Here is a 112,555-nt window from a genome sequence, read left to right on the forward strand (position 1 = left end):
CGGGTCGCCAAGCAGCTGCTGGCCTACTCCGGCGAATCCAACATGAAGCGCGTCTGGCTGGAAGCCGGCGGCAAGAGCCCCAACATCGTCTTCGCCGATGCCCCCGACCTCAAGGACGCCGCCGCGGCCGCCGCCAGCGGCATTGCCTTCAACCAGGGCGAGGTCTGCACCGCCGGTTCGCGCCTGCTGGTGGAGCGTTCCATCAAGGACCAATTCCTGCCGCTGGTGATCGAGGCCCTCAAGGGCTGGAAGCCCGGCCATGCGCTGGACCCCGAGACCAACGTCGGCGCCCTGGTGGACACCACCCAGCTGGACACCGTGCTGCGCTACATCGAAGCCGGCCATGCCGAAGGCGCCACCCTGGTCGCCGGTGGCAAGCGCACCCTGGAAGAGACCGGTGGCGTCTATGTCGAGCCGACCATCTTCGACGGCGTGAGCAACGCCATGAAGATCGCCCGCGAAGAGATCTTTGGTCCGGTGCTCTCGGTGATCACCTTCGACACCGCCGAGGAAGCCGTACAGATCGCCAACGACACCCAATACGGCCTGGCCGCCGCGGTCTGGACCCGCGACATCTCCAAGGCCCACAAGACCGCCCGCGCCCTGCGCGCCGGCAGTGTCTGGGTCAACCAGTACGACGGCGGCGACATGACCGCCCCCTTCGGCGGCTTCAAGCAGTCCGGCAACGGTCGCGACAAGTCCCTGCACGCCTTCGACAAGTACACCGAGCTCAAGGCGACCTGGATCAAGCTGTAGGAATAGAGCACTGGGCAAACCAAGGCTCGTAGTCAGGCCCAGGTCTGGCTACGAGCAGGGCCTGGGCCGACTATCGGACAGGCCGCGATGCAAGTGACTCGCTGTCCTTTATCAAAACCAGGTAAATCGGGGTGTGGTGCAAGATCCTAAGAGACAGCTGCCAAATCCAACGCTCCATTCCCAGACATTTGTCCTTTAGGACGACTCACCTAGCCAGTATCGACGCCAGCGACGCTCGCCTTCGAAACGCACCTGTGACTGCTGGATAAGCTCATCAAGCGCTCGCTTGACTGTCCGATCAGAGATTTCAACGCTAATACGCTGATTGATTTCAGAGGACGAAGAGCCCGGATAACGTCCGAGATCCTCAATGAGGAGCGCTCTCAATCGATGGGGTTCTATACGAGTCAGAGTAGTAACACCCTCTAGACCGCTACCGCGCAGCCAGGTAGGCGACACATAATAGCGTTTCGCTTTTGTCCGCCCCGTCTCCTCAACAAGTCCCAAGTCTCGCAGACGGCCTATCCAAGGCTTTAGTTCATCTGTCGCTGACAATTCGAGAGAAGCCGCTAATTCGATAGAGGTAAGCCCTTCGTGTTGCGCCAATAGTCCGAGAGTGATGCGCTCGCGTCTCGTCAGCATAAAGCGCTCGTCAAGCGTTTTTAGCAAACCTATCATTTCCGGACGAACAATACGGCGTCGTATGATTACACAAACAGCATCTACCCTTTCATACAGCTCAGGTGCTGGACGACCATTGGACAACTGCACATCGTAAATAAGATCAAACCCTGTACCCTCTTTTTCCATCAATTGCAAGTCATGGAAAAGCACTGCCATCCGATCATTACGACGCCTGCTGGCATGAAGGATGTTAGCAGGTGTAACACCTAGAGGTAGACGCCCTGGATTAACCACCTCCAGCCTGTCCGGATAGAGATTCAAATATAGATCGCCACGCTGTGTATAAGGTCTATGGACCAAGGCATTAACGAGCAGTTCGCGAACGACTCGCTCATCGAAGGCAGGCACATGCTGACGATAGAGACCATCGGGCAGCTCATAGCTCTCTCGGAAATCAGGCACTTCTCGCCAAATAGCTTCTACCAGCTCTATTGGATTAGAGTGATAATCGGACCAGTGCCATTTATTAATCTTATTTCCCAGCTCGTCGTACTTGAGCACTTGCACGAGAGGCGCGCTACCCAATTTTGCTCGATCTCGTGCATGCCCTAAAAACAACACACCCAAGTTGGTCAGGTAGTCCCCATCGACCAGTCCGTAGTGTTCCAACAGTTCACTGTCGGATTTTTCCTTAAGCCCTGACTTCACTCGATCAGAACGGCGTAGACCACCGACTATGAAAGCGACCTGCAGTGGATCAATCTCTCTTCTAGAAACCCTCAAATGCGTCAGGGTTTCCCAAGGCAGCGTAGGCCTATCATTGAGCAGTTGCAGTACCTGGTCTCCCACAATGGGAACACAGGAATCACCCACCCGCATGAAATAGCGCCCATCGGTCGTCGACGCGATACCAAAGGATCTGGCGATATTGAGTTCGATGTACTCACCCTGGTTTTCTGCCACAACCAGCCGCGGAACCACAGCTACGTTCACCGTCAGCTCTTGGATGCGTTTTCTAATTTGATCGAGTAAGACCGGAGCTATGCGTTGCTCGGCTGGCGGCAGATCACAAGAGTCCTCTATCCCAATGAGGAGACGACCACCTGCGCTATTGGCAAAGGCAACGCAATCGACCGCGACTTCGGTCCAAGCAGCTTGTTTACCCTGAACCTTACGCAGGGACTTTCGATCAAACTCTTCATTCTCGACGACCATCTGATGAGTACTCGGTCAGGCGCCTGGTCGGGTTCGGTATCTCACAACTTCATCCTCGCACTCAGCCCAGCAGATCCACCAGCAGGTCGTCATGCCGACGCTGCTGGCGATCCAGGCGCAGCTGGCGGGTGCGGAAGATCGACTTGAGGTCTTCCAGGGCACTGGCGAAGTCATCGTTGATGATCAGGTAGTCGTACTCGACATAGTGGCTCATCTCGCTGACCGCCTCGCGCATGCGCCGCTCGATGATCTCGGCGCTGTCCTGGCCGCGATTGTCCAGACGTTGGCGCAGCGCCGCCTGGCTGGGCGGCAGGATGAAGATCGACTGGGCGTGGGGCAGCTTGCGACGGACCTGCTGGGCGCCCTGCCAGTCGATCTCCAGGATCAGGTCGTGACCCTCGGCGAGGTCACGCTCCAGGGCGGCCTGGGAGGTCCCGTAATAGTTGCCGAACACCTCGGCGTGTTCGAGAAAATCGCCGTGCTCGAGCAGGTTGGTAAAGGTCGCGCAATCGACGAAGTGGTAGTTCACCCCGTCGGTTTCGCCTGGGCGCATGGCGCGGGTGGTGTGGGAGACCGACACGCGGATGTCGGGCAGGGCGTCCAGCAGGGCCTTGACCAGGCTGGTCTTGCCAGCGCCGGAGGGCGCGGAAACGATATAGAGGGTGCCGGGAAGGGCTGTCATGGAGGTTCGCCTATTCGATGTTCTGCACTTGCTCACGCATCTGTTCGATGAGCACCTTGAGATTGATGGCCGCCTGGGAGGCGCGGGCGTCGATGGCCTTGGAGCCCAGGGTGTTGGCCTCGCGATTGAGTTCCTGCATGAGGAAATCCAGCCGCCGACCAGCCGCGCCACTGCCCGCCAGGACCCGCCGTACCTCGGCCACATGGGTCTCCAGGCGATCCAGCTCCTCGGCCACGTCGCTCTTTTGCGCCAGCAGCACCAGTTCCTGCTCCAGTCGCGCCGGTTCGAATTCGACGCCCGCCTCGGCGCAGCGCTCGAGGATACGCCGGCGCTGCAGGGCCAGCAGCTCGGGCAGCAGCGTCCTGAGCGTCGTCACCTCCGCCAGCACCTGGACCAGCCGCTCCTCGATCAGGCGCGCCAGTTCGCGTCCCTCGCGCTGCCGGCCTTCGAGCAATTCATCCAGGGCCGCCTCGAACAGCGCCAGGGTCTGGGCCCCGAGTTCGGCGTCATCCACCTCGGCGCCTGCCAGCACCCCCGGCCAGGCCAGCACGGCCAGGGGATCGAGCTTGGCCGGCCGGGCGATCAGCGCCGCGACATCTTCAGCGGCCGCCACCAGTTGCGCGGCCCGGCGGGCGTCTACGCGCAGGACCGCGTCTTCGTCGCGCGCCTCGCGCAACACGCACTCCACCTTGCCCCGCGACAACCGCCGGCGCAGCGCCTCGCGCACACCGGATTCGAGCTCGCGAAAGGTCTCCGGCAGCCGCAGGTGCGGCTCCAGGTAGCGGTGATTGACCGAGCGCAGCTCCCAGCTCAGGGTGCCCTGGGGCCCCGGCCGCTCGACCCGGGCGAACGCCGTCATGCTGTGCACCATGGCAGGATCCTCGTCTGACGATGCGTGGATCTGGGGCGATCCAGAGCGCCCACGCATGTAAAACGCACGATTCTAGCGCACCTGATCGGAGCGACCCAATGCATCCGTGTCGCATGAGCCGGACGCTCTCTATACTATGGACCTGATACTCATGCCTTACAGGAAGCCCGCAATGAAGCGTCCCAGTGGCCGCGCCGCCGATCAGCTGCGCCCCATCCGCATCACCCGTCAGTACACCAAGCACGCCGAGGGTTCGGTTCTGGTGGAATTCGGCGATACCAAGGTGATCTGCACCGCCAGCGTCGAGGCCGGGGTGCCGCGCTTTCTCAAGGGCAAGGGCCAGGGCTGGCTCACCGCCGAATACGGCATGCTGCCCCGCGCTACCGGCGAGCGGAATCAGCGTGAAGCCGCCAAGGGCAAGCAGGGTGGTCGCACCCTGGAAATCCAGCGGCTGATCGGTCGTTCGCTGCGCGCCGCCGTCGACCTGTCCAAGCTGGGTGAGAACACCATCTACATCGACTGCGACGTGATCCAGGCCGATGGCGGCACCCGCACCGCCTCGGTGACCGGTGCCTGCGTCGCCCTGGTCGATGCCCTGGGCGCGCTCAAGCGCCGCGGCAACCTCAAGGGCAATCCGCTCAAGCAGATGGTGGCCGCCATCTCCGTGGGCATCTACCAGGGCACCCCGGTGCTCGACCTGGACTACCTGGAAGACTCCGCCGCCGAGACCGATCTCAACGTGATCATGACCGATGCCGGCGGTTTCATCGAAGTCCAGGGCACCGCCGAGGGTGCGCCCTTCCAGCCGGCCGAACTCAACGCCATGCTCGAACTGGCCCAAGGCGGTCTGCGCGACCTGTTCGAGCTCCAGCAAGCCGCCCTGCGCGGCGAGTAACGAAAAGGGTCAAGCCATGCACGATCTCGTCCCCGCCCCCAGCGCCGAAGCCCGGCGCTGGGCCATGCTCTGCCACTACGCCGCCTTCCTGGGCTTCGTGGTGCCCTTCATCGGTAACGTCATAGGTCCGCTGGTGGTCTGGCAGTTCAAGCGCGAGGACGATCCCTTCATCGACCGCCAGGGCAAGGAGGCGCTGAACTTCCAGCTCACCGTCACCCTGCTGCACATGATCTGCTGGCTGCTGGTGTGGGTGCTGATCGGCTTTCCGCTGATGCTGCTGGTGGCCTGCGTGGCCTTCGTGCTGACGGTGATCGCCGGTATCAAGGCGAATCAGGGCCGCGACTACCGCTATCCCCTGACCTGGCGGATGGTTAATTAACGGGCTTTTTGTGGCCTGCTTCTGATATCCGCGTTGAGGATTTCCGGTCGGTCTGTCGTCGTTTGACAGGCGCCGGAAGCCCTCCGCTATCATCCCCCGCGTCTTGCTTTCTTTACCTGTCGTCCGTGGCCGTTCCTGACCGCCATGGGCGGTAGCGTGCCTGCCTTTCGCTGGCAGACCTCATCCAGCCCAGGGACCACGCCAAGGTGGCGAACCCTCGTGCTGGTTACCCCTTTCGCGCTTTTCACGTCAGCGCAGCGGGCCACCCATGGCCGGCTGTTTCGGCATCAACACAGGGATGATGATCATGTCGGCCGTAGTCGCCCCCCCGCAATCGGCGTTCCAGCAGGCTTTGTCCTGGCGCTACTCGACCCTCGCGGTCTGGACCGCCATCTCGCTGCTGTTCGTCGAGACCTTTTCCGGCGCCCTGCGCTATTACCTCGACATGGCCGGCGCCTCGGCGCTGATCTACCTCCCCAAGATTGCCTGCCTGGCGCTCTTCGCCCTGCAACTGGCCACCGCCAAGCTGCCGCGCATCCTCTGGGTGGCCCTGCTCAGCATCCCGGCCTATGCGGCCCTGGCCCTGCTGCACGGCGCCAGCATCAACAACGTCTTCTTCTCGCTGTTCGTCTACAGCCCGCTGCTGTTCGGCCTGCTCTGCGGCCGTGAGTTGCTGGAACAGCGGCGCCTGCTCGGCCGGGTGGTCCTGGGCCTGCTGATCGCCTCGCTCATCGGCATCCTGCTGGACAAGTACACCTCGGTCCCCTGGAAGGGCTACAGCTACACCCTGGGTGGCAACGACATCGCCGGCAACACCAACTGGATGGCGGGCGAGGCCGACCGCATCGCCGGCTTCGCCCGCGTGTCCAACGTGCTGGCCGCCCTGATCGCCGTCTACTGCCTCTATCTCTCCTACTTCGCGCGCTCCTACACGCTCTGGCTGCTGATGGCCCTGACCGGTCTCTTCGGCATCCTGCTGACCACCAGCAAGGCCCCCGCCGCCGCCTTCGCCTTCACCCTGGTGCTGATGCTGGGCCGCCGCTTCCAGTGGTCCACCTACCTGTTGCTGCTGCTCGGCGTGGTCGGTGGCCTGCTGCTGCCGATCCTCAGCCTGATCCGCGACTTCGATCCCCACGTGGTCACCAGCGACAGCGGCCTGGCCTCCTTCTACGACCGTCTGGTCAACACCTGGCCCAACGTCGTGGAGGTCATGAGCGAGCCCGGCTGGACCCTGACTGGTGCGGGCTTCGGCATGTTCGGCAGCACCATGGCCGCCTTCCCCGTGCCGGGCATGGACCTGATGGTCAACTGCGACAGCAGCGTGGTCTATCTCTGGTGCGTGTTCGGCGTGGTCGGCATCGCCCTCTACTGCCTGCAACTCCCGCTGTTCATCCGCCTGCACCTGAGCCGCGATCGCGAAAGCCACACCCTGCTGGCCATCGCCTTCTGCCTCTGCCTGATCGGCTGGACCACCGACCTCTTCGAGATCGGCGTGGCCAACCTCTTCATCGGTATCACCCTGGGCTATCTGCTGCTCAAGCCCAAGACCGATCCCGGCCTGCACCTGGTCCGCCCGGCACCGGAAACCCTGGCCCCCCACGCCTAGCCCGACGCCCCTCTCCCGCCTTCCCCTTGCCGCCCGGATGCCGCTCATGGACTTCAGGAAAGACATCAATGGGCTGCGCGCGATCGCCGTGATCGCCGTCGTCCTCTTCCACTTCAATGCCGACTGGCTACCGGGCGGTTTCGCCGGGGTCGACGTCTTCTTCGTCATCTCCGGCTTCCTGATCACCGGGATCATCTTTCGCGCCCTCGAACAGCAGCGCTTCCGCCTGTCCGCCTTCTATCTGTCCCGCGTCCGCCGCATCGTGCCGGCGCTGGCGGTGCTCTGCGCCGTACTGCTGATCGCCGGCTGGTTCTTCCTGCTGCCCAACGCCTATGGCGAACTGGGCAAGCACGTGGCGAGCAGCCTGGGCTTCGTCTCCAACCTGGTCTACTGGAAGGAAGCCGGCTACTTCACCGCAGCCGCCCATGAGAAGTGGCTCCTGCACACCTGGTCGCTGTCGGTGGAATGGCAGTTCTACCTGATCTATCCGCTGGTGCTGGTGCTGCTGTCCAAGGTGGTATCGCTCAAGACCCTGCGGGTGCTGATCCTGCTCGCCACGGCGGTCGGCTTCGCCTTCGCCGTCACCGCCTCGCTGCTTTGGCCGGAAGCGGCTTTCTATCTGCTGCCGACCCGCGCCTGGGAGCTGATGGTAGGTGGCGCCGCCTATCTCTTCCCGCTGCAGCTCGCCGCTCGCTCGCGCCGGCTGCTGGAAGGCGCGGGGCTGATCGCCCTGGCGGTGGGTTTCCTGACGCTCGCCGAAGGCGATGTCTGGCCAGGCTACTTGGCGCTGATCCCGGTGCTCGGCACCGCCGCCATCATCCTGGCCGCACGCCAGGATTCGCTGGTCACCGGCAACCGCTTCTCTCAATGGACCGGCACCCTCTCCTATTCGCTCTACCTCTGGCACTGGCCGGTGGTGGTGTTCATGAGCTATGCCGGCCTGCTCGACCAGACGCCGCACCTGCTGCTGGGCATCGCCGCCTCCTTCGCCCTGGGCTGGGCCTCCTATACCCTGGTGGAAACCCGGGCCTCGCGCCGGAAGGGCCAGAGCGGTGCAGCCCTGGCCGCCGGCACCGGCCTGCTCGCCACCCTGTTCCTCAGTGCGGGCGCGGTGAACGCCACCGACGGCGCCATCACGCCGTTGCGCAGCATCAGTCAGTCGGATCGCGCGCAATTCGTGCAGGAGTACCTGGATCGCCAGAAGAATCTCCACGATCTCTACTGGCTCAAGTGCGACGCCTATTCGGCCTTTACCCAGCGTCATCAGGACGCCATCGATCCCAGCTGCACCCATGCCCAGGGCAAGGGCGGCCTCTTCGTCTGGGGCGACTCCCATGCCCAGGCGCTGTCCTTTGGCTTGCGCAGCCTGCTGCCGGCCGGCCTGCCCTACTACCAGGTGGCCTCGGCGAGCTGCAAACCACGCCTCACCGACGACCTGGGTCGGCAGACCGAGACGCGGGTGACCTGCAACTACTCCAACCGCACCGCCCTGGAAGCCATCCAGCGCCTGCGTCCGGACGTGGTGGTCATGGCGCAGAAGGCCGATCATGAAAAGACCGACTGGAACGCCATCACCGAGCGCCTGCACAGCTATGGCGTCAAGCGCATCGTGCTGCTCGGCCCCGTTCCCCAGTGGAGTCCGTCGCTGCCCAGCGTCATCGCCATCCGCCATTGGGGCTCCACCGACGACCACATCGCCGACTCCGCCCTGGATCGCCACGTCCTCGCCACCGACCAGGCCATGCGCCAGGCCAAGCTCCCGGCGGGGCTGGAATACATCTCCCTGGTGCAACGCCTTTGCGTCGAGGAGGCCTGCCGGGTAAAAGCCGCGGATGGCCGTACCCTGCTGCAGATCGACGATGGCCACCTGAGCGACAAGGGCTCGCTGTTCATCGTCGGTCACTATCTGCTGCCGAGCCTGCAACTGACGCCGGCCACCGCCCAGCGCTAGTTTCCAGGCGCCACGAAAAAGGGCCGATCCCATGGGGATCGGCCCTTTTTTATTGCCCTGTGGCTCAGGTCACCGGCGCCGGATTGAACAGCGCCAGGTCGTTGTGCAGGCGATGGCGCTCCGCCCAGGTCTGGCGGCGACCGCTGGCTACATCCAGGTAGCACTGAAAGATCTCCCAGCCCATCTCCTCCAGCGACAACCGCCCGCTCACCACCCGCCCGGCATCGATGTCGATCAGGTCGGGCCAACGCTCGGCCAGCTGGGTGCGGGTCGAGACCTTGATCACCGGCACCATGGACAGGCCATAGGGGGTGCCGCGGCCGGTGGTGAAGATGTGCAGATTCATGCCGGCCGCCAACTGCAGGGTGCCGCAGATGAAGTCGCTGGCCGGGGTGGCGGCGAAATACAGGCCCTTGCCTCTGATCTTCTCGCCCGGAGCGATGACCCCGGCGATGGGGCTGGTACCCGACTTGGCGATCGACCCCATGGCCTTTTCGACGATGTTGTTCAGGCCGCCCTTCTTGTTGCCAGGGGTGGTATTGGCGCTGCGATCAGCCATGCCCCGCTCCAGGTAGCGGTCGTACCAGTCCATCTCGCGGATCAGCGCATCGGCCACCTCGGGGGTGGCGGCGCGTGGGGTCAGCAGGTGGATGCCGTCGCGCACCTCGGTGTTCTCGGAGAACATCACCGTGGCGCCGGCCCGCACCAGCAGATCGGCAGCCACGCCCAGGGCCGGATTGGCGGTGATGCCGGAGAAGGCATCGCTGCCGCCGCACTGCATGCCCACCACCAGTTCGGCGGCCGGCACCGTCTCGCGGCGGCGCTGATCGAGCACCTCCAGACGCACCTCGATCAGGCCCATGATCTGCTCGACCATACCGGCGAAGCCGTTGGCCGAATCCTGCAGGCGAAACAACCAGTCCTCTTCGTTCTGCCCGGCGGTGAGGTCGTCGCCCGGCATCAGTTGGCTGGCCTGCAGCTTCTCGCAGCCCAGGCCGATGACCAGCGCCTGGCCGCCGAAGTTGGGATTGCGGCTGATGTTGTGCAGGGTGCGGATCGGGATCACCGCATCCGGGGCATTGATGGCCACGCCGCAGCCATAGCTGTGGGACAGCGGCACCACGTCGTCGACATGGGGATAGCGCGGCAGGATCTCTTTGCGTACTCGCTCCACGCAGTGATCCAGCACCCCCACCACGCACTGCACGGTGGTGGTCACCGCCAGGATGTTGCGGGTGCCGACGCTGCCGTCCGGATTGCGGAAACCCTCGAAGGTGTAGCCCTCCAGGGGTTCGCCGATCTGGCCAGGCGCCGTGGCCTTGGGCAGGTTGTCCAAGGCGGGCGGCTCCGGCATGCGCAGCAGGGCTTCGGTGATCCAGCTGCCGGCCGGGATGTCCTGCAGGGCGTAGCCGATGACCTCGCCATAGCGCACCACCTCGGCGCCTTGCCTGAGGTCCACCAGGGAGACCTTGTGGCTCTGGGGAATGGCCTCGACGGTGGTCAGGCCGTCGGCGAAGGCGGTGCCGGCGGCCACGCCGGGTTCGTTGACCACCACCCCGACGTTGTCCTGGGGGTGGAGCTTGATGTAGCGCGGCGAATCACGGTGATCGATCAGGTGCATTTTCTTATCCTCTGCCGGGGCTCAGGCCCGGACCGGGTCAGGCTGGGTCGCGCCCAGGATCTCGCCGTCGGCGGTACGCAGCTCGACGCGCTGGATGCGACCGACGATGAACAGGTAGCTGAACACCGCCACCAGGGCATTGGCGCCGACATAGACCAGCGCCCACTTGAAGGAACCGGTGGCGGCGATGATGTAGCCGATGACGATGGGGGTGGTGATGGAGGCCAGGTTGCCGAAGGTGTTGAACAGGCCGCCGGAAAGCCCGGCGATCTGCTTGGGCGAGGTGTCGGCCACCACCGCCCAACCCAGGGCACCGATGCCCTTGCCGAAGAAGGCCAGGGTCATGAAGCCCACCACCATCCAGTCGGCATCGACGTAGTTGCAGAAGATCATGCTGGTGGAGAGCAGCAGGCCACAGACGATGGGCAACTTGCGAGCGAAGGTCAGGGAGTGACCGCGGCGCAGCAGGTAGTCGGAGATCACCCCGCCGAGCACCCCGCCGATGAAGCCGCAGATCGCCGGCAGCGAGGCGATGAAGCCGGCCTTGAGGATGGTCATGCCACGCTCCTGCACCAGGTACACCGGGAACCAGGTCAGGAAGAAATAGGTGATGGCATTGATGCAGTACTGGCCGAGGTAGACGCCCAGCATCATGCGGTTGGTCAGCAGCTGGGTGATGTAGTGCCACTTGGGACCGCCGCCCTGCTGGCGGGCGCCGTTGTCCATGTCCACCAGGCCGCCGTTGTCGCGGATGTGCGCCAGCTCCGCGGCATTGATGCGCGGATGCTCCTTGGGATTGTGGATGTACTTCAGCCAGACCCCGGAGAAGAGGATGCCCAGGGCGCCCATGATGACGAAGACGTGCTCCCAGCCGAAGTGGAAGACGATGCCGCCCATGATCGGCGCGAACAGCGCGGTGGCGAAATACTGCGCCGAGTTGAAGATCGCCGAGGCGGTGCCGCGTTCGGCGGTAGGGAACCAGGCGGCGACGATGCGCGCATTGCCCGGAAAGGACGGCGCCTCGGCCAGCCCGACCAGGAATCTCAGCATGAACAGGGTGGTCACCGCCCAGGCCACCGGCAGGCCGCCGACCAGGCCCTGCAGCAGCGTGAACAACGACCAGAAGAAGATGCTGCCGGCATAGACCTTCTTCGAACCGAAGCGATCCAGCAGCCAGCCGCCGGGAATCTGCCCGGCCACATAGGCCCAGCCGAAGGCGGAGAAGATATAGCCGAGGGTGACGGCGCTGATGCCGAGGTCTTTCTGCAGGCTGGAGCCGGCGATGGCGATGGTGGCGCGATCGGCATAGTTGATGGTGGTCACCACGAACAGCATCAACAGGATCAGGTAACGCACCCGGGTGGGTCTTGTGGCATCCATGGGGATCCCTCTTGCGTGATTGTTTTTATTGAAGGCGCGGACTGCTGGATGATTGCGCAATCATACCTTGATGCGACAACCTGACTCAGCCCCGGCGTTTGTCCAAGACTAAGCCATGATTGCGCAACCATACAAGTATGACGTCTAACGACTTCGACGCCGGTGGTCAGGTCGTGGCACGGTCGATGATGTGGAAGCCGGTGTCGATGCGCACCGCGTCCCGGGCCCGCTCGCCCTGGTTGAACCGTTGCAGCAGCGCCTCTGCTGCCAGGGTGCCCATGCGATCGCCTTCGACGCTCACCGACGACAGTGCCGGGTGCATCTGGGCAGCGCTCGAGAGATTGCCGAAGCCCAGCACCGCCAGATCCTCGGGCAGGCGCAGCCCGCGACTCGCGGCTTCCGCCATCACCCCCTGGGCGACGGTGTCGGAGCTGCAAACCACCACGTCGAAGCCCTCGTCGCGGGCCAGCAACTGGCGCAACCCCGCCCGCCCGGATTCCACCAGAGCTGGCGCCGGCAGGATTTCCAGCGGCGGTTCCGCCAAGCCCAACTCGGCCAGCCGGGCGACCAGACTGCGGCAGCGGCGCAAGGCGCGGGGGTCGTCCACCGAGACCACGGCGAAGCGCCGATAACCGCGGGCGTGCAGGTGCTCGGCCTGGGCCCGGCCCACCGCTTCGTGGGAGAAGCCCACCTGCATGTCCAGCGGGTCTTCGCCCAGGTCCCAGGACTCCACCACCGGGATGCCGGCCTGGGCCAGGCGCTGGCGACTGGCCGCGGTGTGCAGGGTACCGGTGAGCACGATGCCATCGGGTTTGCGCCCCAGCACCGCGGCCAAGAGTTGCTCTTCCTGTTCGGCGCTGTAGCCGGTTAGGCCCAGCAAGGTCTGGTAGCCCGCCTGGGACAACCGCGCCATCAACGCCTGAACGGTCTCGGCGAAGATGGAGTGGACGATGGTCGGCACGAACAGCGCCACCAGGCGACTGCGATTGGAGGCCAGGCCACCGGCCAGCAGATTGGGTACGTAGCCGGTAACCCGCACGGCTGCCAGCACCTTCTCCCGCGCCGCCTCGCTGACGATCTCCGGTCGATTCAGCGCCCGCGAGACGGTGATCGGCGACACCCCGGCGACCCGGGCCACGTCGATGAGCGTGGGGGCAGCGGGATTGACAGCGGCAGTGAGGACTTTGCTGGACTTCTTGGCCATGGATCGCCAGGGATGATGGAGAGGTTGGCCATGGTAACGGTTGGTGGGGGCGGCGTCCCCGGCGAACACCGTAGCGTGGAAAACCACGCAGCGTTTTCCGTATGGGAATGGGTACCGATGGATGAGAAAGCAGCGAATCCCGTAGGAGCGGCCCATGGCCGCGATACACCCTATGCCAGGTTTGATCGCGGCCATGGCGGTCCGCCGATGCGGCCGCTCCTACAGAATCGAGTACGCGTCAGCAGCGGCCGCCTCGCCATGGCGGTACAACCTAACCCCCCATCGCCAGGCGAATATCCGCCGCCAGCTCCAGCACGCGAGCCTCTTCGGTGTCCCAGGAGCACATGAAACGCGCACCCCCGCTGCCGATGAAGGTGTAGAAGCGCCAGCCACGGCCGCGCAGGAATTCCAGCGCTGGCTCGGACAGCTGCAGGAACACCGAGTTGGCTTCCACCGGGAACATGAAGTCCACCCCGGGCACGTCGCGCACTCGCCCGGCCAGCAGCTGGGCCATGGCGTTGGCGTGGCGGGCGTGGCGCAGCCAGGTGTCGTTTTCCAGCACGCCCAGCCAGGGCGCGGAGAGGAATCTCATCTTCGAGGCCAGCTGGCCGGCCTGCTTGCAGCGGTACTCGAAGTCTTCGGCCAGCTCGCGGTTGAAGAAGAGGATGGCCTCCCCCACCGCCATGCCGCTCTTGGTGCCGCCAAAGCAGAGCACGTCGACGCCAGCCTTCCAGGTCACCTCGGCCGGGGTGCAGCCCAGGCCGGCCACGGCGTTGGAAAAGCGCGAGCCGTCCATGTGCAGGTGCAGGCCGAGGTCGCGGCAGGTGGCGCTGATGGCCTGCAGTTCGTTGAGGCCATAGAGGGTGCCCACCTCGGTGGCCTGGGTGACGGTCACCGCGCGCGGCTTGGGAAAGTGGATATCGGCGCGCTTGGTGGCGATCTGCTGAATGGCACCCGGGGTCAGCTTGCCCTGGTGGGCCGGCGCCAGCAGCAGCTTGGAGCCGTTGGAAAAGAATTCCGGCGCCCCGCATTCGTCGGTCTCGACGTGGGCGGTGTCGGAGCAGATCACGCTGTGGTAGCTCTGGCACAGCGCCGCCAGGGCCAGGGAGTTGGCCGCGGTGCCGTTGAAGGCGAAGAACACCTCGCAATCGGTCTCGAACAGCTGGCGGAAGCGATCGGCGGCGCGCGCCGTCCAGGTGTCGTTGCCATAGGCGGTCTCGTGACCGACGTTGGCCGCCGCCATGGCCGCCCAGGCCTCCGGGCAGATGCCGGAATAGTTGTCACTGGCGAATTGCTGGGCGTTGCTGCTCATGCGTCAGTCCTCGCGACGGGTTCGGTACGGGCCAGCAGCCAGTCACGGGCGGCGCCTTCCACTAGCGGCAGCACGCGGCGGCGGACCTCGGCGTGATAGCCATCCAGCCAGTCCAGCTCGTCGGCGCGCAACAAGGCAAGATCCAGGCAGCGGGTATCCAGCGGACAGAGGGTCAGGGTCTCGAAGGCCAGGAAGTCGCCGAATTCGGTGGTCTCGGCGCGGGTGCACAGGAGCAGGTTCTCCAGCCGCACGCCCCACTGGCCGGGACGATAGATGCCCGGTTCGTTGGAGGTGATCATGCCCTCGCGCAGGACATGGTGCGGGGTGACCGTGGCATAGAAGGAAATCGACTGCGGTCCCTCGTGCACATTGAGGAAGTAGCCCACGCCGTGGCCGGTGCCATGGCCGTAGTCGATGCCGGCGGCCCAGATCGGCTCGCGCGCCAGGGCGTCGAGCATGGGCGCGGCGACCCCGGCCGGAAAGCGCGCCCGCGACAGCGCCAGCATGCCCTTGAGCACCAGGGTGAAGTCGCGCTTCTGGGCGGCGCTGGGGGTGCCGATGGGCACTACCCGGGTGATATCGGTGGTGCCGCCCAGGTACTGGCCGCCGCTGTCGATCAGCAGCAGGCCGTCACCCTGGAGTTCGGCATGGGCTTCTTCGGTGGCCCGATAGTGCGGCAGGGCGCCACCAGCGTTGAAGCCGGCGATGGTGGCGAAGCTCAGGGAGACGAAGTGGGGCCGGGCAGCGCGGGCCTCGCTCAGCCAGTCGTCCACGGTCAGCTCGGTGAGCCGCTCGCCGCGGGCCAGGGCGGCTTCGAAACGGGCGAAGAAGACGCACAGGGCCGCACCGTCCTCCTCCATGGCGGTGCGTACCTGGGCCACTTCCTCAGCGGTCTTGCAGGCCTTGAGCAGGGTCGAGGGATTTATCTGCTCCAGGCGCTTGACGCTCGTCGGTGCGGCCTCGGCGAGGCCCAGGGTGACCCGCGCCGGGTCCACCAGCAGGGTGCTGTCCGCTGGCAGCAGGCCCAGCTCGGTGGCGGCCTGGGCGTAGTCGGCCAGCGCCACGCCATCCGCTGCCAGGGCCGCGCGGATCTCCGCCGGCACCTTGGCCGGGTCGATGAACAGCTGGCAGCTGTCTCTACCCAGCAGCAGATGGGCGAGGAACACCGGGTTGTAGGGCACGTCGGCGCCACGCAGGTTGAGCAGCCAGGCGATGTCGTCCAGCGAAGAGATGAAATGCCAGTCGGCCTTTGCCTCCGCCAGCGCCTGGCGCACCTGGGCGAGCTTGGCGCTGCGCGGCTGGGGCGCATGGGGCGCGATATGGGCATAGAGCGGCGCGGCCGGTAACGCGGGGCGATCGCTCCAGATCGCCGCCAGGGGATCGAGGTCGGTACGCAACTGGATGCCCTTGGGCTCCAGCGCCCGGCGCAGGGCGGCGGCGGAGCCCAGGGACAGCACCTGGCCGTCCACCAGCACCGTGCCACCCTCGGGCACCTGGTCGGCCAGCCACTGCAGGTGGGCCTGGGGCTGGCTGGCGACCTGCTTCATCAGGTCGATGCCGCTGCCCGCCAGCTCCTGGGTGGCCTGCTCCCAGTAGCGACTGTCGGTCCAGACGCCGGCGGCCTGGCGGGTCACCAGCAGCAGCCCAGCGGAGCCGGCGAAACCAGATAGCCAGGCCCGCCCCTGCCAGTGTTCGGGCAGGTACTCGGACAGGTGGGGATCGGCGCTGGGGATCAGGCAGGCATCGGCGCCCTGCTCGGCCAGGAAGGCGCGCAGGTGGGCAAGTCGTTGAGCGGGGGTGGCGGTCATGAGCACCTCGACAAGGTCAGAAGCTCAGTGTGCCGCAGATATAAAAAAGCCGCACCCAAAGGGTGCGGCGGAGAAAGACCAAAGGAGCAAAGAGGGGTGGTCTTTCGAAAACTGAGTAGCTCAGCGACGCAGGTTGGCGGCGGGAGCAGCCTGATCCCCGTAGTGCTGCATGGCGGCATGATTCTGATCTACCAGCTTGTATCTCAGGCTGGGATTGTCGTCGGCAGCAGCGAATTGGGCGGCGGTCAGGGTGGCAAGGGTCAGCAACAGGGCGGACAGAGAACGTTTCATGGCGAACTCCTAAAAAGGTCGTGTTCATCGGGGTACGGGACCATTCTAGGTAATGAATGCAGCCTAATAAATAGCATGCTAACTAATTCACTATTACAAAACCTGCAACAAGCCATGGCTTAGTCCTTAGCCCAGTAGCGTTGGTCTTCCAGCACCAGATTTTCTACCTGCAGGCGCTCGGGAAGTTCTTCCTTGAGGAAGTCGATCCAGGTCTTGATCTTGGCGTCGAGAAAGCGCCGCGAGGGATAGAGCGCATGGATGGTGCGCTCGCGTAGGCGGAAGTTGGGCAGTAGCCGTACCAGACTGCCATCGCGCAGGTAGTTGACCGCGATGTAACTGGGTAGCAGGCAGATGCCCATGCCCTGCCGCGCCACGCTGGCCAGGGCCTCGGCGACGTTGACCTGGAAGACGTAGCGCGGCGCCACCTGCAGCTCGCCTTCGGGACCAGCGAAGACCCAACGCTCGGAGAAGTTGGGATCCAGCAGCCGCAGGCAGTCGTGCTCGGCGAGATCGGCCGGTACCTTGGGCGCCGGACGCTGCGCCAGGTAGCTGGGCGCCGCGCAGACCACGCTATAGACGCCACCGAGACGCTGGGCGACGAAATCCGAATCGGCCAGCTCGGTGTCCAGGGTGATGGCGATGTCATGCCCATCCTCCAGCAGCGCCGGATGGTTCTGCGAGAGCGTCATGACGATCTCGACGTGGGGATAGCGGGCGCAGAAGCGCGACACCAGTGGTGCCAGCAGCTGGGTGCCCAGGCCGGTCATGGAATGCAGGCGCAGATGGCCATGGGGCTTGAGATGGGCACCGCTGGCTTCGGCTTCGGCCTCGCCGACATCCTGCAGGATGCGCCGACAGCGTTCGAGATAGCGCTCGCCCGCCTCGGTCAGTGCGAGCCGCCGGGTGGTGCGGTGCAACAGACGGGTCTGCAGGTGGCTTTCCAGTTCCGCCAGCAGGCGCGACACCTGGGCGGTGGACAGGGCGAGGGTGTGGGCGGCAGCCGTGAGACTGCCCAGATCCACCACCCGGACGAAGATGCGCATGCCTTGGAAAATATCCATTATTGCCTTTTTCGCAATGGAGTTTCGTCAAGCCGTCACTTTATTGAAAAAGTCACACGCCCGATAGTGGTGCGGTGAGCTGCTGTGGATTCGACATTTTGACCGCGCGAATCCTTCCCTCCGGCAGTGGCTCCTTGGATAGCTCCTTGCGGCCTTCCGGCAGACGTCTCCTCTGGAGACCTCGGTCGGAAGGCCGTTTTTTTTGCCCGTCTTTTGAGCCAGGCCCGCTGCCTCAGCCCTTCCGCTCCGGCTCGCGAATGCGGTAGCTGGCGATATAGAGCGCTGGCAGGAACAGCAGGGTCAGCAGCGTCGCCGCGACGATCCCGCCGATCATGGCATAGGCCATGGGTCCCCAGAACACCTCGCGGGCGATGGGAATCATGCCCAGGCTGGCCGCGGCGGCGGTCAGCAGGATCGGCCGGCGGCGGTGGCGGGTGGCTTCCACCACGGCGTCCCAGGGCGAGCGACCGTCACGCTCGAAGGCGTCGATCTGGGTCACCAGGATCACCGAGTTGCGGATGATGATGCCGATCAGCGCCAGCACCCCGAGGATGGCGACGAAGCCCAGCGGCTGGCCGAAGGGGATCAAGCCCAGCACCACGCCGATCAGCCCGAGGGGCGCCACGCTCGCCACCAGGAACAGCTTGCGGATGCTGTGCAGCTGGATCATCAGGAAGGTGGCCATGAGGAACAGCATCAGCGGCACCACCTCGGCGATGGGGCCCTGGGCCTTACTGCTCTCCTCCACCGTACCGCCTACCGCCACCTGATAACGCGGCGGCAGCTTGGCGATGAAGGCATCCACGTCCGGCTGCAGCTGCTTGACCAGATCCGGCGCCTGGATCTCGCTGAGGATCGAGGCCTTGAGGGTGATGGTGGGCAGCCGATCGCGGCGCCATACCAGCGGCTGCTCCAGGGCGTAGTCGATACGGGCGAAGGCCTTGAGCGGCACCGCGACGCCCTGGGGCGTCATGATCTGCAGATTCTCCAGGGTCTCCACCGAGCGCCGCTCGGCCTCGCTGGCCCGCGCCACCACGTTGACCAGGTAGATGTCGTCGCGCACCTGGGTCACCGGGGTGCCGGTCACCACGCCATTGAGGATCTGCGCCACGTCCTGGGAAGAGAAACCCAGCTGCCGCGCCTTGTCCTGGTTGACCTCGACCTTGAGCATCCGCGCCGGCTCGTTCCAGTCGTAGAGGAAGTCGCCCAGCTGCGGACTCTTGCCCAGCACGCTGGCCAGGGCCAGCGCCTGGCGACGCACCTCGGCGACGTCCGGGCCGCTGATGCGGTACTGAATCGGCCGCCCCACCGGCGGGCCCATTTCCAGGGGCTGAACGTAGCCGGACAGCCCGACGAAGTCCTGGCGCAGGCGCTGTTTGAGCTTGGGCAGCAGCCGATTGCGGGCTTCCAGATCCTTGGCCACCAGGATCACCTGGCCATAGAAGGGATTCTCCAGCTGCTGGTCCAGCGGCAGGTAGAAGCGCACCGCGCCCTGGCCGACATAGGAACTCCAGTGGGCCACGTCCGGATCGTCGGCCAGGGTCTTTTCGAACCTGTCCATCTGCGCGCGGGTGGCATCGAGGGAGGCGTTCTGCGGCAGGTTGAAGTCGATCAGCAGCTCGGGCCGATCCGAAGATGGGAAGAACTGGTTCTGCACGAACTTCATGGCGAACAGCGCCGCGGCGAACAGCAGCACCGTGAGGATGATGGTCAGCCAGCGATGGCGCATGGCGCCCAGCAGCAGGCCGTCGGACCAGCGCGCCAGGCGGCCGGGCTGGTCATGATCCTTCTGCTTCACCTTCTTCGGCAGGATGTGCACGCCGATCACCGGCGAAAAGAACACCGCGACGATCCAGGACAAGAGCAGCGCCACGGCGATTACCGCAAACAGGGTAAAGGTGTACTGGCCGGCGCTGCTGGAGTTGAGGCCGATGGGCACGAAACCGGCCACCGTCACCAGGGTGCCGGTGAGCATGGGAAAGGCGGTGGACTCGTAGGCGAAGGTCGCCGAGCGGTGCAACGACTCGCCCTCCTCCCGCTTGGTCACCATCATCTCCACGGTGATCATGGCGTCGTCCACCAAGAGACCCAGGGCGATGATCAAGGCGCCGAGGGAAATCCGCTGCATGGTGATGCCGCTGTATTCCATGAAGACGAACACCAGCGCCAGGGTCAGGGGGATCGACAGCGCCACCACCAGCCCGGCGCGCACGCCAAGGCTGATGAAGCTCACCACCAGCACGATGATGACCGCCTCGAACAGCGCCCGGGTAAAGCCGCCGACGGCCTTTTCCACCACCTGCGCCTGGTTGGAGACCACGTACACGCCGATGCCCACCGGCAAGGCGCCGGTCAGCTCCTGCATCTTTTCGGTCAGGGCCGCGCCAAAGGTCTGGATGTTGCCACCGCTGCTCATGGCGATGGCCAGGCCAATGGCCGGCTGGCCCTTGTAGCGGAACAGCGAACTGGGCGGATCGGCATACCCGCTGCGGATGTCGGCCAGATCGGTGAGGCGATAGAAGCGATCGTCGATGCGCAGATTGACCGCGGCCAGATCGGCGGTGGAGCGGAATTCGCCACTGGTACGCACGCTGATGCGCTCGGCGCCGGATTCGATGGTCCCCGAGGGCGTCACCGCGTTCTGCTGCTGCAGACTCTGCATCACCTGGCGCTGATCCAGCCCCAGGGCGGCCAGCTTGCGGGTGGAGAAGTCCAGGTAGATGACCTCGTTCTCCGCACCGATCAGTTGCACCTTGCCGATGCCCGGCACGCTACGGATCTCGCGGCGCACCTGCTCCACCTGGTCGCGCAGCTGGCGCATGCTGAAGCCGTCGCCGGTGAAGGCATAGATGCTGCCGAAGACGTCACCGAATTCGTCGTTGAAGGCCGGTCCCTGGATACCCTGGGGGAATTCGCCCTGGATGTCGGAGACCTTCTTGCGCACCTGGTACCAGATGTCGGGAATCGCCTTGGCCGGCGTGGTGTCACGCAGATAGACGAATACCGTGGACTGGCCCGGCCGGGTAAAGCTCTTGGTGTAGTCCAGCGAATCCAGTTCTTCGAGCTTCTTTTCCACCCGCTCGGTGACCTGGCGCAGGGTCTCCTCGGTGGTCGCCCCCGGCCAGCGGGTCTGGATGACCATGGTCTTGATGGCGAAGGACGGGTCTTCCTCGCGGCCCAGCTTCATGTAGGAGAAGACGCCCATCAGCAGGGCGACGAACATCAGGTACCAGACGAAGGATTGGTGGCGCAGCGCCCAGTCCGACAGGTTGAAGCCTTTCATGGCCGAGCGCCCTCCTGATCCTTCACCCGCTGTCCCTCCTCGAGACTGTTGACCCCGGCTATCACCACCCGCTCACCGGCGCTCAGACCGTTGCCGATCCATGCCAGGCCGTCCGCCTCGCGCAGCACCTCGACCGGCCGCTGGCGCACCTGCGCCTGCACGCCCTGGCCTGCCACCACCCAGACCGAGGTCTGGCCGTTCTGGCGCCGCAGCGCCTGGATTGGCAGAGACAGGCCTGCGGCTGGTGGCGACGCCAGTTCGCCCTGCACCAGACTGCCGATGCGCAATGCGGCCGGTGGCTCGTCCAGGGTCAGGCGCACCCGCCGGGTACGGGTGGTGGCATCGGCCTGGGGCTCGATCTCGCGCACCCGGCCCTGCACCGCCACGGCCGGATCCAGCGCCATGCGCACGGTCAGGACACGACCTGGGGTCAACTGACCGATGGCCTGAGTCGGCAGGTCCAGCACCGCCTCGCGGATGTCCGGGCGGGCGACCCGCACCACCGGCTGACCGGCGGACACCACCTGGCCGACCTCGGCCTGCCAGGCGGTGATCACGCCGTCGAAATCGCTGTAGAGCTCGGCATAGTTGCGCTGATCGCGGGCCTGCCGCTCGGCGCTCTGGGCCTGTTCGCGGGCGGCCTCCAGGGTATGCAGCCGGGTCAGCGCCTGGTCCAGCTGGGAGCGCGAACCGACGCCCTGGTCGAACAGCTGCTGCTGGCGCCGGGCATCGTTGCGGGCATCGCGCCACTGGGCGTCGGCATCGGCGCTCTGGCCCTGACGACTGCGTAGGGCATTGTCCTGATCGGTGGGGTCCAGCGCGGCCAGCAACTGGCCGCGGCGCACCGGCTGACCCACGTCCAGCAGGCGGCGGGTCATGCGGCCACCGACGCGAAAGCCCAGCACGCTCTCGTAGCGCGCCTGGATGCTGCCGGCGAACACCTCACGCTGGGGCTGCGGCGCGCTGAGGGTCAGGGTCGCTACCGGCCGGATCGGCGGCGGTGGCGCCTCGTCGTCGGAACAGCCGGCGAGAACCAGCAGCAGGCAGAGCGGCAGGAGGGGCTTCATGGGCGCACCTCGTTGAAGGCGGAGCGCTCGGCGACCTCGACCTTCTGGCCGGGACTCAGGGCCTGGCCGCCGGCGACCACGATGCGGTCGCCGGCCTTGAGGCCGTCGCTGACGATGATGCTGTCGCGGGTGTAGCGCTCGATGCGCAGCGGCTGCAGGCTGACCCGGCCGTCTTCGTTCAGGCGCCAGGCGGCGGGCTGATCGGTGGTGCCGTTCAGCGCCGTCCAGGGCAGGGCGAAGCCCTGCTCGGCCACACCCTCCAGCTGCGCATTCACCACCGCGCCAAGGGTCATGGCGGCGGGTGGCCGGTCCAGCTGTACCTTGATGCGTACCGTGCCGCTGCTCGCCACCGTCGGGGCGATCTCGCGCAGGGTGCCCTGGGTCGCGATCGCCGGTTGCGCCTGCAGGGCGACGGGCAGCCGCTGGCCGACCTGGAGTTCGCGGGCCAGGGATTCGTAGAGATCGAAGACGGCATCGAGTTCGCCGCTCACCGCCAAGTCGAAGATCGCCGCGCCGGCCTGCACCACCTGACCGGCTTCGGCATGACGGGCGGTCAGCACCCCAGCGGCGCTGGCGCGCAATTCGGTATAGCCCAGCTGCTTGCGCGCATCGTCGCGCTGGGCTACGGCGGTTTGCAGCGCACTGCGGGCGCCATCGAGGGTGGCCTGGGCCTGGTCGTACTGGCTGCGACTGGTATAGCCCTTGGGCAAGAGCGCGGCCTGGCGCTCGAAATCGACCCGCGCCAGCCGGGCGCGGGCTTCCTGGGCCTCCACCTGGGCCTGGGCGGCGGCCAGGTTGTTGCGCAGATCCTGGGGATCCAGCCGCGCGAGGATCTGGCCCTCGCGTACCCGATCCCCGACGTCCGCCAGCCGCTCGCTGATCTTGCCGCTCACACGGAAGCCGAGCGGTGCCTGCACCCGCGCCTGGATATCACCGGTGAAGGGAATGCGCTGAGCATCCTTTATCGGGCTCAGCTGCGTCACCACCACCCGCGCCGGTTCCTCGGTGGGCGGTCGCTCCTGGGAACAGCCTGGCAACAGCGTTACCAGGGCCAGAGCGACCGTTACCTGGCAGAGGTGAGCAAGGCGGAGAGCCCTCATGATTATCCTTATCGGTGGAAGAGGCGCGATCTGCGAACTGACCACAGGCGGCGCGGGGGGTTCGTCCAACGAATTGTCCGGCGCTGGGCGCTGCTTGGGAAGCGCTACGGCGGGGCCGCCTGCGCAAATGGTCGGTACCAGAGCGGCAACTTGCCCACAAATGTTCACAAATGCCCTGGAACCCGGCATTCCAGGGCGCAGTCAACTACAACGAGCGCTGTGGACCTGCCCGTTCGCAGCTGATGCCCGTCTCTCCACTGGAACGGGCCCAACCAGATTCCCAGGTTTACTTCGACGAGGCCGAACTCATGAAAAAGCTGCTGATCACCTCTACCGCTGCTGTGATGCTGTCGATGGCCACGGGTGTCTTCGCGGCCGAAACCTCCAAGAGCGCCACGGCCGTCAATGGTTCTGCTACCGAAGCCGTACCGGGCAAGACCACCGTCAAGGGCGGTGCTGATGGTGGTGCCGAAGTCCCCTTCAAGAGCGAGAAACCCAACAAGGTCGACGCGCGCAACCAGAACAACATGCAGTAAGCCCAGCTTTCTGGCGGTAACACAAAGCCCCGGCATGCCGGGGCTTTTTGCTGCCTGGCGTTCGAGACGCAGACAAAACAAACCCCGCCGAAGCGGGGTCTGTGGAAACTGTGCAGCAGCCGGGCTCAGCGCCAGAACGGCTTGTGCATTTCCTGGTAGCGCTGGGCCTCGGTGATACCGGCGTCAGCCAGCATGCGGGTGTCCAGGCGAGCCAGTTCGTTACGGCTGGCGATGCGACGCTGCCAGGTGGACAGGGTGGAGATAACGCGCAGGGCAACGGGCACACGGTTGCTGGGCTTGGCGTTGTACAGCGAGGAACTGAAGGTGCGTTCCATGGTGGCTTTCCTTCCCGCTTGTGACGGGTACTGGTCATCGAATGGCGCCATTGTCTCGCCAGGCGAGTGCTACCACCAGTAACAGTACAAGGAAAGGTTCGCGGATCACTCAGCACACAATTGCAACTGTACTGCTGCAATTTGGGTCATTCTGTAACGCTTTGCACCATTGCAGTGCAAAAATTGGTTACCAGAAGGAACATCGCGGAAATTCGAGCTATACAGTTGGCCCGAGGCCAACGAAACAGGACTGCTGTTCTACCTGTTACCGCACCCACTGTCCAGCCTGGAAACGCCGTCATGCTCCAGAAAGGAGCGCTTCCGACGCCCGGTGGGCGCCGGAAGCCTCTCACCGTCAACGCGCGGCAGCGGCCAGGCTCGGGGCGGCAGGCTGACGCCGACCCACCCAGGTACCGATGGCCACGACCACCAGTGCCAGCAGACCGGTCGCCAGGATCTCGAAGCGGTGGGCGTCGCTGAACAGCATCACGGTCAGGGCGCCGACGATGAAGACGATCACCGCCCAGGTCAGCCAGGGGAACAGCCACATGCGGAATTCCAGACGCTCGCCCCGGGCCATCAGCTTGCGTCTCAGGCGCAGCTGGGTCACGGCGATCACCAGGTAGACCAACAGGGCGACGGCACCGGAGGTGGACAGCAGGAAGCTGAACACCGCCTCGGGCATGGTGTAGTTGGCGATGGTGGTCAGGAAACCCACGGCGGTGCTGGCCAGCACCGCGGTACGGGGCACGCCAGCGCTGGAGGCACGCCCCATCTTGGCCGGGGCATCGCCACGGCGGGCCAGGGAGTAGAGCATGCGCGACGCGGTGTAGAGCGCCGAGTTCAGGCAGCTGGCCACGGCGACCAGGACCACACAGTCGACGATCAGCTTGGCATTGGGAATCGACAGCACTTCCAGGGCGCGCTGGTAGGACCCCACGATCGGCAGCTGGGCATCGTTCCAGGGCACCATGGACACCACCAGGAAGATGGAGACCAGATAGAACAGCGCGATCCGCCAAATCACCGAGTTGGTGGCCTTGCTGATCTGCCGGGACGGATCCTTGGATTCAGCCGCGGCGATGGTGACGATCTCGGTGCCCATGAAGCTGAACATGGTGGTCAGCAGGGCGCCCAGCACCGCGCCAAAGCCATTGGGCATGAAGCCGCCGGTATGGGCCATCAGATTGCTCAGGCCACTGACCTCGCGACCGGGCAGAGCACCGACCAGCGCCGCCGCGCCCAGGGCGATGAAGGCGACGATGGCGATGACCTTGAGCAGAGCGAACCAGAATTCGAACTCGCCGTACTTGGCGACGCTGAACAGGTTGGTCACGGTCAGGATGCCGGTGATGATCAGCGCGAACTGCCAGGTGGCGATGGCCGGGAACCAGGCATTGAGGATGGCGGCGGCAGCCACGGCCTCCAGCGGAATGACCAGCACCCAGAACCACCAGTACAGCCAGCCGATGGTGAAGCCGGCCCAGCGGCCGATGCCCTGTTGGGCATAGGACGAGAAGGAGCCGGTATCGGGCGAGGCGACCGCCATTTCACCCAGCATGCGCATGACCAGCACCACCAGGGTGCCGGCCAGGGCGTAGGCCAGCAGCACGGCCGGACCGGCAGCGGCGATGGCATGACCGGAGCCGACGAACAGACCGGCACCGATCACTCCAGCGATGGACAACATGGTCACATGGCGCGGTTTGAGCGCCGGAGAGAGGTTGCATTCTACGTTGGACATAAGGTGTTACCTGACAACGGAAAGCCTCCCAAGTGCAACTTGCGCGCCACCCTCGCTGAAATCGGCACAAAATGAACTCAAAGGGTGCAACGCTTCGCGCAAAGTCGCGAAAAAGCGGCACTTTGCCTAGCTATTGCACTAACTATTTGATGTGCAAAACGATTTCTTTCGTGTGCCGCTGCGCTTCTACCTTGCTTCGTTAGGTATCACTTTGTGCAACTTGCACCATCATGGTGCCGACAAAGGTGGAACCTCAGGTAACCGCATGTGACGAGGATGCTACTGCCTCCACCCGGCGAGGCAGCACGAAGGCCTCGATCTCCTCAAGAAATATCCTTTCCACGGTAAAGGTCCATCGCAGCTGCTCGGACTGACGAAATCAGGACTTCAAAGGCCAACAAAGAGGCTTTTGCGCATCGCCGCACGGGTGAAGGGAACTTGAATGGCTGCCAAGCCTCTGCACAGCTGCGACAAAATGTAACTGCAGTGGCCATATATTGGTAATATTCCAACATATTAGCTAGCTAACCATAAGCCCTGCGGATCACGTCGGGCACCTGATGAGACCTTGATCATGTCCGCAGACGATTCCGTCCCGGCCCGTCGCGACTTCCTGCGCAAGTCCCTGAGCCTGATCCCCGTGGTCGCCCTGGCGGGCGGTGCAACCTCAGGTCTGGCACTCGCCGCGCCCACACCGGAAAACAAGCCCGGCAGCAGTCCGCGCGCCGACCACTACCAGCCAGTGTTCTTCACCGCCGAGGAATGGGCCTTCGTACAGGCTGCGGTGGCCCGGCTGATTCCGGCGGACGAACTGGGCCCGGGTGCCTTGGAAGCCGGTGCGCCGGAGTTCATCGATCGGCAGATGCAGACCGCCTATGCCCGCGGTGGCCTCTGGTACATGCAGGGCCCCTTCGCCGTCGATGCCGCACCGGAAATGGGCTATCAGAGTCGCCTGGTGCCGCAGGATCTCTATCGCCTGGGGATCGCCGCGGTGGACCGCTGGACCCGTCAGCAACACGGCAAGGTCTTCGCCGAGCTGGTACCTGCCGAGCAGGACGCAACCCTCAAGGCCCTGGAAAGCGGTGACGCCGCCCTGGACGGCGTACCAGCCAAGCTGTTCTTCGCCCAGCTGCTGCAGAACACCAAGGAAGGCTTCTATTGCGATCCGCTGCATGGCGGCAACAAGGAACTGGTCGGCTGGAAACTGGTGAATTTTCCCGGCGCCCGCGCCGACTTCATGGACTGGGTGGAACGCGATGAGCGCTATCCGCTGCCCCCGGTCTCCATTCGCGGGGAGCGCGGTTGATGGCCAAGGTACTGCCCAGCAAGAACGTGGTGATCGTCGGCTTCGGCTGGACGGGGGCCATCATGGCCAAGGAACTGACCGAGGCCGGCCTGGACGTGGTGGCCCTGGAACGCGGCAGCTACCGTGACACCTATCCCGACGGCTCCTATCCCCAGGTGATCGACGAACTCACCTACAGCATCCGCAAGAAGCTGTTCGTCGATGTGTCCAAGGAAACCGTCACCATCCGCCACAGCGTCAACGACGTCGCCCTGCCCAACCGCCAGCTGGGCGTCTTCCTGCCCGGCGATGGCGTGGGTGGCGCGGGCCTGCACTGGTCGGGCGTGCACTTCCGGGTCGATCCGGTGGAGTTGCGCCTGCGCAGCCACTATGAAGAACGCTACGGCAAGAAATTCATCCCCGACGGCATGACCATCCAGGACTTCGGCGTCAGCTACGCCGAGCTGGAGCCCTACTTCGACTTCGCCGAAAAGGTGTTCGGCACCTCGGGCACCGCCTGGAGCGTCAAGGGCCAGGTGGTGGGCGATGGCAAGGGTGGCAATCCCTATGCCCCGGATCGCTCCAGCGACTTCCCGCTGCCGGCGCAAAAGAACACCGTCTCGGCACAGCTGTTCGAGAAGGCCGCGCGCGAGGTGGGCTATCACCCCTACAACCTGCCGTCGGCCAACACCTCGGGCCCCTACACCAATCCCTATGGGTGCCAGATGGGCCCCTGCAACTTCTGCGGCTACTGCAGCGGCTACGTCTGCTACATGTATTCCAAGGCCTCGCCGAATCTCAATATCCTGCCGGCGCTCAAGCAGGAGCCGCGCTTCGAGCTGCGCAGCCAGGCCCATGTGCTGCGGGTGAACCTGGACAGCACCGGCAAGAAGGCCACCGGGGTGACCTACCTGGACGCCCAGGGCCAGGAGCTGGAACAGCCGGCCGACATCGTCATCCTCGCCGCCTTCCAGTTCAACAACGTACGCCTGATGCTGCTGTCGGGCATCGGTCAGCCCTATGATCCCAAGACCGGCGAGGGCGTGGTCGGGCGCAACTTCGCCTATCAGAACATGGCCACCATCAAGGCCTTCTTCCGCAAGGATCAGCACCACACCAATCCCTTCATCGGCGCCGGTGGCAACGGCGTGGCAGTGGACGACTTCAATGCCGACAACTTCGACCATGGCCCGCACGGCTTCGTCGGCGGCTCGCCCATGTGGGTCAACCAGGCCGGCACCCGGCCCATCGCCGGGGCGGCCAATCCACCCGGCACCCCGCAGTGGGGCAGTGCCTGGAAAAAGGCCCAGGCCGGCTACTACAACCACCAGCTGTCGATGGACGCCCATGGCGCGCACCAGTCCTATCGTGACAACTACCTGGATCTGGACCCCACCTACCGGGACGCCTATGGCCAGCCGCTGCTGCGCATGACCTTCGACTGGAAGGACAACGACATCCGCATGACCCGCTTCATGGCCGACAAGATGAAGAAGATCGCCGAGGCCATGAATCCCGAGCACATCAGCGTCTCGGTCAAAGACTTCGGCGGGCACTTCAACACCGCCAGCTACCAGACCACCCACCTCAACGGTGGCGCCATCATGGGTACCGACCCCAAGACCAGCGCGGTCAATCGCTACCTGCAGAGCTGGGACGTGCACAACGTCTTCGTGCCGGGCGCCTCGGCCTTTCCCCAGGGCCTGGGCTACAACCCCACCGGCCTGGTGGCGGCCCTGACCTATTGGTCGGCGCGGGCCATCCGCGAGCAGTACCTGAAGAACCCCGGCCCCCTGGTGCAGGCATGAGAGGCGCGCCCATGATCTTCCGTACCCTCGCGACCCTGCTGCTGGGCGCCGGCCTGGCCATGACGGCCCAGGCCGCCGAAGACGCCGATCCGGCGCTGGTCAAGCAAGGCGAATACCTGGCCCGCGCCGGCGACTGCGTGGCCTGCCACACGGCGCCAGGCGGCCAGCCCTTCGCCGGCGGCCTGCCCATGCAGACGCCCATCGGTACCCTCTACTCGACCAACATCACCCCGGATCGGCAGACCGGCATCGGCGACTACCGCTTCGCCGACTTCGACGCCGCCATCCGCCAGGGCATCGCCAAGGAGGGCCATACTCTATACCCGGCCATGCCCTACCCATCCTATGCCCGGGTCACCGAGGCGGACATGCGCGCCCTCTATGCCTACTTCATGCACGGGGTCACCCCGGTCACCCAGGTCAATCGTGACAGCGACATCCCCTGGCCGCTGTCCATGCGCTGGCCCCTGGCGATCTGGCGCCAGTTGTTCGCTCCCGAGGTGGTGCAATTCCAGCCCGCGCCGGACCAGGACCCGGTGGTGGCGCGCGGCGCCTATCTGGTGGAAGGCCTCGGCCACTGTGGCGCCTGCCACACACCACGCGCCTTCACCATGCAGGAAAAGGCCCTCTCGCCTGCCGATGGCAAGGACTTCCTGGCCGGCAGCGCACCCCTGGAAGGCTGGATCGCCAAGAATCTGCGTGGCGATCATCGCGATGGCCTGGGCAACTGGAGCGAAGACCAGCTGGTGCAGTTCCTCAAGACCGGTCGCTCCGCCGACAGCGCCGTGTTCGGTGGCATGACCGAGGTGGTGCAGCACAGTCTGCAATACCTGAGCGACGCCGACCTGCGTGCCATCGCCCGCTATCTCAAGGCCTTGCCGCCCAAGGATCCGCACGATGCGCCCTTCCAGCCCGATGGCCGCGCCGCCGCAGCGCTCTGGAAGGGTGACGACAGCGCCCGCGGGGCCCAGGTCTATGTGGACAACTGCGCCGCCTGCCACCGCACCGATGGCCAGGGCTACGACCGGGTATTCCCGGCACTGGCCGGCAATCCGGTCCTGCGCACGGCCGACGCCAGTTCGCTGATCAACATCGTGCTCAAGGGCGGCACCCTCCCCGGCCTGCATACGGCACCCTCGATGATCGTCATGCCGCCCTTCGGCTGGCGGCTGAACGACGCCCAGGTGGCCGATGTGGTCAGCTTCATCCGCGCCAGCTGGGGCAACGACGCCGCCCCGGTCAGCGCCGCCGACGTCGCCAAGTGGCGCACCGATGACACCCGCACCACCTCGGGCGATGACCTGGGCCAGGCCTTTGGTCACGGTCAGCCAGAGCTGCGCGAAGCGGGCAAGTAGCGAACGAAGGGGCGCGACCTCGTCTATAAAGACAGGCCGCCCCCGGAGATGCCTGGATGACCTGCGTACTACACCTGCTCAACGCCAGCGGTCGCCTGGACCCCTGGCGCGCCATCCTGCAGGAGACCTTCACCGATGCCCTGACCCGTATCGCTGCGCACCTGCCCGAGCAACGGGTCGACGTGGTGGTGCAGGCGGGCGCCTGGGTGATCCCGGAGTTGGGTCTGAATGGCTACAGTCCGGACGCCGAGCGGATCTTTCTGACCCTGGACCCCGACAGCCCGCACCTGCAGCAAGCCTTCCCTGACCGCTTCACCGCCCTGCTCGGCCACGAATTGCACCACTGCCTACGGCATGCCGGTCCTGGTTATGGCAGCACCCTGGGCGAGGCCCTAGTCAGCGAAGGCCTGGCCTGCCAATTCGAGCGCGAGCTGACTGGCCGGCTGCCGTTCTATGCCCAGGCCGCCCCCCAGGAAATGGCGGCACACTGGGAAGCACTAGGTGCTGAACTGGACCAACCGTACGATCACGCCCGCTGGTTCTTCGGCAGCGGCGACCTGCCTCGCCACCTCGGTTATGCCCTGGGCAGCTGGCGAGTCGGTCGTTATCTGCAACGTCATGGCCTGACGGCCGCCGCCTGCGGACAGTACCCGGCTACAGCCTTTCTCGCGGAATGATCTCACCGCCTTAGCCAAGCCGGCGCGACGGCGGCGAACACCTCGTCCAGCCATTCGACCCAGGCGCGCACCCCTGCGAGGTCTCCACTCTTAGTGGTCGTTACGCCATCTGATTTCGCCCAGCGACCTTTCGTACAGACCTGAGGACCATCAAGCCCATCGCCGACCAGCGGGCTTGCGCGGCTGGCATCGATCCTGCTAGCTTGATCGGGTTAGTACCAAGCTGACCCCAATCGCTGGACGCCTTTCCGCTCGTTGTAGCAGCGCGAAATAAGCGTCATCCGGATCGAATAGATCCCTCGATTGCTCAGGATCTGCCGCCCTGGCCTCTGAATCTCGTGCCCGGCCGGTTGCCTGCCTTCCCAAGTACTTACCTGCATGCCTGGGCGTCTCGCCCACACGCTGCCTTCCTCCAGCCAGAGATTCAGCCGTCGGCCGTTATGGGTACGAGGTTGCTGGAGTTATTTCACCGCGCCGACTGAGCGTGGATCCCAAGGATAGTTAGATGAACATTCAAAATCAGGCCATTGCGGCCATGCAACACCTCCAAGCGGCCTTCGCGCCGTTTCAATGCATCACCACCCCGGCTTCGCGCAAGGGTGGCTTCAGTTTCACCGTGATCGACGAGCGCGGTGTCGCCTGTCGTAGCGAGCGCCTCTACCCCGAGCAGTACAACGCTGCCGACGGCCTGGAGCGGGTCATCGCCCGTACCCGTCGCGCCCTGGTGGCCTAAGACTCCCTGCGAGTGCCGGACGCATCACGGTTTCCGTGATGCCCATGCCGGCAGCCTCCATCTGCGGTATGTTTGGCACAGCTTCGCGTAGGCGTGAGCCAAACAATGAATCCCAAGATGGAGGTCGCATGTCGCAAGTCGTATTCATCCGCCATGGCCAGTCGGCGTGGAACCTGGAAAACCGCTTCAGTGGCTGGGCGGATGTGGATCTGACCGAACAGGGGATCCGCGAGGCCCACGAGGGCGGCAAGGCACTCAAGGACGCCGGCTTCCTTTTCGACGTGGCCCACGTCTCGGTGCTCAAGCGCGCCGTGCGCACCCTGTGGCACGTGCAAGAAGGCATGGACCAGATGTGGCTGCCAGTGGTGAGCGACTGGCGCCTCAACGAACGTCACTATGGTGGCCTGACCGGTCTGAACAAGTCCGAGACCGCTGCCAAGTTCGGTGAAGAGCAGGTCCTGGTCTGGCGCCGCAGCTACGACGTACCGCCGCCCGAGCAGAGCGTCGAGGAGCAGCAGGCCCTGGCCGCCGATCCGCGCTATGCCGGTCTGTCGCTGGATCAGGTGCCGCGCACCGAGTGCCTCAAGGATTGCGTCGAACGCGTCCTGCCCTACTGGAACGAAGTCCTGGCCCCGGCCATTCGCAGTGGCCAGCGCGTGCTGGTGGTCGCCCATGGCAACTCCATGCGCGCCCTGATCAAGTACCTGGACAACATCTCCGACAGCGACATCGTCAGCCTCAACATCCCCAACGGCGTGCCGCTGGTGTACGAGTTCGACGAAGACCTCAAACCCACCAAGCACTACTACCTGGCCGACCCGGACGAGGTCGCCGCCAAGATGGCCGCGGTGGCCAATCAGGGCAAGGCGAAGTAAGGCCTCTTTCGTCCGTCCTCTGGTGGAGACCTGGCACGGTTTTCCACAGGGTCGACGAGGTGTGAGCGGTGGATAAGGCTGAAGCCATTATCCACCCTGCCGACGGCTGACCTATCGTGGTCACGGGTCGCGGTAGGTTGGGTTGAGCGCAGCGAAGCCCGACAGGTCTCGCCTCAAGGTGCTGGCCCTGTTGGGCTTCGACGGTGAAGCCGTCTCAGCCCAACCTACGATACTGGCGCGGCCCATGGCCGCCATGCCCCGTACGCCCAGACCCGCGGAAGGGAAAACCGCCTGGCGTTTTCCACAACAAAGGCCGCAGGGGAACGGTGGATAAGGCGACGCCGTCATCCACCCTACCACTCAGGTTCGGTCATTCGGGCGCTTCACCACCCGCGCCTCACCCAAGACGCCTTCTCGCTGGGCGCCCTCGTCCTGACCCGCCTGAATCTCTTCGTCGGCTTCTACCCCACCGTCGCCCGGGCTCTTCTCGCCCTTTTCCTTGCCTTCGTTGCTGTGGTGTTCGATCACCGCATTGATCTCCGCGCCGAACAGCAGCACCGCCGAAGACAGATAGAAGTACAGCAGCAAGACGATGATGGCGCCGATGCTGCCGTAGGTGGCGTTGTAGTTGGCGAAGTTCTGCACGTAGTAGCCAAAGCCCAGGGACGCCAGGATCCAGACCACCACTGCCAGCACCGAGCCCGGGGTGATGAAGCGAAAGCTCTGCTTCACGTCCGGGGTGACGTAGTAGAGCGCCGCCACGGCGATCATCAGCAGGGCCACGGCCAGCGGCCAGCGAATCAGCGCCCAGAGGGTGACCATGTAGTCTTCCAGCCCGACATAGGCGGCCAGCCAGTTCATCACCTGGGGGCCCAGCACCATGAGGGCGGCAGCGCTGAGCAGCAGCCCGGCGAGGCCGATGGTGTGCAGCACCGACAGGGGAATGCGCTTCCAGGCCGGGCGGCTTTCCACCACGTCGTAGGCGCTGTTCATGGCGGTCATCAGCGAGCGGAAGCCACCCGAGGCGGACCAGAGGGCAACGATGATACTGAAGGACAGCAGGCCGCCCTTCTGCGTCTGCAGCTGGTCGATGATGGGATTGACCGTGTCCAGCGCGGTGACCGGCAGCAGGTAGGCGGCCTGTTCGCGCAGGAAGGTGAAGAAGTCCGGCAAGTGCAGGAAACCGATCAGGGCGATCAGGAACAGCAGGAAGGGAAACAGCGAGAACAGCATCTGGTAGGCCAGCGCCGCCGCATAGGTGGGCATGTCGTCGGCCACGAATTCCTGGACGGCACGCTTGACGAGGGTGAACGGCGAAATGCCGCGCAGGCTGAAGGCAAACAAGGACATAACGGCTCCTGACGAACATTCCTCACGAAGGATTCCTGGAGCGGGCCTGCACGGCCTGCGCCCGGCGGCTTTTGCAGACCGCCCTACCTTCAGAGTGGCGGCAGCCGGGTTGGTTGCGCGCCGTCGTCAGAAGCCGGAACCGGAGGCATCCCGGCAGGCGGCGATCTCGGCGGCCGTGGGCACCCGGAGCTCCTCTATCCCGCGACGTTCATCGAAATGGATGAAGCCGGCGGCGGCGAATTCGCGCAACCAGCCCTCCATGGGCCAGAGCCCCCAGCGCGCCTGAAAGCGCCGGGCATTCTCCAGGATACTGGCGAAGTGGTTGAGCGGCGGGTGATAGGTCGGGTGGTACTGGTGGAAGGCGCGCGCCTCGGCCTGATAGACGGGCACCCCCGCGTCACGGGCACGAAAGGCGAAATCGGTGTCCTCGCCGCCATAGCCACGATAGCCCTCGTCGAAACCGCCGATGCGGCTGAAGGTGGCGCGCGTGCAGGCGAAATTCAGCGACCAGAACAGCGGATGGGGAATCATCTCCCCGCTCGGTCGATCCCGGTGCAGGGGATGGACGACGCCCGAGGCGAGCAGCGCCTCCGGCGTCCAGTCACCTTCCGCGACGCCGGCCGGCAGGTAGTGGACGAAGCCCTGGTGCAGGGCGTCGGGGCGCGCGGCCAGCGCCCGGCGATAGGCATCGAGCAGGTCTGGTGCGGGGATGCAGTCCACATCGAGAAACACCAGCGCCTCGCCGGGTGCAGCGGCCACGGCGGCATTGCGCGCGGCGGCCAGGGGCAGGATGCCGTCGCCTTCGACCGCCTGTACCTGGATCGGAAAGCGCGAGCTGTGCAGTGCGCGTGGTGCCTCGTTCATCTGCACCACCACCAGGGCGGCGGGCGGGGTCGGCGCCAGCTCCAGGCCGCGGATCAGGTTGGCCAGTTGCCGCTCGCGGCCATGGACCAGGGTCAGGACGATCATGTCAGCACCTCCTGGGCGACTTCTCGAATACAGGCTGCGGCGCGCCGGGCGCCCTCGCCATCGCCTACCGCCGCCCAGCGCTCGGGATCGAGCCCGCGTGCCCTGGCCAGCAGCTCCGGCCAGTCATCGTCAGCGGGCCAGGTTTCGCCGGTGAGCGCCAGGCCCTGCATGGCCAGCAGGCGCCCGGTGGACAGTTGCTCGTCGAAGGGCCGGGCATCCGGCAGGCAGATGAAGCGACAGCGCAGATCGGCCAGCTCCGCCACCAGGCTGTCACCCGCCGAGCCGACCACCAGCTCGGCGCGGGTCAGCCAGGGCGCGGGATTGGCGACGCTGCCGAGGAAACTCAGATTGGCCGGCGCCACGGTGGCGTCCTCCGCCACCGGACCCAGCACCGTCCAGCGCCAGGCGGGACAGGCGCGCGCCGCGGCGACCAGTCGCGCGCGGCTGAAGGCGGTGCCGCCATGGCCGGCGATGACGGTGACCGTGCCGGGCTCGCGCAGGCTGTCGCGTCGTTGCCCGGCATAGCGCGACAGGCTGCCGGCATAGCAGGTCTTGGCTCGCCAGATGGCTGGAGTGGCGGGTTCTTCCAGATGTTCCGGATAGGGTGCCAACAACCGGCTGGCACTGGCATAGGCCAGTTCGTGGGCGGCATCGAAGCGGCTGCCGCGCTGACGCAGATAGATCGTCGGCACGCCACACAGCCTGGCCAGCAGTGCCACCTCCACCGAGACGTCGACCACCAGCAGACAGGGCCAGGCGCGGCGAAACCAGTCCACCAGCAGGCCCATGCGCTCGCGCAGCCCTGCCACTCCCAGCGGCGCATAGTGCAGGCAGGCGAAGGCTTCGCCCTCGACACCCGGGGCCACGTCGGGCGGCAGCGGGCAGAGCTGGACGTTGGGCAGCTCCACCTGTTCGGGCAGGCGACTGCCGAACAGGGTCAGGGGGCCATCGAAGGCGGCGGCGATGGCCAGGGCTCGGGTCACATGGCCGGCGCCGTGATGGTGGGCGTAGTAGCCGATGTTCAGCTCAGCCACGGGCGGTCTAGCCACGGGCCACCCGACCGGCGGCGACATCGGCGAGCAGGCGCTCGTAGCGATCGATCATCAGGCGATGGCTCCACTGGGCTTCGGCCCGCGCTCGGCAGGCCTCGCGGGACAACGACAGGGCCTCGCGCAGGGCTGCGGCCAGGGCCGGGACATCACCCGGCGGGGCCAGGGCGCCGGTCTCGGCGGTGAGGAGTTCCGGCAGGGCACCGCGGGCGAAGGCCGCCACCGGCGTACCACAGGCCAGCGCCTCGGCGACGATCAGGCCGAAGGGTTCGTCCCAGCAAGGGGTCACCAGGCAAGCGCGGGCCTGGGCGACTTCGACGGCCAGGGCGGTGCGGTCCAGGTGACCGAGGTAAACGGCCTGGTCACCCAGACGCGGCACGATCTCCTGGCGAAAGTAACGCTCGTCGGTGGCCTGGCCAGCCAGGCGCAGGGGCACACCGGCCGCCCGTGCGGCGTCCAGCGCCAGGTGCGGCCCCTTGTCGGGCACCAGGCGACCGAACCAGAGCGCATGGTCGCCGATTGGGGTACCGCGCGGCCGCCAGGCGTCGAGATCGATGCCGTTGGGAATCACGTGGCAGGCCGGCGCCAGGTGCGCCCAGTTGTCGGCATTGGCCTGGGACACGGTGCAGTAATGACCGCCACCGCGCTTGTGCAATTCGCCGATGGCGTTGATCAACTCGAAGAACGGCGGGGTATGCAGCACCGTGAGCATGGGCGTGCGGATCAGCCCGGACATGGTCACCGGCACATAGTGCAGGGCATTGTTGAAAATGACGTCGAAGCCATGGCTGTCGATGCGCTGCATGCAGTCGAGATAGCCGTAGTGCTCGTCGAGGTACTCGGAGCTGAGTACGTTGCGCTTGCGCCGGCAACCATCCGTCCCGTAGTTGCCGTCGTCGAGGATGGGTACCACCTCCAGCTCCGGCGCCGAAGCCGAACTGGCGAACAGAGTCACCCCATGGCCACGCTCGCGCAGTTGCAGGGTGATGTCGTAGGTGAAGGCCTCGAGACCACCGGCGAACGGCTGGCGTACCGGGTGTTTCACGTGGGTGAGAATGCCTATGCGCATGGAGCCGTCCGCTTGCTGTTGACCGTCATCCCACCGTCCTCATTGCTAGCCGCTGGTTGATAGGAGTCTCAGCGATGGGAATTGGTTGTGCGCTTCGTCGTGAAAGCCGCACGGCGGGAAAACCTCCGAACCCCGCAGGGAGTCAGCCTTCCTGGACCCGTATTCCCAGCAGACGACGGAGGTTTCCATGCGTTATGAACTGCACTACTGGCCCAGCATCCAGGGCCGCGGCGAATTCGTCCGCCTGGCGCTCGAAGAAGCCGGCGCGGACTACCTGGATGTGGGCAACGCCCCGGAGGACGAAGGCCTGGGCATACCCGCCATGGAGGACTACCTGCAAGGCAAGCAGACCCACCGCCCACCCTTCGCCCCGCCCTTTCTCAAGGCCGGCGACGAGGTCGTTTCCCATGTCGCCAACATCCTCCAGTACCTGGGGCCGCAGCTGGACCTGGTGCCGCCGGACGAGGAGTCGCGCTTCTGGGTACATGGCCTGCAACTGACCATCACCGACCTCACCGCCGAGGCCCACGATGTCCATCATCCGGTGGCCATCTCCCTGACCTATGAAGAGCAGCAGGACGAAGCCCGACGCCGGGCCAAGGCCTTTGCCGGCGAGCGAATCCGTACCTATCTGAGCTATTTCGAACGGGTGCTGGGTTACAACCCGGCGGGTGATACCTGGCTGGTGGGCGAGCGGCGCTCCTATGTCGACCTATCGCTGTTCCAGGTGGTGGCCGGCCTGACCTATGCCTTCCCCAACGCCATGCGTCGTCTCGCCCCGGAGATCCCGCGGGTCCTGGCCGTGGCCGAACGGGTGGCGGCCCTGCCCAACATTGCCGCATACCTGGCCTCGTCGCGCCGCCTGCCGTTCAGCGAGAACGGCATCTTCCGTCACTATCCGGAGCTGGATCCGGCCTGACGGGCAAAGAAAAGGCCGCCTGGGGGCGGCCTTTTCACTGTGGCTGGATTCAGGCGCGGTCGATGGTGTTCTTGACCGCTTCCTTACCCTTGCCCACGTTCTTTTGCAGTTTGCCTTCGGCTTCCTGGGCACGACCCTCGCCTTTCATGCGCGAGTTGTCGGTGGCATCGCCGACGCCTTGCTTGACCTTGCCGGCCACTTCTTTGGCGGTACCCTTGATCTTGTCGCTGGTGCTGCTCATATCAGTCTCCTTGGGATCGCACAGGCAGTGCGCTTGTAAAATCCGACTACGGCTCTAACCGGGTGGTTTCGACCACTCGTCGCCCAGCGCAGCGGCCAGGAGCCTCAGGAAGCTTTGGGCAGCGGCCTTGGAAGCCTTTAGACTTCCCGCCCTTTTTCGTGAGCGATTGCCCAGGCGCCGCCCCTTGGTGGGAACGTTGCGCAGGGCCGCCTCTCCAAATTCCACACCCCTTCAATGGAGACTTCTGATGTCGCTGAGCCAATTCGACAACCTGCCGGGCGTGACCGCCCAGCCCGACGCCGCCACCCGCGAGTTCGTCTTCAACCACACCATGCTGCGGGTCAAGAACCTGGAGACCTCGCTGGACTTCTATACCCGCGTACTGGGTTTCACCGTGGTCGATCACAAGGACTTTCCGGACGCCAAGTTTAGCCTGACCTTCCTCGCCCTGGTCGATCGCAACCAGGTGCCGACAGACCCGGAAGCCCGCCAGCGCTGGCGCAAATCGACGCCGGGCATTCTCGAGCTGACCCACAACCATGGCACCGAGAACGATGCCGCCTTCAGCTACCACAACGGCAACAGCGATCCACGTGGCTTCGGCCATACCTGCGTGGCGGTCCCGGACATCCGCGCCGCCTGCGAGCGTTTCGAGCAGTTGGGCGTGGCTTTCCAGAAGCGCCTGACCGACGGCAGCATGAAGGAAATCGCCTTCATCAAGGACCCCGACGGCTACTGGGTCGAAGTCATCCAGTTTACCCCGCTGTCCTGATCCCTCCGGGCCCGGCGTCCGTCGGGCCCACCCTGTCTGCCCTTCTGAAGACATCCGACGACTTTTCGGCGCTTAACTGATACCGACTGGCTCCAAGCCATCGACGCCTGCTCATGCCTTTGGCGTACTGCTGGCGAATAGCCTTACCAAAGTCGTATTGCGACCCCAGCCAGCGACGTCTTCAGAGAGCCCATCATGAAAAAAACAACAAGAATTCGGACGGGGATGTACAGCGTCCTCAGCCTGTTCGTCGCCTGCCTGCTGCTGGCTTGCCTGTATGGGTGGCTCAGCGCCCGGACCAGTGCACAGCAGATCCGCGACCTGGATAGTCTGACCATGGAGCAGCTGGACAAGGTCAACAACGCCGCCACCTGGATCAGCCGCGCCAGTGCCAACTCCCATACCGCCATGCTCGATCGGGTCAATGGCGATGCGGCCAAGGCCGAAAAAGGCACGGTGCTGGCACTGGAACGCCTGAACATCGCCCGCACGCTGATCACCGAGATGCTGGCCAGCACCACCGAGCCCAAGTTGCGCGGCCAGATCGACGCCATGCTCAAGGCCTTCGATGCCTACAAGGTCATCGTGGAAAATCAGATCAAGGCCTGCCGCGCCGGTGATCTGCCGGGCTACATCCGCATTAGCGATGGCGCCAAGGACGCCAGCACCGCCTTCGCCGACACCCGCAAGGTCTTTACCGACGAGATCACCGGGCGCATCGACGCCACCCTGGCCGCCTCCGACAGCCGCGTGCTGCAGGCCGAGATCGGCACCCTGGTACTGGTCGGTCTGACCCTGCTGCTGGCGGTGCTCTCCGGCTGGTTCATCGCCCGCCGAGTGCTGGCCCCGTTGAACGAAGCCGGCGAGCACTTCGCCGCCATGAGCGAAGGCGATCTGACCCGCCGCATCGAGGTGCGCAGCCATGACGAGATCGGCCAGCTGTTCGCCGGCCTCGCCACCCTGCAACGCCGCCAGCGCGACACCCTGGCCCAGCTCAATCGCACCGCCGAGCAACTCGACGGCGCCGCCCAGGAACTGGGCCAGGTCACCGCCCAGAGCAATCGCACCCTGAACCAGCAGCAACAGGAACTGGAACAGGCCGTGACCGCGGTGACCGAGATGACCACCGCCGTGGAAGAGGTGGCACGCAATGCCGCCTCCACCTCGGATACCGCCCGCGAATCCGATCGCCTGGCCACCGGCAGTCGTGGCCAGGTGGCCCAGGTCCTCAGCGAATTGCAGAGCATGCAGACAACGGTCAACGAAAGCGAAGCCGTGATCGCCAGTCTGGCGCAGCAGGCCAACCAGATCGGCAAGGTGCTGGACGTGATCCGCGCGGTCTCCGAGCAGACCAATCTGCTGGCGCTCAACGCCGCCATCGAAGCCGCCCGTGCCGGCGATGCCGGGCGTGGCTTCGCCGTGGTGGCCGACGAGGTGCGCAGCCTGGCCCAGCGCACCCGCCAGTCGACCCTGGAGATCGAGCAGATGATCGGCAACATCCAGGCCGGCACCGGCCAGGCGGTAACCGCCATCCAGCGTAGCAACACCCTGGCCGGTACCACCCTCGAGACCACCGAGCGCACTGGCCAGAGCCTGGAGCACATCTTTGTCGCCATCGGCGATATCAACGAGCGCAACCTGGTCATTGCCAGCGCCGCCGAGGAGCAGGCCCAGGTCGCCCGCGAGGTGGATCGCAACCTGATCAACATCCGCGAACTGGCAGGCGTGTCCAAGCGCGGCGCCGACCAGATCGAGACCTCCAGTCGCCAGCTCGCCGAGCTGACCCGCGAGATCCACAGCCTGGCCGCGCGCTTCCGCGTCTAGCCCGGCGCGCCGTCGCTCCCGGGAAGAGTCATCCCGGGGCAGCGGTGGCTTTACCCATCTTTACCTTTTCTTGGCATGACGTCGCTGCCGGTACAGGCGAAAATTGGCCCCGGGCGCCCAGCGTGGCGCCGGTTTTCGCTACGGAGCTGCCTGACGTCATGACGACCTGCCCTACCCCGCGCGGCCCTCGCCTGAGGTGCCTGCTGCTGTCCGTTCTCGCCTCGCCCCTGGGCCTGCTGGTGCTGCTGACCGGCGTGCTGCAGCTGCTCGGTCCCGGCTAGTGCCGCAGCGTACGGTCACCACAGCGACCGGACGCGCCAGGGTCACAGGCGGAAGCGCGTCACCAGCCCATTGAGGTCCACGGCCAGGCGCGACAGCTCGGCGCTGGCGGCGCTGGACTGCTCGGCACCCGCCGCGGTCTGGACCGACAACTCGCGAATGTTCACCAGGTTGCGATCCACCTCGCGAGCGACCTGGGCCTGCTCTTCCGCCGCGCTGGCGATGACCAGGTTACGTTCGTTGATGCCACCGATGGCGCCATGGATGCGCTCCAGGGCATGGCCGGCACCGCGCGCCACTTCCAGAGTGGACTGGGCGCGCTCGGTGCTGCTGCGCATCGCCGCCACCGCCTGATCGGTACCCTGCTGGATGGTGCCGATGGAGGTCTCGATCTCGCGGGTCGATTCCTGGGTGCGATGGGCCAGCGCCCGCACCTCGTCGGCCACCACCGCGAAGCCACGACCGGCCTCGCCGGCGCGCGCCGCCTCGATGGCGGCGTTGAGCGCCAGCAGGTTGGTCTGTTCGGCCACGCTGCGGATCACATCCAGCACCTTGCCGATGTCGTTGACCTGGACCGCCAGATCGCCCACCAGGGTGGCGCCGTGCTGGACATCCTCGCTCATGGTGGCGATGGCGCCCACGGTTTCCTGCACCAGATCGCGGCCATCACGGGCCACACCGGCCGACTCCTGGGACGCCTGGGAGGTGTTGACGGCGTTGCGCGCCACCTCGTCCACCGCCGATGACATCTGGTTCACCGCGGTGGCGGCCTGTTCGATCTCGGCGTTCTGGCGTTGCAGACCGCGACTGGATTCATCGGTCACCGCATTGAGTTCTTCCGCTGCCGAGGCGAGCTGGGTGGCCGAGCCAAGGATGCCCTGCAGGGTCTGGCGCAGCTGGCCCTGCATGGTCTTCATGGCCTGCAACAGGCGCGCGGCCTCGTCGCGGCCTTCGCTGTGGATCTCTTCGCTGAGGTCGCCGGTGGCGATCACCTCGGCCGCCCGCACGGCCCGGGCGATGGGCTGGGTGATGCTGCGGATCAGCAGCCAGGCGAAGACCACGGTCAACCCCGCGGTGGCAGCCAGCAGCACCACCAGCCACTGGATGGCGCGACTGTAGTCGGTGGCGGACTGGGCGTTGGCGGCGGCGGTCTGCTGGTCGACCAGATCGGTGAGTTGCCTGAGCACCCCGTTGACCGCATCGGAGTTGGCCAGCAGGTCTTCGTTGAGCAGCCGGCGCAGGGGCTCCAGCTGATCGGCGGCGGAAAACGCCAGCATGCGCTGCTGCAGACCGTCGTACTGGGCGATCAACTGGCCGTAGCGACCGTAGGCGGTGCGTTCTTCGGCGGACTGGATCAAGGCCTCGTAGCGCTGCTGGGCGGCGCGCATCTGGCCGTTGCGCTGCTGGAACAAGGCCTGGGTCTTGGCGATGATTTCCGGCTCGCGATTGAGCAGCAGACGATAGGAGAGCACCCGCAGGCGCAGGGTCAGGGCGGTCAGCTCGTCGAGGGCGGCCACGCGCGGCATGGCGCGTTCTTCGATGGCCAGGCCCGAGGCGCGGATATCGTTCATCTTGACCAGGGCGGTGCCGCCGAGCAGTAGCAGGAGCAGACCGATAAAGGCGAAACCGAGCGTGGCGCGCCGCGCGATGGAGAGGTTGCGAAAGGACATGGAGAGTTTCCGTTGAGCCTGGAAAGCTCCCCTATCGACCGCTGGCGGCAGATCCTGAGGGCAATCATCGGCCTGGATCCGGACGGCCTGCAGGAGCACGCGTCGAGCAAAGCCGCCAAACCCTTGTCCTATAGGGCATTGGAGCTATTGAAAGGCTGGCGAAAGGTCTGGGCTGCGGCACTGTGCCGCAGATCACAGGCTGGATGCAAAGCGGGCGAAAGGCGAGCAATCTCCGCCAGCGGCATTGTGTTCACATTTTTGCACATCTCTCGCAAGCCACTGATCATCAAGGAAATCTGTTCGGCTATCGCGATTTACATTTTCTTCACGGGGAAAAGCGTGATCCGGCGGCGAAATGCGGGGTTCGTGTCGATAAAAGGGCTAAATGCACTGATCGTGTCGTGATAATGGCGGGATGATCTCAGTATTAGTTTGAAATATCTTCTGCGTTGTCGGTCACGAGCTATTGTTTCAGCGTGGATTAAGGTTGTGTTCACCAAGATGCGACACCGGGTGCCAGGACACCGCCCGACTATGCGATGGATTGCCGGAAAATGAAGCCACCAGAGCCCGAGATGGCCGGGGCGTATCGAAGCGATGCCAGGGGGCGTCTAGCCACTAACCAGCGCTTGCCGCTGCCATTGCGTACTTGAGAGAGGTCAGAAACAGATGAGCGACAACACGGATACCTTCGGCGCACCCGACGAGGCCCTCCTGCAGCTGGTCGATGGTTTCAAGCGTTTCCGCCAGGATGTCTTTCCCGAACAGGAAGCGCTGTTCAAGAAACTCGCCAGTGCACAGTCGCCCAAGGCCATGTTCATCACCTGCGCCGACTCGCGCATCGTCCCGGAACTGATCACCCAGAGTTCGCCAGGCGATCTGTTCGTGACCCGTAACGTCGGCAACGTGGTCCCCCCCTACGGCCAGATGAACGGCGGCGTCTCCACCGCCATCGAATACGCGGTCGTGGCCCTGGGCGTGAAGCACATCATCATCTGCGGCCACTCCGACTGCGGCGCCATGAAAGCCGTACTCAATCCCGATCCGCTGGAAAAGATGCCGACGGTAAAGGTCTGGCTGCGCCATGCCGAGGTCGCCCGTACCGTGGTCGAAGACCATAGCCATTGCGACTGCGGCCACGGCGGCACCCTGGGTTTCCTGACCGAGGAAAACGTAGTGGCCCAGCTGGTACACCTGCGCACCCACCCCTCGGTGGCTTCGCGTCTGGCCAGTGGTCAGCTGCAGATCCACGGCTGGGTCTATTCCATCGAGACCAGCGAGATCAAGGCCTACGACGCCCAGCAGGAACGCTTCCTGCCCCTGGATGGCGAAAACATGCCAGTCGCCACCCCGCGTCCGCGCCTGCAGCAGGCCTGATCCACCGCGGTCATCCGGTTCGCCGGCTGGCCGCCCGGAGACGGGTCCCTGGACCCGTCCCTATAACAGCGCACCGCGCCGGACGATCCCACCTGGGGCTCCATCGGGATCGCCCACCCTTTCCGCTAGCCGCCTAAATCCCGCACCGTGTCATATGACGTGATATGACGCGCAGGCACCTTTTTCCTAGTCGCTGGAGGACCAGGACCATGCTTGGCAATCAACAGACCCCGGGGCGCAACCTGTCGCGCGACGCCCTGGCCTCACTCGTAGTGTTTCTGGTCGCCCTGCCGCTGTGCATGGGGATCGCCATCGCCTCCGGCATGCCACCGGCCAAGGGCATCATCACCGGCATCATCGGTGGCCTGGTGGTCGGCTTTCTCGCCGGCTCGCCGCTGCAGGTCAGTGGTCCGGCCGCCGGCCTGGTGGTGCTGGTGTTCGACCTGATCAACCGGCACGGCCTCGAGGCCCTGGGCCCGGTACTGCTACTGGCCGGTCTCATGCAGCTCGTCGCCGGTCTTACCCGGCTGGGTGCCTGGTTCCGCGTCACCTCGCCAGCGGTGGTCTACGGCATGCTCGCGGGTATCGGCATCCTCATCGTGCTCTCGCAGCTGCACGTCATGCTGGACGCCAAACCAGCGGCGTCGGGCCTGTCCAATCTGCTGGCCTTCCCGGGCGCCGCCCTCACTGCGGCCGGCCAGTGGAACGGCAGTGGCAGCGGCGCCCAGGCGGCGCTGATCGGCCTGCTGACCATCGCCAGCATGTGGCTGTGGGAGAAATTCCGCCCACAGCCGCTACGCTTCCTGCCCGGCGCGCTGATCGGCGTGACCCTGGCGACCCTGGCCAGTCTTTGGCTGGCGCTGGACATCCGCCGGGTCGAAGTGCCCAACAATCTGGCCGATGCCATCGACTGGGTGACCTTCGCCGATCTTGGCATGCTGGCCAACGCCGAGCTGGTGGTAGCCGCCCTCGCCCTGGCCTTCATCGCCAGTGCCGAGACCCTGCTCTCGGCCGCCGCGGTGGACCGCATGCACAACGGGCCGCGCTCGCACTTCGACCGCGAACTGGGTGCCCAGGGCATCGGTAACCTGCTCTGCGGCGCCGTCGGAGCGCTGCCCATGACCGGCGTCATCGTGCGCAGCTCGGCCAATGTTCAGGCCGGCGCCACCAGTCGCGCCTCCACCATCTTCCACGGCCTCTGGCTGCTGGCCTTCGTCGCCGCCCTGCCCTTCGTGCTCAAGCTGGTACCGGTGGCGAGCCTGGCCGGCGTACTGGTGTTCACCGGCGTCAAGCTGGCCGATCCCAAGTCGCTGACCGGACTCAAGCGCTATGGCCGCGCGCCCATGGCCATCTATGCCCTGACCGCGCTGATGATCGTCGCCACCGATCTGCTGACCGGGGTGCTGGTGGGCTTCGGTCTGTCGATCGCCTTCCTGGCGGTCAAGGCGGCACAGCTCAAGGTCAGCCTGACCTATCGCGAAGACCAGCCGGACCAGGCCGACCTGCGCCTGGTGGGCGCCGCAACCTTCCTGCGCGTGCCCCAGCTGACCAAGGTGCTGGAGCAGGTCAAGCCGGGCACCACCCTGCACGTGCCCCTGGAACGCGTCTCCTATATCGACCACGCCTGCATGGAGCTGCTGGAAGACTGGGGCCGCACTCAGGCCAGCAATGGCATGCGCCTGGTGATCGAGCCCAAGGCACTGGAGCGGCGCCTGGAAGGTCAGGCCCCCGCCGGGCAAACGGTGATGTCGACCTAGGCGCCAGTTTGCTAGCGATGGCGGAGCCTTCTGGCCGCTCCGCCATCCGGCCGTTTTGGTAACGAAATGATGCAAAGACGCCTTGACATCAAGACGCTCCATTCGACCCGACAGTGGCTTGCCAGAGCATCTCGCTAAAATCTGGACGGCCTCGCCATTGGCCATATTGTGGACAATCTGTCCACAAACAGTGCGCAAATCAGCAGATAAAGGCCGAAGCCGGGGTCAGTCATCCTACCAACGGCTAATAGTCTGCTAATTAACTTTCGCTCTTCTCGGCTTTGCCTTATAACGCTATCTGGTTCGACTTTTGTCGCACCAACGATCTTTGTGTCGGGCCACCCTCTATCCCGGGGGTAATCGCTTTGCCAGGAAAGCCATGCGACGCCCACACGGCTAAAAATGACTCCACGAGAGGTAGCTATGCGCAAGCCTGAATTGGCGACTGTGATTGCAGAAAAAGTCGGACTTCCTAAGGAACAAGCCAACGTCGTGCTCAACACGCTGCTGGACGAGATCGCGAATGCGCTGCACCGCAAGGACAGCGTGACGCTGGTCGGCTTCGGTACCTTCCTGCCGCGTCATCGCGGTGCTCGCATGGGGAAGAATCCCCAGACCGGCGAGCCGGTCAAGATTCGTGCGAGCAACACGGTGGCGTTCAAGCCGGGCAAGGCACTGAAGGACAGCATCGAAGGCTGAGGATGAGGCGGCAGGGATGGCCGCTGCAGCCACAAGGCATCGCTCGTGCGATGCCTTTTTTGTGTCCGCGTGGCGCACGCGGAGCCGATCAGCCGATGGCGATCATCTCGAAGTCACCCTTGCCCACGCCGCAATCCGGGCACAACCAATCCTCGGGCACATCTTCCCAGCGCGTTCCGGGAGCGATGCCGTCGTCCGGCCAGCCCAGGGCTTCGTCATAGATATAGCCGCACACGATGCACTGCCATTTCCGCATGTTCTGTTATCTCTCAACCGGCTTCAGGTAGCGCGCACGCTACGCGAAAGCCTGGCAAAGGCCAACCGTGCCAGAACCCAGGCCGCTGCCGGTGGCTCTATAGCGGCTCTTGGCGACTGTCCGTCGTCCGCGTTCATCAGCTAGGCTAAGCCCATGACTTCCTCACCCTCCCCCATGCCCTGGGCCATCTATTTCGCCGTATTGGGCAGTGTCATCAGCGTGGGCCTGGCCATCGGCCTGTCGATGCCGCTGGTCTCGCTGCGCCTGGAGGGCTGGGGCTATGGCAGCTTCGCCATCGGTGTCATGGCCGCCTCGCCGGCCATTGGCATCCTGACCGGCGCCAGCCTGGCCGGGCGCCTCGCTTCACGGGTCGGCACGCCACGACTGATGCAGCTATGCCTGGTGACGGGTGCTGCCTCGCTGATTCTGCTGTCGCTACTGCCCAGCTACCCCCTGTGGCTGCTTCTGCGCCTGGCGCTCGGCGCCATCCTCACCCTGGTCTTCGTGCTGGGCGAAAGCTGGATGAACCAGGTCATCACCGATCGCTGGCGGGGTCGCCTGGTGGCCCTCTACGGCAGCAGCTACGCCCTGAGCCAACTGGCCGGTCCGCTGCTGCTGGGCGCGCTCGGTACCGAGGGTGACCAGGGCTTCTGGCTGGGCGCCCTGCTCATGCTCGGTGGCGCCACCCTGCTGCTCGGCCGCCAGGGCGCACCAGCCGCCGGCGGCCACACCGCCGCCTGGCAGGCGCTGCTGGACTTCTGCCGCGGCGCTCCGGCCATCGCCTGGGCGGTAGCGCTGTTCGCCTGCTTCGAGGCGATGATCCTTACCCTGCTGCCGGTCTATGCCCTCAACCAGGGCTTCGGCCAGCAACTGGCGCTGTACATGGTCAGCGCCGTGGTGGTGGGCGATGCTCTGCTGCAGCTGCCCCTGGGCCTGCTCGCCGACCGCCTCTCGCGCCAGGGCCTGTTCCTAGGCTGCACCCTGGGGCTGCTGGCGGTCAGCCTGGCCTTGCCACTGCTGCTGCACACCCCGGGCGTCTGGCCGCTGCTGGTGTTGTTCGGCGCCACCGCCGGCGGCCTCTTCACCCTGGCACTGATCCTGGTGGGCGAGCGCTACCGTGACGCCGAGCTGGTCAGCGCCAATGCCTGCATCGCCCAACTCTGGGGCCTCGGCTGCCTGGTCGGTCCGCTGGTCACCGGCGCCGCCAGCCAATGGCTCACCGGCCATGCCCTGCCGCTGCTGATGGCGGCCGGCGCCGCGGTATTGCTGGTGATCGTTGGGCGCCGAGGCAGTGCACCGGCGACGGTCACCGAGGCGACCTGAGCAGCCCATGAAAAACGCCGGCACTGGGCCGGCGTTTTTCATTTCAAACCACGATCAGAACGCGGGCACCACGGCACCCTTGTACTTCTCTTCGATGAACTGCTTCACCGCCGGGGTGTTCAGCGCCTTGGCCAGCTTCTGCACGGCGTCGCTGTCCTTGTTGTCCGGACGGGCGACCAGGATATTGGCGTAGGGCGATTCCTTGCCTTCCAGCAGCAGGGCGTCCTGGGTCGGGTTGAGCTTGGCTTCCAGGGCGTAGTTGGTGTTGATCAGCGCCAGGTCGACCTGATTCAGCACGCGCGGCAGGGTCGCGGCTTCCAGCTCCTTGAACTTGAGCTTCTTGGGATTCTCGGCGATGTCCTTGGGCGTGGCGAGGATGTTGGCGCTGTCCTTGAGCGTGATCAACCCGGCCTTCTCCAGCAGCAGCAGGGCGCGACCGCCGTTGGTGGCGTCGCTGGGGATGGCCACGACGGCGCCTTCGCGGACTTCGTCGAGCTTCTTGATCTTCTGCGAGTAGATGCCGAAAGGCTCGACGTGCACCTGGGCGACGGTCACCAGGTCGGTGCCACGGCTCTTGTTGAATTCATCCAGGTAGGGCTGGTGCTGGAAGAAATTGGCGTCCAGACGCTTCTGGGCCACCTGCAGGTTGGGCTGCACATAGTCGGTGAAGACCTTGATCTGCAGGTCCACCCCTTCCTTGGCCAGCTGGGGTTTGACGAATTCGAGGATCTCCGCGTGAGGCACCGGGGTGGCGGCGACGCTGAGGGTCTCGGCGGCGTGGGCGGTCAGGCTGGCGGCCAGCAGGGCGGCGGTGGCGAGCAGTTTCTTCATGGCAGTTTCCTAAGGCGGGGTGGAACCGCCGGTGCCTCTGGGGGCGCCGGCGGCAGCTGGAGCGAGGTTCTTAGAACGCGGGCACGACGGCGCCCTGGTACTTCTTCTCGATGAATTGCTTCACCTCGGGAGTGGTCAAGGCCTTGGCCAGCTTCTGGATGGCCGGGTCATTGGCCTTGTCGGCGCGGGTATAGAGCAGGTTGGCATAGGGCGACTCGCCGCTCTCGATGAAGAGGGCGTCCTTGGTCGGCACCAGCTTGGCTTCCAGGGCGTAGTTGGCGTTGATCAGCGCCAGGTCGACCTGGTTCAGCACCCGCGGCAGGGTCGCGGCTTCCAGCTCCTTGAACTCCAGGTGCTTGGGATTCTCGACGACGTCACGCGGGGTGGCGGTGACGTTGCTCGGATCCTTGAGGGTGATCAGGCCCTGCTTGGCGATCAGCAGGAGCGCACGACCGGAGTTGCTCGGATCGTTGGGGATGGCCACGGTGGCGCCGTCCTTGAGCTCCTTGATGTCCTTGATCTTCTGCGAGTAGGCACCAAAGGGCTCGACGTGCACCGCCACCACCGGCACCTGGTCGCTGCTCGGGTTGCTCTTCTGGTAGCTGGCGTAATAGGGCTTGGTCTGGAAGTAGTTGGCATCCACCTGCTTCTGATCGGTCTGGCGATCGGGCTGGATGTAGTCGGTGAAGACCTTGATCTTCAGGTCCACGCCTTCCTTGGCCAGCTGCGGCTTGATGAATTCCAGGATCTCCGCATGGGGAACCGGATTGACCGCGACGGTCAGGGTCTCGGCGGCCTGGGCGGCGGTGGCAACACCTAGGCCGAAGGCCAGGGACAGCAGGGTACGTTTCAGCGACATCTGGGATTTTCCTTGTGCAAAACCTTCGAGTGGATGAAGCCTGAATCAACGACGACTGAAATGGGCGACGAGCCGATCGCCGACCATCTGCAGTACCTGGACCAGCACCAGCAGCAAGAGCACCGTGACCACCATGACGTCGGTCTGGAAGCGCTGGTAGCCGAAACGAATGGCCAGATCGCCGAGGCCGCCGCCGCCGATCACCCCGGCCATGGCGGTGTAGGACACCAGAGCGATGGCGGTGACGGTGGTGGCCGCGATCAGCCCGGGCAGGGCCTCGGGCAACAGGGTGCGGGTGACGATCTGCCAGAGACTGGCGCCCATGGCCTGGGTCGCCTCGATGATGCCGCGGTCGACCTCGCGCAGGGCGGTTTCCACCAGCCGGGCGAAGAAGGGCGCGGCGCCCACCACCAGCGGCGGGATGGCGCCCTCGACGCCCAGCGAGGTGCCGATCAGCCAGACCGTGATGGGGATCATCAGGATCAGCAGGATGATGAAGGGCACCGAGCGCAGCACATTGACCACGAAGGAGAGGATGCCGTAGACCAGCGGCTGCTCCAGCAACTGGCGGCGGCTGGTGAGAAACAGCAGCACGCCCAGCGGCAGGCCGAGGATCAGGGTGAAGAGCATGGACCAGCCGAGCATGGCCAGGGTGTCCTGGGTCGCCTGCCAGATCTCGGCCCAGTCGATGTTGCTGAAGAGTTCGTCCATCAGCGCAGGACCTCCACGGTGACGTCGGCGGCCTGGAAGCGAGCCAGGGCGGCGTCCAGGTCACCGCCCACCAGGGCGATGGTGAGCTGGCCATAGGGCTCGTCCCGGATGCGGTCGATGCGCCCGCCGAGAATGCTGTAGTCCACACCGGTCTCCCGGGCGACGTGGCCCAGCAGCGGTGCATAGGTGGCTTCGCCGCGGAAGGTCAGCCGCAGGATGCGGCCTTCGACATGGGCATAGGCGTCGGCCAGTTCGGTCTCGTCCTGATGCTCGGCTTCGAACACGAAGCGGCGGGTGGTGGGGTGCTGCGGATGCAGGAAGACATCGGCCACGGTGCCCTGCTCCACCACGGCGCCGCCGTCGAGCACGGCGACGCGGTCGCAGACGCGGCGGATCACGTCCATCTCGTGGGTGATCAACACGATGGTCAGGCCCAGTTCGCGATTGAGCTCGGCCAGCAGTTGCAGCACCTGGGCGGTGGTCTGGGGATCGAGGGCGCTGGTGGCCTCGTCGCAGAGCAGGATCTTCGGCTCGGTGGCCAGGGCGCGGGCGATGCCGACGCGCTGCTTCTGGCCGCCGGACAGTTGCGCCGGGTACTTGCGCGCCTGGTCGGACAGCCCGACCCGCGCCAGCAGCTCCTCGACCCGCTGGGCGATCTGCGCCCGCGAACGGCCGCCGGCTAGTTCCAGCGGCATGGCCACGTTGGCCGCCACGGTCTTGGACGAGAGCAGGTTGAAGTGCTGGAAGATCATGCCGATGCCGCGGCGGAAATCGCGCAGCTCGGTCGCGCCCAGGGTGGTGACCTCGGCGCCATCGACCTGCAGGCGACCGCCACTGGGGGCTTCGAGGCGGTTGATCAGGCGCAGCAGGGTGCTCTTGCCAGCCCCCGAATGGCCGATCAGGCCGAAGATCTCGCCGGCTTCGATCCTCAGGTCGACCGGCTGGAGCGCCGCGACCTCGCGACCGCGCGTGCGGTACGTCTTGTGGACAGCGTGGAATTCGATCAATGGAAAAACCTTGTGGGTAACGTCAGACAACAGGATGGTGATCCAGCCGCGCAGTTTAACGTGCGCGCTTATATCTGCTTAGCACTTGTTGTCGGGTATTACGCCAATAAAGGCATATGGCCAGCCCAGACAATGACCAAGCGCCAGGCGCACAGCCCGTCGCTTCGCATCAGCCAAACGGAACACCGGCTCTGGACCGCGAGTCACTAGAGGACTGCCTGAATTCGCCCCACATTCCGTAGGGGACGCAAAGAGCGCCCTACAGGCGCCTGATGAGGACTTTCCATGGCTACGCCCCCCAAGAGTGAACTCGCTGGTACCGATACCCTGGATCGCCAGAACACCTCGAAGAAACTCGAGCAGCTGGAGCAGTTCCGCTCCGATGCCACCGGCCAGGCACTGCGCACCAACCACGGCGTGAAGATCGCCGACAACCAGAATTCGCTGCGCGCCGGCACCCGCGGACCCTCCCTGCTCGAAGACTTCATCATGCGGGAGAAGATCACCCACTTCGACCACGAGCGCATCCCGGAGCGCATCGTCCATGCCCGCGGCACCGGCGCCTATGGCTACTTCCAGCCCTACCAGGACTGGTCCGACCTGACCAAGGCCGCCCTCTTCCGCGACCCCAACCACCAGACCCCGGTGTTCGTGCGCTTCTCCACCGTGCAGGGCCCGCGTGGCTCGGGCGATACCGTGCGCGACGTGCGCGGCTTCGCCATCAAGTTCTACACCGAGGAAGGCAACTGGGACATGGTCGGCAACAACATGCCGGTCTTCTTCATCCAGGACGCCATCAAGTTTCCCGACTTCGTCCATGCGGTGAAGCCCGAGCCGCACAACGAGATCCCCACGGGCGGCAGCGCCCACGACACCTTCTGGGACTTCGTCTCCCTGGTGCCCGAGTCGGCGCACATGGTGCTCTGGACCATGACCGACCGTGCCATCCCGGTGAACCTGCGCAGCATGCAGGGCTTTGGCATCCACACCTTCCGCATGATCAATACCGCCGGCAAGGGCGTCTTCGTCAAGATCCACCTGAAACCCGCCGGTGGCGTGCGTTCCCTGGTGTGGGACGAAGCCCAGAAGCTGGCGGGCAAGGACACCGATGCCCACCGCCGCGACCTCTGGGAAGCCATCGAGGCCGGTGACTATCCCGAGTGGGAATTCGGCGTGCAGATCATCCCCGAGGAAGACGAGCACAAGTTCGACTGGGACATCCTCGACGCCACCAAGATCATTCCCGAGGAGCTGGTACCCATCACGCCCCTGGGCAAGCTGGTGCTCAACCGCAACCCGGACAACTACTTCGCCGAAACCGAGCAGGTGGCCTTCTGCCCCGGCCACATCGTGCCCGGCATCGACTTCAGCAATGACCCCCTGCTGCAGGGTCGGCTGTTCTCCTACACCGACACTCAGATCAGCCGCCTCGGTGGGCCGAACTTCCATGAACTGCCGGTCAACCGCCCGGTGGTGCCGAACCACAATGGCCAGCGTGACGCCAAGTACCGCATGACCATCGACAAGGGCCGTGCCTCCTACGAGCCCAACTCCATCGACGGTGGCTGGCCCAAGGAAACGCCGCCAGCACCCCAGGATGGCGGCTTCGAGAGCTATTACGAGCGCATCGACGGTTACAAGGTGCGCGAGCGCAGCGAGTCCTTCGGCGACCACTTCTCCCAGGCCACGTTGTTCTACAACAGCCTGTCGGAAGCCGAGCAGGCCCACGTCGCCGATGCCTACAGCTTCGAGCTGGGCAAGGTCGAGCGCATGTGGATCCGTGAGCGTCAGGTCAACGAGATCCTCGCCAACATCGATCTGGACCTGGCGCAGAAGGTCGCCAAGAAGATCGGCGTGACGCCGCCCACCGCACCCACCGTGCAACCGCGCCAGATCTCCATCGACAAGTCGCCGGCGCTGAGCCAGCTCAACCTGCTGTCCGGCAACATCAAGGGCTTCAAGGTGGCGGTACTGGTGGGTGACGGCGTCATCGCCAGTGAAGTGGACGCCATCAAGCAGGCACTCAAGGCCGAAGGCGCCCATGTGAAGGTGCTCGGCCCCACCGCCGGCCCGGTCAAGGCCGCCGATGGCAGTGAAGTGGCCGTGGACGGCTCGGCCGAGGGCATGCCTTCGGTAGCCCTGGACGCAGTCTATGTGCCGGGCGGCGCCGAGAGCGTCAAGGCCATGCTCGACGACGGCGTGATCAAGCACTACCTGCTGGAAGCCTACAAGCACCTCAAGGCCATCGCCCTCACCGGCGAAGCCGAGCAGCTGCTCAAGGCGGTCTACCTGAGCCCCGACGAGGCACTGCTCACCGGCGGTGACTTCAAGGCGGTGCAGCAGGATTTCTTCGCCGCCATCGCCAAGCACCGTTGCTGGGCGCGGATGCCGAAGATCAAGTCCATCCCGGCCTGATTCAGGCAGGCATGAAAAAGCCGACCGTCGCGAGACGGTCGGCTTTTTTCTTTTGGGGCTATCGCGATCGTTGCCCGTTTAGGCCATCGCGGCCATGGGCCGCTCCTACAGAAGATTGATGCTGCTGTAGGAGCGGTCGTTACGGCGCACCGGCACGGCTGCAATGCCTCCCTACCTTCGTAGGTTGGGTTGAGACGGCTCCATCGTCGAAGCCCAACAAGGCGGGGCTGACAGCATGCTCCGTTGTTGGGCTTCGCTGTGCTCAGCCCAATCTACGGGTCCTGCGCGGGATCAGCCCAGCACCAACACCCCGTCCATTTCCACCTGGGAGCCCTTGGGCAACGCGGCCACGCCGATGGCGGCGCGGGCGGGATACGGCTGCTGGAAGTAGCGACCCATGATCTCGTTGACGGTGGCGAAGTGCGAAAGGTCGATCAGGAAGATGTTCAGCTTGACGATGTCGGCCAGCGAACCACCGGCGGCCTCAGCCACGGACTTGAGGTTCTCGAACACCTGGACCACCTGGGCCTCGAAGCCGTCTACCAGTTCCATGCTGGTGGGATTGAGCGGGATCTGTCCGGAGAGATAGACGGTGTCACCGACCTTGATCGCCTGGGAATAGGTACCAATGGCGGCAGGCGCCTTGTCGGTGTGGATCACTTGCTTGCTCATGGGTCGCTCCTGTGCGGGAAAGGCTCGATTCTGCAAGCCCGTGGCGACCCACTGCAACCTCAGCTACGAACCCGAGTGATACCAGCCACGCCCTTGAGCGTCCGCAGCTTCTTGATCACCCGCGCCAGATGGACACGGTCGCGCACGCTGACCACCAGCTGAACCACGCTGACTCGGCCGTCGCGCTCATTCATGCCGATCTTCTCGACGTTGGCGTCCGCGGCGGTGACGTTGTTGGCCAGCATGGCGATCAGGCCGCGCTGGTGCTCCAGCTGGACGCGCAACTCGACGCTGAATTCGCCAGTGACGTCCTTGGCCCAGTTAAGCACGATGCATTTTTCGCTGTTGTGGCGGAATTCGGCGATGTTCCTACAGTTTTCCAGGTGGATCACCATGCCCTTGCCTGCCGAGAGGTGGCCGACGATGGGGTCGCCCGGAATCGGCGTGCAGCACTTGGCGTAGCTGATCACCAGGCCTTCGGTGCCACGGATGGCCAGCGGCCCCTGGGGCGTGGTACTGGCCTGGGGTTCCAGCGGCTCTTCCTGCTCGCTGCCGGATACCAGGCGCCGCGCCACCACATAGGCCATGCGATTGCCCAGGCCGATCTCTTCGAGCAGGTCTTCCAGCACCACGCCCTTGTATTCGCCGAGCACCGAGAGGATGCGCATCGGCGAGATCTTCGACAGCTGGGTGCCGAAGCCGGACAGCGCCTTGTTCAGCAGCCGCTCGCCGAGACTGATGGACTCGGAGCGACGCTGCTGCTTGAGCGCATGGCGGATATTGGTGCGCGCCTTGCCGGTGACCACGAAGTTGAGCCAGGCCGGATTGGGCCGGGCACCGGGAGCGGTGACGATCTCCACCGTCTCGCCACTGCCCAGCGGCTGCGACAGCGGCGCCAGGCGACGATTGATGCGGCAGGCGATGCAGCTGTTGCCCACGTCGGTGTGCACCGCATAGGCGAAGTCCACGGCCGTGGAGCCCTTGGGCAGCTCCATGATGCGACCCTTGGGGGTGAAGACGTAGACCTCGTCGGGGAAGAGGTCGATCTTCACGTTCTCGATGAATTCCAGGGAGTTGCCCGCGCGTTGCTGCAACTCGAGGATGCCCTTCACCCACTGGCGCGCGCGCAGGTGGCTGGCGCGCGGCTCGTCACCCCCGGCCTTGTACAGGCCATGGGCGGCGATGCCGTTGTTGGCCATCTCTTCCATCTCGCGAGTGCGGATCTGGATCTCGATGGGCACGCCGTGCATGCCGAACAGGGTGGTGTGCAGGGACTGGTAGCCGTTGGCCTTGGGGATGGCGATGTAGTCCTTGAAGCGCCCCGGGAACGGCTTGTAGAGATTGTGCACCGCGCCGAGCACCCGATAGCAGGTGTCGACCTTGTCGACGATGATGCGGAAGCCATAGACGTCCATGATCTCGTTGAACGACTTCCGCTTGCCGCGCATCTTCTGGTAGATGCTGTGCAGGTGCTTTTCACGGCCGACCACCTCGCCGTCCAGGCCGTCGCGAGCCAGGCAGTTGGCCAGGGATTCCTGGATCTTGCCGAGGATCTCGCGGCGATTGCCGCGCGCGGTCTTGACCGCCCGCTGGATGCGTTCGGCACGCATCGGGTGCATGGCGCGAAAACCGAGGTCCTCGAATTCCACGTAGAAATCGTGCATGCCCAGCCGGTTGGCGATGGGCGCGTAGATTTCCAGGGTTTCCTTGGCGATGCGCCGGCTCTTGTCCGGCGGCATGGCATCCAGGGTGCGCATGTTGTGCAGCCGGTCGGCCAGCTTGACCAGGATGACGCGGATGTCCTTGGACATCGCCATGGTCATCTTCTGGAAGTTCTCCGCCTGGGCCTCGGCCTTGGTCTCGAACTTCATCTGGGTCAGTTTGCTGACCCCGTCCACCAGCTCCGCCACCGTCTCGCCGAACTGGCCGGCGAGGGCTTCCTTGGCGATGCCGGTGTCCTCGATCACGTCGTGCAGCATGGCCGCCATCAGGCTCTGATGGTCCATGTGCATGTCGGCGAGGATGTTGGCGACGGCCAGCGGATGGGTGACATAGGGCTCGCCGCTGCGGCGGCGCTGCCCGTCGTGAGCCTGCTCGGCGTAGTAGTAGGCCCGCCGGACCAGATTGACCTGGTCGGGGGTCAGGTAGTCCGCCAGACGCTCGGCCAGCAAATCGATGCCGGTCGGGCGGACGTCACCATAGGCAGGCTCGGCGGCCATGGCTTAGAGAGCCTCGCCGTCCGCTTCGTCGTTGACTTCGAAAGCGGCGAACAGCGGCTCTTCCTCGACGATGTCGTCCAGACGGATGACTTCCTCGTCGACCAGGCCTTCGGCGATCTCGCGCAGGGCGACGACGGTGGGCTTGTCGTTGTCCCACGGTACCTTGGGCTCCTTGCCGCCGGTGGCCAGCTGGCGCGAGCGCTTGGTGGCGAGCATGACCAGCTCGAATCGGTTGTCTACGTTGTCCAGGCAGTCTTCGACAGTAACGCGGGCCATGGTCTTCCTCGTGGCGATGATGATCCCGGGAACGGGGGACCCGGTAGTATAAAAATTCGCCAGTGGCAAGGGAAGAGGCGGTGGTCGGAGGACCACCGGCAGCGCTCCCTGCAGAAGCGGCTCCCACCCGCGCCGGACGGGAGCCCTAGCCGCATCAGGCGCCGGCTTTCTTCTTCAGCCGCCAGGCGTGCAGCAGCGGCTCGGTGTAGCCGCTGGGCTGTTCGCGGCCCTTGAAGATGAGGTCGCGGGCGGCGCGATAGGCGTAGGAGCTGTCGAAGTGGCCGGCCATGGGTTCGTAGAACGCGTCGCCGGCGTTCTGGCCGTCCACCACCTTGGCCATGCGCTGCAGCGTCTCGTCCACCTGTTCGGCGCTGACCACGCCGTGGTGCAGCCAGTTGGCGATGTGCTGGCTGGAGATGCGCAGGGTGGCGCGGTCTTCCATCAGGCCGACGTCATGGATGTCGGGCACCTTGGAGCAACCCACGCCCTGGTCGACCCAGCGCACCACGTAGCCGAGGATGCCCTGGCAGTTGTTGTCCAGCTCCTGCTGGATGGCTTCGGCGGACCAGTCGGGCGATTCGGCCACCGGTACGCTGAGCAGCCCGGCGAGCAATTCGCCGCGGGCAGCGTCGACGTCGCTGCGCTCCAGTTCCTGCTGCACCTGCTGGACGTTGACCTGGTGGTAATGCAGGGCGTGCAGGACAGCGGCGGTGGGCGACGGTACCCAGGCGGTGTTGGCGCCGGCCTTGGGATGACCGATCTTCTGTTCCAGCATGGCCGCCATCAGGTCGGGCATGGCCCACATGCCCTTGCCGATCTGCGCCTTGCCGCGCAGGCCGCAGGCCAGGCCGACCAGCACGTTGTTGCGCTCGTAGGCGGTGATCCACTTGGAGGTCTTCATGTCGCCCTTGCGCAGCATGGGCCCGGCCAGCATGGCGGTGTGCATCTCGTCACCGGTGCGGTCGAGGAAGCCGGTGTTGATGAAGGCGACCCGCGCGGCGGCGGCGGCGATGCAGGCCTTGAGGTTGACGCTGGTGCGGCGCTCCTCGTCCATGATGCCCAGCTTGACGGTGTTGGCCGGCAGCCCCAGCAAGGCCTCGACGCGGTCGAACAGCTGCACGGCGAAGGCCACCTCGGCCGGACCGTGCATCTTGGGTTTGACGATGTACACCGAGCCGCTGCGCGAGTTGCCCTGGCGCTTGAGGTCGTGCATCGCGATGGTCACCGTGACCAGGGCATCGAGGATGCCTTCGGGGATCTCGCGACCGTCTTCCAGCAGCACCGCCGGGTTGGTCATCAGGTGGCCGACGTTGCGGATGAACAGCAGCGAGCGCCCGTGCAGGCTCAGCGGCTGGCCGTCGGCGCCCTGATACTCGCGATCGGGGTTGAGGCGACGGGTAAAGGTCTCGCCCCCCTTGCTGACCTCTTCGGCCAGATCGCCCTTCATTAGGCCCAGCCAGTTGCGATAGGCCAGCACCTTGTCGGCGGCGTCCACCGCGGCGATGGAGTCTTCCAGGTCCATGATGGTACTGACCGCGGCTTCCATGAGCAGGTCCTTGACCCCGGCGGCGTCGGTCTTGCCGATGGTGCTGGCGCGGTCGATCTGGATCTCCAGGTGCAGGCCGTTGTGGCGCAAGAGCACCGCGGACGGCGCGGCGGCATCGCCCTGGTAGCCGACGAAAGCGGCCGGATCGGCCAGTTCGCTGGTGCCGCTCTTGAGGTCCACCACCAGGCGACCGTCCTGGATGCGGTAGGCGGTGGCGTCCCTGTGCGAGCCACTGGCCAGGGGCGCCACGCCATCCAGCACCTGACGGGCGAAGGCCACTACCTTGGCACCGCGGGTGGGGTTGTAGCCCTTGCCGCGCTCGGCGCCGTCGCTCTCTGGCAAGGCGTCGGTGCCATAGAGGGCGTCGTACAGCGAACCCCAGCGCGCGTTGGCGGCGTTCAGGGCGTAGCGGGCGTTGAGCACCGGCACCACCAGCTGCGGACCGGCCTGCTCGGCGATCTCGCGGTCGACGCCGGCCGTCGAGGCCTGCACCTGACCGGGGACCGGTTGCAGATAGCCGATGCCTTCGAGGAAGGCCTGGTAGGCGGGCAGATCGGTGACCGGACCGGGATGGGCGCTGTGCCAGTTGTCCAGCTCCACCTGCAGGCGATCACGCTCGGCCAGCAGTTCCCGATTGCGCGGTGCCAGCTCGTGCACCAGCTTGTCCACGCCCGACCAGAAGGCGGCGGTGTCGAGGCCGGTGCCGGGCAGCACTTCCTCGTCGATGAAACGCTGCAGTTCGGTGGCCACCTGCAGGCGGCCCAGGGTAGTGCGGTCGGTCATGATGGCTTTCCTTGAGACATGAAAATTAAATGGAAGCCTGTCCACGATCTCGCGAGCTAGAGCCAGGCAAGGCGAAAACAGCCGAGGAAGCGGAGTTTACGAAAGGTAAATGAGCATTCCGAGGCGGTTTTCAACACAGCCTGGCCGACGCGCAGCAGATCGTGGGCAGGCGATCAGCCGAGGGCGGCGATGGCGGCTTTGGCGACCTGCGCATCTTCCGGGGCCTTGACGCCGGAGACGCCGACCGCGCCCACCACCTGGCCGTCCACCAGGATGGGCACCCCGCCTTCGAGCATGCCCTGCATCAGCGGCGCGCTGAGAAAGGCGGTGCGTCCGTTGTTGATCATCTCCTCCAGCACCTTGGACTCCTTGCGCGCCAGGGCGGCGCTGCGGGCCTTTTCCGGGGCGATGTAGGCGCTGTTGGGCGCGGCGCCGTCGAGGCGCAACAGCGCCAGCGGATGGCCGCCGTCGTCGGCCACGGCGATGCACACGGCCCAGCCCTGGCGTTCGGCTTCGGCGCGCCCGGCGGCCAGCAGGGTGTCGATCTCGGCAAGGGTGAGCACGGCTTTGGTCTTCATGGGGCCTCCAGGGTTCAGGGATGGGTCGGAGCGGCCAGGGCCGCGTCGAGGATTTCGATCCAGTGGCGCACGGGAGTTCTCCCAGCGCCGTCGAGATGGCTCTGGCAACCGATGTTGGCGGTGGCGATCACCTCGGGGTGACCACTTTCCAGGGCATCGAGCTTGGCGTCACGCAGCCGCCGCGACAAGTCCGGCTGGGTCAGCGAATAGGTGCCGGCCGAACCGCAGCAGAGGTGACCGTCCGGCACCGGCGCCAGCGGAAAGCCGAGGCGTTGCAGGACGCCTTCCACGGCGCCGCCGAGGCGCTGGGCGTGCTGCAGGGTGCAGGGGCAGTGGAAGGCCAGCCGCGGCGTGTCCTTCAGCCGCAGCTCTTCCAGCGGCAGCTCGCGCAGCACCTCCACCAGATCGCGGGTACGCGCCGAGACCTCGCGGGCCTTGGCGGCATAGGCTGGGTCGTCTTTCAGCAGACTGGCGTATTCCTTGACGAAGGCGCCGCAGCCGCTGGCGGTCTGGATGATGGCCTCGGCGCCGCCCTGCAAGGCCGGCCACCAGGCGTCGATATTGCGCCGGGCGCGATCGAGGCCGGCTTCCTGGGCATTGAGGTGATAGTCCACCGCGCCGCAGCACCCGGCGCGGGGCGCGGCGTCCAGGCTGATGCCGAGGCGATCCAGCACCCGCGCGGTGGCGGCATTGGTATTGGGCGACAGTCCTGGCTGCACGCAGCCTTCGAGGATCAGCATGCGCCGGGCATGCCGAGGTGCCGGCCGCACGCCCGGGGCGGCGATACGCGCCGGCAGCTTGGCCTGGACGCTGGCCGGCAACAGCGGCTTGAGGGTCTGGCCGCCTTTCAGCAGGGCGCCGAACAGCCGCGGCTGCGGCAGCACCTGGCGCAGGCCGGCGCGCAGCAGGCGCTGCCCCAGGGGCCGCGGCACCCGGCGCTCCACCTCAGCGCGGCCGATGTCGAGCAATTCGTGATAGGAGACGCCCGAGGGACAGGTGGTCTCGCAGTTGCGGCAGGTCAGGCAGCGGTCGAGATGCTCGCGGGTCTTCTCGCTGACCTCGCCGCCTTCGAGCATGCCCTTGATCAGGTAGATGCGCCCGCGGGGCCCGTCCAGCTCGTCGCCGAGCAGCTGGTAGGTCGGGCAGGTGGCGTTGCAGAAGCCGCAGTGCACGCAGCTGCGCAGCACCCGCTCGGCATCGGCGGCGCGGGGCAATTCGCGGGCGGCGGGACTCAGATTGGTTTGCATAGGTCGCTCCCTTAGAGCCCGGCGTACAGCCGACCCGGATTGAAGATCCCCTGGGGGTCCAGGCGGGCCTTGAGGCGGCGGTGGTAGTCCAGCAGCGCGGCCGGCAGCGGATGCTGGGCCTCGCGCTCGGCGTCCGGCGTGTAGCACAGCGCATGGCCACCGGCACGCTCGGCGATCTCGCGCAGGACCGTGGTCGGGGCATCGCTCTTGAGCCAGTACTGGGCACCGCCCCAGTCCAGCAAGAGGCTGCCGGGCAGCTCCAGCAATGGCGTATTGACCGGTACCGACAGCCGCCACAGCGGCCTGGGGTCGTCGAAGAAGGCCAGCCGCTGTTCGTTGAGCTCGTCCCAGAAGGCCTCGCCCAGGGCTTCACCGCCCAGGCGATCGACGGCCGAGCGCACCGAGCCCTCGCCGCCCTCCAGGCGCAGCTGCAGCCGCTGGCCGTCATGACAGGCCGCCGAGATCGGCAGGGCTTCGCGGCCCCAGACGGCGAGGCGCTGCAGGGCGCGTTCGGCATCCAGTTCCAGACTCAGGCTCTGGGTGCAGCGCGGCCTGGGCAGGACCTTGAAGGACACCTCGGTGACCACTCCCAAACACCCCTGGCTGCCGGCCAGCAGGCGGGAGACGTCGTAACCGGCAACGTTCTTCATCACCTCGCCGCCGAATCTCAGGTGTTCGCCAGTGCCGGTGATCAACCGCGTGCCCAGGACGAAGTCCCTCAGGCTGCCGGCCCAGGGCCGGCGCGGACCGGAGAGGCCGCAGGCCAGGGTGCCGCCGACCGTGGCGCCCTCCCCCAGCCGCGGCGGCTCGCAGGGCAGCATCTGCCCCTGCTCGGCCAGGGCGGCATTGAGTTCGGCCAGCGGCGTGCCGGTACGGACCGTGGCCACCAGCTCGGTGGGGTCGTAGTGCACCAGGCCGCGATGGCCGCTGACGTCCAGCGGCTCGCCGTCCACCGGGCGACCCAGATGAGCCTTGGTATCGCCGCCATGGATGCGCAGCGGCTGGCGACGGACCAGGGCCTCGCGGACCTGATCGAGGAGCAGTTCCAGGCTGTCCATCAGAAACGCTCCAGTTCGGGGTGGGGCAACTGGCCGTGATGCACGTGCAGGCCACCGAATTCGGCGCAGCGGTGCAGGGTCGGCACGTTCTTGCCGGGATTGAGCAGCCCGGGGGCGTCGAAGGCCGCCTTCACCGCATGGAAGAAGGTCAGCTCGCCCGGCTGGAACTGGGTGCACATGGCGTTGATCTTCTCGCGACCCACCCCGTGTTCGCCGGTGATGGTGCCGCCCACCGCCACGCAGAGGTCGAGGATGCGCCCGCCCAGGGCCTCGGCCTGCTCCAGTTCGCCGGGCCGGTTGGCATCGAAGAGGATCAGCGGATGCAGGTTGCCGTCGCCGGCATGGAAGACATTGCCCACCGCCAGGCCGTATTCCGCGGACAGCGCCTCGATGCCGCGCAGGACCTCGGGCAGGGCGCGGCGCGGGATGGTGCCGTCCATGCAGTAGTAGTCGGGCGATAGCCGCCCCACCGCGGGAAAGGCATTCTTGCGCCCGGCCCAGAATTTCTGCCGCTCGGCCTCGTCGCGGGCCAGGCGGATCTCGGTGGCACCGGCGGCCGCCAGCAGGCTGCTGACGCGCTCGATGTCGGCGGCCACGTCGGCTTCCACCCCGTCCAGCTCGCAGAGCAGGATGGCCGCGGCGTCCACCGGGTAGCCGGCGTGGATGAAGTCCTCGGCGGCTCTCAGGGTCAGGTTGTCCATCATCTCCAGGCCACCGGGGATGATGCCGGCGGCGATGATGTCGGCCACCGCGGCGCCGGCACGCTCGATGTCGGCGAAGCTGGCCATCACCACCCGGGCACAGGGCGGCTTGGGCAAGAGCTTGACGGTCACCTCCACCACGACGCCGAGCAGGCCCTCGGAGCCGGTGAACAGCGCCAGCAGGTCGAAGCCGGGACTGTCCAGGGCGGCGCTGCCCAGGGTCAGGCGCTCGCCCTCCAGGGTGACGATCTCCACCGCCAGCACGTTGTGCACGGTCAGGCCGTATTTCAGGCAGTGCACGCCGCCGGCGTTCTCGGCCACGTTGCCACCGATGGAACAGGCGATCTGCGACGAGGGATCGGGGGCGTAGTAGAGGTCGTGGGGCGCCGCGGCCTGGGAGATGGCCAGGTTGCGCACCCCGGGCTGGACCCGGGCACGGCGGCCATCGGGGTCCACGTCGAGGATGCGATTGAAGCGCGCCATCACCAGCAGCACGCCCTGCTCCAGTGGCAGGGCGCCACCGGAGAGACCGGTGCCGGCACCGCGTGCCACCAGGGGCACGTTCAGCTCATGGCAGAGGCGCAGGGTCGCCTGCACCTGCTCTACCGTTTCTGGCAGCACCACCAGCAAGGGGGTGGTGCGATAGGCCGCGAGACCATCGCATTCGTAGGGTTTGAGGTCTTCCCTGTCGTGCAGCAGGCAGTGCTCGGGCAGTTCGGCACGCAGCCGCTGCAGCAGTTGTGCCTTGTCCGGGCGGGGCAAGGCGCCGTCGAGACGTTCGTCGTAGACCAGGCTCATCGGGTAACCGCCGTTGTTGTTGTTCTGGCTGGAGAGGCTTCGTTGTACCCCGAGACTTGACGGCGAGTCCATCGCCTAAACCACTGGTCATACCAGTTTGTTCATACTCTTCGACCAAAGGATTACCCGCTTTCAGCCTGCTTGACGGCGAATCCGGCCGGTGGCTCACTAGGGCTGAATCTCGTGGTCATACCAGCAGGAACCCCATGTCTGCACCCGCCCCCCGCCTTCCCGTCGCCGAGAACGTCAGTCAGCAGATCGAACGTCTGGTGGTGGACGGGGTGCTCAAGGTCGGCCAGCCGCTGCCGTCCGAGCGGCGCCTGTGCGACAAACTCGGCGTCTCCCGGACCGCCCTGCGCGAGGGCCTGGGCCTGCTGCGCGCCCGCGGCATCATAGAAACGCGCCACGGCCAGGGCAGCTTCGTCGCCCGCCTGGCGGCGCCGGCGGCGGAGAATCCCCTGCTGCACCTGTTCAGCAGCCAGCCGCGTACCCTCTACGATCTGCTGGAGGTACGCGCCCTGTTGGAGGGCGAAGCCGCGCGCCTGGCCGCGCTGCGCGCCACCACCGCCGACCTGGTACTGATCGGGCGGCGCTACGAGGAGCTCTGCGCCGCCTGCCAGGATCCGGCCAGCCTGCCGGCAGAAACCCATGCCCGCCTCGACCACGCCTTCCATCTGGCGATCAGCGAGGCCTCGCACAATCCGGTGCTGGTGCACACCCTGCAGTCGCTCAACGAGTTGCTGCTGGGCTCGGTGTTCGCCTGCATCGCCAATCTCTACCATCGCCCGCCGCAACGCCGCGAGATCGATGCCCAGCACGCCCGCCTCTATGCCGCGGTGAGTGGACGCCTGCCCGACGAGGCCCACGCCGCCGCCCGCGAGCATATCCACAGCGTGAGGGACAGCCTGCGCGAGATCGAGCAGGAAGAGCAGCGGCTGGTGCGGGCGACCATGCGTCTGGAAGGCTGGACCTAGATAAAAGGTCCCGCCGGCAAAGGTCAGTGCCAGAGCCGCTGTCCGTCAGCCCGCCGCACGCCCCCGTCCCCTCGGCAGGCGTAACATCTTGCAACTGCCCTGCCCCGCCCCCATGCTTAGCCGACCTTTTTCCAGCTCCCGGCCCTAATGGACCCTTCCACCAGTCTCGCCTCGACGTTGTTCGCCGATCTCGGCCTCGTGTTCTTCGCCTTCTTCCTCGTGCTGCTCAACGGCTTCTTCGTCGCCGCCGAGTTCGCCATGGTCAAGCTGCGCGCCACCCGTGTGGAGGCCATCGCCAAGAAGCACGGCTGGCGCGGGCGCATCCTCAAGAAGGTGCATAACCAGCTCGACGCCTACCTTTCCGCCTGCCAGCTCGGCATCACCCTGGCCTCCCTGGGCCTGGGCTGGGTCGGCGAGCCGGCCTTCGCCGAATTGCTCGAACCCCTGCTCGGCGCCGCCGGCGTCCGCAGCCCCGAGGTGATCCACGGCGTCGCCTTCTTCTCGGCCTTCTTCATCATCTCCTACCTGCACATCGTGGTCGGCGAGTTGGCGCCCAAGTCCTGGGCGATCCGCAAGCCCGATCTGCTGTCGCTGTGGACGGCGGTGCCGCTGTACCTCTTCTACTGGCTGATGTACCCGGCCATCTGGCTGCTCAACGCCAGTGCCAACGGCATCCTGCGCATCGCCGGCCAGGGCGAGCCGGGCGCGCACCACGAACACCACTACAGCCGCGACGAACTCAAGCTGATCCTGCACTCCAACCGCGCCACCGACCCGGACGCCCGGGTGCTGGCCTCGGCCGTGGAGCTGGGCGAGCTGGAGGTGGTGGACTGGGCCAATTCCCGCGAAGACCTCATCTACCTGGACAGCAAGGCCAGCCTGGAGGAGATCCTCACCCAGATCCGCCGCTCCAAGTACAGTCGCTACCCGGTCTATGACGAGGACAGCCAGACCTTTACCGGGGTGCTGCACATCAAGGACCTGCTCCTGGCCATCGCCGGCCTGGACAGCGAAGCCGCCTCCTTCGACCTCGACGACCTGGTGCATCCGCTGGAGCGGGTGACCAAGCACATGCCGCTGTCCGACCTGCTGGAGCAATTCCGCCGCGGCGGCGCGCACTTCGTGCTGGTGGAGGAAGCCGACCACAAGGTCATCGGCTTCCTGACCATGGAAGACGTGCTCGAGGTGCTGGTGGGCGACATCCAGGACGAACACCGCAAGACCGAACGCGGCGTGGTCGCCTATCAGCCGGGCAAGTTGCTGGTGCGTGGCGACACCCCGCTGTTCAAGGTCGAGCGCCTGCTGGGCATCGACCTGGACCACGTCGAGGCCGAGACCCTGGCCGGCCTGATCTACGACAGCCTCAAGCGCGTTCCCGAAGAGGAGACGGTGCTGGAGGCCGAAGGCCTGCGCATCATCGTCAAGAAGATGAAGGGTCCCAAGATCGTCCTGGCCAAGGTCATCAAGCTGGACCCCAAGGACGTCCGCCGGCGCCAGCCGGAGGAGCGCTGAGGCGACGCGGCCTCAGCCGCGTCCGCTGCCCAGTTCCGGCAGACCATCGCTCAGGCAGACGCGATTGCGCCCATTTCGCTTGGCTGCATAGAGCGCCCGGTCGGCGTCTTCCAGCAGGCCCAGGCCGTGCTCGAGATTGCTCGGCACGCTCACCGCGACACCGATGCTGACCGACGGTCGCAAGCGCCCCTGCTCGGTCTGCAACTCCAGCCCCGCCACCTCCTGGCGGATACGCTCGGCCAGGAGCTCGGCCGCCGCCCGGTCGCTGCCGGGCAAGGCGATGACGAATTCCTCGCCGCCATAGCGCGCCGCCACCTCCCCCGCGCGCTGGACGTGCTGGCGCAACACCTCGGCCACGCACCTCAGGCATTCGTCGCCCAGGGTGTGGCCATGGGTGTCGTTGACCGCCTTGAAGTGATCAAGGTCCACCAGCAGCACCGCCAGCGGCAGTTCGGCACGGATGGCGCGGCGGATCTCCTGTTGGAAGACCCGCTCGAAATGCCGGCGATTGCCGAGCCCGGTCAGGGAATCGGTCTGGCTCTGGTGCAAGAGCTCGCGATTCAGCCGCTCGAGGCTGGCCTTGGCCTGCTGCAACTCCACGGTGCGCAGCGCCACCCGCAATTCCAGCTCGACAAAGGAGGCTTCGCGCTCGCGGGCCAGGGCGCTGGAGGCTTCCAGGGCCTGCCGTTGGGCCTCGATTCGCGCCCGCCGCTGCAGACTCAGGCCCTCGGTAAGCCCCAGCGACAGCATCACGAAGCCCAGGGTGAAACCGGCTATCTGCCCATGGAAAGCCGGACTGTCGGCGGCCAGCCAGCCGGCCACAGCCAGCAGCTGGATCGCGCTGCCCAGCAACAGCAGGGCCCAGGCGGCGCTGAACCACAACGCCATGCGGCTGCCGCGCAGCGCCAGGTAGGTGGTGGTGCCCAGCAGGCCCAGGCAACTCAGCGCCATCATGCCGAGCATTTCCTGGAAGCTCAGCAGGTGCGGCCAGATCAGCGTGACGACCAGCGCCACATTCCAGTAGCCGATCAGCAGACGATTGCCAAAGTCGATCCAGCGGCCGCCGTGATAGAGACTGAGCAGATAGCGCACGAACAACCCGCCACTCAGAAAGCACAGGGCGGCGAAGGCCAGGTGCGCACGCAGGGCGAAGGCCGGGCTCTCCGGCCAGAGTTGCCAGGCGCCATAGCCGCTGGTGACCGCCTGATAGCCGATGACGCTGAGCAGATAGAGGGCATACCAGCCAAAACCCGAGCGGCGGCCGAAACCCCACAGCGTGAGGGTCAGCAGCAGGATGGTGATCAGGCAGCCAAAGAAGCTGCCGACCAGCCAGGCATCCTGCTGGGCCTCGCGCAGATAGGTGGCCGGGGTGACCAGGCGCAGCGGCAGGATAAAGGTCTCCCGCGAATCCAGCCGCAGGTAGACCTCCTCCACGGCGCCGGCGGTCGGCGCCAGGGCGAACATCAGCTGGCGCCCGGGCAGCGCCCGTTGCGTCGCCGGCAGCGCCAGGCCGCTGCGCTGCAGCGGGCTCCAGCGACCATCGGCTCCGCGGGTGCGCAGGTCCAGGCGATCCAGCACCGGCCAGGTCGGAATCAGCCACCAGGCCTGGTCGTCGCGACTCTGGATGGCAAAGCGCAGCCAGAGGCCCTGGCGGCCGTCATGGAGCAGCATTTCCAGTTCATCGGGCGCATGCCAGCCGTCCTCGCCACCGCTTGGGCGCGCGGCTGCCTCGGCAAAGGTCAGACTGGCGGGCGCCTTGAGAATCTCCAGTGCCGGTCGGGGATCGTAACTGCGCGCCGGATCGTCGAGGCGCAGCACCTGCGCCTGACCGTCGAGGGCGATCAGCAACAGGACCAGCAGGTGCAAAGCCCGATTGCGCCCACCGGCGCACAGGGCGGCCAGGAATCCTTTCATAGGGCGGCATCCATAGCCTGAAGGAAGGAAAGGCCGCGGTAGAGCCCGCGCCCTGGAGGAAATAGCGTGGTGATAGCATAACGCCACCAAGCCTGGTCCTGCCAAGGGATTTCTACAGGCGACAGGGTGCCTGGGCCCTGGATGGGCCCGGTGGCGTCAGCCTGTCTGGAACGCCCTGAAGCGCGGACTCAGCGGTCGCCCAGCGCCATGTTGGGCAGGGCCGCCAGCGGCCGCACGAAACGGAAGGGAATGGAGACCATTTCACCGCCCGTGTGGGCCTGGACGACGAAATGCAGATGGGGACCGGTGCTGCGACCGGTGTTGCCTGACTCCGCCAGGGGCGTGCCGATCTCCACCCGCTCCCCGGGTCGTACCTTGACCGAACCGCGGCGCAGGTGCAGGTAGGCGCTCTGGCTGCCGTCCTCGTGGGCGATGCGCACGAAGTTGCCGGAGGGGTTGGGACCATGGCCGAACTGGCCGTTTTCGACGTCGATCACCGTGCCGGCGCGAGCGGCGCTGATCGGCGTGCCCTCGGGCATGGCGATGTCCACCGCATAGCGCCCCTTGGGCGTGTTGTGGCTGAAATCGCCCCCAGCGCCCTGGGTCACGTAGTAGACCCCTTGCCGCCAGGGCCAGGCGTAACCATAGCCGATGCCGTTGTCGGCACCACCCGCGACATTCGTCGCCAGCGACGGCAGGGTGCCGACCGGCAGCTGCGGACTGTAGCTGAAGGCCTGGTCGAAGTGCATGGGAAAGCCCTGCTGGCGCTTGCGGATCACCGCCAGCTGCACCGTGGAGCGCGGCTCGATGACCTGGCGGATCGGGCGCTCGGCACCGGCCACGTTGACGGTGCGTTGCAGGCGCAGTTCGACGCGCACGGGCACGTCGAAATCGTTGCGGACTTCGAAGATGCGACCTTCGCTGCCGTTGCGGACCTTGAGCTTGACCTGCCCCTTGCGAGCCGGGCTCTTGGCGGAGGTCTTGGTCAGGGTCGCCTTTTCGGCAGCCGGCGCAACGGCAGGCACGGCCAGGGCGAGGGTCAGGCAGGTGATCAGGGCGGTCAGGCGTCGGTCCATGGCATAGGGCCACCATGATGGGCAAGGACAGAACCTAACAAAGCCGCGCGAGGCGGGCGATGGTCAAACCGCGGCTTTGTGAAGCCGCTGGCAAAGCATCGTCGCGAATAAAAAAGCGTGGCACTCAAATCCCTGTGCCACGCTGCCACCGATCGGACGGTAGTTCAAATACAGGCCTGATGGTTCAGGCAGGTCAGCCAAGCGGCGGGTGTTCTGTGCGACACTCCCGCAAGAGGCAGGTTTTCGGCGTGCAGGGGGATCGCCCCTTGGGCGCGCCCAATGCTCCGGCCATAGTGCTGCAGGTTAGGTCCTGGCACCTTGACCCTGCCCAACCGAAACGGACAGCCGCTATGCAGGAACAGACAATCGACCCGACGCGAAGCGTGGCTGCGGATGCGCCTATCCCGCCCGCCGGGCCGCTGGTATCCCAGCTTGGCACCTTCGCCCACGGCCAGGCGTGGCCGCCGCATGTGCACGATCAGGCGCACCTGATGTACACGGTCAACGGCGTGCTGGAGGTCACCACCCACGAAGGGGTCTGGTACGTTCCGCCCAAGCAGGCGATCTGGATTCCGCCCCGCGTCGAGCACCAGGCGCGGGCCAACGGCGAGGCCACCCTGCAGGTGGTGATCATCGAATTGCCGAGCGGCCTGCCCTGCCCCGAGGCGGCCACCCGCATGGTGCTCATCTCGCCGCTGCTGCGCGAATTGCTGCGTTGCCTGCGGCGCGGCGGCACCTCCTATGGCGAGGCCGAGCTGGGCAGCCATGTGCGGGCGCTGATGCTGGCGGAACTGGTGTTTCTCGAAGAGACGGCCCTGCACCTGCCGGCGCTGGCCGATCGCCGGCTGCAGACCATCCAGACCACGCTGCACGCCGATCCGGCCAACGATACGGCCCTGGCGACCTGGGCGCAGCAGTTGCACCTCTGCTCGCGCAGCCTGGCCCGACTGTTCCTCAAGGAAACCGGCACCAGCTTTTCCACCTGGCGCCAGCACACCCGGCTGATGCTGGCCCTGCCGCGGCTGGCCGCCGGCGAGCCGGTGACCCGTGTGGCCCTGGATCTCGGCTACGCTTCGCCCTCGGCCTTTACCCGGATGTTTCGCCGGGTGCTGGGAGTGTCGCCGAGCGAGTACCTCGACGCCCAGGGCTGAAACTGGACGAGGGTAAGAGCCTGCTCAAAGGCTCGCGAGCCAGAGCCAAACAACGCCTAGGCGACCCACGAAGAGGCCTGAGGAAGCGGATCGGACCCGCGCTCGGGTTTACCGATGGTAAATGAGCATGGCGACGGGGCCGTCCAGGCGGGGCTGGCCTTCCAGGGGCTTTTCAACGCCGTTCGACCGACGCGCAGCAGCCTTTGACAGGCTCTCAAGGTCCGCCGACGGCGAAGTTGGGCAAGCTGTCCACCGCCTGGGCGAAGCGGAAGGGAATGGACTCGACCGCCTCGCCGGTGTTGCGCTGGACCACGAAGTGCAGGTGCGGCCCGGTGCTGCGCCCGGTGTTGCCTGAAGCGGCCAGGGCCTGGCCGGTGCGTACCCACTGACCCTCGGTGACCTTGATCGAACCGCGCTGCAAGTGCAGGTAGACGCTCATGGTGCCGTCGTCGTGGAGGATGCGCACGAAGTTGCCGGAGGGGTGGTTGCCGCGACCGTCCTGAGCGTTCTCCACCTCCACCACCTGGCCGGCGCGCGAGACCACGATGGGCGTTCCCTCGGGCATGGCGATGTCCACCGCATAGCGACTCTTGGGCGTGTTGTGGCTGAAACCACCGCCGGCGCCCTGGCTAACGTTGAAGGGCCCGCCCAGCCAGGGCAGCGGATAGGCGAAACCGGAGGCGAAGACCGGGGTGGCACTGCCCATCAGGGTGGTGAGCTGGGGGGTGTAGCGCTGCGGACGACTGGGATCCGGCGCGATCAGGGTCGCCAGGCGGGTCAGGCTGCGCGCCGGCAGGACCTTGCGGATCGGCGCCTCGCCCACCCCGCTGACGTTCTGCAGCGCCGACAGGCGCAGGGTGACGGTCACCGGCAGAAAGCTGTCGTTGCGCACCTCAAGCACCGTGCCGCCGGCATAGTGCCGCGGCTGCAACTTGACCCGCTGGTCCAGCCGCTCGATGGGGTCGTCGCTGAAGGTCATCACCTTGGCGCCCTTCTGCGCCTTGTCGGTGTAGGTGACCACGCCATTGGCATCGACGTACTTGTAGATGGGCGCCGCCAGGGCGGGACCCGCAAGGGCCAACGACAGCAGCAGCAGGTGACGGGCAAGGGGCATGGGCAGGGCGTCAGAAATCCGCGATACCTGAGCGCGAAGCAGTCTCCGTGCCAGCCCCCTCATGGCGTCGCCCTCTCTAGGCGCCCGGCACGTAGTGCCGCTGGGCGGTGCCCTTGGCGATCAGCCGCGACAGGTAGTCGAGCTTGACCGGGTCACGGTCGATGAAGCGGAAGTTGACCTGCACCCATTCGCTGGCCGGCGTCGCTTCCACCGCGGCGAGGGAATGCAGATAGCCGTTGAGGCGCGCCACGTCGTTGCCGTCTTCGCCCTGCTCCAGGTCGAGCACGGCGGTTTCCAGGATCTGCGGCAGCGGATCGCCGCGGCGGACCACCAGCAGGGCCTCCTTGAGGCTGATGGCCTTGATCAGGCAGGCCATGCTGGCGTTGGGCAGGCGCAGCTGACCCTGGCCGAAATTGGCGGCCGCCTTGCCGCGGGCAGGTGCCGGCGGCGCGGCGCCGGTGAGCAGAGCGGCACTGGAGGAAGCGGCTGGCGCCGCGACCGGTGCTGCGGCGGGCTGGACCACGTCGCTGCGACCGGCGGTCAGGGCGCCGAGGGAGTCATTGGCGAAGCCGGTGGCCGGGCGCGGCTGGGCGCCGGCCTGCAACTCGGCGAGCTTGCCGGTGCGCTGCAGGGCCTTCTTGACCTTGGCCGCCAGTTGCTCGTTGGAGAAGGGCTTGCCCATGTAGTCGGACACGCCGGCCTGGATGGCCTGGACGACGTTTTCCTTGTCGCCGCGGCTGGTGACCATGATGAAGGGCACGCCCTGGTGGTCCGGCTGGGCACGAAACCAGGACAGCAACTCCAGACCGGTCATGCCGGGCATTTCCCAGTCGCAGAGGATGAGGTCGAAACGCTGCTTGCCGAGCATCGTCTGGGCGCGGCGACCATCGGCCGCCTCGTCCACCACGAGCCCGGGAAACAGATTGCGCAGACCCTTCTTGATCAGATCACGAATGAAGGGCGCATCATCCACCACCAGTACGTTCAACTTGCTCATCGGTCACTCCATGCCAAGTCTTCCAGCATAGCAGGCGGCTCCGCAGCGCCACCCGGGGAGTGACCGGGCGGATCATTCGCGCGACCGATTGACCTCTTCGGCCATGCGCTTGAGGCCCATGTGCCGTACGTCGGTGCCCTGGACCAGGTAGATCACCAGCTCGGCGATGTTGCGCGCGTGGTCGCCGACCCGCTCCAGGGAACGCAATACCCAGATGATGCTCAGCACCCGCGAGATGGAGCGCGGATCTTCCATCATGTAGGTAGCCAGTTCGCGCAGCGCGGACTTGTATTCACGGTCGATCAGCTTGTCGTACTGGGCCACCGAGAGGGCCAGCTCGGCGTCGAAGCGGGCGAAGGCGTCCAGCGCCTGATGGACCATCTTGCGCACCTGCTCGCCGATGTGGCGAACCTCGACGTAGCCGCGCGGGGCCTCGCCGTCCTCGGTCAGCTCGATGGCGCGGCGGGCGATCTTGGAGGCTTCGTCGCCGATGCGCTCCAGGTCGATCACCGACTTGGAGATGCTGATGATCAGGCGCAGGTCGGAGGCCGCCGGCTGACGACGGGCGAGGATGCGCAGGCATTCCTCGTCGATGCCACGTTCCATGATGTCGATCTGGTCATCGATGGTGCGTACCTGGCGCGCCAGGCCGGCATCGGCGTCGATCACCGCGCGCACGGCGTCGCTGACCTGCTTTTCCACCAGACCGCCCATGGCCAGCAGGTGACTGCGGACCTCTTCCAGTTCGACGTTGTATTGCTGGGAGATGTGCTGCGTGTGGCCTTCTTTGTTGATCATGCTGTCAGTCCTGCCTGAGAGGATCGAGTCGCCGGGTGGGGCACCGGCCTGCCTGGAACTAGCCGTAGCGGCCGGTGATGTAGTCTTCGGTCTGCCGCTTCGCGGGATTGGTGAAGAGGGTGTCGGTGTCGCCGTGCTCGACCAACTGGCCCAAGTACATGAAGGCGGTGTAGTCGGACACCCGCGCCGCCTGCTGCATGTTGTGGGTGACGATGACGATGGTGTAGCGCTGTTTCAGTTCGTGGATCAGCTCTTCCACCTTGAGGGTGGAGATGGGATCCAGCGCCGAGCAGGGTTCGTCGAGCAGGAGCACATCGGGTTGCACGGCGATGGTGCGGGCGATCACCAGGCGCTGCTGCTGGCCACCCGAGAGGCCCAGGGCCGACTCGTGCAGGCGATCCTTGACCTCGTCCCACAGCGCCGCGCCGTGCAGCGCCCACTCCACCGCCTCGTCGAGCACCCGCTTCTGCTTGATGCCCTGGATGCGCAGGCCGTAGACCACGTTCTCGTAGATGCTCTTGGGAAAGGGATTGGGCTTCTGGAACACCATGCCCACCCGCCGCCGCAGCTCGGCGATCTCGGTGCCGCGGGCATAGATGTTCTGCCCATCGAGCAGGATCTCGCCGTCGATGCGGCAGTCTTCCACCAGGTCGTTCAGGCGATTGAAGCAGCGCAGCAGGGTCGACTTGCCGCAGCCGCTGGGGCCGATGAAGGCGGTGACGCGCTGGCGCGGGATCTCCAGGGCGATGTCCTGCAAGACCTGCTTCTTGCCGTAGAACAGATTGAGCCGTGGCACCGACAGGGCCACACCACCTTCGCTCGCCGCAGGCTGGGCGCTGGCCGCGTAGGCGGCGGCGGTTCTGAAGATGGAGGAATCGGAAGGCATGGGGTCTCCTCGGCCGCGGGCGCTAGTATGGCGCTTCAGAAGTTCGCACGAGATTTGGCGAGTGATTTTTGGCGGTTCGGCGCTCCGATGGGGGCCAGGCGCCGCGACGAGTCATAGCAGGGCTATGGCGAGGAGTGGCAACGCCGTCCACGCCGAAAAAGCGCCGCCAAGATCGTGTAGTTAACTTCTGAAGCACCATACTATTCTTCCAGCAGCCGGTACTTTTCGCGCAGCCGGTTGCGCAGGAACACGGCGGACAGGTTCAGCCCGGCGATCACCAGCACCAGCAGCAGGGCGGTGGCGTAGACCAGCGGGCGGGCAGCTTCCACGTTGGGGCTCTGGAAGCCGACGTCATAGATGTGGAAGCCCAGGTGCATGATCTTCTGATCCAGGTGCAGATAGGGATAGTTGCCGTCCAGCGGCAGCGAAGGCGCCAGCTTGACCACCCCCACCAGCATCAGTGGCGCCACCTCGCCGGCGGCGCGGGCCACGGCCAGGATCAGCCCGGTCATCAGCGCCGGGCTGGCCAGCGGCAGCACCACCTTCCACAGGGTCTCGGCCTGGGTCGCGCCCAGCGCCAGGGAGCCTTCGCGGATGCTACGGGGAATGCGCGCCAGGCCCTCTTCGGTGGCGACGATCACCACCGGCACGGCGAGGATCGCCAGGGTCAGCGAGGCCCACAGCAGCCCCGGGGTGCCAAAGGTCGGCGTGGGCAGACTGGCCCGGAAGAACAGCTGGTCCAGGGAGCCACCCAGCACATAGACGAAGAAGCCCAGGCCAAAGACGCCATAGACGATGGCCGGCACCCCGGCGAGGTTGTTGACCGCGATGCGGATGGTACGGGTCAGCGGGCCCTGGCGGGCGTACTCGCGTAGGTAGATGGCGGCGATGACGCCAAAGGGGGTGACGATCACCGCCATCAGCAGGGTCATCATCACGGTGCCGAAGATGGCCGGGAAGACCCCGCCCTCGGTATTGGCCTCGCGCGGATCGGCGCTGAGGAATTCCCACAGCTTGCTGCCATAGAAGCCGAGCTTGGCGCCCAGGCCCATGGCGTTGGGCTGATAGGCGCGCACGATGCGGGCGAGATTGAGTTCCAGGGTGCGGCCCTCGACGTCGCGCAGCACCACGCTGTCGCGGCGGCGCTCCTGGCGCAGGCTGGCCAACTGGTCTTCCAGCTCGCCGTAACGGGCTTCGAGCTCGGCGCGGCGGGCGGCGAGGTCGGCCTGGGCGGTGGCGTCGAGACGCCCGTCCAGCTCCAGGCCGCGGCCCTCCAGGCGCAGCCGCTCCAGGGCATGATTGACGCCGCCGATGTCCTGCTTTTCCAGGCGCTCCAGGCGCTCGCTCAGGTCGCGGGTGCGCAGCAGGCGGCGCTGCAGTTCGGGCACCGCCGCGGCGCCCTTGGCCACCTGGCGTCCCTCTTCGCGCACTTCCAGCGCATAGCCGTAGAAGTTGCCCCATTCGCGGCGCTCCAGCACCAGGGCGTCGGCCGGGGTCTGGCGATCCTGCAGCCAGTCGCCGACCAGCCAGACGAAGTCGCTGCCATAGAGATCGCGATTGCCCAGCTTGAAGAGTTCGCGGGTCAGGGTTTCGCCACTGTCCGGCGGCAGGGCTATCCCGGCGCTGCGCAGCCGCTCGGCCGGGATCGTCTCCTGTTCCACCACCTGGCCGAGCACCAGGCGCGCTTCCAGGCCCGGCGGCGTGTAGCGCGCCTGCACCACCTCGGCCGGCCAGAAATGCGCCAGGCCGCGCACGGCGAGGATGCCGATCAGGCCCAGGGTCATGAGCACGGCGATGGCCACGGCGCCGCCGCTGAGCCAGACCCCGGGCGCGCCGCCACGCAGCCAGACGCCCAGGGAGCGCCGCCGTCCAACGCCCTGCCGCTGCGGCGCGCCGGTGCTAGAGGGCCGCATAGTTTTTCCTCAGCCGCTGGCGGATCAGTTCGGCCAGGGTGTTCATCAGGAAGGTGAAGCTGAGCAGCACCAGCGCGGCCAGGAACAGCAGCCGGTAATGGGTGCCGCCCACCTCGGATTCGGGCATCTCTACGGCGATATTGGCCGCCAGGGTGCGCATGCCCTCGAACAGGTTGGCATCCATAATCGGGGTGTTGCCGGTGGCCATGAGCACGATCATGGTCTCGCCGACGGCGCGGCCCAGGCCGATCATCAGCGCCGAGAAGATGCCCGGGCTGGCGGTGAGCAGCACCACCCGCGTCAGGGTCTGCCAGGGGGTGGCGCCCAGCGCCAGGGAGCCCAGGGTCAGGCTGCGTGGCACGCTGTAGATGGCATCCTCGGCGATGGAGAAGATGTTGGGGATGACGGCGAAGCCCATGGCCAGCCCGATGATCAGGGCGTTGCGCTGGTCATAGGCGATGCCCAGCTCCTGGCTCAGCCAGAGGCGCAGGTCGCCGGCGAACAGCAGCCCTTCCAGCGAGGGGCTGAGCCATAGCGCCAGGGCGGTGGTCAGCAGCACCACCGGCAACAGCAGCAGGCTTTCCCAGCCTTCCGGGATCCGCTCGCGTAGCGTGAGCGGCAGGCGCGACCAGCCAAAGCCCGCGGCGAGGATGGCCAGCGGCAGGAGCAACAGCAGGCTGAACAGCCCGGGCAGGTGGTTTTCCACGAAGGGCGCCAGGAACAACCCGGCGAAAAAGCCAAGGATCACCGTGGGCAGGGCCTCCATCAGCTCGATGACCGGCTTGACCGTGCGCCTCATGCGCGGCGCCATGAAGTAGGCGGTATAGATCGCTGCGGCAATGGCCAGGGGCGCGGCGAACAGCATCGCGTAGAAGGCCGCCTTGAGGGTGCCGAAGGTCAGCGGCGCCAGGCTCAGCTTGGGTTCGAAGTCCGCGGTGGCGGCGCTGGACTGCCAGACCCGCGCCGGTGCTTCGTAATTCTCGTACCAGACCTTGCCCCAGAGCGCCGACCAGGAGACTTCCGGGTGCGGATTATCCAGGCGGAAGCCGAGCAGCCGACCGTTCTCTTCCAGCAGCAGCCGGTCGGCGCGCGGCGACAGCGCCAGCACCCCGGCGGCGGGGGCGAGCTGCTCACGCAGCAGGGTGCGCCCGGCGGTGCTGTGGAAGACCCCGAGTTCACCGGCGGCATCCAGCGCGACGAAGCCTTTGCGCCGCTGCTCGGGCACCAGCTGGACGATGGGCGCCGTGCCTAGTTGGAAATCGCGGATATGCCTCAGCACCGGTTCGCCATCCTGGCCGCGGACCATGAACCACTGACTGACGCCACCCTTGGCGGTACCCACCAGCAGCGATACGCCGCCCAGCAGCTGGGCGCTGGCGGTGACCTCGTTGTCGGCGGCATCGAGCAGCTTGTAGTGGCCGTTGAGACTGCCGTCATGCAGGTCGAAGACATCCGCCTGGGCGCGGCCATTGAGGGCATAGAGCCAGCGGCCGCGAGGATCGAGGTGAATGGCCTTGACCGCGGCATTGAGCGGCCCGAGGGTGATCGAGGTGCGGACCGGCGTGGCCTGGTCGCCGGTCACCGGAGTCGCCAACCCGCCGAGACGCAGGGCTGTCACCCGGTTGCCCTGGGCCCCGGCCAGCACCAGCAGGTCCTCGTCGCCAGCGATGGCGACCCGCTCCAGGGCCGCGCGTGGCGCGCCCAGGTCCAGGGGCTCGCGCCCGTAGGGGAAGTCCAGTTCAGGGGTGATGACCCGCTCGCCCTGGGGATAGCGGGAAACATAGCGCTTGTGCGCCACCAGCACGCGACCATCGGACAGACCCAGGGCGATCAGCCCACGGGGGGCATCCTGGGCCTGGCTGCTGATGGTGACGCCAGGCGGCAACGGCAGGCGCTCGCGGATGACCGGCTGGCCGTCGGCCAGGGTAAAGAACGTCGCTTCGCCGCCCTGGGAGAGGTGCAGGCCGAGGCGATTCTGTTCGTCGACACCCAACAGCAGCGGCGCCCCGGCCGTTGCCAGCCAAGCGGGTTGCGGCAGCGGCTCGGCTTCGAGACTGGCACCGCGCAGCAACGGCAGCACCACATAGGCCAGATAGAAGAAGATCAGGGTGATGGTGGCCAGCACGGCCAGGCCGCCGGCCAGCACCGAGCCCCGTACCAGTCGATCCTGCAGCGCCCGCCAACGTCGCCGCCGACGCAGTGCAGGCGTGTTGAAGTCCAGCCGAGCAGGGCCGCGAGGATCGGGCGGGGACGGAGGTACCGGGGATTTCATGGCGCAGAGCCTAATCACGTCGTGTGACAGAAAGGTTACAGCGAATGAGCGGCCAGGGGCGCTCCGCCCAGTGCGGGCGTTGAGCGCCGGCCGCTCAGTAACCCAGCGTCTTCAGCGCCTGCTGCACCACGGGGGCCGGTAGGGGAATATAGCCGTCCTTGACTACGGCCTCCTGACCGTTGCGCGAGAGGATCAGGCGCAGGAATTCCCCTTCCAGGGGATTGAGCGGGCGGTTCGGCGCCTTGTTGACATAGACATAGAGATAACGCGCCAGCGGATAGCGCCCGGACAGGGTGTTTTCCTGGTTGTCCTCGACGTAGTCGGTGGTGCCTTGCCGGGCCAGCGCCAGGGTGTGGACACTGGCGGTCTGGTAGCCGATACCGGAGTAGCCGATGCCACCCAGCGACTGGCTGATGGCCTGGACCACCGAGGCCGAGCCGGGCTGCTCGTTGACGTTGGCGCGGAAGTCGCCACGGCACAGCGCCGCTTCCTTGAAGTAGCCGTAGGTGCCCGATACCGCATTGCGGCCGAATCTCTGGATCGGGCGCTTGGCCCAGTCACCGGTCAGGCCCAGGTCGCCCCAGGTCTTGATCTCGTGCGGACCGCCGCACAGCCGGGTGCTGGAAAAGATCGCATCGACCTGCTCCAGGGTCAGCTGCCGCAGGGGATTGTCCTTGTTGACGAAGATCGCCAGGGCATCGATGGCCACCGGCACCGCGGTGGGCGGGTAGCCGAAGCGCTGCTCGAAGGCCTGCAGCTCGGCGTCCTTCATCTTTCGACTCATGGGGCCGATGCTGGCGGTGCCTTCGGTGAGCGCTGGTGGCGCGGTGGACGAGCCGGCCGCCTGGATCTGGATATTGAGATTGGGATACTGGCGCTTGTAGCTCTCGGCCCAGAGCGTCACCAGGTTGGCCAGGGTGTCGGAGCCCACGCTCGACAGATTGCCGGAGATTCCGCTCACCTTCTGGTAGTCGGGGATGGCCGGGTCGACGCCCTCGGCCCGAGCGGTCGTGCCACCTAGCGCCAGGGCGAGCGCCACAGCGGTCAGCGGACCTTTGATGTCCATACCGGATTCCTCGCGGGGATGGGAGACGGGCCTGGGCCGGCGACGCTCAGACGCGACCTGGCACTTTAGCCGGGCATTGTGACGGATTTATGAGAGATCGCCAGCCAGGGTGGCGGGTTCGACTAGGCTGCAAGAGGACCTGCGCTGCACCACCCTGGCGCAGGCCTGGCCTCCGGACCTGCCCTGATCGCTCTCGCTGGCGGCCTTGATGGACCGGACCAACATTTGCACAGCTAAGCATTCATCTCAGTGCAGAGGAACGCACCATGGCCCAGGCTCTTCCGACGTCCTCCACCCCGGCCGCTCAGGCAACCACCGCCCCGCCCTCGCGCGCCAAGCTGATCGCCGCGGCCAGTCTCGGCAACGGCCTGGAGATGTTCGACTTCACCGTCTTCAGCTTTTTCGCCGCCATCATCGGCCAGCTCTATTTCCCCTCGGACACCCCCTATGGCTCCTTGCTGATGGCGGTCGGGGTCTTTGGCGTCGGCTTCGTCATGCGCCCCCTGGGCAGCATGGTGCTGGGCGCCTATGCCGATCGCCACGGGCGCAAGCAGGCCATGCTGCTGACCATTTCGCTGATGGGCCTGGGCAGCGCCCTGATCGCCTTTACCCCGACCCACGCCCAGATCGGCATCGCCGCGCCGCTGATCCTGCTGCTGGGGCGCCTGCTGCAGGGCTTTTCCGCCGGCGGCGAGATCGGCGCCGCCACCACCCTGCTGCTGGAATCGGCCAGCCCCGGCCGGCGCGGCTTCCATGTCAGCTGGCAGGTGATCAGCCAGGGCGGCAGCGCCCTGCTCGGCGCCGGTCTGGGCGCCCTGCTCACCCGCAGCCTGTCCGAGGCCGAGCTGCACGCCTGGGGCTGGCGCATCCCCTTCCTGGTCGGCTTGCTGATCATCCCGGTCGGCCTCTATATCCGCCGCCAGGTGGACGAGACCTGGAGCGGCGCCGGCACGGTCGAAGGCGGTCCGGTGCGTGCCTTCCTGCGCGAGCATCCGCGGCGCTTCGGCCTGGGCCTGTTGATCGTGATGTCGGCAACCCTGCTGACCTACCTGATGCAGTTCTACATGCCCACCTACATGACCCGTATCGTCGGCCTGCCGGCCACCAGCGCCTACCTGGCCGGGGTGGCCTCCAGCGCCGTGCAGATGGCCGCCGCCCTGGCCGCCGGGCTGCTGCTGGATCGCTTCGGTCGCTACAAGCCGGTGGCCCTGGTCAGCCTGGCGGTGGCCCTGCTGGGCATCTACCCGGCCTTCGTCTGGCTGAACGACCCCACCACCCAGGGCCTGGCCTTCGCCGCCCGCTTCGTGGTGATCACCGCCATGAGCGTCAACATGACCGCCGGGCTGCTGCTGATCCTCGCCGGCCTGCCGCGGCCGGTGCGCGCCACGGGACTGGCCATGACCTACGCCCTGGCGGTGACCCTGTTCGGCGGCACCGCCCAGTTCATCGCCACCTGGCTGATCGAGGCCACCGGCAGCCCGCTCGCCCCGGCCTGGTACCTGATCGTCATGCTGCTGATAGGATGGCTGGCACTGCTGAGCTATCCCGAACGCCACCTGGATTGAGAGAGATCGCCATGAGCCTTGCCACTGCTGCGGATCAAGACGCCACCGCCCGTCATATCGCCGGCTACCTGCCGGACATGGTCGCCCTGCGCCGCGACATCCACCGCCATCCCGAACTGGGTTACCAGGAACAGCGCACCAGCGACCTGGTGGCCGCCGCCCTCTCGGGCTGGGGCTACGAAGTCCATCGCGGCCTGGGCGGCACCGGGGTGGTCGGCACCCTGCGCGCCGGCAGCGGCAGCGGCAGCAAGGTGCTGGGCATCCGCGCCGACATGGACGCCCTGCCGATCCTGGAGACCACCGGCCTCGACTACGCCAGCCAGCACCCGGGGCGCATGCACGCCTGCGGTCACGACGGCCACACCACCACCCTGCTCACCGCCGCCCGCTGCCTGGCCGAGACCCGCGCCTTCGACGGCACCCTGCACCTGATCTTCCAGCCGGCCGAGGAAGGCCTGGGCGGCGCCCTGAAGATGATGCAGGACGGCCTCTTCGAGCTGTTCCCCTGCGACCAGGTGTTCGGCCTGCACAACATGCCTGGCGTGCCCACCGGCAAGTTCTGCTTCGTCGACGGCGCCGCCATGGCCTCCTCCGACACCGCCCTGCTGCGCATCCGCGGCCAGGGCGGCCACGGCGCGGTGCCGGACAAGGCCGTCGACCCCATCGTCGCCAGCGCGGCCACGGTCATGGCGCTGCAGACGGTGGTCTCGCGCAACGTGGCGCCGCTGGATACGGCGGTGGTCACCGTGGGCAGCATCCACGGCGGCGAGGCCTCCAACGTCATCCCCGACGCCGTGGAGATGAAGCTGACCATCCGCGCCTTCCAGGACAGCACCCGCGACCTGCTGGAGCAGCGCATCGGCGCCCTGGTGCGCGCCCAGGCGGAAAGCTTTGGCGCCACCGCCGAACTGGACTACCAGCGCGGCTATCCGGTGCTGGTCAACCACGACGGTCCCACTGCCTTCGCCCGCCAGGTGGCCGTGGACCATTTCGGCGCCGACGCCCTGCATCCCTTCGCGCCCATCCCGGCCAGCGAGGACTTCGCCTACATGCTGCAACAGGTGCCCGGGTGCTACCTGTTCGTCGGCAACGGGCCCAGCGCCAACCTGCACAACCCGGCGTACGACTTCAACGACGCCCTGCTGCCGGTGGGCGCGCGCTACTGGGTCAAGCTGACCGAGGCCTTCCTCACCGCCTGAGGCCCCGCCCCGCCGGCCCCCTCACCCAGGGTGCCGGCGACGGATTCTTCACGCACGGGCCGCTAGACTGCCCGGTCATCGTTCAGCCACAGAGAGATCGCCATGCGTCGTGTTCCGCGCCTGGGCTGGCGCCAGGGTCTGGCGCTGGGCGTTGTTGTGCTAGCCGCGGGTTTCGCCTATCCGGCCTGGCGGCATTTCCATCCGGTCAGTGCGGCCGAGGGCTGGCGCTATCGGGAATTCGCCGCCGACATCCCCATGGTCAGCGCCCTGGCCCTGGATGCCGATGGCAGCCTGTTCGTGACCCAGGAATTTTCCAGTCGCCGCGGCAGCCTGCTGCGGCTGCTGCCCACGGGCGAGCGCCAGCCGGTGCTGGGCGAGCTGTCCAAGCCCGATGGTCTGGTGATGTTCCAGGGCGGTCTGGTGGTCAGCCAGGAAGGCGGGCCGCTGCCGGTGTTTCTCCTGCGTGATGGCCAGCGCCAGGCCCTGTTCGACGGCAACGACGTCGAGGGCGTCGCCACCGATGGCCAGACCCTCTACGCCATCGAGGACCTGCCGCGCGGTCGCCTGCTCAGCTACGACCCGCTGCAACGCCGCCTGGTGGTGCTGCGCGACGGCCTGGAAGAAGGCGAAGGGGTGGCGCGCTGCCCGGATGGCCGGCTGTTCTATACCGAAAAGGCCAAGGGGTGGGTCAAGCAGTGGCAACCCGGGGGTGCAGACACCCTGGTCGCCACGGGCCTCGACGCCCCCGGTTTCGTGCAGTGCTCGGCCGACGGCCTGTGGATCACCGAAGACGCCACCCACGGCGCCCGGGTGCTGCTGGTGCAGCCCGACGGTCGCCTGGTCACGGTGATCTCGCACCTGCGCTCGGCGCAGACCCTGATCCCTCGCGGCGACGGCCATTATCTGGTCGCCGAGCAGGGGCGCAACCGCATCCTGGAATTGTCGCGAGAAGCCGGAGCCGCTCGCTAAGAGTCTGCTCATAATCTGCTGCGCGTCGGCCAAACTACGTTGAAAAGGCCCTGGGTCGCCAGCCCGGTCGGAATGCTCATTTACGATCTGTAAACTCTGCTTCCTCAAGCCTTTTCGCCTTGTTTGGCTCTAGCTCGCGAGATTATGAACAGGCTCTAAGTCGGCTCCGGGGGGCCTCAGGGCAGGCGATACACCAGGCAGGGGTTGCCGTTGAGGCGGCGACCCAGCACTGGGGTGAGGTCGGCCAACGGGGTGCCCGCCAGCAGCTCACGGTCGTCGCGGGCGAGGATGATCCAGGCACCGGACGGCAGGTGCGCCAGGTCCGCGACCTGGGGTCGGGCGATGAAGATCGGCTGCTCGTCGTGGTCCAGGTTCATCATGTAGCGGATCGCCCAGCTGTCCTGGCCGAGACCGAAGAACACCAGCGGACCCGGCTGCTGCTGACGCAGACCCTCCACCTGCTGGACGAAACCGCGGGTGTCGTACTGCAGGTCCTGGGCTGGCTCCACCACCGTGACCAGCATCAGCCATTGGGCGGCCAGCGCCAGGGCGCTCAGGGCAAGCAGCCGGCGACTGCCGGTCAGGCGCCGCCAGCCGACCAGGGCGGCGATCTGCAGCAGGACGAAGGCCGGCACCAGCAGCGCCAGGGAGACGTCCGGCCAGTAGCCGTGGCGCTGCCAGAGGTGACGACAGACCAGCATGGCGATCAGGGCGAGCCCTGGCAGCGCCAGCACCAGCGTCGCGTAGAGCGGCGCGACCCGGCGGAACCAGCTCTCCGCACGCAGCAGGCCATGGGCGGCGATGGCGGCCAGGAAAGGCACCATGGGCACCACATAGTAGGCGCGCTTGAAGTGCGGGATGGACAGTCCGACCAGGATCAGCAGACCGCTCCCGGCGAGGCCCAGCAGCAGGCGGCGCTGGGCGGTGTGCGGCCAGGTCAGCAGGCGGCGGCGCTCGGCGATCAGCACCAGCAGCGCCAGGGGCAGCACCGGCAGATAGCGATACAGACCTAGTTGCAGATAGAACCAGAACGGCTTGCCGCTCTCGTCCAGCCGGCCGGTGACCTGCATGTGCCAGACCTCGGCGGCGAAGTCCGCCCCGCCCTCGTGATGGGCCAGCTGGATCAGCGTCCACCAGCCCAGGGCGAGCAAGGCGAGACCGGCCAGGCCATAGCCAAAGAGGCGCTGCAGGGCGAGGGTGCGCCGCGCCGGCTCGCCCCAGGCGACCACCAGCCAGTAGAGGCAGACCACGCCACAGGGCTCGATCAGCCCCAGCGGGCCGCGGATGGCGAAGCCCAGGGCGAACAGCGGCAGCACCAGCAGGCGGCGCAGCGGGCGGCCGTCGCGGTCGGCGCTATGGAGCAGGTAGAAGCAGAGCAGCACCACCAGGGCGACCAGCTGGTCCAGGCAGACCGCGCGGGCCTTTTCCAGCCATTGCGGGGTCAGGGCCACCAGCAGCACCGTGAGCAGTGCCCAGGCACGGCGGGTGTCGGCCAGCAGCCGATAGGTCAGCGCCAGCACCGCGGCCGAGGCCAGGGCGGTGGGCAGCACGTTGGCCAGGTGATTGGGCGCGCCGAGCGCCTTGGCCGCTAGCCAGCTCAGCCAGGTGGCGGTGCCGGGATAGTCCGGATAGGGCTGGCCGTAGGTGGTGGCGAAAAAGGACGGGCCATGGCGAAACATCTCGCCGAGGAAGACCGCCCAGCGACCGTCGAAGCCCTGGGGCGCCTGGTTCCAGATGCCGAGGGTGAACATCAGGGTGGCGACCACCCCGAGCAGCAGGCTTTCACGGCGCAGGCGACTGGCCGCCGGCAGCGCGTAGAGGGGCGCGCTGCGTGGGGTCAGGGGCATGGGCGAGACCATCAGGCGGCATCCACGCGGCGGGTGACCTGAGGACCGCCCAGGGCGGCGCCACGCCCGATGGCGAAGTATTCGATGCCGCGGCGCTCCATGCGCTCGGGATCGAACAGGTTGCGCCCGTCGAAGATCAGCGGCTGGTTGAGCTGGCGGGCGATCAGATCGAAGTCCGGCGCCTTGAACTGTTGCCACTCGGTGCAGATGACCAGGGCATCGGCCCCGGCCAGGGCCGCCTCGGGGGTACCCATCAGCGCCAGGCGTTCGTCATGGCCATAGAGGCGCTGGGCCTCGGCCATGGCCACCGGATCGAAGGCGCGCACCTTGGCACCGGCCGCCCAGAGGGCCTCCATCAGCACCCGGCTGGGCGCATCGCGCATGTCGTCGGTGTTGGGTTTGAAGGCCAGCCCCCAGAGGGCGAAGGTGCGGCCGCGCAGGTCACCGTCGAAGTAGGTGTTGATGCGCTCGAACAGCTTGGTCTTCTGGCGCACGTTGATGGCCTCCACGGCGCGCAGCAGATCCAGCTCCACGGCATTTTCCTCGCCGGTGCGGATCAGCGCCTGCAGGTCTTTGGGGAAGCAGGAGCCGCCGTAGCCGCAGCCCGGGTAGATGAAGTGGTGGCCGATGCGCGGATCGGCGCCGATGGCCTGGCGCACCGCCTCGATGTCGGCGCCGACGTGCTCGGCGAGTTCGGCGATCTGGTTGATGAAGCTGATCTTGACCGCCAAGAGGCTGTTGGCGGCGTACTTGGCCAGCTCGGCGCTGCGCAGGTCCATGCACTGGATGCGGTCATGGTTGCGGTTGAAGGGCGCATAGAGTTCGCGCATCAGGTCGCGGGCCACCGGCGAATCGGTGCCCACCACGATGCGATCGGGCTTCTTGCAGTCGGCGATGGCGGCGCCTTCCTTGAGGAATTCCGGGTTGGAGACCACCTCCACGTGCAGGGTGCGACCCTCTTCGGCGAGCACCTCGTGGATCAGCGCGCGGACGCGGTCGCCGGTGCCCACCGGCACGGTGGACTTGTTCACCACCAAGAGCGGATCGCGGGAGACCGGCTGGCCGATCAGCGGCTCGCGGCGCAGGCGGGCGATGGTCTCGGCCACGGCGAAGACGGCGGACAGATCGGCCGAGCCATCGGCGGCCGGCGGGGTGCCCACGGCGATGAACTGCACGGCGCCATGGGCCACGGCCTCGGCGGCCTCGTGGGTGAACACCAGGCGACCGGCGGCCAGGTTGCTGCGCACCAGCTCTTCCAGACCCGGTTCATAGAGGGTCACCTCGCCACGCTTGAGCTTGTCGATCTTGGCGCGGTCGATGTCCATGCACACCACCTGGTGGCCGACTTCCGCCAGCACGGCGGCCTGCACCAGACCCACGTAGCCGATGCCGAAAACGCTGATGTTCATAGGGTATTCCTCAAGGTGGGAGTGGCGCTGGCGCGGGGCCCGCCGACAAGGGCGACGCCGGCCACGACCAGCGCGACGCCCAGGGTTTTCCAGGGGGTGAAGGATTCGGCGGCGCCTGGCAGCCAGGCCGCGCCGAGGTGGACGAACACATAGGAGAGGCCGAGCGCCGCATAGGCGCGACCCAGCGGCAGGCGCGCCAGGGCCGCCAGCCAGGCCAGCAGCGACAGGCCATAGCAGAGGATGCCCAGGGCCAGCAGCAGACCGGCCGCGCCGAACAGCGCCGACGGCGTGCTCAGCCACGTGGCCATCGCCGGCAGCCGCACCAGGGCGGCGCGCAGCGAGAGTTGCGCGAGGGTGGTGAGCAGGATGCTCAGGCCAAGCGGGAACAGGCCGTTCATAGCTGGCCCCCCAGCAGGGCGGCGCCGGCGACGATGCACAGGCAGCCGCACCAGGCGCGGGCGTCCACCGCCTCGCCGAACACCAGCCGGGCCAGCAGGGTCACCGCCAGGGTGTTGAGCGAGAGCAAGGGATAGGCGACGCCCACCGGCACCCGCTGCAGCACCGCGCACCAGACCAGCAGGGCCAGGCCCAGGCAGACCAGCGCGCCCCACAGCCAGGGCGAGCGCAGTCGTGCGGCCAGGGCGTTGCCGGCGGCCACCGCGCGCTTCTGGCCCAGTTGGCCGGCGCAGGTGAGGCCGATCACCACGGCGATCAGCAGGCCGTCGAGGGCGGTCATGGTGTCGGCCTCGGATAGACCAGCAGCACCAGGCGCTCGCTGGCGATGCTCTCGCCGGGCTCGGGCAGGCTGTCGAGCAGCTGGCGATCGCTGGGACCGTCGACCCGCAAGAGGATGGCCACCGGACCCTGGTCGCGATGGGCGGCGAGCCAGGCGGCCAGGTCGCGCTCTTCGATCAGGCGACCACTGGCCGGCTCGCGGGCGAAGCCGTACTTGAGCTCGCCCGGACCGCCCACCAGCACCACGTCGTCGCGGTGAGTGGCCCAGGCCAGGCTGGCGGCCACGCCGAGGTCGTTGCTGACCAGCAGGCCGGCATTCTTGAAGTGGCCGAGCTGGGCCTGGATGAAGCTGCTCGGCAGCTTGTTGTCGACCAGGCTGTTGGGCAGGGCGATGGACAGCAGCGGCAGCAGCACCCAGAGCGCCAGGGCCGGCGCCAGCAGGGTGCGCCGCGGCCAGACCAGGGCGGCCAGACCGGCCAGCAGCAGCGCCAGGGGCGCCAGCAGGGCCAGGGCACGGGTCAGGCCTTCGCCGCTTTCATAGAGGCGACCGCCATAGATCAGCAGGGCGGCAACGCCGGCCAGGCCCAGCAACAGATTGCACAGGCCGTTCAGGCGAAGGGCGCCGGTGGCGCCGCGGCGGCCCGCCTCCAGCAGGGTGCGCGCCAGCAGCGGCACCAGGGCGGCCAGGGTCGGCAGCAGGTAGGTGGGCAGCTTGCCGCGGCTGAAGCTGAAGAACAGCAACTGGCCGACCACGGCGATGCCGAGGAAGGCGGTACCAGCATGGCGGCGCTCCTGCCAGGTCCGGCCCAAGGTACGTGGCAGCAGGCCGGCCCAGGGCAGGATGGCCAGCAGCAGCACCGGGCCATAGAACCAGAACGGCCGCTCGTGCTGGGCATCCTGGCCGGCGAAACGCTGGATGTGCTCGTGCCAGAAGAAGAAATTCCAGAAGTCCGCATCGCGCTGGGCCACCAGCAGCGCCCAGGGGGCGACCACCAGGATCGCCACCAGCACCGCCAGCGGACCGCGGCAGAGCAACTCGCCCAGGCGCCGCTGCAGGAGGAAGAAGGGCACGGCCACCAGCACCGGCAGCACCAGGGCGAGAAAGCCCTTGGTCAGCAGGCCGCAGCCACAGGCCAGTCCCAGCAGCGCCCACTGGGCCAGGGCCGCGCCGCGGGTCGCGGCGGCCTGGGCCTGCCAGAGGGCGAGCAGCGCCAGGGCCATCCAGAAGGCGAACTGGGCGTCGAGGGTGACGTAGGTGGCCAGACCCGCCACGGCCACGCAGGAGAGATAGACCACCCCGGCAAGCAGCGCCAGCGGGCGGTCCTGCCAGATCAGCCGGGTCAGGCGCGCCACCAGGGCGGCGGTGGCGAGACTGGCCAGCAGCGGCACCAGGCGTACGCTGAACAGCGAATCACCGAGCCAGGCCTGGGCGATGGCCTGGGTCCAGTAGCCGCCGATGGGTTTCTCGAAATAGGGCAAGCCGAGGAAGTGCGGTACCACCCAGTCGCCACGCCGCCAGAGTTCCTGGGCGATCTGCGCATAGCGCGACTCGTCCGGGATCCACAGGCCACGCCAGGCCAGCGGCAAGGCATAGGCCAGCAGCGCCAGCGGCAGCAGCATCCACAGGCGTCGCCGACTCATGCCTGCACGCCCAGCCAGCCCTGGCGTCCGGCCAGGCTGCCCCGCACCAGATTGCCCGCGGGCAACTGGCGCGGATCGGCCGGCAGGCGGTCGCCCAGGGTCAGGAACAGGACGTCCTCCTCCCGCGCCGCCTTGAGCAGGGCGCGGAAGTCCTCGGCGAAGGCGATGCCTTCCACCTCGGCGTGCAGGGTGTAGACGTTGAGCGCCCCCGGACGGAAGCGCTTGAGCAGATAGTCGTTCCAGTCACCGGCGGCCAGCTCCGGGCCGACCACCTCGTCGAAGGTGGGCATGTCCACCGGCACCTGGGGGGTGCCGTGGCCGCCGTTGCCCAGCCGCGGGCGGAACAGCGCACTGCCGCGGCAATCGCTGTTGTACCTGAGGCCGAAGGCTTCCTTGGCCAGCACCACGCGCGGATCGGCGCGCCAGCCGGCGGCGGCGGAGCAGTCCACCTTGTCACCGAGGATGTCTTCCAGAGCCTGCAGGCCACGGCCGAATTCGGCGCCCAGGCGCTCCAGGCTCCAGCTGCCGGTATGGGCCTGCCAGGCGTGGTGGTCCCAGGCATGCAGCCCGACCTCGTGGCCGCGGGCGCGGGTCTCGCGCATCAAGTGACCGAGGTCGCGGCCGATGGGGCGACCCGGCCAGGCGGTGCCGGCCAGCAGGATGTCCCAGCCATAGAGGCTGGCGGCCTTGGATCTGAGCATCTTCCACAGGAAGGTGGGCTTCACCAGGCGCCAGAGGTGGCGGCCCATGTTGTCCGGTCCGACGCTGAAGAAGAAGCTGGCCTTGACCCCGGCTTCGTCCAGCAGGTCGAGCAGCCGCGGTACTCCTTCGCGGGTGCCGCGATAGGTGTCCACGTCGATGCGCAGGCTGGCCGGGATCAGGGCTTTCATCAGGCCTCCCGCTGCGCCATGGCTTCGCGCAGGAAGAAGTCCAGCGTCTTGCCGACGGTGGCGGCCATGGCGGTGCTCGGCTGCCAGTCGATCAGGCGGCGGGCGTTCTCCACGCTGGGCTTGCGGTGGGCCACGTCCTGGTAACCGTCGCCGTAGAAGCTCTTGCTCTCCACCTCGCGGAAGCCGGCGAAGGGCGGGAATTCGTGGCGCAGCGGATGGGCCTCGAACTGGGCCAGCAGCTCCTCGGCCAGCTCGCGAATGCTCGCTTCGTTGTCCGGATTGCCGATGTTGACGATCTGGCTGTCGCAGCGACCGCCCTGGTTCTCGATGATGCGGAACAGCGCCTCAATGCCGTCGTCGACGTCGGTGAAGCAGCGCTTCTGGGCGCCGCCGTCGACCAGCTTGATCGGGGTGCCTTCCACCAGGTTGAGGATCAGCTGGGTGATGGCGCGGGAGCTGCCGATGCGCGCGGAGTCCAGCCGATCCAGGCGCGGGCCCATCCAGTTGAACGGACGGAACAGGGTGAATTTCAGACCCTTGGCGCCGTAGGCCCAGATGACCCGGTCGAGCAGCTGCTTGGAGACCGAGTAGATCCAGCGCTGCTTGTTGATCGGGCCGACCACCAGGTTGGAGCGGTCTTCGTCGAAGCGCTCGTCCTGGCACATGCCGTACACCTCGGAGGTGGACGGGAAGATCACGCGCTTTCCGTACTTCACGCAGTGGCGAACGATCTTGAGGTTTTCCTCGAAGTCCAGTTCGAACACGCGCAGCGGATTGCGGGTGTATTCGATGGGGGTGGCGATGGCCACCAGCGGCAGCACCACGTCGCACTTCTTGATGTGGTATTCCAGCCACTCGGTGTGGATGGAGATGTCGCCTTCCACATAGTGGAAATTCGGATCGGCCTTGAGCCGTTCGATGGCGTCGGAGCCGATGTCCAGGCCATAGACCTCGTACTCGCCGTCGGCCAGCAGGCGCTCGGAGAGGTGGTTGCCGATGAAACCGTTGACGCCGAGGATCAGCACCCGGGTACGGCGCTTGGCGCGGCGATCCTGGCGGTGCAGGCGGGCACCGGCCACCAGGCCGGCTTCGCGGGCCAGTTGCGGACCGGACAGATAGAGGCCGTTGTCGCCCAGCTGGCCGGCCTGGATTTCCAGGACGCCCTCGCCACAGGCGATGCGCAGGGGTTCCAGGCTCAGCACGCTGCCGGGGGCCTGGCCATGGCTTTCCTGACGCGCCTGGGCGCTCCAGACGATCAGCTTGCGATCACCGATCCAGCCGAAGGCGCCCGGATAGGGTTGGGTCACGGCGCGCACCAGGTTGTTCAGCTCCACAGCCGGACGGCTCCACTCCAGCTCGCCATCGGCGGCGCTGCGGCGGCCAAAGGTGGTGGCCTGGCTCTCGTCCTGCTCGCGTTCGGTCAGGCGGCCTTCGGCCAGGGCCGGCAGGCTGTCGCGCAGGAGCGTCTGGCTGGCTTCGCGCAGCTTGGCGTGCAGGGTCAGGGCGGTGTCGTCGGCAGCGATGGCGACGCGTTGCTGGGCGACGATGGCGCCGGCGTCGGCGCGCTGGACCATGCGGTGCAGGGTCACGCCGGTCTCGGTCTCGCCGTTGACCAGCACCCAGTTGGCCGGGGCGCGACCGCGATAGCGCGGCAGCAGCGAACCGTGCAGGTTGTAGGCGCCGCGCTTGGCGCAGGCCAGGACGTCATTGGACAGCAGGTTGCGGTAGTAGAAGGAGAAGATGAAATCCGGCTCCAGGGCGCGGATGCGCTCGACCCAGATCGGGTGGTTGACGTCTTCCGGCGCGTGCACCGGGATGCCGTGGCGGGCGCAGAGTTGGGCCACCGAACCGAAGAAGCGATTTTCGCTCGGATCGTCCGGGTGGGTGAAGACGGCGGCGATGGGATAGCCGGCCTGGATCAGCGCGGCGAGGCCGGCGCAGCCGATGTCGTGGTAGGCGAAGACGATGGCGGTTTTCATCAGGGGCTTTCCTGTTACTGGACCTGGCGCAGCGGCGCCGGCGAAGGAGAAAGGGTGGCGGCGCGGATCACTTGTTCCACGTGGAACCGGGGCCGGGCACGGACGTCGTGGTACACCCGGCCGAGGTACTCGCCGAGCAGACCGAGGCCGACGAACTGGGCGCCGGTAAAGATGAACAGCACGGCGAACAGCGAGAACACACCGTCGGCCGCCCACTCGGCGCCGTGGGTGACGCGCAGCACCAGCAGCAGTGCGGCGAAGAGGAAACCGAAGACGGCCAGGCCACCGCCGAACAGGCTGAGCATGCGCAGCGGGGTGGTGGTCATGCAGGTCAGCAGGTCGAACATCAGGTTGATCAGCTTGAGGAAGCCGTACTTGGAATCCCCGTGTTCGCGCTCGGCGTGGGCCACCTCGATCTCGGTGGTGTGGCGGGCGAAGCTGTTGGCCAGGATCGGGATGAAGGTGCTGCGCTCGTGGCAGGCCAGCATCGACTGCACCACCTGGCGACGATAGGCGCGCAGCATGCAGCCGTAGTCGCGCATGGCGACGCCGGTGGAACGCTGCACGGCGCGATTGATCAGCCGCGACGGCAGGGTGCGCAGGTAGGAGTCCTGGCGCTGCTGGCGCACGGTGCCGACCACGTCGTAGCCCTGGGCGGCGGTGTGCACCAGGCGCGGGATCTCTTCCGGCGGATTCTGCAGATCGGCGTCCAGGGTGATGATCAGATCGCCACGGGCCTGCTCGAAGCCGGCGAGGATCGCCGAGTGTTGGCCGTAGTTGCGATTGAGCAGCACCGCCACAACGGGACTGTCCGGCTCGCTGGCGGCCTGCTGCAGCAGTTCGGCGCTGCGGTCGCGGCTGCCGTCGTCGACCAGGATGATCTCCACCTGGCAATCCAGCAGGCGGCAGGCGGCGCGGGTGCGGCGCAGCAGTTCCGGCAGACTGGCTTCTTCGTTGTAGACGGGGATCACCACGGATACCCGGTCGATGGCATAGGGCTTCATGCGCCTTTCTCCAGCAGGTCTTCGATGGCGCCGACCACGCGGTCGACGTCGGCGAGGGTCATGTCGGGAAACAGCGGGATGGAGCACAGCCGTGCCGAATTCCATTCGCTGTTGGGCAGCGCCAGCGCAGGCCAGCGCTCGCGGTACCAGGGATGCAGATGGGTGGCGGTGAAATGGATGCCGGTGCCGATGCCGCGCGCCTTGAGGCCGGCCATGAAGGCTTCGCGCTCCAGCCCGCAGCGCTCGGGGCAGATACGCAGGATGTAGAGGTGCCAGGCGTGGGTCTGGGCGTAGTCGGGCAGCGCCAGCGGGGCGACCGGCAGCTGCGCCAGGCGCTGGGTGTAGGCCTGGGCCAGCAGCCGCCGGCGGCTGTTGATGTCGCCCAGGCGATCCAGCTGCACCAGGGCCAGGGCGGCATGGATGTCCGAGAGGTTGTATTTGAAGCCGGGCTCCTGCACCTGGGCCTGGGGCTTGCGGCCCAGGGCGTGACGGTCGAAGGCATCCACCGCCAGACCGTGGAATTTCAAGCGGCGCACCCGCTCGGCCAGGGTGGCGTCGTCGGTCACCAGCATGCCGCCTTCGGCGCAGGTCAGATTCTTGATGGCGTGAAAGCTGAAGATGGCGGTGCCACGCTGGCCGATGGGCTCGCCCTGGTAGCGGGTGCCGGCGGCGTGGGCGGCGTCTTCGATCAGCGCCACGCCATGCTTGCGGGCCAGGGCGCGCAGCGGGGCCAGGTCGCAGCTGGCGCCGGCGTAGTGCACCGGCACGATGGCCTTGGTGCGCGGGGTGATGGCGGCGGCCACCTGCTCGGCGGAGACCATCAGGGTGTCGCGGTCGACATCGACGAACACCGGGGTGGCACCGATCAGGGTGATCATGTTGGCGGTGGAGACCCAGGTCAGCGAGGGGGTGATCACCTCGTCGCCCGGGCCGATGTCCAGCGCCAGCAGGGTCACGTGCATGGCGGCGGTGGCCGAGCACAGGGCCACGGCGTGGGCGGCGCCCACCGAATCGGCGAAGCGCTCTTCCAGTAGGTTGGCCTGGGGGCCGGTGGTGATCCAGCCCGAGGTCAGCACCTTGCTCACCGCGGCCACTTCCTCGGCGCCGATGCTGGGTCGGGAGAACGGCAGGAAAGGCTCGTCCAGCTGACGCGGGGCGGTGCTCTGGGACAGATCGGTCATGGCGGCTCATCCGAAGCGAGGGGCGCCGGGACAGGACAGCCGACGCGATGAGCCCAGGCTAAGGCGTCTTGCCTTACGGCCCCCTTAGCGCAACCTGACAACTGCCTGACAGCCGGTCAGCTCGCCGGCCACCCCCGTGAACCCCTTGGCAAAACAAGGGCTTAGCCTGTTACGAATGGGGTGCCGGTGGTCGGTGAGAGGCCTAGAATGCTGATCCCTGCCCCCTTGGCAGTCCCGAACCTGACACGAGAGACGACCGCGCCCATGCTGGACAACACCCTGAGCGAACTGGAAACCGCCATCCGCGACCTGCTGCAGCGCAACCAGCGCCTGACCGCCCGCACCCAGGAACTGGAGCAGGCCCTGCTGGCCGCGCGCGAGGAAAACGACACCCTGCAACTGAGTCTGCTGGAGCAGGAAGAACACGGCGCCAGCACCCGCCAGCGCGTGGAAGGCCTGCTGGCCCTGCTGTCTGCCCAGTCCGTCGAGCAGGCGGTAGCCGCCGACGCCGAGCAGCGCCACGCGGCCAGCGTCGAGTGAAGACCGCAGGCGCAGGCGCCGACGACGAGGTGGAGGTGCTCGGTCGCCGCTACCGCTTCAAGGTGGCCGAAGGCGACCGCGCCGCCCTGCAACAGGCCGCCGCCCGCCTGCGCGACGAACTGGTCGCCATCCAGGGCGATCGCCGCCGCGGTGACGCCATCGAGCTGCTGGTGCTGGCCGCCCTGCGCCTGAGCCTGGACACCGCCGCCGATGCCGGCGCCCTGAGCGCCCTCGACGCCCGCCTCCAGGCCCTGACCGCCGAGGTACGGGCGACGCAGGAGGCCTAGCCTCATCCACAGAGGCACGCCACCCGCGCCGTTCTGCCCCTCTCCCCCTGGGAGAGGGTTGGGATGAGGGCGCCGCTCCGCGCGAAGCCGACCTGCGCTCGACGCCGCCGTGTTGGGCTTCGACGATGGGGCCGTCTCAGCCCAACCTACGAAAGCCACACCGCCCTGCCCCGCTAATCTTGACCACCCCGCTGCCCCATGCGAGCTTCGGTGCCCTTCCCCTGCCCTGGAGGTCCGTCATGTCCGGTATTCGCTGGCTCGCCTTGCCGCTCTTGAGTATCGCCCTCGGCGCCCAGGCCGCGCCGACGCCGCTGCCGGCCCTGCTGGACGCCATGGCCCAGCGCCTGACGCTGGCCGATCAGGTGGCCCGCAGCAAGCACGACAGCGGCAAGCCGGTGCTGGACGAAGCACGCGAACGCCAGGTGCTGCAGGACGTCGCCCAGGCCGCGCCCGCCGCCAGCGTCTCCCCGGCCACCGCCCAGACCTTTTTCGCCGCCCAGATGGAAGCCAACAAGCTGGTGCAATACGGCCTGCTGCAGGCCTGGCGGCGCAACGAACAGCCGCTGCCCGCCAGCACGACGGACCTCACGGCACTCAGGACCCAGCTGAACGAACTCCAGGCCAGGCTGCTCGGCGGTCTCGCCGCCACCGGCGAATTGCGCGCCGCCGCGGACTGCCCGGCGCAGCTGGAGCGCGCCCTCGCCGCCCATCTCGCCGCCGCACGCCCCGATGATCTCCACCGCCTGGCCCTGGTGCGAGCGCTGGGCGATTTCTGCACCCTGCCGCGCTGAGAGCCTGTGCATAATCGGCGGCACGGCGACCGAACCGCGTTGAATCCAAGGACCCTACATGCACATCCTGCTCGTCGAAGATGACGCCACCCTGGCCGACGGTATCCGCCGCGTCCTGGAAGGCCATGGCATGCAGGTCGACCTCCTGCGCACCGGCGCCGAGGCCGACGCCTGGCTGCGCACCACCCGCTTCGCCGTGGTGGTGCTGGACATCGGCCTGCCCGGTGGCCTGGACGGCTTCGAGGTGGTCCGCCGTCTGCGCCAGCGTGGCAGCGATCAGCCGGTGCTGCTGCTCACCGCCCGCGACGCCATCGACGACCGGGTACATGGCTTCGAGGTGGGCGCCGACGACTACCTGGTCAAGCCCTTCGCCGTGCCCGAGCTGGTGGCGCGGATCAAGGCGCTGGTCCGTCGCGCCGGTGGCCAGAACAGCGCCGACCTCACCCTTGGCGTCTTGCGCCTGGACACCGCCGCCCACCAGGCGCGCCTTGGCGACACCTCACTGGATCTCTCGGCCCGCGAGTGGGCGGTGCTCGAACACCTGCTGCGCCAGGCCGGCAAGGTGGTCTCCAAGCAGCAGATCATCGACGCCCTGGCCCCCTGGGGCAGCGAGGATCTGACCCACAACGCCGTGGAGGTCTATGTCTCGCGGCTACGGCTGAAACTGGCCGACTCCGGGGTCGGCATCCGTACCGTGCGCGGCTTCGGCTATCGCCTGGAAGAAGCCGCGCCATGACCGCCACCGCGCCCAGCCTGCGCCGGCGGCTGCTCAAGTGGCTGGTGCTGCCGGTGCTCCTGGTGAACCTCGCCGGCGCGGTGGTCAGCTATCAGTTCGCCCGCAAACCGGCGTTCAGCGCCCTGGACGGCGATCTCACCGATGCGGTGATCCTGCTGCTCGAACAACTGGAGGTGGATGGCAACGGCCGCCTGTGGCTGCCGACGGAAGCCGACTACCTGCTGCGCCATAACAGTCATGACCACGTCTGGCTGGCGGTCCGCACCCTCGATGGCCAGCTGCTGTTCGGCGATGAGGCCATGCCGGTCCAGGAGATCACCGACGAGATGCGCGACGGCCATACCACCGCCCTGCGCACCCGCATCAACGACCGCTCGGTGTTCATGGTCGGCCGCCTCGGCACGGTAGCCGGGCAACCGGTGGTGGCCAGCGTGGCCCAGACCCTGAGTCGCCACACCGCCGCCCTGCAGCGCATGGTGCTGACCCTGGTGGCGGTGCAGATCCTAGTCGCCCTGCTGATCGCCGCCCAGTTGCTCTGGGCGGTGCGCCGGGGCCTCAAGCCCCTGGAACGGCTGGAGCGCCAGCTCGACAGCCGCCACTACGATGACCTGGCGCCACTGCGCGAAGAGGGTGCGCCTCGCGAACTGGGCACCTTCGTCACCGCGCTCAACGGCCTGCTGCTGCGCATCCGCGAGGGCGCACGCAACCAGCGCGCCTTTCTCGATGACATGGCGCACCAGTTGCGCACCCCGCTGGCCGGCATCAGCACCCTGACCCAGTGGCTGCGCCAGCGCCATGCCGGGGATGCTGAAAGCGCCGCGGCCCTGGCGCAACTCCAGGCCGCCACCGAGCGCATGACCCGCCAGACCAACCAGTTGCTGACCCTGGCCCGCGCCGCCACCGCACGCCTGGAAAGTCCGCCACGCGAACCCCTGCGGCTGGACGAGCTGATCGGCGCAGCCATGCCCAGCCAGCTGTCCCAGGCCGATGGCCACGGCATCGACCTGGGCTACGAACTGGAGCCGCAGACCGTGCAGGGCAACGCCTTTCAGCTGCGCGACCTGCTCGACAACCTGGTCGACAACGCCCTCAGATACACCCCACGCGGCGGTCAGGTCACGGTAAGGCTGCGCGGCCAGGCCGGAGCGACGGTACTGGAGGTGGAAGACGACGGCCCGGGCATTCCCGAAGCGGAGCGCGAACGCATCTTCGAGCGCTTCTATCGCCTCGACAGCGGCATCCACGGCACCGGTCTGGGGCTGGCCATCGTCCGCGACATCGCCACCGCCCACGACGCCGGCATCGAACTGGCCACCGCCACCGGCGGCCACGGCCTGCGCGTGGCCATCCATTTCCCGCCCCTGGTCGTGACCCCGGCGGAGGCTTCGTAGGTTGGGCTGAGCCCTGCGAAGCCCAACACGCCCTGGCCAACCCTACACCTTAGCGCCCTCGCCACCCCGGATTCTCCAGCAGCACCGCCATCCCCTGCCCACCGCCGATGCACACCGCCGCTACCCCGTACCTGAGCCCCTCGGCGCGCAGCTGACGCGCCAGGGTGATGGCCAGGCGCAGGCCGGTGGCGGCCAGCGGATGACCCAGGGCGATGGCGCCGCCGTGCACATTGAGGCGCGCCGGATCCAGCTCCAGGGCCTGCTGCACCGCCAGCAGCTGGGCGCCCTGGGCTTCGTTGATCTCCAGGCGGTCGATGGCGTCCAGGGTCAGGCCGGCGCGGTCGAGCAGGGCCTGGATGGCCGGTACCGGCCCGCTGCCCATGACGTCCGGCGGCACCCCGACCACGCAGCTACCCCGCACCCAGGCCAACGCCCGTTCCGACGCGGCGTCCGCGCCCCGCGCCAGCAGCACGGCGGCGGCGCCGTCGGCCACCGCGCAGCTGTTGCCGGCGGTCTGGACGCCGCCCGGATGTACCGGCGTCAGCCGCGCCAGGGCCTCCGGCGACGTCTCGCGCGGATGGCTGTCATGCTCGACCACCGCGCAGCCCCGCGGCAGGCGCAACTCCCGCGGCGCCAGGCCCGCGGCCTCGAAGCGCGCCGCCGCCACCGGCACGATCTCTTCCGCGAACCAGCCCTGACGCTGGGCCGCCAGGGCGCGCTCGAAACTGCGCAGCGCCCAGGCATCCACGGCCTCGCGGGCGATGCCGTGGCGCTGCGCCAGGCGCTCCGCGGTGGCGATCATGTCCAGCCCGGCGGCCGGGTCCTTGAGCGCCTCCCAGAGGAAGTCGTGGAATTCCACCGGCGCGCCGAGGCGAAAGCCGCTGCGGTGGGTGTAGGCGGCGATGGGGTTGCGGGTCATGGACTCGGCCGCCACGCCCAGCACTCGACTGGCCTGGCCGCTCTGCAACTGGTCACTGGCTTGGCGCAGGAGTTCGAGGCCAGTGCCGCAGACCCGTTGCACCTGCAACGCCGGTACCGCCTCGGGCACCCCGGCATAGAGGCCGATATGGCGTGGCAGCAGGTAGGCGTCGAAGCTGGCCTGGGCCACCGAGCCGGCCAGCACGGAATCCACCGCCCCGGCGGCGTGGCCGCGCGCCAGCAGCGCCCGGGCCACGGCGATACCCAGGTCGGTGGGTGATACCTGCCCCAGAGCGCCATTCAGATCGGTCCAGGGCGTGCGCACGCCATCCAGCAACAGGACATCGTCGTAGAGCGCACTCATTCCGGTGGACATCGGGTACTCCTCTATTGCAGCAGATAGGCGTCGTAGACCACCGCCTTGCCCAGGCGCATGGCGCTGCCCACGCCTAGGGCGCGGTTGAGCCAGGCATAGACCGGAGCGGCGGTCTCGAAGGTCAGGGTGACGCGAAAGAAGTAGCGCCGCGGGTCCACCGGCTTGCCGGCGGCCAGCTCGCGCATCACCTCCGGCGGGCCGTAGCGATAGCCCTTGGTCTGCAGATAGATCAGGGCGCCATCGTCGGTCTGCAGCAGATAGCGGGTGTCGATGATGGCCAGGCCATCGGCGGTCACCACCTGCCAGTCGGCGCCGTTGTCGAGGATCCGGCCGTGCAGGCGCTGGCCGTCGAAGCGACCGCCGGTGATGGGGATGATGCGCCGCTTGCCCAGGTCGCTGGTCTGGCCCAGCTCCCACACCGGCGCGTCGAGGGCTACCTCGAAACGCGCCAGGGGTTCGAGCTGCAATGGTGGTGGCGTGGCGGTGGCCGGATCGCCGTCCGCCGTGGCCGCGCGGGCCAGGCCGGTCAGCATCAGCAACGTGACCAGCAGCAGGCTACGCATGACGGGGAGCCTCCACGCGGGCGGTGGCCGCGGGCGCCGCCGTCCGCCTTTGCAGCAGGGCCAGCACCGCGCCCGCGGCCACCAGCACCGCCGGGGTGGTGGCCACCACCAGGGTCGCCGCACCCCCGCCCAGGGCCAGGACCTGGCCCGCCAGCAGCGGTCCGGCCATGGCGCCCAGGCGCCCGACCGCCACCGCCGCACCGGTTCCGGTCGCCCGGACCGCCGCCGGATAGAGTTGCGGCGCCAGGGCATAGAGCACCAGTTGGCCGCCGACCACGAACAGCCCGGCGGCGAAACCGGCCAGGGCTACCAGCGGATAGGCCTTGGCCAGACCCAGCCCGGCCAGACCCAGCAGGATGCCCAGGTAGATGGCCAGCACCGTCAGCCGTGGCCGCCAGCGATCCATGAGCAGGCCGAACAGCACCGAGCCGATGCCGCCGCCCAGGTTGAAGAGGATCTGCACCCCCACCGCCTGGCCGCGGCTGAAGCCCTGGCCCACCAACAGCGAGGGCAGCCAGTTGAGCAGCATGTACATCACCGTGAGGGTGAAGAAGTAGCCCAGCCACAGCAGCAGGGTGGTCGACAGCGGGATGGCGCCCAGCCAGGCCCCGCGCGGCCCGCTTGCCTGAGGCCCACCGCGCGTGCGCAGAAAGCCGGCGGTCTCCGCCAGGTAACGTCCGAGCAGCGGCGCCACCAGCAGCGGCGCCAGGCCGCCGACATAGAACACTGTCTGCCAGCGGCCGACGTCCAGCAGCCCCACCACCGCCGCCAGGGCGCCACCCAGGGGTACGCCGCAGTACATCAGGCTGACCGCCGTGGCGCGGGCGCGCTCGTCCACCGACTCGGCGGACAGGGCGATCAGATTGGGCAGGGCGCCGCCCAGGCCGATGCCGGTGAGCAGCCGCGCCAGCAGCAGGCTCTCCAGACTCCAGACATGGGCGGTGGCCACCGAGAAGACCCCGAAGATCAGCACGCAGGCGATCAGCACCTTCTTGCGGCCGATGCGATCGGCGCACCAGCCGCCGATGAAGGCGCCGGGCAGCAGGCCGAGGATGCTGGCGCTGAACACCAGGCCCATCTGCCCCGGCTGGAAGCCGAAGGCCTTGGCCATGGCCGGGGCGGCGATGCCCATGGCCTGGAGGTCCATGCCCTCCAGCAGGGCGACGATGAAGCACAGCAGCAGGGTCAGGCGGGCCCCGGGCGGAACGGTCGAGAGCAGGCGCATGGTGGACTCCTCAGAAGCGGAAGGTGGTGGCGGCCATCAGGAAGCTGGTGTCGTCGCCATCGGCCTGGCGCACGGCGGCGCCGGCCTGGAAGTAGCTGTACTCCAGGTCCAGGGTCAGGTTGGCGGTGGGCATCCAGCGCAGGTTGTTGCGCCAGAGGGTGCCGGCCTTGCGCGCCGAGCTGGCCGCGGTGCCCGGCACCGTGGTCATGCCCGGCAGGTAGACGCCGTCTTCGGTGCTCTGCCGCCAGACGCCGAACAGCCCGCTTTCCAGCTGCAGGGTCGGTCGCGGCGCCAGGGTCAGCAGCGGGCCGACCAGATAGAGGTTGGCCAGGGTGGTGAGACCGGAGTCGCCATAGAAGCCATTCTTCGGATAGAGCGGATCGAAGGTGCCGACGCGGTCGTCGCCCAGGCCGTGATCGCCACTGGCGGCGTCCACCCGCAGGGCCAGGCGCGGCTTCCAGGCGCCGCCCAGGCGATAGCCGGTTTCGCTGCTCAGGCCCCAGGCGCGGATCTGGGCCCCGGCCAGATGCCCGCCCTGCCCGGCCAGGTCCCAGCTCCAGTCCCAGGGACCGGCGTTGCCGAACAGGCGGAGGCCGGCGGTGTAGCGCTTTTCCGCACCGGTCAGACCGTCCAGGGTGCGCTGATCGGTCTCCAGGCCGAAGCCGTAGACATCGAGCTTGAGCGGTCCGGCCAGCGGCAGGGTGCCATAGAGGCCATAGAACTTGACCGCGTTGTTGGAGCCATCGTCGAAGCTGTCCTCGCCGGTCACCACGGGCCTCAGGCCGAAGGCGTCCAGCCGGTAGCCGTCCGGGCGACTCCAGGCCAGGCGCAGACCGTCGAAGTTGAGGCGGATGTTGCGGGCGTCGCGGTAGGTGACGAAGGCCTGGTTGCCGTAGCCCAGCTCCTGGCGGCCGATGCGGGTCATCAGCTTGCCGCCGGCCAGCGGCGTGTTGAGGTCGATGAAGGCCTGGTGCAGTTCGGTTCGGCTCTGGTCGTAGGGGCCGTAGAGCGCCTTGTTCCAGGCGCGGGTGTTTTCCAGCTGGACGAAGGCGCGCACGGCGTCGTCGAACAGGTGCAGGTCGGCGTGCAGCTGCAGGCGCTGCTGGATGTAGTGATCGGTATCCACCCCACGCCGGCCAAAGACCGGATTGCGGATGCTGTCGAAGCGATAGCGCGCCTCGCCGCCGGTCTGCAGCCAGGCCGAATCGCCGAGGCGCTGGTAGCGCAGCCCGTCGAAGGCATCGGTGCGCTTGGCCGGATCGTCGAGGAAGCGATAGTCCTCGGCCCAGCGCGGCGGCCCGGGCGGCAGGGGACGCGCCGTCTCCAGGCTGTTGAGGGGCTTGGGGCGGGCACTTTCCAGGGTGGTGGAAGGCGCGGCGAAGGCGCCCTGGCTGGCCAGCAGGGAGGCGAGAGAGGCAAAGGCGAGGCACGAGCGGGCCCGTGCGCAGGCCGGAAGCGAGCGCGAAAGAGACATGAGGTGACCGTCCTGACGAAAGAGGCGGAAGGCGCCGCGAGGCGCGGGGATCAGGGCCTAGCGGGCGCGGATCGGCCGAGCGTCAGGAGGGAAGGCGGTGGGATAGCGAGCTGACATGGCGGGTGTTCCTTTTTTGTTGTTGTCGTCACCGTAAGAGGCCGTGCGGCCCTGGTTCGATGATGGTCGATGCCAAAAATGGATCAAGCCATCCCACCCAAATCTGGCCGATTACCGAACGTTATATTTGTTAACTTTATCTCTGGGAGACGACTGGTCACCTGCGCCTATCAACGTCGCCTGACTCGCGATTTGTAACAATGCCTACCCTAGAGGGGTCCATGAGAAGGCCCGTACGGGTTAAGGTTCCTTCTCTCACGATCGAAAAGGCGAACTCATGAGCTCCAAGACCCCTCTCCTGCTGGCCGGTGCCGCGCTCTTCACCCTGCTGGCGGGTTGCGGCTCGCACGAAACCCAGAGCGGCCCGACGGCGGCCTCCTCGGCCCCGAGCGGTGTCGTCAGCAGCAGTGGCCGTTGCAATTCCGATGCGGTCCAGGATCTGGTCGGCAAGGCCCTCTCCCCGGCTCTGGCCGAAGAAGGCCGGCAGCGCGCCGGTGCCCAGGTCGTTCGCGTGGTCCGTCCGCAGGACCCCATGACCATGGACTTCAACTCCCAGCGGCTGACCATCACCACCAGCGCCAGTCTGGTGGTACAGACCGCCACCTGCGGCTGATCCCCGGCGCACCCCACGACCTGCCGGCCACTGCCGCGCAGGTCGACGTCTGCCGCTAGAGGCCGAAGCCCTGGCGCAGGGCCGCCACGCTGTGGAAGTGGAAGTCAGGGCAGTGGCGTTCCAGTTCTTCCCGACTGCCGAAGCCATAGCCCAGGGCCACCGCCGCCACACCGTTGGCCTGGGCGGCGATCAGGTCGTGCTCGCGGTCACCCAGCATCAGGCAGGTCTCCGGCGCCAGGCCTTCGGTTTCCAGCACGAAACGCAGCAGCTCGGCCTTGTCGGTGCGGGTACCATCCAGCTCGCTGCCATGCAGGGCGGTGAAGAACTCCGTCAGGGCGAAATGTCTGAGGATCTCCACGGCGAACACCCGCGGCTTGGCCGTCACCAGATAGAGCCGCCGCCCGGCCGCCTGCAGCTCGGCCAGCAACTCACGGATGCCCGCATAGACCTCGTTCTCATAGAGGCCGGTGGCGCGAAAATACCCCCGATAGGCTTCCACCGCGCGCCAGGCCCGCGCCTCGTCGAAGCCGTAGTGGGTCCTGAAGCTCTGCAGCAGCGGCGGGCCGATGAAGACCTCCAGCCGGCGCAGATCGGGCTCCTCGATACCCTCGGCGCGCAGCGCCACCTGGATCGCCCGGGTGATGCCCAGGCGCGAATCGGTGAGGGTGCCATCGAGATCGAACAGCAGATGGGGGTGATGCATGGGGTGTCCTAGGCGGCGGAGATACTGGCCAGTATGGCGACCGGGGGCAGAGATCGGTAGGCTCGACCGTTCCACTGGAAATGAGTCTTGTTCGCTGATGCCGCTTTCGTCCCGTTTCGCCCGTCAGAGCGCCTGGCTGGCCCTGCCGCTGCTGCTCGCCCTCGCCGCTCCCGGCCAGGCCCGTCCCATCGATCAGCCCATGGATGCCCAGGTGCTCCAGCAGCCAGGCCACGGCTATGCCTTCAGCGAACTCCAGCTGGATTCCGTCGACGGCGCCCGCCACTACCAGGTATGGATCGCCCGACCCGCCACCCCGGCACCGGCCGCCGGCTATCCGGTGCTCTACCTGCTCGACGGCAACGCCGCCCTGGGCGGCCTGAACGCCGAGTTGCTCGATACCCTGGCCAAACGGCCCCATCCGCCCGTGCTGGTCGCGGTGGGCTATGTGGGCGGCAAGCGCATCGACGGCCCTGGCCGGGCCTACGATTACACGCCGTCGGCGCCTACCAGCGAACGTTTTCGCGAGATGGCCACCGGTGGCGCCGACGTCTTTCTCGCCTGGCTGCTGGACCGCCTGGAACCGGCAGTTGGCCGTCAGGTGCCGCTGGATCCCCGCCAGCGCGCGCTCTGGGGTCACTCCCTGGGCGGGCTGTTCGTCCTCCACGCCCTGCTCACCCGCCCCGACGCCTTCGCCCAGGGCTACGCCGTGAGCCCCTCGCTGTGGTGGAGCCCTACCGTGCTGCCGCAAGATGACGAGCAATTGAAGGCGCGCTTCAAGACCCATCCAGCCCGCCTGGTGCTGCTGCAGGGCGGCGCCGAACGCGAACTGCCTGCGCACTTCCAGAGCGAGGTCCCTGCCGATGCCACCCGGCGCCTGGCCGACCGCCTCGGGCAGATACCCGGCATCCAGGTGCGCTACGAGGTGCTCGCAGGCCTGGGCCACGGACCCATGCTGCCGGCCTCGCTGAAAGCCGTGCTGAGCGAGTGGCGCTAGTCCGCCAGCCAGCGATACATCACCAGGCAATCCACCAGCCCCAGGCTGGCATGGCGATAGGCCCTGGGTAGGGTACCGACGATCTCGAAGCCGTGTTTCTGCCAGAGCCGCACCGCCACCTGGTTACTGGCCACCACCGAGTTGAATTGCATGGCCTGGAAGCCCAGTTCGCGAGCCACCTGCACGGAGTGCTCGCAGAGAGCACCGGCCACGCCCTGGCCACGGGCGGCGGGAGCGACCATGTAGCCGCAATTGCAGACGTGATCGCCCGGGCCCATGGCATTGGCCTTGAGGTAGTAGCTGCCGAGAATCTGGCCATCGCGTTCGGCGACGAAGGTTGCCCGGGGCAATTCCACCCATAGTCGCCAGGCGTCGTCGCGGCTCATGTCCGGGTCGTAGGCGTAGGTCTCCCGGGCCTGGGCGACCTGCTGGATCAGCGGCCAGACCTGGTCGAAATCGGCGGCTACGAAGGAGCGAATCTGCATGGGTGACTCCGGTGGACGAAAGAGTCGCCAGTGTCGCCTAGCCGGCTGCCGCTGCCAAATCATCGCCCTCTTCCAGCAGTCCCTGACCGCCCTGGCGACAGGCCGCCAGCAACTCCTCGGCCAGGCCCTCGTCGTCTAGCGCCCGCGCCAGCGCCACGCCACCGATCAGGGTGGTGGTCAGCTGCAGCGCCCGGGCGCGCCGCTGCGCCGGCGGCCCCGACAGATCCCGTTCCAGCCGGCTGACGAAGCGCGCGAAGAAGCGCGTATAGCTGCCACGGATGGCGGCCTCCCGATGGGTGACATCGGCCGCCAGAAAGGCCAGCGGACAGCGCAGCGAATCGCCCTCGGCATGCTCGCGACTCAGGTAATGCTCGACCAGCTGGCCGAGGCCTGAGCCGCCGAGACTGTCGAGCCGGGCGCTGCCGACCTGGGCGGCATGGGCGATGGCCTGGTCATAGACCTCGGTCTTGGTGCGGAAGTGGTGATAGAAAGCGCCGCGGGTGAGACCGGCATCGGCCATCAGGTCATCGAGTCCGACCGCATCGAAGCCCCGGAGGGCGAACAGGCGGGCGGCGCTGTCGAGGATGCGCTGGCGGGTCTGCACGCGCTGATCAAGGGGCCAAGCCATGGTTGCTCCAGATTATGTTCTTGAACATAAGGTCTCCTTTGCCAGCATCGCGGCTTCTTTACAAGGAGTCTGCAGCATGAAGCCCTATCTCTTCGGCCCCGCCTTCAGCACCCTGGTGCGCAGCGTGCGCCTCCATGCTCTGGAGCGCGGCCTGGACCTGCCCTGTGGCCTCGCCCCGGGTGGCCAGGCCATCGCCTGGCGCAGCGAGGCCCACCTGGCGCTACATCCCTTCGGCCAAGTGCCGGTGCTGCTCGATGGCGAGCAACGGATCTTCGAGACCCTCGCCATCTGCCGCCATCTCGATCGTCAACTCGCGCCGGAGCGCGGCGGCAATCCGGAGCAGGACGCCTGGAGCAGTGCCCTGCTGACCACAGTGGATACCCATCTGGTCCGCCGCTATCTGCTGCGGATCGCCGGGCCACGACCCGAGCCCTTCCGCACGCCGGAAGAGCAGCAGCGCGCCCTGGCCGCCGTCGACGCGACCCTGGGCGTGCTCGATCGCCAGCTGGGTGACCAGCGCTTTCTCTGCGGCGCCGAGTTCAGCCTGCCCGACGCCCTGCTGGTGCCCATGCTGGACTACCTGGAGCCCCTGCCGGAACTCCGCTGGTCGGCGAGCTGGCCCCGCCTCGCCGCCTATCTCGACCGCCTGCGCGCGCGACCCTCCGGCCAGGCGATCCTGGTGGCGACCGACTTCAAGCTGCGCTGAGCCTACAGGGGCTACCGGTGACCACTTACCTCCCCAACACACCGTAACCATCCCCTCTCCCCCCGGGAGAGGGCTAGGGTGAGGGCCGCCCACCGCCCCCGCCTACCTGCTAGCCTTGGAAGCTCCCTCCTCAGCCCAAGGACCGCCCATGACCACCGTCCGCCCCATCGCCCTCGTCACCGGTGCCTCCCAGGGCATCGGCCGCGCCGTCGCCCTCGGCCTACTGCAGGACGGCTTCCGCGTGGTCCTGGCAGCCCGTCGCGCCGAACCCCTGGAGGCCCTCGCCGAAGAGGCCCGGCAACAGGGCGGCGAAGCCCTGGCGGTACCCTGCGATGTCACCGATGCCGCCAGCGTCGAGGCCCTGTTCGCCCGCATCCGCGACACCTATGGCCGTCTCGACCTGCTGTTCAACAATGCCGGCGTCGGCGCACCGGCGGTGCCCATCGACGAACTGGAGCTGGACGCCTGGCACCGGGCGGTCAACACCAACCTCACCGGCGTCTTCCTCTGCAGCCGCGCCGCCTTCGCCCTGATGCGCGCGCAGTCGCCCCGTGGCGGGCGCATCATCAATAACGGCTCCATCTCGGCGCACACGCCCAGGCCCTTCAGCGCGCCCTACACCGCCACCAAGCACGCCGTGGCCGGTCTGACCAAGGCCCTGGCTCTGGACGGTCGCGCCTTCGATATCGCCTGCGGCCAGATCGACATCGGCAACGCCGCCACCGAGATGACCGAGCGCATGGCGAGTGGCGTGCTCCAGGCCGACGGCAGCACTGCCGTGGAACCGCGCATGGACGTCAAACACGTCGCCGACGCCGTGCGCTACATGGCCAGCCTGCCGCTGGACGCCAACGTTCAGACGCTGACGGTGATGGCGACCAAGATGCCCTATGTGGGCCGGGGCTGAGGGGTTCCACGTGGAACCCGATCAGACAGGGAGCAGGAAATGAATCCAGCCGAGATCGTCTCCTTCTGGCGCACCGCCGGCCGGCGCCAGTGGTTCAATGGCGGCCCTGACTTTGACGCCGAATGCCGCACTCGCTTCGAGGCCGCGCATCTGGCCGCCAGCCGCGGAGAACTGGACGGCTGGGCCACCGGCGCCGAAGGCGCCCTGGCCCTGTGCCTGCTGCTCGATCAGATCCCGCGCAATATCTATCGTCATAACGGCCACGCCTTCGCCACCGACGGCCTGGCCTTGAGGCACGCGCGCCAGGCGATCGACGCCGGCCTGGATCAGCAGGTCGAAGCCGAGTTGCGCGCCTTTTTCTATCTGCCGTTCGAACACTCCGAAGCCCTGGCCGATCAGCAGCGCTCGCTCGCCTTGTTCGAGGATCTGGGCATCGAGCACTACCGGCGCTATGCCGAGGCCCACTTGGAGGTGATCGCTCGCTTCGGTCGCTTCCCGCACCGCAACCGGGCGCTGGGGCGGCTCAATACGCCGGAGGAACAGGCCTGGCTGGATGCTGGCGGCGGTTTCTAGCCGTTTCTTCTGGCCGCCGAGACAGGCTGCCTCAGCCCCGCCACTCCACTACCAGATCCGCCCGGGCTCTATCGCCGTCGATCAGTCGCGCATTGGGCTCGTCGGTGCTTTCCACCCAGGCCTCGGCCTCCGCGCGGCTGCGGCCGAAATGCATGTGGCGGGCGACCAAGCGTTCACGACGCTCCGCGGGATCGACGCGCACGTACCAGCACTCGTCGAACACCTCGGCGACATCGCTCCAGGGCGCCTGGGTCAGCAGCAGGTAGTTGCCCTCGCTGATCACCAGCTGGGTCTCGGCGGGGACCGGGATGGCATTGGCGATGGGCTCTTCGATCTCGCGATTGAACAGCGGCGCATAAACGGTCTCCCCGGCCACCGGCGTCTTCAGCCGCTGCAGCAGGGCGCGATAGCCGCGCGCATCGAACGTGTCCGGCGCGCCCTTGCGTTGCGCGCGACCCAGGCGGGCCAGCTCGCGATTGGCCAGGTGATAGCCGTCCATGGGCACCACCACGGCACGCTCGCCCAGCGCCGCCGCCAGCAGCTCGGCTACGGTCGACTTGCCCGCGCCCGGGGTGCCGGCGATGCCCAGCAGGCGACGTCCACCCTGGGCCAGCAGCGCCTCGGCGCGGGCCAGCAGTTCAGCGGGGAGTTGCAGGCCATCGACCGGACGCTGGCTGCTCATGCCGGCACCCCCAGCAACGCAAGGATGGAAACGGCAGGCAGGCACGGGAAAACGGTCATGGCGGAGGTTCCGGCAGTGGGGATCGCGGCACGCTAGCACCCAGCAGAGCTGGTCGTCGACTTGGAGGCTGTGCCGGCGGAAAGCGATCACAGTCTGCAGCCATACGAGCGGATCACCGCTGCGCCCCCTCGGCATCCACCCGGCGCTCTCGTACACTCCGCTTCCAATCGGCCGCAGGCCGCCGTGTGCCTTATACAAAGGGATTTGGTCGCCATGAAGAAACCATTACTCACCACCCTCGCCGGTGTGGCCCTGGTCGCCGTCGGCACTGCCGTAGGGGGCGCCTGGTACACCGGCACCCGGCTGGAAGGCGAATTGCGCCAGGCCGCGAGCCAGGCCCAGGTAGCCTTGCAGGCGCAACTGCCCGAGTACCCCTTGCAGCTGCAGCTGGTCGAGCTGCAACGCGGTGTCTTCAGCAGCACCGCCACCTTCAGCCTGACCGTACAAGCCGAGGATCGGTCGCCCGTGGAGGTACTGCGGGTGCTCGACGACATCCAGCACGGTCCCTTCCCCCTGACCCGCCTCAAATCCCTACAGCTGGCGCCAGTCATGGCGGTCAACCGCTTCACCCTGGCGCGCACGCCGCTCACGGCCGATCTCTTCACCCTGGCCAAGGGCGCCGAGCCCGTGCAGCTCGACGCCACCCTGGGCTACGACCGCGCGGTGGACGGCGGCCTGACCCTGGCCGCCCTGCGCCTGGACCAGGCCCAGGGCGCGGTGGCCTTCTCCGGTCTGAACGCCACCTTCCACACTGACATGGAGGCCAGCCGACTGCGTCTGGACAGCACGGTCGGCCAATTCAGCCTCAATGTGCGCACGCCGGATGGCTGGGCCAAGCTGGAGACCGAAGGTTTCGGGCTGACCGGCGACAACCGCCGCAATGCCGATGGCTTCTGGCTGGGCCCGGGTCAGCTGCGCCTGGGGCGCCTGCTGTTGGCCATGCCCGGCAAGCCCGCGGTGGAGCTGCGGGACCTGCAGCTCCAGGGCGACACCCAACAACAGGGCCAGCAACTGGCGGGGACGCTCAATGCCAGCCTCGGTCGACTCGACATCGCCGGCCAGACCCTGGGCAAGGCGAGTCTGAGCAGTCACTACAGCAATCTCGACAGCCCGGCCCTGGCCCAGCTCAACGCCCTGCTGCAGCACCTGCAGCTGGATACCGAGCAGGGTCTCGATCCCACCACCCAGGCGACCCTGCAGCAGCACCTCGGCGATGTGCTCGCCGCGCGTCCCCAACTGGTGGTGGAGGACCTGCGCTTCGATACCCCCGGCGGCAGCAACCACCTGCATCTGGACCTGACCCTGGCCAAGCCGGCGACCTACGATCTGCCGCCCGAGCAACTCGCGGCCCAACTGCTGGCCGGTCTCGATGCGCGCCTGTCGGTGGCGCGGGGCAGCCTGGTGGATGGCGTCCTGTTCCAGACGGGCGCCCAGCGCACCCAGCCGGCCATGCAGCAGCAGGCCCAGGCCACCGCCGAAGCCCTGGCCGGCATCGGCCTGAACAGCGGCCTGCTCAAGGCCGAAGGCGAGGATCTGGTGGCCACCCTGAGTTATAGCGCCGGGCGGCTGATGCTCAACGGCCAGGAGGTACCGCCGGAACAGCTGCTGGCCCTGCTGGAACGCCCGCAACCCCCGGCACCCGCCAAACCCCAGGGCAAGGCGCCGCAGCGCTAGTGGATGTTTGGGCTGTTGGGCTTCGGCGATAGAACTGCCTCAACCCAACCTACGTAGGGTCTCGTAGGTTGGGTTGAGCAAGGCGAAGCCCAACGATGCTCGTCACCGCTGGCCGTTGGGCTTCGACGATAAAGCCGTCTCAACTCAACCTACGCAGGCTCCGTAGGTTGGGTTGAGCGCAGCGAAGCCCAACAGGCCTCAATCGCCCTACTTCAGCTCCAGCCCACCGCTGGCCTTGTTCAGCTCGCGCAAGTGCTTGCCGAGCAGATCCAGGTTGGCTTCGGTCAGGTCCAGGCCGTCGCGGGCTTCTGGCGAAAGCAGCTGGCGGACCTCGTTGTTGAGGGTGTCCCTGAGGCTGCGCAGGTGCGCCTGGCGCTTCTGGCTCTCGGCGGTCAGCTGTTCCCACTCGCCTGGTTGCGGCAGGCCGTAGCCGTCGGTGCCGAGCAGCTCGGCGGGGCGGCTCAGGTAGCCGCTGTCCTTGAGGATCTGCTCCAGGGCGCCGCCGGCCTTGCCAAAGCGCGCCTTGTCCACCGCATCCTGACCCAGGTAACGATCCTTGAGCTCGGTCTGCGCCTGCAGCAACGCCCGGCGATAGGCCGCCTGCTCCAAGAGCAGTAAGGCGGCGCTGGCGCGCAGATCGGCGCGCTGGAATTGCTCGCGGCGCTGCTGGGGGGTCAGCGCCAGCCAGGCCTCGACGTCCGCCTGGGGCAGGTTCAGGCGCTGCCTGGCCACCTTGAACATCGCCTGGAAGCGCTCGCGGAAGCTGTCGAAGCGATAGCCCAGCCGCAGCGCCTCGCGCGGATCGTCCAACACCGAGGTGTCCACCAGATCCTTGAACCTGAGCGCATCCATCAGCCCGGTGGGGGTGATGACATCGAGGTGGGCAGCGGCCAGGCGCGGTACCCCGTCGTGCAAGAGCTTGAAGGTTTCCACCGCGCAGTTGTTGGTGACGAAGTAGTACTGGCCGTCATAGCTCCAGTGCACCTGGGCGGTCCGTTCGAGGAAGTCGGCGATCTCCGGGCGGGTCAGCTTGAGCGGGACCGATTGCAGGCCGCGCAACTCCACCTTGGTGTACTCGTCCACCACCTGGGCCAGCGGCAGCACGAACAGCCGCGACGGATAGGAACCGGTCAGGCCGCGCCAGCTGGAGAGCTGGACATCGTTGACGAAGGCGCGGAACGACAGCACCAGGTGGTATTGCAGGTCCAGTCGGCAATCCGGGCCGCGCGGCCGCCCGGGGGCGCAGACCACCAGGCGCAGCATGCTGTGGCCCCAGCGGCTCATGACCTGCTCGTTGCCCTCGGCCAGCAGGTAGTCGACCGCATAGACCCGCTCCGGATCGAGCCAGCCCAGGGGCGCCTCGCCGAAGTCGTTGCCGGCGTTGAGATAGGGATAGCGCCCCGGACAGGCATCGTGCGCCGGTGACCAGCCGAAGTGCTCGGCGAAGTAGCGCTGCAGCGCCGGCCGGCGACAGGCGTAGCTGGGGTCGAGCAGGAAGTACTCCATGTTCACCGCCACGAATTCCTTCGGGTTGGTGACTTCATAGAGATCGGGACTGCGGGCGATGAAGAGATTCTTGGACTCGCGATTGCCATGCTTGCGCGTCTTCACCTGCCAACCGGCCAGGTCCAGCAGCCGCGGATCGTCGGACAGGGTGTAGCTGCGCCCGGCCTGGCCCTGGCATTTCACCGGCAGCTGGTCGGAGGTCAGCCCCAGGCCGCCGCAGGAGAGGATCAGCTGGCGCTGCTCGGGCGTCCAGACGCGCTCGCGGTCATAGAAGTGGGTCAGCTCGTGCAGCACCGTGGCCAGCAGTTCGCGGTGCTGGGTGCCGTGGGGGCGGCCGGTCTGGATGCGGGTGTCGCTGCCGTCCACCAGACTGGGCAGCAGGCGGCGATTGAGCAGCAGGTTGCGCTGATCCGCCTCGCCATAGGCTTCTTCCAGCAGCTCGCTGCTCCAGCGCACCGGGATGCGCTCATCCAGCGCCGCCTTGAATTTGGGTGGCAGCAGGGCCTGGGCTTCAGCCAGCAGTTGCTGGGTCGCCTGGATCTGCGCGGGCGTCAGGCCCTGGGTGTCGAGTTCGAGGTGCAGGGCGGCCTGGGCCCCGCCAAGGGCCAGGCCGGCCGCGAGGCCAGCCAGCCACTGCCGCAGCCGGCCGGCGCGGTTCTTCACAGTGCCAGGATGGCCTGGGCCAGCTGCAGGTCGTTGGCCTGGCGCGCGGCCGGGAACTGGTCGCGCAGGCTGCGGAAGGCTTCTTCCAGCTGGACGCCACGGATGTCGCCGTCGGTGGCGACGAAGCTGGCGGCATCGCCAC

The 112,555-nt window shown here is 67.0% G+C and carries 101 protein-coding genes and 1 pseudogene (2 of these 102 only partly in view); 39 read left to right on the top strand and 63 right to left on the bottom strand.

Annotation, left to right across the window (positions count from 1 at the left end; all coding sequences use genetic code 11):
- Positions 1–756 carry the 3' portion of an aldehyde dehydrogenase gene (locus V6W80_RS22690; RefSeq protein ID WP_338545428.1) on the top strand. The gene continues 738 nt to the left of window position 1, outside the view, so the window shows 756 of its 1,494 coding nt (coding positions 739–1,494); the start codon falls outside the window, past its left edge; the stop codon is at positions 754–756.
- 195 nt (positions 757–951) lie between these two features.
- On the opposite strand, the gene V6W80_RS22695 is transcribed toward V6W80_RS22690, so the two are convergent.
- From V6W80_RS22695 to V6W80_RS22705, 3 genes are all read right to left on the bottom strand, one after another.
- A complete protein-coding gene (locus tag V6W80_RS22695; RefSeq protein ID WP_338545429.1) occupies positions 952–2,595 on the bottom strand; it encodes an ATP-binding protein in 1,644 nt (547 codons plus the stop codon).
- A gap of 61 nt (positions 2,596–2,656) precedes the next feature.
- Entirely contained in the window at positions 2,657–3,277 is a 621-nt protein-coding gene (gene gmk / locus V6W80_RS22700) for a guanylate kinase (RefSeq protein ID WP_017639346.1), read from the bottom strand.
- A gap of 10 nt (positions 3,278–3,287) precedes the next feature.
- Positions 3,288–4,148: a YicC/YloC family endoribonuclease gene (locus V6W80_RS22705; RefSeq protein WP_017639345.1), complete on the bottom strand. Its 861-nt coding sequence runs from the start codon at positions 4,146–4,148 to the stop codon at positions 3,288–3,290.
- Between the two features lie 172 nt (positions 4,149–4,320).
- Between V6W80_RS22705 and rph the strand changes: the two genes are divergently transcribed.
- The 4 genes from rph to V6W80_RS22725 all read left to right on the top strand — a co-directional run bounded on the left by rph (position 4,321) and on the right by V6W80_RS22725 (position 8,979).
- Positions 4,321–5,043: a ribonuclease PH gene (gene rph, locus V6W80_RS22710; RefSeq protein WP_017639344.1), complete on the top strand. Its 723-nt coding sequence runs from the start codon at positions 4,321–4,323 to the stop codon at positions 5,041–5,043.
- Between the two features lie 16 nt (positions 5,044–5,059).
- On the top strand, positions 5,060–5,422 hold the full coding sequence (locus V6W80_RS22715) for a DUF4870 domain-containing protein (protein ID WP_017639343.1): 363 nt from the start codon (positions 5,060–5,062) through the stop codon (positions 5,420–5,422).
- Between the two features lie 307 nt (positions 5,423–5,729).
- On the top strand, positions 5,730–7,028 hold the full coding sequence (locus tag V6W80_RS22720; protein WP_017639342.1) for a membrane protein: 1,299 nt from the start codon (positions 5,730–5,732) through the stop codon (positions 7,026–7,028).
- A 46-nt stretch (positions 7,029–7,074) separates the two neighbouring features.
- Positions 7,075–8,979, top strand: coding sequence for an acyltransferase family protein (locus V6W80_RS22725; protein WP_338545430.1), 1,905 nt, complete (start codon positions 7,075–7,077; stop codon positions 8,977–8,979).
- Between the two features lie 64 nt (positions 8,980–9,043).
- On the opposite strand, the gene garD is transcribed toward V6W80_RS22725, so the two are convergent.
- From garD to V6W80_RS22775, 10 genes are all read right to left on the bottom strand, one after another.
- Complete coding sequence (gene garD / locus V6W80_RS22730) at positions 9,044–10,600, bottom strand: galactarate dehydratase (protein ID WP_338545431.1); 1,557 nt, start codon at positions 10,598–10,600, stop codon at positions 9,044–9,046.
- Positions 10,601–10,621: 21 nt separating this feature from the next.
- Positions 10,622–11,980 carry an MFS transporter gene (locus V6W80_RS22735; protein WP_017639339.1) on the bottom strand — a complete coding sequence of 453 codons (1,359 nt, stop codon included), beginning with the start codon at positions 11,978–11,980 and terminating at the stop codon, positions 10,622–10,624.
- Between the two features lie 166 nt (positions 11,981–12,146).
- Complete coding sequence (locus V6W80_RS22740; RefSeq protein ID WP_068384614.1) at positions 12,147–13,184, bottom strand: LacI family DNA-binding transcriptional regulator; 1,038 nt, start codon at positions 13,182–13,184, stop codon at positions 12,147–12,149.
- Positions 13,185–13,455: 271 nt separating this feature from the next.
- Complete coding sequence (locus tag V6W80_RS22745) at positions 13,456–14,496, bottom strand: low specificity L-threonine aldolase (RefSeq protein WP_338545432.1); 1,041 nt, start codon at positions 14,494–14,496, stop codon at positions 13,456–13,458.
- Positions 14,493–16,304: an aminopeptidase P family protein gene (locus V6W80_RS22750; protein WP_338545433.1), complete on the bottom strand. Its 1,812-nt coding sequence runs from the start codon at positions 16,302–16,304 to the stop codon at positions 14,493–14,495. The genes V6W80_RS22745 and V6W80_RS22750 overlap by 4 nt, the downstream gene beginning before the upstream one ends.
- A 120-nt stretch (positions 16,305–16,424) precedes the next feature.
- Positions 16,425–16,595, bottom strand: a complete 171-nt coding sequence (locus V6W80_RS22755) for a hypothetical protein (protein WP_017639335.1) — start codon at positions 16,593–16,595, stop codon at positions 16,425–16,427.
- Positions 16,596–16,714: 119 nt separating this feature from the next.
- On the bottom strand, positions 16,715–17,656 hold the full coding sequence (locus V6W80_RS22760) for a LysR family transcriptional regulator (protein ID WP_026083654.1): 942 nt from the start codon (positions 17,654–17,656) through the stop codon (positions 16,715–16,717).
- A 232-nt stretch (positions 17,657–17,888) separates the two neighbouring features.
- Positions 17,889–20,939, bottom strand: a complete 3,051-nt coding sequence (locus V6W80_RS22765; protein ID WP_338545434.1) for an efflux RND transporter permease subunit — start codon at positions 20,937–20,939, stop codon at positions 17,889–17,891.
- On the bottom strand, positions 20,936–22,006 hold the full coding sequence (locus tag V6W80_RS22770) for an efflux RND transporter periplasmic adaptor subunit (RefSeq protein ID WP_338545435.1): 1,071 nt from the start codon (positions 22,004–22,006) through the stop codon (positions 20,936–20,938). The genes V6W80_RS22765 and V6W80_RS22770 overlap by 4 nt, the downstream gene beginning before the upstream one ends.
- Entirely contained in the window at positions 22,003–23,106 is a 1,104-nt protein-coding gene (locus V6W80_RS22775; protein ID WP_143075251.1) for an efflux RND transporter periplasmic adaptor subunit, read from the bottom strand. Before V6W80_RS22775 ends, V6W80_RS22770 begins: the two co-directional genes overlap by 4 nt.
- A 308-nt stretch (positions 23,107–23,414) precedes the next feature.
- Between V6W80_RS22775 and V6W80_RS22780 the strand changes: the two genes are divergently transcribed.
- On the top strand, positions 23,415–23,642 hold the full coding sequence (locus tag V6W80_RS22780) for a hypothetical protein (RefSeq protein ID WP_143075250.1): 228 nt from the start codon (positions 23,415–23,417) through the stop codon (positions 23,640–23,642).
- 125 nt (positions 23,643–23,767) lie between these two features.
- Here V6W80_RS22780 and V6W80_RS22785 read toward each other — a convergent pair whose 3' ends face one another.
- On the bottom strand, positions 23,768–23,977 hold the full coding sequence (locus tag V6W80_RS22785; protein WP_017639329.1) for a DUF1127 domain-containing protein: 210 nt from the start codon (positions 23,975–23,977) through the stop codon (positions 23,768–23,770).
- A gap of 355 nt (positions 23,978–24,332) precedes the next feature.
- Complete coding sequence (gabP, locus tag V6W80_RS22790; RefSeq protein ID WP_017639328.1) at positions 24,333–25,721, bottom strand: GABA permease; 1,389 nt, start codon at positions 25,719–25,721, stop codon at positions 24,333–24,335.
- 574 nt (positions 25,722–26,295) lie between these two features.
- Here gabP and V6W80_RS22795 point away from each other — a divergent pair.
- The 6 genes from V6W80_RS22795 to gpmA all read left to right on the top strand — a co-directional run bounded on the left by V6W80_RS22795 (position 26,296) and on the right by gpmA (position 32,454).
- Positions 26,296–27,027: a gluconate 2-dehydrogenase subunit 3 family protein gene (locus V6W80_RS22795; protein WP_338545436.1), complete on the top strand. Its 732-nt coding sequence runs from the start codon at positions 26,296–26,298 to the stop codon at positions 27,025–27,027.
- Positions 27,027–28,814, top strand: a complete 1,788-nt coding sequence (locus V6W80_RS22800) for a GMC family oxidoreductase (protein ID WP_338545437.1) — start codon at positions 27,027–27,029, stop codon at positions 28,812–28,814. Before V6W80_RS22795 ends, V6W80_RS22800 begins: the two co-directional genes overlap by 1 nt.
- 11 nt (positions 28,815–28,825) lie before the next feature.
- Entirely contained in the window at positions 28,826–30,169 is a 1,344-nt protein-coding gene (locus tag V6W80_RS22805; protein ID WP_338545438.1) for a c-type cytochrome, read from the top strand.
- A gap of 56 nt (positions 30,170–30,225) precedes the next feature.
- Positions 30,226–30,846: a DUF2268 domain-containing putative Zn-dependent protease gene (locus V6W80_RS22810; protein WP_338545439.1), complete on the top strand. Its 621-nt coding sequence runs from the start codon at positions 30,226–30,228 to the stop codon at positions 30,844–30,846.
- A 505-nt stretch (positions 30,847–31,351) separates the two neighbouring features.
- The gene (locus V6W80_RS22815; protein WP_017639323.1) at positions 31,352–31,579 is read left to right on the top strand and encodes a hypothetical protein; all 228 of its coding nucleotides are present in this window, start codon (positions 31,352–31,354) and stop codon (positions 31,577–31,579) included.
- Positions 31,580–31,707: 128 nt separating this feature from the next.
- A complete protein-coding gene (gene gpmA, locus V6W80_RS22820) occupies positions 31,708–32,454 on the top strand; it encodes a 2,3-diphosphoglycerate-dependent phosphoglycerate mutase (RefSeq protein ID WP_064307752.1) in 747 nt (248 codons plus the stop codon).
- 360 nt (positions 32,455–32,814) lie between these two features.
- Here the strand turns inward: gpmA and V6W80_RS22825 are convergent, their stop codons facing one another.
- From V6W80_RS22825 to V6W80_RS22840, 4 genes are all read right to left on the bottom strand, one after another.
- On the bottom strand, positions 32,815–33,804 hold the full coding sequence (locus V6W80_RS22825; protein ID WP_338545440.1) for a YihY/virulence factor BrkB family protein: 990 nt from the start codon (positions 33,802–33,804) through the stop codon (positions 32,815–32,817).
- 126 nt (positions 33,805–33,930) lie between these two features.
- The gene (locus tag V6W80_RS22830; RefSeq protein WP_160922073.1) at positions 33,931–34,773 is read right to left on the bottom strand and encodes a glycosyltransferase family 2 protein; all 843 of its coding nucleotides are present in this window, start codon (positions 34,771–34,773) and stop codon (positions 33,931–33,933) included.
- On the bottom strand, positions 34,770–35,807 hold the full coding sequence (locus V6W80_RS22835; RefSeq protein ID WP_017639319.1) for a hypothetical protein: 1,038 nt from the start codon (positions 35,805–35,807) through the stop codon (positions 34,770–34,772). Before V6W80_RS22835 ends, V6W80_RS22830 begins: the two co-directional genes overlap by 4 nt.
- Positions 35,808–35,814: 7 nt before the next feature.
- A complete protein-coding gene (locus V6W80_RS22840; RefSeq protein ID WP_338545441.1) occupies positions 35,815–36,891 on the bottom strand; it encodes a glycosyltransferase in 1,077 nt (358 codons plus the stop codon).
- Positions 36,892–37,078: 187 nt separating this feature from the next.
- Between V6W80_RS22840 and V6W80_RS22845 the strand changes: the two genes are divergently transcribed.
- A complete protein-coding gene (locus V6W80_RS22845) occupies positions 37,079–37,810 on the top strand; it encodes a glutathione S-transferase family protein (protein ID WP_160922075.1) in 732 nt (243 codons plus the stop codon).
- 49 nt (positions 37,811–37,859) lie between these two features.
- Here V6W80_RS22845 and V6W80_RS22850 read toward each other — a convergent pair whose 3' ends face one another.
- The gene (locus tag V6W80_RS22850; protein ID WP_026083651.1) at positions 37,860–38,051 is read right to left on the bottom strand and encodes a CsbD family protein; all 192 of its coding nucleotides are present in this window, start codon (positions 38,049–38,051) and stop codon (positions 37,860–37,862) included.
- Positions 38,052–38,298: 247 nt separating this feature from the next.
- Between V6W80_RS22850 and gloA the strand changes: the two genes are divergently transcribed.
- The 3 genes from gloA (at position 38,299) to V6W80_RS22865 (ending at position 40,928) form a co-directional block, all read left to right on the top strand.
- Positions 38,299–38,823: a lactoylglutathione lyase gene (gloA, locus tag V6W80_RS22855; protein ID WP_017639315.1), complete on the top strand. Its 525-nt coding sequence runs from the start codon at positions 38,299–38,301 to the stop codon at positions 38,821–38,823.
- 225 nt (positions 38,824–39,048) lie between these two features.
- Positions 39,049–40,647, top strand: a complete 1,599-nt coding sequence (locus tag V6W80_RS22860) for a methyl-accepting chemotaxis protein (RefSeq protein ID WP_017639314.1) — start codon at positions 39,049–39,051, stop codon at positions 40,645–40,647.
- 158 nt (positions 40,648–40,805) lie between these two features.
- Positions 40,806–40,928: a hypothetical protein gene (locus V6W80_RS22865; protein WP_256562921.1), complete on the top strand. Its 123-nt coding sequence runs from the start codon at positions 40,806–40,808 to the stop codon at positions 40,926–40,928.
- A gap of 42 nt (positions 40,929–40,970) precedes the next feature.
- On the opposite strand, the gene V6W80_RS24195 is transcribed toward V6W80_RS22865, so the two are convergent.
- Both V6W80_RS24195 and V6W80_RS24200 read right to left on the bottom strand, forming a co-directional pair.
- Positions 40,971–41,843 carry a methyl-accepting chemotaxis protein gene (locus tag V6W80_RS24195; protein WP_372237651.1) on the bottom strand — a complete coding sequence of 291 codons (873 nt, stop codon included), beginning with the start codon at positions 41,841–41,843 and terminating at the stop codon, positions 40,971–40,973.
- 30 nt (positions 41,844–41,873) lie between these two features.
- A pseudogene (locus V6W80_RS24200) lies at positions 41,874–42,596 on the bottom strand (MCP four helix bundle domain-containing protein); the annotation flags it as partial.
- 12 nt (positions 42,597–42,608) lie between these two features.
- On the opposite strand from V6W80_RS24200, the gene V6W80_RS22875 reads away from it, so the two are divergent.
- The 4 genes from V6W80_RS22875 to V6W80_RS22890 all read left to right on the top strand — a co-directional run bounded on the left by V6W80_RS22875 (position 42,609) and on the right by V6W80_RS22890 (position 46,429).
- A complete protein-coding gene (locus V6W80_RS22875) occupies positions 42,609–43,001 on the top strand; it encodes a hypothetical protein (protein WP_338545442.1) in 393 nt (130 codons plus the stop codon).
- Positions 43,002–43,265: 264 nt separating this feature from the next.
- On the top strand, positions 43,266–43,973 hold the full coding sequence (locus tag V6W80_RS22880) for a carbonic anhydrase (RefSeq protein WP_017639311.1): 708 nt from the start codon (positions 43,266–43,268) through the stop codon (positions 43,971–43,973).
- Positions 43,974–44,182: 209 nt separating this feature from the next.
- Positions 44,183–45,730 carry a SulP family inorganic anion transporter gene (locus V6W80_RS22885; protein ID WP_338545443.1) on the top strand — a complete coding sequence of 516 codons (1,548 nt, stop codon included), beginning with the start codon at positions 44,183–44,185 and terminating at the stop codon, positions 45,728–45,730.
- A 423-nt stretch (positions 45,731–46,153) separates the two neighbouring features.
- Positions 46,154–46,429, top strand: coding sequence for an HU family DNA-binding protein (locus V6W80_RS22890; RefSeq protein ID WP_017639309.1), 276 nt, complete (start codon positions 46,154–46,156; stop codon positions 46,427–46,429).
- Between the two features lie 88 nt (positions 46,430–46,517).
- On the opposite strand, the gene V6W80_RS22895 is transcribed toward V6W80_RS22890, so the two are convergent.
- Positions 46,518–46,685 (bottom strand): rubredoxin, encoded by a 168-nt coding sequence (locus V6W80_RS22895; RefSeq protein WP_007161456.1) that lies wholly within the window; start codon positions 46,683–46,685, stop codon positions 46,518–46,520.
- Positions 46,686–46,859: 174 nt separating this feature from the next.
- Between V6W80_RS22895 and V6W80_RS22900 the strand changes: the two genes are divergently transcribed.
- Entirely contained in the window at positions 46,860–48,008 is a 1,149-nt protein-coding gene (locus V6W80_RS22900) for an MFS transporter (protein WP_338547496.1), read from the top strand.
- 54 nt (positions 48,009–48,062) lie between these two features.
- Here the strand turns inward: V6W80_RS22900 and V6W80_RS22905 are convergent, their stop codons facing one another.
- From V6W80_RS22905 to V6W80_RS22920, 4 genes are all read right to left on the bottom strand, one after another.
- Positions 48,063–48,839 (bottom strand): MetQ/NlpA family ABC transporter substrate-binding protein, encoded by a 777-nt coding sequence (locus V6W80_RS22905; RefSeq protein WP_160922077.1) that lies wholly within the window; start codon positions 48,837–48,839, stop codon positions 48,063–48,065.
- 70 nt (positions 48,840–48,909) lie between these two features.
- Positions 48,910–49,692 (bottom strand): MetQ/NlpA family ABC transporter substrate-binding protein, encoded by a 783-nt coding sequence (locus tag V6W80_RS22910; RefSeq protein WP_430707827.1) that lies wholly within the window; start codon positions 49,690–49,692, stop codon positions 48,910–48,912.
- 51 nt (positions 49,693–49,743) lie between these two features.
- Positions 49,744–50,409: a methionine ABC transporter permease gene (locus V6W80_RS22915; protein ID WP_017639302.1), complete on the bottom strand. Its 666-nt coding sequence runs from the start codon at positions 50,407–50,409 to the stop codon at positions 49,744–49,746.
- Positions 50,409–51,416 carry a methionine ABC transporter ATP-binding protein gene (locus V6W80_RS22920; RefSeq protein ID WP_338545445.1) on the bottom strand — a complete coding sequence of 336 codons (1,008 nt, stop codon included), beginning with the start codon at positions 51,414–51,416 and terminating at the stop codon, positions 50,409–50,411. The genes V6W80_RS22915 and V6W80_RS22920 overlap by 1 nt, the downstream gene beginning before the upstream one ends.
- Before the next feature lie 285 nt (positions 51,417–51,701).
- Here V6W80_RS22920 and katE point away from each other — a divergent pair, with 285 nt between their 5' ends.
- Entirely contained in the window at positions 51,702–53,831 is a 2,130-nt protein-coding gene (katE, locus tag V6W80_RS22925) for a catalase HPII (protein WP_338545446.1), read from the top strand.
- A gap of 291 nt (positions 53,832–54,122) precedes the next feature.
- On the opposite strand, the gene V6W80_RS22930 is transcribed toward katE, so the two are convergent.
- The 8 genes from V6W80_RS22930 to glcD form a co-directional block, all read right to left on the bottom strand.
- Entirely contained in the window at positions 54,123–54,503 is a 381-nt protein-coding gene (locus tag V6W80_RS22930) for a RidA family protein (protein ID WP_064307739.1), read from the bottom strand.
- A gap of 59 nt (positions 54,504–54,562) precedes the next feature.
- Positions 54,563–56,722, bottom strand: a complete 2,160-nt coding sequence (gene spoT / locus V6W80_RS22935) for a bifunctional GTP diphosphokinase/guanosine-3',5'-bis pyrophosphate 3'-pyrophosphohydrolase (RefSeq protein WP_017639298.1) — start codon at positions 56,720–56,722, stop codon at positions 54,563–54,565.
- A 3-nt stretch (positions 56,723–56,725) separates the two neighbouring features.
- Complete coding sequence (gene rpoZ, locus V6W80_RS22940) at positions 56,726–56,998, bottom strand: DNA-directed RNA polymerase subunit omega (protein ID WP_017639297.1); 273 nt, start codon at positions 56,996–56,998, stop codon at positions 56,726–56,728.
- A 154-nt stretch (positions 56,999–57,152) separates the two neighbouring features.
- A complete protein-coding gene (locus V6W80_RS22945; protein WP_338545447.1) occupies positions 57,153–59,327 on the bottom strand; it encodes a malate synthase G in 2,175 nt (724 codons plus the stop codon).
- A gap of 173 nt (positions 59,328–59,500) precedes the next feature.
- On the bottom strand, positions 59,501–59,905 hold the full coding sequence (locus tag V6W80_RS22950) for a heme-binding protein (protein WP_017639294.1): 405 nt from the start codon (positions 59,903–59,905) through the stop codon (positions 59,501–59,503).
- A 14-nt stretch (positions 59,906–59,919) separates the two neighbouring features.
- Complete coding sequence (glcF, locus tag V6W80_RS22955) at positions 59,920–61,152, bottom strand: glycolate oxidase subunit GlcF (protein WP_338545448.1); 1,233 nt, start codon at positions 61,150–61,152, stop codon at positions 59,920–59,922.
- Positions 61,153–61,163: 11 nt separating this feature from the next.
- Entirely contained in the window at positions 61,164–62,210 is a 1,047-nt protein-coding gene (gene glcE / locus V6W80_RS22960) for a glycolate oxidase subunit GlcE (RefSeq protein ID WP_338545449.1), read from the bottom strand.
- On the bottom strand, positions 62,210–63,709 hold the full coding sequence (glcD, locus tag V6W80_RS22965) for a glycolate oxidase subunit GlcD (RefSeq protein WP_338545450.1): 1,500 nt from the start codon (positions 63,707–63,709) through the stop codon (positions 62,210–62,212). The genes glcE and glcD overlap by 1 nt, the downstream gene beginning before the upstream one ends.
- A gap of 206 nt (positions 63,710–63,915) precedes the next feature.
- Here glcD and glcC point away from each other — a divergent pair, with 206 nt between their 5' ends.
- On the top strand, positions 63,916–64,683 hold the full coding sequence (gene glcC / locus V6W80_RS22970) for a transcriptional regulator GlcC (protein WP_064307733.1): 768 nt from the start codon (positions 63,916–63,918) through the stop codon (positions 64,681–64,683).
- A gap of 147 nt (positions 64,684–64,830) precedes the next feature.
- On the top strand, positions 64,831–66,195 hold the full coding sequence (locus V6W80_RS22975) for a hemolysin family protein (RefSeq protein ID WP_051226129.1): 1,365 nt from the start codon (positions 64,831–64,833) through the stop codon (positions 66,193–66,195).
- A 12-nt stretch (positions 66,196–66,207) separates the two neighbouring features.
- Here the strand turns inward: V6W80_RS22975 and V6W80_RS22980 are convergent, their stop codons facing one another.
- Complete coding sequence (locus V6W80_RS22980; RefSeq protein WP_338545451.1) at positions 66,208–68,109, bottom strand: sensor domain-containing diguanylate cyclase; 1,902 nt, start codon at positions 68,107–68,109, stop codon at positions 66,208–66,210.
- Positions 68,110–68,297: 188 nt separating this feature from the next.
- Complete coding sequence (locus V6W80_RS22985) at positions 68,298–69,185, bottom strand: M23 family metallopeptidase (RefSeq protein ID WP_017639287.1); 888 nt, start codon at positions 69,183–69,185, stop codon at positions 68,298–68,300.
- Positions 69,186–69,535: 350 nt separating this feature from the next.
- Between V6W80_RS22985 and V6W80_RS22990 the strand changes: the two genes are divergently transcribed.
- Positions 69,536–70,336, top strand: coding sequence for a helix-turn-helix transcriptional regulator (locus V6W80_RS22990; protein ID WP_026083646.1), 801 nt, complete (start codon positions 69,536–69,538; stop codon positions 70,334–70,336).
- Between the two features lie 214 nt (positions 70,337–70,550).
- Here the strand turns inward: V6W80_RS22990 and V6W80_RS22995 are convergent, their stop codons facing one another.
- The 7 genes from V6W80_RS22995 to V6W80_RS23025 all read right to left on the bottom strand — a co-directional run bounded on the left by V6W80_RS22995 (position 70,551) and on the right by V6W80_RS23025 (position 79,382).
- Complete coding sequence (locus tag V6W80_RS22995; protein ID WP_338545452.1) at positions 70,551–71,450, bottom strand: M23 family metallopeptidase; 900 nt, start codon at positions 71,448–71,450, stop codon at positions 70,551–70,553.
- Between the two features lie 76 nt (positions 71,451–71,526).
- Positions 71,527–72,447, bottom strand: a complete 921-nt coding sequence (locus V6W80_RS23000; RefSeq protein WP_338545453.1) for a response regulator — start codon at positions 72,445–72,447, stop codon at positions 71,527–71,529.
- Between the two features lie 72 nt (positions 72,448–72,519).
- Positions 72,520–73,245: a phosphate signaling complex protein PhoU gene (phoU, locus tag V6W80_RS23005; protein ID WP_007161478.1), complete on the bottom strand. Its 726-nt coding sequence runs from the start codon at positions 73,243–73,245 to the stop codon at positions 72,520–72,522.
- Between the two features lie 58 nt (positions 73,246–73,303).
- The gene (pstB, locus tag V6W80_RS23010; RefSeq protein WP_017639283.1) at positions 73,304–74,131 is read right to left on the bottom strand and encodes a phosphate ABC transporter ATP-binding protein PstB; all 828 of its coding nucleotides are present in this window, start codon (positions 74,129–74,131) and stop codon (positions 73,304–73,306) included.
- Between the two features lie 200 nt (positions 74,132–74,331).
- Entirely contained in the window at positions 74,332–76,044 is a 1,713-nt protein-coding gene (pstA, locus tag V6W80_RS23015) for a phosphate ABC transporter permease PstA (RefSeq protein WP_338545454.1), read from the bottom strand.
- Positions 76,031–78,316, bottom strand: coding sequence for an ABC transporter permease subunit (locus V6W80_RS23020; protein WP_051226128.1), 2,286 nt, complete (start codon positions 78,314–78,316; stop codon positions 76,031–76,033). Before V6W80_RS23020 ends, pstA begins: the two co-directional genes overlap by 14 nt.
- A gap of 94 nt (positions 78,317–78,410) precedes the next feature.
- Positions 78,411–79,382: a PstS family phosphate ABC transporter substrate-binding protein gene (locus tag V6W80_RS23025; RefSeq protein ID WP_338545455.1), complete on the bottom strand. Its 972-nt coding sequence runs from the start codon at positions 79,380–79,382 to the stop codon at positions 78,411–78,413.
- Positions 79,383–79,648: 266 nt separating this feature from the next.
- Here V6W80_RS23025 and V6W80_RS23030 point away from each other — a divergent pair, with 266 nt between their 5' ends.
- The 3 genes from V6W80_RS23030 to V6W80_RS23040 all read left to right on the top strand — a co-directional run bounded on the left by V6W80_RS23030 (position 79,649) and on the right by V6W80_RS23040 (position 83,115).
- Complete coding sequence (locus V6W80_RS23030; RefSeq protein WP_338545456.1) at positions 79,649–80,947, top strand: MFS transporter; 1,299 nt, start codon at positions 79,649–79,651, stop codon at positions 80,945–80,947.
- 11 nt (positions 80,948–80,958) lie between these two features.
- Positions 80,959–82,146, top strand: coding sequence for a M20 aminoacylase family protein (locus V6W80_RS23035; RefSeq protein WP_338545457.1), 1,188 nt, complete (start codon positions 80,959–80,961; stop codon positions 82,144–82,146).
- 102 nt (positions 82,147–82,248) lie between these two features.
- Positions 82,249–83,115, top strand: a complete 867-nt coding sequence (locus V6W80_RS23040) for a hypothetical protein (protein WP_338545458.1) — start codon at positions 82,249–82,251, stop codon at positions 83,113–83,115.
- A gap of 176 nt (positions 83,116–83,291) precedes the next feature.
- On the opposite strand, the gene V6W80_RS23045 is transcribed toward V6W80_RS23040, so the two are convergent.
- The 9 genes from V6W80_RS23045 to arnB are packed head-to-tail and all read right to left on the bottom strand — an operon-like array spanning position 83,292 to position 93,765.
- Positions 83,292–84,974, bottom strand: coding sequence for a glycosyltransferase family 39 protein (locus V6W80_RS23045; protein ID WP_338545459.1), 1,683 nt, complete (start codon positions 84,972–84,974; stop codon positions 83,292–83,294).
- Positions 84,974–86,371 (bottom strand): UDP-glucose dehydrogenase family protein, encoded by a 1,398-nt coding sequence (locus V6W80_RS23050; RefSeq protein WP_068384545.1) that lies wholly within the window; start codon positions 86,369–86,371, stop codon positions 84,974–84,976. The genes V6W80_RS23045 and V6W80_RS23050 overlap by 1 nt, the downstream gene beginning before the upstream one ends.
- The gene (arnF, locus tag V6W80_RS23055; protein WP_059316670.1) at positions 86,368–86,769 is read right to left on the bottom strand and encodes a 4-amino-4-deoxy-L-arabinose-phosphoundecaprenol flippase subunit ArnF; all 402 of its coding nucleotides are present in this window, start codon (positions 86,767–86,769) and stop codon (positions 86,368–86,370) included. Before arnF ends, V6W80_RS23050 begins: the two co-directional genes overlap by 4 nt.
- Positions 86,766–87,107, bottom strand: coding sequence for an EamA family transporter (locus tag V6W80_RS23060; RefSeq protein WP_184289557.1), 342 nt, complete (start codon positions 87,105–87,107; stop codon positions 86,766–86,768). The genes arnF and V6W80_RS23060 overlap by 4 nt, the downstream gene beginning before the upstream one ends.
- The gene (arnT, locus tag V6W80_RS23065; protein WP_338545460.1) at positions 87,104–88,747 is read right to left on the bottom strand and encodes a lipid IV(A) 4-amino-4-deoxy-L-arabinosyltransferase; all 1,644 of its coding nucleotides are present in this window, start codon (positions 88,745–88,747) and stop codon (positions 87,104–87,106) included. The genes V6W80_RS23060 and arnT overlap by 4 nt, the downstream gene beginning before the upstream one ends.
- A complete protein-coding gene (gene arnD, locus V6W80_RS23070) occupies positions 88,744–89,625 on the bottom strand; it encodes a 4-deoxy-4-formamido-L-arabinose-phosphoundecaprenol deformylase (RefSeq protein WP_338547498.1) in 882 nt (293 codons plus the stop codon). The genes arnT and arnD overlap by 4 nt, the downstream gene beginning before the upstream one ends.
- An 11-nt stretch (positions 89,626–89,636) precedes the next feature.
- Positions 89,637–91,616 carry a bifunctional UDP-4-amino-4-deoxy-L-arabinose formyltransferase/UDP-glucuronic acid oxidase ArnA gene (arnA, locus tag V6W80_RS23075; protein WP_430707775.1) on the bottom strand — a complete coding sequence of 660 codons (1,980 nt, stop codon included), beginning with the start codon at positions 91,614–91,616 and terminating at the stop codon, positions 89,637–89,639.
- Between the two features lie 14 nt (positions 91,617–91,630).
- Positions 91,631–92,620 carry an undecaprenyl-phosphate 4-deoxy-4-formamido-L-arabinose transferase gene (gene arnC / locus V6W80_RS23080; protein WP_241807518.1) on the bottom strand — a complete coding sequence of 330 codons (990 nt, stop codon included), beginning with the start codon at positions 92,618–92,620 and terminating at the stop codon, positions 91,631–91,633.
- Positions 92,617–93,765, bottom strand: coding sequence for a UDP-4-amino-4-deoxy-L-arabinose aminotransferase (arnB, locus tag V6W80_RS23085; RefSeq protein ID WP_338547500.1), 1,149 nt, complete (start codon positions 93,763–93,765; stop codon positions 92,617–92,619). Before arnB ends, arnC begins: the two co-directional genes overlap by 4 nt.
- Before the next feature lie 300 nt (positions 93,766–94,065).
- Between arnB and V6W80_RS23090 the strand changes: the two genes are divergently transcribed.
- From V6W80_RS23090 to V6W80_RS23110, 5 genes are all read left to right on the top strand, one after another.
- Positions 94,066–94,341, top strand: coding sequence for a hypothetical protein (locus V6W80_RS23090; RefSeq protein WP_007161495.1), 276 nt, complete (start codon positions 94,066–94,068; stop codon positions 94,339–94,341).
- Entirely contained in the window at positions 94,338–94,628 is a 291-nt protein-coding gene (zapA, locus tag V6W80_RS23095) for a cell division protein ZapA (RefSeq protein WP_338545461.1), read from the top strand. Before V6W80_RS23090 ends, zapA begins: the two co-directional genes overlap by 4 nt.
- 239 nt (positions 94,629–94,867) lie before the next feature.
- On the top strand, positions 94,868–95,419 hold the full coding sequence (locus tag V6W80_RS23100; protein ID WP_338545462.1) for a chorismate mutase: 552 nt from the start codon (positions 94,868–94,870) through the stop codon (positions 95,417–95,419).
- Between the two features lie 58 nt (positions 95,420–95,477).
- The gene (locus V6W80_RS23105; RefSeq protein ID WP_068384534.1) at positions 95,478–96,155 is read left to right on the top strand and encodes a response regulator transcription factor; all 678 of its coding nucleotides are present in this window, start codon (positions 95,478–95,480) and stop codon (positions 96,153–96,155) included.
- Positions 96,152–97,546, top strand: a complete 1,395-nt coding sequence (locus V6W80_RS23110) for a sensor histidine kinase (RefSeq protein WP_338545463.1) — start codon at positions 96,152–96,154, stop codon at positions 97,544–97,546. The genes V6W80_RS23105 and V6W80_RS23110 overlap by 4 nt, the downstream gene beginning before the upstream one ends.
- 49 nt (positions 97,547–97,595) lie before the next feature.
- Here V6W80_RS23110 and V6W80_RS23115 read toward each other — a convergent pair whose 3' ends face one another.
- From V6W80_RS23115 to V6W80_RS23130, 4 genes are read right to left on the bottom strand one after another with little or no spacing between them, the layout of a single operon-like run.
- Entirely contained in the window at positions 97,596–98,828 is a 1,233-nt protein-coding gene (locus V6W80_RS23115; protein WP_430707828.1) for a thiolase family protein, read from the bottom strand.
- Positions 98,829–98,851: 23 nt separating this feature from the next.
- Positions 98,852–99,403, bottom strand: a complete 552-nt coding sequence (locus tag V6W80_RS23120) for a DUF3237 domain-containing protein (protein WP_338545465.1) — start codon at positions 99,401–99,403, stop codon at positions 98,852–98,854.
- Positions 99,396–100,628: a 3-(3-hydroxy-phenyl)propionate transporter MhpT gene (mhpT, locus tag V6W80_RS23125; protein ID WP_338545466.1), complete on the bottom strand. Its 1,233-nt coding sequence runs from the start codon at positions 100,626–100,628 to the stop codon at positions 99,396–99,398. The genes V6W80_RS23120 and mhpT overlap by 8 nt, the downstream gene beginning before the upstream one ends.
- 10 nt (positions 100,629–100,638) lie before the next feature.
- Complete coding sequence (locus V6W80_RS23130; protein WP_338545467.1) at positions 100,639–102,102, bottom strand: alginate export family protein; 1,464 nt, start codon at positions 102,100–102,102, stop codon at positions 100,639–100,641.
- Between the two features lie 394 nt (positions 102,103–102,496).
- On the opposite strand from V6W80_RS23130, the gene V6W80_RS23135 reads away from it, so the two are divergent.
- Positions 102,497–102,832 (top strand): I78 family peptidase inhibitor, encoded by a 336-nt coding sequence (locus V6W80_RS23135; RefSeq protein WP_338545468.1) that lies wholly within the window; start codon positions 102,497–102,499, stop codon positions 102,830–102,832.
- 55 nt (positions 102,833–102,887) lie between these two features.
- On the opposite strand, the gene V6W80_RS23140 is transcribed toward V6W80_RS23135, so the two are convergent.
- Positions 102,888–103,535: an HAD-IA family hydrolase gene (locus tag V6W80_RS23140; RefSeq protein WP_338545469.1), complete on the bottom strand. Its 648-nt coding sequence runs from the start codon at positions 103,533–103,535 to the stop codon at positions 102,888–102,890.
- 97 nt (positions 103,536–103,632) lie between these two features.
- On the opposite strand from V6W80_RS23140, the gene V6W80_RS23145 reads away from it, so the two are divergent.
- Positions 103,633–104,529: an alpha/beta hydrolase gene (locus V6W80_RS23145; protein ID WP_093253117.1), complete on the top strand. Its 897-nt coding sequence runs from the start codon at positions 103,633–103,635 to the stop codon at positions 104,527–104,529.
- On the opposite strand, the gene V6W80_RS23150 is transcribed toward V6W80_RS23145, so the two are convergent.
- Together V6W80_RS23150 and V6W80_RS23155 are read right to left on the bottom strand one after the other, a co-directional pair.
- On the bottom strand, positions 104,526–105,014 hold the full coding sequence (locus tag V6W80_RS23150; RefSeq protein WP_093253114.1) for a GNAT family N-acetyltransferase: 489 nt from the start codon (positions 105,012–105,014) through the stop codon (positions 104,526–104,528). The genes V6W80_RS23145 and V6W80_RS23150 overlap by 4 nt on opposite strands.
- Before the next feature lie 37 nt (positions 105,015–105,051).
- Positions 105,052–105,642 carry a TetR/AcrR family transcriptional regulator gene (locus V6W80_RS23155; RefSeq protein ID WP_338545470.1) on the bottom strand — a complete coding sequence of 197 codons (591 nt, stop codon included), beginning with the start codon at positions 105,640–105,642 and terminating at the stop codon, positions 105,052–105,054.
- 76 nt (positions 105,643–105,718) lie between these two features.
- Between V6W80_RS23155 and V6W80_RS23160 the strand changes: the two genes are divergently transcribed.
- From V6W80_RS23160 to V6W80_RS23170, 3 genes are all read left to right on the top strand, one after another.
- On the top strand, positions 105,719–106,348 hold the full coding sequence (locus V6W80_RS23160; protein ID WP_338545471.1) for a glutathione S-transferase family protein: 630 nt from the start codon (positions 105,719–105,721) through the stop codon (positions 106,346–106,348).
- A gap of 148 nt (positions 106,349–106,496) precedes the next feature.
- Positions 106,497–107,255: an SDR family oxidoreductase gene (locus tag V6W80_RS23165; protein WP_064307705.1), complete on the top strand. Its 759-nt coding sequence runs from the start codon at positions 106,497–106,499 to the stop codon at positions 107,253–107,255.
- 39 nt (positions 107,256–107,294) lie between these two features.
- A complete protein-coding gene (locus tag V6W80_RS23170) occupies positions 107,295–107,828 on the top strand; it encodes a DUF924 family protein (RefSeq protein ID WP_338545472.1) in 534 nt (177 codons plus the stop codon).
- Positions 107,829–107,859: 31 nt separating this feature from the next.
- On the opposite strand, the gene V6W80_RS23175 is transcribed toward V6W80_RS23170, so the two are convergent.
- Positions 107,860–108,510, bottom strand: coding sequence for a nucleoside/nucleotide kinase family protein (locus V6W80_RS23175; RefSeq protein ID WP_338545473.1), 651 nt, complete (start codon positions 108,508–108,510; stop codon positions 107,860–107,862).
- Positions 108,511–108,783: 273 nt separating this feature from the next.
- On the opposite strand from V6W80_RS23175, the gene V6W80_RS23180 reads away from it, so the two are divergent.
- A complete protein-coding gene (locus V6W80_RS23180) occupies positions 108,784–110,244 on the top strand; it encodes a YdgA family protein (protein ID WP_338545474.1) in 1,461 nt (486 codons plus the stop codon).
- Positions 110,245–110,451: 207 nt separating this feature from the next.
- Here V6W80_RS23180 and V6W80_RS23185 read toward each other — a convergent pair whose 3' ends face one another.
- Together V6W80_RS23185 and V6W80_RS23190 are read right to left on the bottom strand one after the other, a co-directional pair.
- Positions 110,452–112,413 (bottom strand): DUF4105 domain-containing protein, encoded by a 1,962-nt coding sequence (locus V6W80_RS23185; protein WP_430707776.1) that lies wholly within the window; start codon positions 112,411–112,413, stop codon positions 110,452–110,454.
- Positions 112,410–112,555, bottom strand: partial view of a DUF2388 domain-containing protein gene (locus V6W80_RS23190; protein ID WP_007160025.1) — the 3' end only. 175 nt of this gene lie beyond the right edge of the window; the window shows 146 of its 321 coding nt (coding positions 176–321); the start codon falls outside the window, past its right edge; the stop codon is at positions 112,410–112,412. Before V6W80_RS23190 ends, V6W80_RS23185 begins: the two co-directional genes overlap by 4 nt.

It is taken from the genome of Pseudomonas benzopyrenica (genome assembly GCF_036884265.1).
Lineage (GTDB): Bacteria > Pseudomonadota > Gammaproteobacteria > Pseudomonadales > Pseudomonadaceae > Chryseomonas > Chryseomonas benzopyrenica.

Bases quoted from the DNA above. Each gene is read 5' to 3' on its own strand.
- V6W80_RS22695 (WP_338545429.1), bottom strand. From the start codon at position 2,595: ATGGTCGTCGAGAATGAAGAGTTTGATCGAAAGTCCCTGCGTAAGGTT.
- gmk (WP_017639346.1), bottom strand. From the start codon at position 3,277: ATGACAGCCCTTCCCGGCACCCTCTATATCGTTTCCGCGCCCTCCGGC.
- V6W80_RS22705 (WP_017639345.1), bottom strand. From the start codon at position 4,148: ATGGTGCACAGCATGACGGCGTTCGCCCGGGTCGAGCGGCCGGGGCCC.
- rph (WP_017639344.1), top strand. From the start codon at position 4,321: ATGAAGCGTCCCAGTGGCCGCGCCGCCGATCAGCTGCGCCCCATCCGC.
- V6W80_RS22715 (WP_017639343.1), top strand. From the start codon at position 5,060: ATGCACGATCTCGTCCCCGCCCCCAGCGCCGAAGCCCGGCGCTGGGCC.
- V6W80_RS22720 (WP_017639342.1), top strand. From the start codon at position 5,730: ATGTCGGCCGTAGTCGCCCCCCCGCAATCGGCGTTCCAGCAGGCTTTG.
- V6W80_RS22725 (WP_338545430.1), top strand. From the start codon at position 7,075: ATGGACTTCAGGAAAGACATCAATGGGCTGCGCGCGATCGCCGTGATC.
- garD (WP_338545431.1), bottom strand. From the start codon at position 10,600: ATGCACCTGATCGATCACCGTGATTCGCCGCGCTACATCAAGCTCCAC.
- V6W80_RS22735 (WP_017639339.1), bottom strand. From the start codon at position 11,980: ATGGATGCCACAAGACCCACCCGGGTGCGTTACCTGATCCTGTTGATG.
- V6W80_RS22740 (WP_068384614.1), bottom strand. From the start codon at position 13,184: ATGGCCAAGAAGTCCAGCAAAGTCCTCACTGCCGCTGTCAATCCCGCT.
- V6W80_RS22745 (WP_338545432.1), bottom strand. From the start codon at position 14,496: ATGAGCAGCAACGCCCAGCAATTCGCCAGTGACAACTATTCCGGCATC.
- V6W80_RS22750 (WP_338545433.1), bottom strand. From the start codon at position 16,304: ATGACCGCCACCCCCGCTCAACGACTTGCCCACCTGCGCGCCTTCCTG.
- V6W80_RS22755 (WP_017639335.1), bottom strand. From the start codon at position 16,595: ATGAAACGTTCTCTGTCCGCCCTGTTGCTGACCCTTGCCACCCTGACC.
- V6W80_RS22760 (WP_026083654.1), bottom strand. From the start codon at position 17,656: ATGGATATTTTCCAAGGCATGCGCATCTTCGTCCGGGTGGTGGATCTG.
- V6W80_RS22765 (WP_338545434.1), bottom strand. From the start codon at position 20,939: ATGAAAGGCTTCAACCTGTCGGACTGGGCGCTGCGCCACCAATCCTTC.
- V6W80_RS22770 (WP_338545435.1), bottom strand. From the start codon at position 22,006: ATGAAGCCCCTCCTGCCGCTCTGCCTGCTGCTGGTTCTCGCCGGCTGT.
- V6W80_RS22775 (WP_143075251.1), bottom strand. From the start codon at position 23,106: ATGAGGGCTCTCCGCCTTGCTCACCTCTGCCAGGTAACGGTCGCTCTG.
- V6W80_RS22780 (WP_143075250.1), top strand. From the start codon at position 23,415: ATGAAAAAGCTGCTGATCACCTCTACCGCTGCTGTGATGCTGTCGATG.
- V6W80_RS22785 (WP_017639329.1), bottom strand. From the start codon at position 23,977: ATGGAACGCACCTTCAGTTCCTCGCTGTACAACGCCAAGCCCAGCAAC.
- gabP (WP_017639328.1), bottom strand. From the start codon at position 25,721: ATGTCCAACGTAGAATGCAACCTCTCTCCGGCGCTCAAACCGCGCCAT.
- V6W80_RS22795 (WP_338545436.1), top strand. From the start codon at position 26,296: ATGTCCGCAGACGATTCCGTCCCGGCCCGTCGCGACTTCCTGCGCAAG.
- V6W80_RS22800 (WP_338545437.1), top strand. From the start codon at position 27,027: ATGGCCAAGGTACTGCCCAGCAAGAACGTGGTGATCGTCGGCTTCGGC.
- V6W80_RS22805 (WP_338545438.1), top strand. From the start codon at position 28,826: ATGATCTTCCGTACCCTCGCGACCCTGCTGCTGGGCGCCGGCCTGGCC.
- V6W80_RS22810 (WP_338545439.1), top strand. From the start codon at position 30,226: ATGACCTGCGTACTACACCTGCTCAACGCCAGCGGTCGCCTGGACCCC.
- V6W80_RS22815 (WP_017639323.1), top strand. From the start codon at position 31,352: ATGAACATTCAAAATCAGGCCATTGCGGCCATGCAACACCTCCAAGCG.
- gpmA (WP_064307752.1), top strand. From the start codon at position 31,708: ATGTCGCAAGTCGTATTCATCCGCCATGGCCAGTCGGCGTGGAACCTG.
- V6W80_RS22825 (WP_338545440.1), bottom strand. From the start codon at position 33,804: ATGTCCTTGTTTGCCTTCAGCCTGCGCGGCATTTCGCCGTTCACCCTC.
- V6W80_RS22830 (WP_160922073.1), bottom strand. From the start codon at position 34,773: ATGATCGTCCTGACCCTGGTCCATGGCCGCGAGCGGCAACTGGCCAAC.
- V6W80_RS22840 (WP_338545441.1), bottom strand. From the start codon at position 36,891: ATGCGCATAGGCATTCTCACCCACGTGAAACACCCGGTACGCCAGCCG.
- V6W80_RS22845 (WP_160922075.1), top strand. From the start codon at position 37,079: ATGCGTTATGAACTGCACTACTGGCCCAGCATCCAGGGCCGCGGCGAA.
- V6W80_RS22850 (WP_026083651.1), bottom strand. From the start codon at position 38,051: ATGAGCAGCACCAGCGACAAGATCAAGGGTACCGCCAAAGAAGTGGCC.
- gloA (WP_017639315.1), top strand. From the start codon at position 38,299: ATGTCGCTGAGCCAATTCGACAACCTGCCGGGCGTGACCGCCCAGCCC.
- V6W80_RS22860 (WP_017639314.1), top strand. From the start codon at position 39,049: ATGTACAGCGTCCTCAGCCTGTTCGTCGCCTGCCTGCTGCTGGCTTGC.
- V6W80_RS22865 (WP_256562921.1), top strand. From the start codon at position 40,806: ATGACGACCTGCCCTACCCCGCGCGGCCCTCGCCTGAGGTGCCTGCTG.
- V6W80_RS24195 (WP_372237651.1), bottom strand. From the start codon at position 41,843: ATGAAGACCATGCAGGGCCAGCTGCGCCAGACCCTGCAGGGCATCCTT.
- V6W80_RS22880 (WP_017639311.1), top strand. From the start codon at position 43,266: ATGAGCGACAACACGGATACCTTCGGCGCACCCGACGAGGCCCTCCTG.
- V6W80_RS22885 (WP_338545443.1), top strand. From the start codon at position 44,183: ATGCTTGGCAATCAACAGACCCCGGGGCGCAACCTGTCGCGCGACGCC.
- V6W80_RS22890 (WP_017639309.1), top strand. From the start codon at position 46,154: ATGCGCAAGCCTGAATTGGCGACTGTGATTGCAGAAAAAGTCGGACTT.
- V6W80_RS22895 (WP_007161456.1), bottom strand. From the start codon at position 46,685: ATGCGGAAATGGCAGTGCATCGTGTGCGGCTATATCTATGACGAAGCC.
- V6W80_RS22900 (WP_338547496.1), top strand. From the start codon at position 46,860: ATGCCCTGGGCCATCTATTTCGCCGTATTGGGCAGTGTCATCAGCGTG.
- V6W80_RS22905 (WP_160922077.1), bottom strand. From the start codon at position 48,839: ATGAAGAAACTGCTCGCCACCGCCGCCCTGCTGGCCGCCAGCCTGACC.
- V6W80_RS22915 (WP_017639302.1), bottom strand. From the start codon at position 50,409: ATGGACGAACTCTTCAGCAACATCGACTGGGCCGAGATCTGGCAGGCG.
- katE (WP_338545446.1), top strand. From the start codon at position 51,702: ATGGCTACGCCCCCCAAGAGTGAACTCGCTGGTACCGATACCCTGGAT.
- V6W80_RS22930 (WP_064307739.1), bottom strand. From the start codon at position 54,503: ATGAGCAAGCAAGTGATCCACACCGACAAGGCGCCTGCCGCCATTGGT.
- spoT (WP_017639298.1), bottom strand. From the start codon at position 56,722: ATGGCCGCCGAGCCTGCCTATGGTGACGTCCGCCCGACCGGCATCGAT.
- rpoZ (WP_017639297.1), bottom strand. From the start codon at position 56,998: ATGGCCCGCGTTACTGTCGAAGACTGCCTGGACAACGTAGACAACCGA.
- V6W80_RS22945 (WP_338545447.1), bottom strand. From the start codon at position 59,327: ATGACCGACCGCACTACCCTGGGCCGCCTGCAGGTGGCCACCGAACTG.
- V6W80_RS22950 (WP_017639294.1), bottom strand. From the start codon at position 59,905: ATGAAGACCAAAGCCGTGCTCACCCTTGCCGAGATCGACACCCTGCTG.
- glcF (WP_338545448.1), bottom strand. From the start codon at position 61,152: ATGCAAACCAATCTGAGTCCCGCCGCCCGCGAATTGCCCCGCGCCGCC.
- glcE (WP_338545449.1), bottom strand. From the start codon at position 62,210: ATGGACAGCCTGGAACTGCTCCTCGATCAGGTCCGCGAGGCCCTGGTC.
- glcD (WP_338545450.1), bottom strand. From the start codon at position 63,709: ATGAGCCTGGTCTACGACGAACGTCTCGACGGCGCCTTGCCCCGCCCG.
- glcC (WP_064307733.1), top strand. From the start codon at position 63,916: ATGTCTGCACCCGCCCCCCGCCTTCCCGTCGCCGAGAACGTCAGTCAG.
- V6W80_RS22975 (WP_051226129.1), top strand. From the start codon at position 64,831: ATGGACCCTTCCACCAGTCTCGCCTCGACGTTGTTCGCCGATCTCGGC.
- V6W80_RS22980 (WP_338545451.1), bottom strand. From the start codon at position 68,109: ATGAAAGGATTCCTGGCCGCCCTGTGCGCCGGTGGGCGCAATCGGGCT.
- V6W80_RS22985 (WP_017639287.1), bottom strand. From the start codon at position 69,185: ATGGACCGACGCCTGACCGCCCTGATCACCTGCCTGACCCTCGCCCTG.
- V6W80_RS22990 (WP_026083646.1), top strand. From the start codon at position 69,536: ATGCAGGAACAGACAATCGACCCGACGCGAAGCGTGGCTGCGGATGCG.
- V6W80_RS22995 (WP_338545452.1), bottom strand. From the start codon at position 71,450: ATGCCCCTTGCCCGTCACCTGCTGCTGCTGTCGTTGGCCCTTGCGGGT.
- V6W80_RS23000 (WP_338545453.1), bottom strand. From the start codon at position 72,447: ATGAGCAAGTTGAACGTACTGGTGGTGGATGATGCGCCCTTCATTCGT.
- phoU (WP_007161478.1), bottom strand. From the start codon at position 73,245: ATGATCAACAAAGAAGGCCACACGCAGCACATCTCCCAGCAATACAAC.
- pstB (WP_017639283.1), bottom strand. From the start codon at position 74,131: ATGCCTTCCGATTCCTCCATCTTCAGAACCGCCGCCGCCTACGCGGCC.
- pstA (WP_338545454.1), bottom strand. From the start codon at position 76,044: ATGCGGCCCTCTAGCACCGGCGCGCCGCAGCGGCAGGGCGTTGGACGG.
- V6W80_RS23020 (WP_051226128.1), bottom strand. From the start codon at position 78,316: ATGAAATCCCCGGTACCTCCGTCCCCGCCCGATCCTCGCGGCCCTGCT.
- V6W80_RS23025 (WP_338545455.1), bottom strand. From the start codon at position 79,382: ATGGACATCAAAGGTCCGCTGACCGCTGTGGCGCTCGCCCTGGCGCTA.
- V6W80_RS23030 (WP_338545456.1), top strand. From the start codon at position 79,649: ATGGCCCAGGCTCTTCCGACGTCCTCCACCCCGGCCGCTCAGGCAACC.
- V6W80_RS23035 (WP_338545457.1), top strand. From the start codon at position 80,959: ATGAGCCTTGCCACTGCTGCGGATCAAGACGCCACCGCCCGTCATATC.
- V6W80_RS23040 (WP_338545458.1), top strand. From the start codon at position 82,249: ATGCGTCGTGTTCCGCGCCTGGGCTGGCGCCAGGGTCTGGCGCTGGGC.
- V6W80_RS23045 (WP_338545459.1), bottom strand. From the start codon at position 84,974: ATGGTCTCGCCCATGCCCCTGACCCCACGCAGCGCGCCCCTCTACGCG.
- V6W80_RS23050 (WP_068384545.1), bottom strand. From the start codon at position 86,371: ATGAACATCAGCGTTTTCGGCATCGGCTACGTGGGTCTGGTGCAGGCC.
- arnF (WP_059316670.1), bottom strand. From the start codon at position 86,769: ATGAACGGCCTGTTCCCGCTTGGCCTGAGCATCCTGCTCACCACCCTC.
- V6W80_RS23060 (WP_184289557.1), bottom strand. From the start codon at position 87,107: ATGACCGCCCTCGACGGCCTGCTGATCGCCGTGGTGATCGGCCTCACC.
- arnT (WP_338545460.1), bottom strand. From the start codon at position 88,747: ATGAGTCGGCGACGCCTGTGGATGCTGCTGCCGCTGGCGCTGCTGGCC.
- arnA (WP_430707775.1), bottom strand. From the start codon at position 91,616: ATGAAAACCGCCATCGTCTTCGCCTACCACGACATCGGCTGCGCCGGC.
- arnC (WP_241807518.1), bottom strand. From the start codon at position 92,620: ATGAAGCCCTATGCCATCGACCGGGTATCCGTGGTGATCCCCGTCTAC.
- V6W80_RS23090 (WP_007161495.1), top strand. From the start codon at position 94,066: ATGCTGGACAACACCCTGAGCGAACTGGAAACCGCCATCCGCGACCTG.
- V6W80_RS23100 (WP_338545462.1), top strand. From the start codon at position 94,868: ATGTCCGGTATTCGCTGGCTCGCCTTGCCGCTCTTGAGTATCGCCCTC.
- V6W80_RS23105 (WP_068384534.1), top strand. From the start codon at position 95,478: ATGCACATCCTGCTCGTCGAAGATGACGCCACCCTGGCCGACGGTATC.
- V6W80_RS23110 (WP_338545463.1), top strand. From the start codon at position 96,152: ATGACCGCCACCGCGCCCAGCCTGCGCCGGCGGCTGCTCAAGTGGCTG.
- V6W80_RS23115 (WP_430707828.1), bottom strand. From the start codon at position 98,828: ATGAGTGCGCTCTACGACGATGTCCTGTTGCTGGATGGCGTGCGCACG.
- V6W80_RS23120 (WP_338545465.1), bottom strand. From the start codon at position 99,403: ATGCGTAGCCTGCTGCTGGTCACGTTGCTGATGCTGACCGGCCTGGCC.
- mhpT (WP_338545466.1), bottom strand. From the start codon at position 100,628: ATGCGCCTGCTCTCGACCGTTCCGCCCGGGGCCCGCCTGACCCTGCTG.
- V6W80_RS23130 (WP_338545467.1), bottom strand. From the start codon at position 102,102: ATGTCTCTTTCGCGCTCGCTTCCGGCCTGCGCACGGGCCCGCTCGTGC.
- V6W80_RS23135 (WP_338545468.1), top strand. From the start codon at position 102,497: ATGAGCTCCAAGACCCCTCTCCTGCTGGCCGGTGCCGCGCTCTTCACC.
- V6W80_RS23140 (WP_338545469.1), bottom strand. From the start codon at position 103,535: ATGCATCACCCCCATCTGCTGTTCGATCTCGATGGCACCCTCACCGAT.
- V6W80_RS23145 (WP_093253117.1), top strand. From the start codon at position 103,633: ATGCCGCTTTCGTCCCGTTTCGCCCGTCAGAGCGCCTGGCTGGCCCTG.
- V6W80_RS23150 (WP_093253114.1), bottom strand. From the start codon at position 105,014: ATGCAGATTCGCTCCTTCGTAGCCGCCGATTTCGACCAGGTCTGGCCG.
- V6W80_RS23155 (WP_338545470.1), bottom strand. From the start codon at position 105,642: ATGGCTTGGCCCCTTGATCAGCGCGTGCAGACCCGCCAGCGCATCCTC.
- V6W80_RS23160 (WP_338545471.1), top strand. From the start codon at position 105,719: ATGAAGCCCTATCTCTTCGGCCCCGCCTTCAGCACCCTGGTGCGCAGC.
- V6W80_RS23165 (WP_064307705.1), top strand. From the start codon at position 106,497: ATGACCACCGTCCGCCCCATCGCCCTCGTCACCGGTGCCTCCCAGGGC.
- V6W80_RS23170 (WP_338545472.1), top strand. From the start codon at position 107,295: ATGAATCCAGCCGAGATCGTCTCCTTCTGGCGCACCGCCGGCCGGCGC.
- V6W80_RS23175 (WP_338545473.1), bottom strand. From the start codon at position 108,510: ATGAGCAGCCAGCGTCCGGTCGATGGCCTGCAACTCCCCGCTGAACTG.
- V6W80_RS23180 (WP_338545474.1), top strand. From the start codon at position 108,784: ATGAAGAAACCATTACTCACCACCCTCGCCGGTGTGGCCCTGGTCGCC.